113 protein-coding genes, 21 tRNA genes, 4 pseudogenes, 1 riboswitch and 1 other annotated feature (1 of these 140 running past the window's edge) are annotated in these 114734 nt (G+C 42.7%); of the genes and pseudogenes, 90 read left to right on the plus strand and 48 right to left on the minus strand.

Annotation, left to right across the window (positions count from 1 at the left end; all coding sequences use genetic code 11):
• Nucleotides 1–43: 43 nt before the first annotated feature.
• From OTG27_RS18815 to OTG27_RS18915, 21 genes are all read left to right on the plus strand, one after another.
• Nucleotides 44–119 (plus strand) — tRNA-Val (locus OTG27_RS18815).
• A gap of 10 nt (nt 120–129) precedes the next feature.
• Nucleotides 130–205 (plus strand) — tRNA-Thr (locus OTG27_RS18820).
• Between the two features lie 22 nt (nt 206–227).
• Nucleotides 228–303, plus strand: a tRNA-Lys gene (locus OTG27_RS18825).
• 7 nt (nt 304–310) lie between these two features.
• A tRNA-Leu gene (locus OTG27_RS18830) sits at nt 311–392 on the plus strand.
• 8 nt (nt 393–400) lie between these two features.
• Nucleotides 401–475: transfer RNA gene (locus OTG27_RS18835), tRNA-Gly, on the plus strand.
• A 12-nt stretch (nt 476–487) separates the two neighbouring features.
• Nucleotides 488–576, plus strand: a tRNA-Leu gene (locus OTG27_RS18840).
• 9 nt (nt 577–585) lie between these two features.
• Nucleotides 586–662 (plus strand) — tRNA-Arg (locus tag OTG27_RS18845).
• Between the two features lie 11 nt (nt 663–673).
• Nucleotides 674–750: transfer RNA gene (locus tag OTG27_RS18850), tRNA-Pro, on the plus strand.
• 17 nt (nt 751–767) lie between these two features.
• Nucleotides 768–843, plus strand: a tRNA-Ala gene (locus OTG27_RS18855).
• 28 nt (nt 844–871) lie between these two features.
• Nucleotides 872–948, plus strand: a tRNA-Met gene (locus tag OTG27_RS18860).
• A 10-nt stretch (nt 949–958) separates the two neighbouring features.
• Nucleotides 959–1035, plus strand: a tRNA-Ile gene (locus OTG27_RS18865).
• 20 nt (nt 1036–1055) lie between these two features.
• A tRNA-Ser gene (locus OTG27_RS18870) sits at nt 1056–1148 on the plus strand.
• A 103-nt stretch (nt 1149–1251) separates the two neighbouring features.
• A tRNA-Met gene (locus OTG27_RS18875) sits at nt 1252–1325 on the plus strand.
• Between the two features lie 6 nt (nt 1326–1331).
• Nucleotides 1332–1407, plus strand: a tRNA-Asp gene (locus tag OTG27_RS18880).
• Between the two features lie 23 nt (nt 1408–1430).
• Nucleotides 1431–1506: transfer RNA gene (locus OTG27_RS18885), tRNA-Phe, on the plus strand.
• Nucleotides 1507–1523: 17 nt separating this feature from the next.
• Nucleotides 1524–1599: transfer RNA gene (locus OTG27_RS18890), tRNA-His, on the plus strand.
• 4 nt (nt 1600–1603) lie between these two features.
• Nucleotides 1604–1677: transfer RNA gene (locus OTG27_RS18895), tRNA-Gly, on the plus strand.
• Nucleotides 1678–1682: 5 nt separating this feature from the next.
• Nucleotides 1683–1759 (plus strand) — tRNA-Ile (locus tag OTG27_RS18900).
• A 12-nt stretch (nt 1760–1771) separates the two neighbouring features.
• A tRNA-Asn gene (locus tag OTG27_RS18905) sits at nt 1772–1846 on the plus strand.
• 1 nt (nt 1847) lies between these two features.
• A tRNA-Ser gene (locus tag OTG27_RS18910) sits at nt 1848–1938 on the plus strand.
• A 3-nt stretch (nt 1939–1941) separates the two neighbouring features.
• Nucleotides 1942–2013, plus strand: a tRNA-Glu gene (locus tag OTG27_RS18915).
• A gap of 41 nt (nt 2014–2054) precedes the next feature.
• Here OTG27_RS18915 and OTG27_RS18920 read toward each other — a convergent pair.
• Both OTG27_RS18920 and OTG27_RS18925 read right to left on the minus strand, forming a co-directional pair.
• A complete protein-coding gene (locus tag OTG27_RS18920; RefSeq protein ID WP_268937747.1) occupies nt 2055–2804 on the minus strand; it encodes a TraR/DksA C4-type zinc finger protein in 750 nt (249 codons plus the stop codon).
• Nucleotides 2805–2955: 151 nt separating this feature from the next.
• A complete protein-coding gene (locus OTG27_RS18925; RefSeq protein WP_063574831.1) occupies nt 2956–3876 on the minus strand; it encodes a 1,4-dihydroxy-2-naphthoate polyprenyltransferase in 921 nt (306 codons plus the stop codon).
• Nucleotides 3877–4173: 297 nt separating this feature from the next.
• Between OTG27_RS18925 and OTG27_RS18930 the strand changes: the two genes are divergently transcribed.
• The 7 genes from OTG27_RS18930 (at nt 4174) to OTG27_RS18960 (ending at nt 12131) form a co-directional block, all read left to right on the plus strand.
• The gene (locus OTG27_RS18930; RefSeq protein ID WP_106027639.1) at nt 4174–5583 is read left to right on the plus strand and encodes an isochorismate synthase; all 1410 of its coding nucleotides are present in this window, start codon (nt 4174–4176) and stop codon (nt 5581–5583) included.
• Nucleotides 5576–7327 (plus strand): 2-succinyl-5-enolpyruvyl-6-hydroxy-3-cyclohexene-1-carboxylic-acid synthase, encoded by a 1752-nt coding sequence (menD, locus tag OTG27_RS18935; RefSeq protein ID WP_268937748.1) that lies wholly within the window; start codon nt 5576–5578, stop codon nt 7325–7327. Before OTG27_RS18930 ends, menD begins: the two co-directional genes overlap by 8 nt.
• A complete protein-coding gene (gene menH / locus OTG27_RS18940; RefSeq protein ID WP_268937749.1) occupies nt 7324–8145 on the plus strand; it encodes a 2-succinyl-6-hydroxy-2,4-cyclohexadiene-1-carboxylate synthase in 822 nt (273 codons plus the stop codon). The genes menD and menH overlap by 4 nt, the downstream gene beginning before the upstream one ends.
• A gap of 7 nt (nt 8146–8152) precedes the next feature.
• The gene (menB, locus tag OTG27_RS18945) at nt 8153–8965 is read left to right on the plus strand and encodes a 1,4-dihydroxy-2-naphthoyl-CoA synthase (RefSeq protein WP_370029151.1); all 813 of its coding nucleotides are present in this window, start codon (nt 8153–8155) and stop codon (nt 8963–8965) included.
• Between the two features lie 86 nt (nt 8966–9051).
• Nucleotides 9052–10533: an o-succinylbenzoate--CoA ligase gene (locus OTG27_RS18950; protein WP_268937750.1), complete on the plus strand. Its 1482-nt coding sequence runs from the start codon at nt 9052–9054 to the stop codon at nt 10531–10533.
• Nucleotides 10530–11633, plus strand: coding sequence for an o-succinylbenzoate synthase (gene menC / locus OTG27_RS18955; protein ID WP_268937839.1), 1104 nt, complete (start codon nt 10530–10532; stop codon nt 11631–11633). The genes OTG27_RS18950 and menC overlap by 4 nt, the downstream gene beginning before the upstream one ends.
• A gap of 351 nt (nt 11634–11984) precedes the next feature.
• Entirely contained in the window at nt 11985–12131 is a 147-nt protein-coding gene (locus OTG27_RS18960) for a hypothetical protein (RefSeq protein ID WP_153246142.1), read from the plus strand.
• A gap of 46 nt (nt 12132–12177) precedes the next feature.
• Here the strand turns inward: OTG27_RS18960 and OTG27_RS18965 are convergent, their stop codons facing one another.
• Both OTG27_RS18965 and OTG27_RS18970 read right to left on the minus strand, forming a co-directional pair.
• Nucleotides 12178–12873 carry a response regulator gene (locus tag OTG27_RS18965; protein ID WP_268937751.1) on the minus strand — a complete coding sequence of 232 codons (696 nt, stop codon included), beginning with the start codon at nt 12871–12873 and terminating at the stop codon, nt 12178–12180.
• Nucleotides 12866–14476, minus strand: a complete 1611-nt coding sequence (locus OTG27_RS18970) for an ATP-binding protein (protein WP_268937752.1) — start codon at nt 14474–14476, stop codon at nt 12866–12868. Before OTG27_RS18970 ends, OTG27_RS18965 begins: the two co-directional genes overlap by 8 nt.
• 140 nt (nt 14477–14616) lie before the next feature.
• Here OTG27_RS18970 and OTG27_RS18975 point away from each other — a divergent pair, with 140 nt between their 5' ends.
• Complete coding sequence (locus OTG27_RS18975; protein ID WP_063574838.1) at nt 14617–15681, plus strand: DctP family TRAP transporter solute-binding subunit; 1065 nt, start codon at nt 14617–14619, stop codon at nt 15679–15681.
• Nucleotides 15682–15814: 133 nt separating this feature from the next.
• Here the strand turns inward: OTG27_RS18975 and OTG27_RS18980 are convergent, their stop codons facing one another.
• Together OTG27_RS18980 and yidD are read right to left on the minus strand one after the other, a co-directional pair.
• On the minus strand, nt 15815–16765 hold the full coding sequence (locus tag OTG27_RS18980) for a metal ABC transporter solute-binding protein, Zn/Mn family (protein ID WP_268937753.1): 951 nt from the start codon (nt 16763–16765) through the stop codon (nt 15815–15817).
• A gap of 121 nt (nt 16766–16886) precedes the next feature.
• Nucleotides 16887–17123, minus strand: coding sequence for a membrane protein insertion efficiency factor YidD (gene yidD, locus OTG27_RS18985; protein WP_268937840.1), 237 nt, complete (start codon nt 17121–17123; stop codon nt 16887–16889).
• A 194-nt stretch (nt 17124–17317) separates the two neighbouring features.
• Here yidD and OTG27_RS18990 point away from each other — a divergent pair, with 194 nt between their 5' ends.
• On the plus strand, nt 17318–17791 hold the full coding sequence (locus OTG27_RS18990) for an S-ribosylhomocysteine lyase (protein WP_034310515.1): 474 nt from the start codon (nt 17318–17320) through the stop codon (nt 17789–17791).
• Nucleotides 17792–17828: 37 nt separating this feature from the next.
• Here the strand turns inward: OTG27_RS18990 and ytzI are convergent, their stop codons facing one another.
• Nucleotides 17829–17984: a YtzI protein gene (ytzI, locus tag OTG27_RS18995; RefSeq protein ID WP_034310518.1), complete on the minus strand. Its 156-nt coding sequence runs from the start codon at nt 17982–17984 to the stop codon at nt 17829–17831.
• A gap of 124 nt (nt 17985–18108) precedes the next feature.
• Here ytzI and OTG27_RS19000 point away from each other — a divergent pair, with 124 nt between their 5' ends.
• Entirely contained in the window at nt 18109–18549 is a 441-nt protein-coding gene (locus OTG27_RS19000; RefSeq protein WP_048686502.1) for a Dps family protein, read from the plus strand.
• Between the two features lie 96 nt (nt 18550–18645).
• Here OTG27_RS19000 and OTG27_RS19005 read toward each other — a convergent pair whose 3' ends face one another.
• Complete coding sequence (locus OTG27_RS19005; protein WP_372464619.1) at nt 18646–18912, minus strand: DUF6154 family protein; 267 nt, start codon at nt 18910–18912, stop codon at nt 18646–18648.
• 226 nt (nt 18913–19138) lie between these two features.
• On the opposite strand from OTG27_RS19005, the gene OTG27_RS19010 reads away from it, so the two are divergent.
• Both OTG27_RS19010 and ytkD read left to right on the plus strand, forming a co-directional pair.
• Nucleotides 19139–19489, plus strand: coding sequence for a hypothetical protein (locus tag OTG27_RS19010; RefSeq protein WP_048686500.1), 351 nt, complete (start codon nt 19139–19141; stop codon nt 19487–19489).
• A 113-nt stretch (nt 19490–19602) separates the two neighbouring features.
• A complete protein-coding gene (gene ytkD / locus OTG27_RS19015) occupies nt 19603–20073 on the plus strand; it encodes an RNA deprotection pyrophosphohydrolase (RefSeq protein ID WP_268937754.1) in 471 nt (156 codons plus the stop codon).
• Nucleotides 20074–20307: 234 nt separating this feature from the next.
• Here ytkD and OTG27_RS19020 read toward each other — a convergent pair whose 3' ends face one another.
• The 3 genes from OTG27_RS19020 to OTG27_RS19030 are packed head-to-tail and all read right to left on the minus strand — an operon-like array spanning nt 20308 to nt 22888.
• Nucleotides 20308–21099 carry an ABC transporter permease gene (locus OTG27_RS19020; protein WP_223255909.1) on the minus strand — a complete coding sequence of 264 codons (792 nt, stop codon included), beginning with the start codon at nt 21097–21099 and terminating at the stop codon, nt 20308–20310.
• A complete protein-coding gene (locus OTG27_RS19025) occupies nt 21089–21859 on the minus strand; it encodes an ABC transporter ATP-binding protein (RefSeq protein WP_063574842.1) in 771 nt (256 codons plus the stop codon). The genes OTG27_RS19020 and OTG27_RS19025 overlap by 11 nt, the downstream gene beginning before the upstream one ends.
• A 27-nt stretch (nt 21860–21886) precedes the next feature.
• Nucleotides 21887–22888, minus strand: a complete 1002-nt coding sequence (locus OTG27_RS19030) for an ABC transporter substrate-binding protein (RefSeq protein WP_268937755.1) — start codon at nt 22886–22888, stop codon at nt 21887–21889.
• Nucleotides 22889–23023: 135 nt separating this feature from the next.
• Here OTG27_RS19030 and OTG27_RS19035 point away from each other — a divergent pair, with 135 nt between their 5' ends.
• From OTG27_RS19035 to OTG27_RS19050, 4 genes are all read left to right on the plus strand, one after another.
• Entirely contained in the window at nt 23024–23812 is a 789-nt protein-coding gene (locus tag OTG27_RS19035) for an alpha/beta hydrolase family protein (RefSeq protein WP_268937756.1), read from the plus strand.
• A gap of 50 nt (nt 23813–23862) precedes the next feature.
• On the plus strand, nt 23863–24105 hold the full coding sequence (locus OTG27_RS19040) for a DUF2584 domain-containing protein (RefSeq protein WP_034310541.1): 243 nt from the start codon (nt 23863–23865) through the stop codon (nt 24103–24105).
• A 202-nt stretch (nt 24106–24307) separates the two neighbouring features.
• Nucleotides 24308–24772 carry a 2-thiouracil desulfurase family protein gene (locus OTG27_RS19045; protein ID WP_063577584.1) on the plus strand — a complete coding sequence of 155 codons (465 nt, stop codon included), beginning with the start codon at nt 24308–24310 and terminating at the stop codon, nt 24770–24772.
• 42 nt (nt 24773–24814) lie between these two features.
• A complete protein-coding gene (locus tag OTG27_RS19050) occupies nt 24815–25585 on the plus strand; it encodes a sulfite exporter TauE/SafE family protein (protein ID WP_095679327.1) in 771 nt (256 codons plus the stop codon).
• Between the two features lie 104 nt (nt 25586–25689).
• Here OTG27_RS19050 and OTG27_RS26540 read toward each other — a convergent pair whose 3' ends face one another.
• Both OTG27_RS26540 and wecB read right to left on the minus strand, forming a co-directional pair.
• Entirely contained in the window at nt 25690–25923 is a 234-nt protein-coding gene (locus OTG27_RS26540; RefSeq protein ID WP_307730123.1) for a hypothetical protein, read from the minus strand.
• Between the two features lie 202 nt (nt 25924–26125).
• Nucleotides 26126–27262: a non-hydrolyzing UDP-N-acetylglucosamine 2-epimerase gene (gene wecB, locus OTG27_RS19060; RefSeq protein ID WP_268937757.1), complete on the minus strand. Its 1137-nt coding sequence runs from the start codon at nt 27260–27262 to the stop codon at nt 26126–26128.
• A gap of 195 nt (nt 27263–27457) precedes the next feature.
• Between wecB and OTG27_RS19065 the strand changes: the two genes are divergently transcribed.
• Genes OTG27_RS19065 through OTG27_RS19075 form a run of 3 tightly spaced genes read left to right on the plus strand, consistent with a single transcriptional unit; the run spans nt 27458 to nt 31346 of the window.
• The gene (locus OTG27_RS19065) at nt 27458–28663 is read left to right on the plus strand and encodes a glycosyltransferase family 4 protein (RefSeq protein ID WP_374941275.1); all 1206 of its coding nucleotides are present in this window, start codon (nt 27458–27460) and stop codon (nt 28661–28663) included.
• A 23-nt stretch (nt 28664–28686) separates the two neighbouring features.
• Nucleotides 28687–30003 carry a glycosyltransferase gene (locus OTG27_RS19070; protein WP_268937758.1) on the plus strand — a complete coding sequence of 439 codons (1317 nt, stop codon included), beginning with the start codon at nt 28687–28689 and terminating at the stop codon, nt 30001–30003.
• Nucleotides 30004–30044: 41 nt separating this feature from the next.
• Complete coding sequence (locus OTG27_RS19075) at nt 30045–31346, plus strand: nucleotide sugar dehydrogenase (RefSeq protein ID WP_268937759.1); 1302 nt, start codon at nt 30045–30047, stop codon at nt 31344–31346.
• Nucleotides 31347–32037: 691 nt separating this feature from the next.
• Here OTG27_RS19075 and pckA read toward each other — a convergent pair.
• The gene (pckA, locus tag OTG27_RS19080) at nt 32038–33624 is read right to left on the minus strand and encodes a phosphoenolpyruvate carboxykinase (ATP) (RefSeq protein WP_063574849.1); all 1587 of its coding nucleotides are present in this window, start codon (nt 33622–33624) and stop codon (nt 32038–32040) included.
• A gap of 429 nt (nt 33625–34053) precedes the next feature.
• Nucleotides 34054–34216: riboswitch (SAM riboswitch) on the plus strand.
• Between the two features lie 163 nt (nt 34217–34379).
• Here pckA and metK point away from each other — a divergent pair.
• Nucleotides 34380–35573, plus strand: coding sequence for a methionine adenosyltransferase (gene metK / locus OTG27_RS19085; RefSeq protein ID WP_063574850.1), 1194 nt, complete (start codon nt 34380–34382; stop codon nt 35571–35573).
• A gap of 309 nt (nt 35574–35882) precedes the next feature.
• Here metK and OTG27_RS19090 read toward each other — a convergent pair whose 3' ends face one another.
• Nucleotides 35883–36401 (minus strand): gamma carbonic anhydrase, encoded by a 519-nt coding sequence (locus OTG27_RS19090; RefSeq protein ID WP_063234974.1) that lies wholly within the window; start codon nt 36399–36401, stop codon nt 35883–35885.
• 210 nt (nt 36402–36611) lie between these two features.
• Here OTG27_RS19090 and OTG27_RS19095 point away from each other — a divergent pair, with 210 nt between their 5' ends.
• Complete coding sequence (locus OTG27_RS19095) at nt 36612–37415, plus strand: alpha/beta hydrolase (RefSeq protein WP_268937760.1); 804 nt, start codon at nt 36612–36614, stop codon at nt 37413–37415.
• 63 nt (nt 37416–37478) lie between these two features.
• Here the strand turns inward: OTG27_RS19095 and OTG27_RS19100 are convergent, their stop codons facing one another.
• The 3 genes from OTG27_RS19100 to mnmL form a co-directional block, all read right to left on the minus strand.
• Nucleotides 37479–37874 (minus strand): hypothetical protein, encoded by a 396-nt coding sequence (locus tag OTG27_RS19100; RefSeq protein ID WP_268937761.1) that lies wholly within the window; start codon nt 37872–37874, stop codon nt 37479–37481.
• A gap of 136 nt (nt 37875–38010) precedes the next feature.
• Nucleotides 38011–38583 (minus strand): tRNA 5-(aminomethyl)-2-thiouridylate-methyltransferase MnmM, encoded by a 573-nt coding sequence (gene mnmM, locus OTG27_RS19105; RefSeq protein WP_268937762.1) that lies wholly within the window; start codon nt 38581–38583, stop codon nt 38011–38013.
• On the minus strand, nt 38580–39539 hold the full coding sequence (gene mnmL / locus OTG27_RS19110) for a tRNA modification radical SAM protein MnmL/YtqA (RefSeq protein ID WP_268937763.1): 960 nt from the start codon (nt 39537–39539) through the stop codon (nt 38580–38582). Before mnmL ends, mnmM begins: the two co-directional genes overlap by 4 nt.
• Before the next feature lie 168 nt (nt 39540–39707).
• Here mnmL and OTG27_RS19115 point away from each other — a divergent pair, with 168 nt between their 5' ends.
• From OTG27_RS19115 to OTG27_RS19130, 4 genes are all read left to right on the plus strand, one after another.
• On the plus strand, nt 39708–40214 hold the full coding sequence (locus tag OTG27_RS19115) for an SMI1/KNR4 family protein (protein ID WP_268937764.1): 507 nt from the start codon (nt 39708–39710) through the stop codon (nt 40212–40214).
• Nucleotides 40215–40310: 96 nt separating this feature from the next.
• Nucleotides 40311–40574 (plus strand): DUF2524 family protein, encoded by a 264-nt coding sequence (locus OTG27_RS19120; RefSeq protein ID WP_034310579.1) that lies wholly within the window; start codon nt 40311–40313, stop codon nt 40572–40574.
• Between the two features lie 153 nt (nt 40575–40727).
• Nucleotides 40728–40958: a binding site (T-box leader), on the plus strand.
• A 53-nt stretch (nt 40959–41011) separates the two neighbouring features.
• The gene (gene leuS, locus OTG27_RS19125; protein ID WP_268937765.1) at nt 41012–43426 is read left to right on the plus strand and encodes a leucine--tRNA ligase; all 2415 of its coding nucleotides are present in this window, start codon (nt 41012–41014) and stop codon (nt 43424–43426) included.
• A 338-nt stretch (nt 43427–43764) separates the two neighbouring features.
• Nucleotides 43765–46932: an Ig-like domain-containing protein gene (locus tag OTG27_RS19130; protein WP_268937766.1), complete on the plus strand. Its 3168-nt coding sequence runs from the start codon at nt 43765–43767 to the stop codon at nt 46930–46932.
• Nucleotides 46933–47947: 1015 nt separating this feature from the next.
• Here OTG27_RS19130 and OTG27_RS19135 read toward each other — a convergent pair.
• The 3 genes from OTG27_RS19135 to gltC form a co-directional block, all read right to left on the minus strand.
• Nucleotides 47948–48547, minus strand: coding sequence for a hypothetical protein (locus OTG27_RS19135; protein WP_268937767.1), 600 nt, complete (start codon nt 48545–48547; stop codon nt 47948–47950).
• A gap of 129 nt (nt 48548–48676) precedes the next feature.
• Nucleotides 48677–49171 (minus strand): spore coat protein, encoded by a 495-nt coding sequence (locus OTG27_RS19140; RefSeq protein WP_187050193.1) that lies wholly within the window; start codon nt 49169–49171, stop codon nt 48677–48679.
• Between the two features lie 132 nt (nt 49172–49303).
• On the minus strand, nt 49304–50206 hold the full coding sequence (gltC, locus tag OTG27_RS19145) for a glutamate biosynthesis transcriptional regulator GltC (protein ID WP_048686286.1): 903 nt from the start codon (nt 50204–50206) through the stop codon (nt 49304–49306).
• A gap of 133 nt (nt 50207–50339) precedes the next feature.
• Between gltC and gltB the strand changes: the two genes are divergently transcribed.
• On the plus strand, nt 50340–54890 hold the full coding sequence (gltB, locus tag OTG27_RS19150; RefSeq protein WP_268937768.1) for a glutamate synthase large subunit: 4551 nt from the start codon (nt 50340–50342) through the stop codon (nt 54888–54890).
• A 16-nt stretch (nt 54891–54906) separates the two neighbouring features.
• On the plus strand, nt 54907–56388 hold the full coding sequence (gene gltD, locus OTG27_RS19155) for a glutamate synthase small subunit (RefSeq protein ID WP_268937769.1): 1482 nt from the start codon (nt 54907–54909) through the stop codon (nt 56386–56388).
• Here the strand turns inward: gltD and OTG27_RS19160 are convergent.
• From OTG27_RS19160 to OTG27_RS19190, 7 genes are all read right to left on the minus strand, one after another.
• Nucleotides 56362–56595 carry a hypothetical protein gene (locus OTG27_RS19160; RefSeq protein WP_268937770.1) on the minus strand — a complete coding sequence of 78 codons (234 nt, stop codon included), beginning with the start codon at nt 56593–56595 and terminating at the stop codon, nt 56362–56364. The two genes, gltD and OTG27_RS19160, sit on opposite strands and share 27 nt — an antisense overlap.
• 165 nt (nt 56596–56760) lie before the next feature.
• Nucleotides 56761–58101, minus strand: coding sequence for an MmgE/PrpD family protein (locus tag OTG27_RS19165; protein WP_268937771.1), 1341 nt, complete (start codon nt 58099–58101; stop codon nt 56761–56763).
• Between the two features lie 5 nt (nt 58102–58106).
• Nucleotides 58107–58874 carry an amino acid ABC transporter ATP-binding protein gene (locus tag OTG27_RS19170; RefSeq protein WP_268937772.1) on the minus strand — a complete coding sequence of 256 codons (768 nt, stop codon included), beginning with the start codon at nt 58872–58874 and terminating at the stop codon, nt 58107–58109.
• A gap of 4 nt (nt 58875–58878) precedes the next feature.
• On the minus strand, nt 58879–59550 hold the full coding sequence (locus tag OTG27_RS19175; RefSeq protein ID WP_057279163.1) for an amino acid ABC transporter permease: 672 nt from the start codon (nt 59548–59550) through the stop codon (nt 58879–58881).
• Between the two features lie 24 nt (nt 59551–59574).
• Entirely contained in the window at nt 59575–60375 is an 801-nt protein-coding gene (locus OTG27_RS19180; protein ID WP_095679321.1) for an amino acid ABC transporter substrate-binding protein, read from the minus strand.
• 19 nt (nt 60376–60394) lie between these two features.
• The gene (locus OTG27_RS19185; RefSeq protein WP_264639690.1) at nt 60395–60928 is read right to left on the minus strand and encodes a GNAT family N-acetyltransferase; all 534 of its coding nucleotides are present in this window, start codon (nt 60926–60928) and stop codon (nt 60395–60397) included.
• A gap of 84 nt (nt 60929–61012) precedes the next feature.
• Nucleotides 61013–62338 (minus strand): LLM class flavin-dependent oxidoreductase, encoded by a 1326-nt coding sequence (locus OTG27_RS19190; RefSeq protein WP_268937773.1) that lies wholly within the window; start codon nt 62336–62338, stop codon nt 61013–61015.
• Between the two features lie 438 nt (nt 62339–62776).
• Here OTG27_RS19190 and OTG27_RS19195 point away from each other — a divergent pair, with 438 nt between their 5' ends.
• Both OTG27_RS19195 and OTG27_RS19200 read left to right on the plus strand, forming a co-directional pair.
• The gene (locus OTG27_RS19195) at nt 62777–63919 is read left to right on the plus strand and encodes an amidohydrolase (RefSeq protein WP_268937842.1); all 1143 of its coding nucleotides are present in this window, start codon (nt 62777–62779) and stop codon (nt 63917–63919) included.
• Nucleotides 63920–63960: 41 nt separating this feature from the next.
• Nucleotides 63961–64366 (plus strand): annotated as a pseudogene (locus OTG27_RS19200) (cytidine deaminase).
• 51 nt (nt 64367–64417) lie between these two features.
• On the opposite strand, the gene OTG27_RS19205 reads toward OTG27_RS19200, so the two are convergent.
• The 3 genes from OTG27_RS19205 to OTG27_RS19215 form a co-directional block, all read right to left on the minus strand.
• The gene (locus OTG27_RS19205) at nt 64418–64987 is read right to left on the minus strand and encodes an MEDS domain-containing protein (RefSeq protein WP_268937774.1); all 570 of its coding nucleotides are present in this window, start codon (nt 64985–64987) and stop codon (nt 64418–64420) included.
• A 121-nt stretch (nt 64988–65108) separates the two neighbouring features.
• Nucleotides 65109–65744: a FusB/FusC family EF-G-binding protein gene (locus OTG27_RS19210; RefSeq protein ID WP_268937775.1), complete on the minus strand. Its 636-nt coding sequence runs from the start codon at nt 65742–65744 to the stop codon at nt 65109–65111.
• 145 nt (nt 65745–65889) lie between these two features.
• Complete coding sequence (locus OTG27_RS19215; RefSeq protein ID WP_034310602.1) at nt 65890–66153, minus strand: CD3324 family protein; 264 nt, start codon at nt 66151–66153, stop codon at nt 65890–65892.
• A gap of 359 nt (nt 66154–66512) precedes the next feature.
• On the opposite strand from OTG27_RS19215, the gene OTG27_RS19220 reads away from it, so the two are divergent.
• Nucleotides 66513–67157, plus strand: a complete 645-nt coding sequence (locus OTG27_RS19220) for an SDR family oxidoreductase (protein WP_268937776.1) — start codon at nt 66513–66515, stop codon at nt 67155–67157.
• Between the two features lie 37 nt (nt 67158–67194).
• Here the strand turns inward: OTG27_RS19220 and OTG27_RS19225 are convergent, their stop codons facing one another.
• Complete coding sequence (locus tag OTG27_RS19225; protein WP_268937777.1) at nt 67195–67761, minus strand: sugar O-acetyltransferase; 567 nt, start codon at nt 67759–67761, stop codon at nt 67195–67197.
• A gap of 360 nt (nt 67762–68121) precedes the next feature.
• Here OTG27_RS19225 and brnQ point away from each other — a divergent pair, with 360 nt between their 5' ends.
• From brnQ to OTG27_RS19250, 5 genes are all read left to right on the plus strand, one after another.
• Nucleotides 68122–69453 carry a branched-chain amino acid transport system II carrier protein gene (brnQ, locus tag OTG27_RS19230; RefSeq protein WP_268937778.1) on the plus strand — a complete coding sequence of 444 codons (1332 nt, stop codon included), beginning with the start codon at nt 68122–68124 and terminating at the stop codon, nt 69451–69453.
• Between the two features lie 432 nt (nt 69454–69885).
• Nucleotides 69886–70038 (plus strand): hypothetical protein, encoded by a 153-nt coding sequence (locus OTG27_RS19235; RefSeq protein WP_268937779.1) that lies wholly within the window; start codon nt 69886–69888, stop codon nt 70036–70038.
• A 450-nt stretch (nt 70039–70488) separates the two neighbouring features.
• Nucleotides 70489–71355: an ATP-binding protein gene (locus tag OTG27_RS19240; RefSeq protein ID WP_082609479.1), complete on the plus strand. Its 867-nt coding sequence runs from the start codon at nt 70489–70491 to the stop codon at nt 71353–71355.
• 15 nt (nt 71356–71370) lie between these two features.
• Nucleotides 71371–73287 (plus strand): vWA domain-containing protein, encoded by a 1917-nt coding sequence (locus tag OTG27_RS19245; protein ID WP_268937780.1) that lies wholly within the window; start codon nt 71371–71373, stop codon nt 73285–73287.
• Between the two features lie 155 nt (nt 73288–73442).
• Complete coding sequence (locus tag OTG27_RS19250; RefSeq protein WP_268937843.1) at nt 73443–74135, plus strand: hypothetical protein; 693 nt, start codon at nt 73443–73445, stop codon at nt 74133–74135.
• A gap of 41 nt (nt 74136–74176) precedes the next feature.
• Here the strand turns inward: OTG27_RS19250 and OTG27_RS19255 are convergent, their stop codons facing one another.
• Complete coding sequence (locus tag OTG27_RS19255) at nt 74177–74296, minus strand: DUF4023 family protein (protein WP_061465287.1); 120 nt, start codon at nt 74294–74296, stop codon at nt 74177–74179.
• A gap of 275 nt (nt 74297–74571) precedes the next feature.
• On the opposite strand from OTG27_RS19255, the gene OTG27_RS19260 reads away from it, so the two are divergent.
• From OTG27_RS19260 to OTG27_RS19295, 8 genes and pseudogenes are all read left to right on the plus strand, one after another.
• On the plus strand, nt 74572–75945 hold the full coding sequence (locus OTG27_RS19260; RefSeq protein ID WP_268937781.1) for a sensor histidine kinase: 1374 nt from the start codon (nt 74572–74574) through the stop codon (nt 75943–75945).
• Nucleotides 75946–75954: 9 nt separating this feature from the next.
• Nucleotides 75955–76539 (plus strand): ANTAR domain-containing response regulator, encoded by a 585-nt coding sequence (locus OTG27_RS19265; protein WP_053537393.1) that lies wholly within the window; start codon nt 75955–75957, stop codon nt 76537–76539.
• Between the two features lie 144 nt (nt 76540–76683).
• Nucleotides 76684–77955 (plus strand): ethanolamine utilization protein EutH, encoded by a 1272-nt coding sequence (eutH, locus tag OTG27_RS19270; protein WP_034310619.1) that lies wholly within the window; start codon nt 76684–76686, stop codon nt 77953–77955.
• A gap of 18 nt (nt 77956–77973) precedes the next feature.
• On the plus strand, nt 77974–79380 hold the full coding sequence (locus tag OTG27_RS19275) for an ethanolamine ammonia-lyase reactivating factor EutA (RefSeq protein WP_268937782.1): 1407 nt from the start codon (nt 77974–77976) through the stop codon (nt 79378–79380).
• An 18-nt stretch (nt 79381–79398) separates the two neighbouring features.
• Nucleotides 79399–80763, plus strand: coding sequence for an ethanolamine ammonia-lyase subunit EutB (locus tag OTG27_RS19280; protein ID WP_063574873.1), 1365 nt, complete (start codon nt 79399–79401; stop codon nt 80761–80763).
• Between the two features lie 23 nt (nt 80764–80786).
• Nucleotides 80787–81521 (plus strand): annotated as a pseudogene (gene eutC / locus OTG27_RS19285) (ethanolamine ammonia-lyase subunit EutC); the annotation flags it as partial.
• Nucleotides 81522–81721: 200 nt separating this feature from the next.
• Nucleotides 81722–81976: a hypothetical protein gene (locus OTG27_RS19290; protein ID WP_268937783.1), complete on the plus strand. Its 255-nt coding sequence runs from the start codon at nt 81722–81724 to the stop codon at nt 81974–81976.
• Nucleotide 81977: 1 nt separating this feature from the next.
• Nucleotides 81978–82172: a hypothetical protein gene (locus OTG27_RS19295; protein WP_268937784.1), complete on the plus strand. Its 195-nt coding sequence runs from the start codon at nt 81978–81980 to the stop codon at nt 82170–82172.
• Between the two features lie 61 nt (nt 82173–82233).
• Here the strand turns inward: OTG27_RS19295 and OTG27_RS19300 are convergent, their stop codons facing one another.
• Nucleotides 82234–82959 carry a DUF4261 domain-containing protein gene (locus OTG27_RS19300; RefSeq protein ID WP_268937785.1) on the minus strand — a complete coding sequence of 242 codons (726 nt, stop codon included), beginning with the start codon at nt 82957–82959 and terminating at the stop codon, nt 82234–82236.
• 259 nt (nt 82960–83218) lie between these two features.
• Between OTG27_RS19300 and OTG27_RS19305 the strand changes: the two genes are divergently transcribed.
• Complete coding sequence (locus tag OTG27_RS19305) at nt 83219–83938, plus strand: YebC/PmpR family DNA-binding transcriptional regulator (protein WP_053536610.1); 720 nt, start codon at nt 83219–83221, stop codon at nt 83936–83938.
• 98 nt (nt 83939–84036) lie between these two features.
• Here OTG27_RS19305 and OTG27_RS19310 read toward each other — a convergent pair whose 3' ends face one another.
• Nucleotides 84037–85443: a polysaccharide deacetylase family protein gene (locus tag OTG27_RS19310; protein ID WP_057279149.1), complete on the minus strand. Its 1407-nt coding sequence runs from the start codon at nt 85441–85443 to the stop codon at nt 84037–84039.
• 185 nt (nt 85444–85628) lie between these two features.
• Here OTG27_RS19310 and OTG27_RS19315 point away from each other — a divergent pair, with 185 nt between their 5' ends.
• Together OTG27_RS19315 and rsiV are read left to right on the plus strand one after the other, a co-directional pair.
• On the plus strand, nt 85629–86144 hold the full coding sequence (locus OTG27_RS19315) for an RNA polymerase sigma factor SigV (RefSeq protein ID WP_034310632.1): 516 nt from the start codon (nt 85629–85631) through the stop codon (nt 86142–86144).
• On the plus strand, nt 86129–86998 hold the full coding sequence (rsiV, locus tag OTG27_RS19320; RefSeq protein WP_268937786.1) for an anti-sigma-V factor RsiV: 870 nt from the start codon (nt 86129–86131) through the stop codon (nt 86996–86998). The genes OTG27_RS19315 and rsiV overlap by 16 nt, the downstream gene beginning before the upstream one ends.
• Nucleotides 86999–87083: 85 nt before the next feature.
• On the opposite strand, the gene OTG27_RS19325 is transcribed toward rsiV, so the two are convergent.
• Nucleotides 87084–87308, minus strand: coding sequence for a hypothetical protein (locus OTG27_RS19325; RefSeq protein ID WP_095679305.1), 225 nt, complete (start codon nt 87306–87308; stop codon nt 87084–87086).
• 339 nt (nt 87309–87647) lie between these two features.
• On the opposite strand from OTG27_RS19325, the gene OTG27_RS19330 reads away from it, so the two are divergent.
• Complete coding sequence (locus tag OTG27_RS19330) at nt 87648–89141, plus strand: peptide MFS transporter (RefSeq protein WP_063574877.1); 1494 nt, start codon at nt 87648–87650, stop codon at nt 89139–89141.
• A 265-nt stretch (nt 89142–89406) separates the two neighbouring features.
• Here OTG27_RS19330 and OTG27_RS19335 read toward each other — a convergent pair whose 3' ends face one another.
• From OTG27_RS19335 to OTG27_RS19345, 3 genes are read right to left on the minus strand one after another with little or no spacing between them, the layout of a single operon-like run.
• The gene (locus OTG27_RS19335) at nt 89407–89823 is read right to left on the minus strand and encodes a hypothetical protein (RefSeq protein ID WP_268937787.1); all 417 of its coding nucleotides are present in this window, start codon (nt 89821–89823) and stop codon (nt 89407–89409) included.
• 44 nt (nt 89824–89867) lie between these two features.
• Nucleotides 89868–90113 (minus strand): alternative ribosome rescue factor ArfA, encoded by a 246-nt coding sequence (gene arfA / locus OTG27_RS19340; protein ID WP_268937788.1) that lies wholly within the window; start codon nt 90111–90113, stop codon nt 89868–89870.
• A gap of 38 nt (nt 90114–90151) precedes the next feature.
• Complete coding sequence (locus OTG27_RS19345; RefSeq protein WP_053536602.1) at nt 90152–90424, minus strand: YesK family protein; 273 nt, start codon at nt 90422–90424, stop codon at nt 90152–90154.
• Between the two features lie 777 nt (nt 90425–91201).
• Between OTG27_RS19345 and OTG27_RS19350 the strand changes: the two genes are divergently transcribed.
• Nucleotides 91202–91393: a hypothetical protein gene (locus OTG27_RS19350; RefSeq protein WP_268937789.1), complete on the plus strand. Its 192-nt coding sequence runs from the start codon at nt 91202–91204 to the stop codon at nt 91391–91393.
• A 210-nt stretch (nt 91394–91603) separates the two neighbouring features.
• Here the strand turns inward: OTG27_RS19350 and OTG27_RS19355 are convergent, their stop codons facing one another.
• The 4 genes from OTG27_RS19355 to OTG27_RS19370 form a co-directional block, all read right to left on the minus strand.
• On the minus strand, nt 91604–92551 hold the full coding sequence (locus tag OTG27_RS19355; RefSeq protein ID WP_098865844.1) for a hypothetical protein: 948 nt from the start codon (nt 92549–92551) through the stop codon (nt 91604–91606).
• A gap of 225 nt (nt 92552–92776) precedes the next feature.
• A complete protein-coding gene (bioA, locus tag OTG27_RS19360; protein WP_268937790.1) occupies nt 92777–94159 on the minus strand; it encodes an adenosylmethionine--8-amino-7-oxononanoate transaminase in 1383 nt (460 codons plus the stop codon).
• Nucleotides 94156–94863, minus strand: a complete 708-nt coding sequence (bioD, locus tag OTG27_RS19365) for a dethiobiotin synthase (RefSeq protein ID WP_268937791.1) — start codon at nt 94861–94863, stop codon at nt 94156–94158. The genes bioA and bioD overlap by 4 nt, the downstream gene beginning before the upstream one ends.
• Entirely contained in the window at nt 94842–95426 is a 585-nt protein-coding gene (locus OTG27_RS19370) for a biotin transporter BioY (RefSeq protein WP_034310656.1), read from the minus strand. The genes bioD and OTG27_RS19370 overlap by 22 nt, the downstream gene beginning before the upstream one ends.
• A gap of 495 nt (nt 95427–95921) precedes the next feature.
• Here OTG27_RS19370 and bioB point away from each other — a divergent pair, with 495 nt between their 5' ends.
• The 5 genes from bioB to modA all read left to right on the plus strand — a co-directional run bounded on the left by bioB (nt 95922) and on the right by modA (nt 101746).
• Nucleotides 95922–96887 (plus strand): biotin synthase BioB, encoded by a 966-nt coding sequence (gene bioB, locus OTG27_RS19375; RefSeq protein WP_063577586.1) that lies wholly within the window; start codon nt 95922–95924, stop codon nt 96885–96887.
• Between the two features lie 1370 nt (nt 96888–98257).
• Entirely contained in the window at nt 98258–98956 is a 699-nt protein-coding gene (locus tag OTG27_RS19380; RefSeq protein ID WP_268937844.1) for a polysaccharide deacetylase family protein, read from the plus strand.
• 17 nt (nt 98957–98973) lie between these two features.
• Nucleotides 98974–99573 (plus strand): DedA family protein, encoded by a 600-nt coding sequence (locus tag OTG27_RS19385; protein WP_034310668.1) that lies wholly within the window; start codon nt 98974–98976, stop codon nt 99571–99573.
• A gap of 132 nt (nt 99574–99705) precedes the next feature.
• On the plus strand, nt 99706–100872 hold the full coding sequence (locus OTG27_RS19390) for an MGDG synthase family glycosyltransferase (RefSeq protein ID WP_268937792.1): 1167 nt from the start codon (nt 99706–99708) through the stop codon (nt 100870–100872).
• Between the two features lie 82 nt (nt 100873–100954).
• A complete protein-coding gene (gene modA, locus OTG27_RS19395) occupies nt 100955–101746 on the plus strand; it encodes a molybdate ABC transporter substrate-binding protein (protein WP_268937793.1) in 792 nt (263 codons plus the stop codon).
• Between the two features lie 457 nt (nt 101747–102203).
• On the opposite strand, the gene OTG27_RS19400 is transcribed toward modA, so the two are convergent.
• Nucleotides 102204–102698: a VanZ family protein gene (locus OTG27_RS19400; RefSeq protein ID WP_268937794.1), complete on the minus strand. Its 495-nt coding sequence runs from the start codon at nt 102696–102698 to the stop codon at nt 102204–102206.
• A gap of 120 nt (nt 102699–102818) precedes the next feature.
• Here OTG27_RS19400 and OTG27_RS19405 point away from each other — a divergent pair, with 120 nt between their 5' ends.
• The 11 genes and pseudogenes from OTG27_RS19405 to OTG27_RS19455 all read left to right on the plus strand — a co-directional run bounded on the left by OTG27_RS19405 (nt 102819) and on the right by OTG27_RS19455 (nt 109322).
• Complete coding sequence (locus OTG27_RS19405) at nt 102819–103190, plus strand: hypothetical protein (RefSeq protein WP_268937795.1); 372 nt, start codon at nt 102819–102821, stop codon at nt 103188–103190.
• Nucleotides 103187–103687, plus strand: coding sequence for a hypothetical protein (locus tag OTG27_RS19410; protein WP_268937796.1), 501 nt, complete (start codon nt 103187–103189; stop codon nt 103685–103687). The genes OTG27_RS19405 and OTG27_RS19410 overlap by 4 nt, the downstream gene beginning before the upstream one ends.
• Before the next feature lie 38 nt (nt 103688–103725).
• Complete coding sequence (locus OTG27_RS19415) at nt 103726–103926, plus strand: GrpB family protein (RefSeq protein WP_268937797.1); 201 nt, start codon at nt 103726–103728, stop codon at nt 103924–103926.
• 127 nt (nt 103927–104053) lie between these two features.
• A complete protein-coding gene (locus OTG27_RS19420) occupies nt 104054–104608 on the plus strand; it encodes a GrpB family protein (RefSeq protein ID WP_268937798.1) in 555 nt (184 codons plus the stop codon).
• Nucleotides 104580–104877 (plus strand): annotated as a pseudogene (locus OTG27_RS26750) (DUF4937 domain-containing protein). Before OTG27_RS19420 ends, OTG27_RS26750 begins: the two are co-directional and overlap by 29 nt.
• The gene (locus OTG27_RS26755; RefSeq protein WP_374941276.1) at nt 104846–105094 is read left to right on the plus strand and encodes a hypothetical protein; all 249 of its coding nucleotides are present in this window, start codon (nt 104846–104848) and stop codon (nt 105092–105094) included. Before OTG27_RS26750 ends, OTG27_RS26755 begins: the two are co-directional and overlap by 32 nt.
• Before the next feature lie 172 nt (nt 105095–105266).
• Nucleotides 105267–106022, plus strand: coding sequence for an AAA family ATPase (locus OTG27_RS19435; protein WP_034310704.1), 756 nt, complete (start codon nt 105267–105269; stop codon nt 106020–106022).
• Nucleotides 106023–106201: 179 nt separating this feature from the next.
• Entirely contained in the window at nt 106202–106582 is a 381-nt protein-coding gene (locus OTG27_RS19440) for a GntR family transcriptional regulator (RefSeq protein WP_268937801.1), read from the plus strand.
• Complete coding sequence (locus OTG27_RS19445; RefSeq protein ID WP_268937802.1) at nt 106579–107265, plus strand: ABC transporter ATP-binding protein; 687 nt, start codon at nt 106579–106581, stop codon at nt 107263–107265. Before OTG27_RS19440 ends, OTG27_RS19445 begins: the two co-directional genes overlap by 4 nt.
• Nucleotides 107262–108089 (plus strand): hypothetical protein, encoded by an 828-nt coding sequence (locus OTG27_RS19450; protein WP_268937803.1) that lies wholly within the window; start codon nt 107262–107264, stop codon nt 108087–108089. The genes OTG27_RS19445 and OTG27_RS19450 overlap by 4 nt, the downstream gene beginning before the upstream one ends.
• A 24-nt stretch (nt 108090–108113) precedes the next feature.
• Nucleotides 108114–109322 (plus strand): hypothetical protein, encoded by a 1209-nt coding sequence (locus OTG27_RS19455; protein ID WP_268937804.1) that lies wholly within the window; start codon nt 108114–108116, stop codon nt 109320–109322.
• 67 nt (nt 109323–109389) lie between these two features.
• Here the strand turns inward: OTG27_RS19455 and OTG27_RS19460 are convergent, their stop codons facing one another.
• From OTG27_RS19460 to OTG27_RS19470, 3 genes are all read right to left on the minus strand, one after another.
• Nucleotides 109390–110589: an MFS transporter gene (locus OTG27_RS19460; RefSeq protein ID WP_268937805.1), complete on the minus strand. Its 1200-nt coding sequence runs from the start codon at nt 110587–110589 to the stop codon at nt 109390–109392.
• A 12-nt stretch (nt 110590–110601) separates the two neighbouring features.
• Nucleotides 110602–111021 (minus strand): MarR family winged helix-turn-helix transcriptional regulator, encoded by a 420-nt coding sequence (locus tag OTG27_RS19465; protein WP_268937845.1) that lies wholly within the window; start codon nt 111019–111021, stop codon nt 110602–110604.
• 177 nt (nt 111022–111198) lie between these two features.
• Nucleotides 111199–111324, minus strand: coding sequence for a hypothetical protein (locus tag OTG27_RS19470; RefSeq protein WP_268937806.1), 126 nt, complete (start codon nt 111322–111324; stop codon nt 111199–111201).
• On the opposite strand from OTG27_RS19470, the gene OTG27_RS26760 reads away from it, so the two are divergent.
• Complete coding sequence (locus OTG27_RS26760; protein ID WP_374941277.1) at nt 111319–111537, plus strand: DUF874 family protein; 219 nt, start codon at nt 111319–111321, stop codon at nt 111535–111537. The two genes, OTG27_RS19470 and OTG27_RS26760, sit on opposite strands and share 6 nt — an antisense overlap.
• Before the next feature lie 221 nt (nt 111538–111758).
• Nucleotides 111759–112127 (plus strand): annotated as a pseudogene (locus tag OTG27_RS19480) (VOC family protein).
• On the opposite strand, the gene OTG27_RS19485 reads toward OTG27_RS19480, so the two are convergent.
• Complete coding sequence (locus OTG27_RS19485) at nt 112124–112768, minus strand: DUF6944 family repetitive protein (protein ID WP_098864699.1); 645 nt, start codon at nt 112766–112768, stop codon at nt 112124–112126. The pseudogene OTG27_RS19480 and the gene OTG27_RS19485 overlap by 4 nt on opposite strands.
• Nucleotides 112769–112903: 135 nt before the next feature.
• Between OTG27_RS19485 and OTG27_RS19490 the strand changes: the two genes are divergently transcribed.
• The 3 genes from OTG27_RS19490 to OTG27_RS19500 all read left to right on the plus strand — a co-directional run.
• Nucleotides 112904–113386 carry a DUF4306 domain-containing protein gene (locus OTG27_RS19490; protein ID WP_268937808.1) on the plus strand — a complete coding sequence of 161 codons (483 nt, stop codon included), beginning with the start codon at nt 112904–112906 and terminating at the stop codon, nt 113384–113386.
• Nucleotides 113387–113602: 216 nt separating this feature from the next.
• Nucleotides 113603–114250, plus strand: a complete 648-nt coding sequence (locus tag OTG27_RS19495) for a pentapeptide repeat-containing protein (protein ID WP_268937809.1) — start codon at nt 113603–113605, stop codon at nt 114248–114250.
• A 168-nt stretch (nt 114251–114418) separates the two neighbouring features.
• Nucleotides 114419–114734 carry the 5' end (the start) of a VOC family protein gene (locus tag OTG27_RS19500; protein WP_268937810.1) on the plus strand. The gene runs 374 nt beyond the window's last position, so only the first 316 of its 690 coding nucleotides appear in the window; its start codon is at nt 114419–114421; its stop codon lies beyond the right edge, outside the window.

Genomic DNA, 114734 nt, shown 5'->3' on the forward strand with positions numbered 1-114734 from the left:
TTTCCCCCTGTGAGAGTAGGACGTCGCCAAGCAGGTTTCATATGGAGGATTAGCTCAGCTGGGAGAGCATCTGCCTTACAAGCAGAGGGTCGGCGGTTCGATCCCGTCATCCTCCACCATTTTACACCTGCCGGTGTAGCTCAACTGGTAGAGCAACTGACTTGTAATCAGTAGGTTGGGGGTTCAAGTCCTCTTGCCGGCACCACTTTTTAAGATAGTACAAGCACGAGCCATTAGCTCAGTTGGTAGAGCATCTGACTTTTAATCAGAGGGTCGAAGGTTCGAATCCTTCATGGCTCACCATTTATATGCGGGTGTGGCGGAATTGGCAGACGCACCAGACTTAGGATCTGGCGCCGCAAGGCGTGGGGGTTCAAGTCCCTTCACCCGCATCTTTCATGCGGAAGTAGTTCAGTGGTAGAATACAACCTTGCCAAGGTTGGGGTCGCGGGTTCGAATCCCGTCTTCCGCTCCACTTTTCGTATGTGCCGGGGTGGCGGAACTGGCAGACGCACAGGACTTAAAATCCTGCGGTAGGTGACTACCGTACCGGTTCGATTCCGGTCCTCGGCACCATCATAATATGCGCCCGTAGCTCAATTGGATAGAGCATCTGACTACGAATCAGAAGGTTGTAGGTTCGACTCCCGCCGGGCGCACCATGTTTTTATTGCGGGAAGTAGCTCAGCTTGGTAGAGCACTTGGTTTGGGACCAAGGGGTCGCAGGTTCGAATCCTGTCTTCCCGACCACGTGATTTTTAATGAATGGGGCCTTAGCTCAGCTGGGAGAGCGCCTGCCTTGCACGCAGGAGGTCAGCGGTTCGATCCCGCTAGGCTCCACCATTTTTCAATCAGAAACTTATATTATATTGGCGGTGTAGCTCAGCTGGCTAGAGCGTACGGTTCATACCCGTGAGGTCGGGGGTTCGATCCCCTCCGCCGCTACCAATAAATATAAGGACCTTTAGCTCAGCTGGTTAGAGCAGACGGCTCATAACCGTCCGGTCGTAGGTTCGAGTCCTACAAGGTCCACCATATTCATTTTTTTAAGCCGTGGAGGTATACCCAAGTTCGGCTGAAGGGATCGGTCTTGAAAACCGACAGGGGAGTCAAATCCCGCGGGGGTTCGAATCCCTCTACCTCCTCCATTTTTTCTAAAAGCAGCAAGTTGTTTTAAAACAACCTTACATAAAGGATGCGGACGAAACAATATTCACGAAAGCTTGATGCTAATCGTTTCATTATTACCGTCGCGGGGTGGAGCAGTCCGGTAGCTCGTCGGGCTCATAACCCGAAGGTCGCAGGTTCAAATCCTGTCCCCGCAATTATTAGGTCCCGTGGTGTAGCGGTTAACATGCCTGCCTGTCACGCAGGAGATCGCGGGTTCGATTCCCGTCGGGACCGCCATTATTTAAATTGAATACATATGTGGCTCAGTAGCTCAGTCGGTAGAGCAAAGGACTGAAAATCCTTGTGTCGGCGGTTCGATTCCGTCCTGAGCCACCATATCTTACAAAATTACGGCGATTGTGGCGAAGTGGTTAACGCACCTGATTGTGGTTCAGGCATTCGTGGGTTCGATTCCCATCAGTCGCCCCATTTCGCGGGTGTAGTTTAGTGGTAAAACCTCAGCCTTCCAAGCTGATGATGAGGGTTCGATTCCCTTCACCCGCTCCAAATATGGGCCTATAGCTCAGCTGGTTAGAGCGCACGCCTGATAAGCGTGAGGTCGATGGTTCGAGTCCATTTAGGCCCACCATATTCATATTGTTCCGCAGTAGCTCAGTGGTAGAGCATTCGGCTGTTAACCGAACGGTCGTAGGTTCGAGTCCTACCTGCGGAGCCATGGGGAAGTACTCAAGAGGCTGAAGAGGCGCCCCTGCTAAGGGTGTAGGTCGCGCGAGCGGCGCGAGGGTTCAAATCCCTCCTTCTCCGCCAGTTGGCCCGTTGGTCAAGCGGTTAAGACACCGCCCTTTCACGGCGGTAACACGGGTTCGAATCCCGTACGGGTCATAACAAAAAAGGAAGCATACAATCATGTATGCTTCTTTTTTTCATTTATTTTCCCTGATATAACCATCTTTTTGTTTATAGGGAATGTCTCCAAGTTGAGATTCTATATTTTCTTCTTTCAGGGTATCTTCATATTCCTTTTGCTTTTTGTTCGGTATATCCACTCTCGTTTTTCCTTCGATATCATTTGCGGCAAATCCTTCATAGTCTTCAGGAAATCCATCGGTTTCATCCTCGTTTTTATAAAGATCATTGTAATTGTCATGATCACCGGTATAATCAGATGGCGTTTCTGATGTACCGAATTTGGCCACTTCACCAAAGCTATCTTCTTTAGCCGCCATTTCGATTCCATGACGATTTTCAAAATGATCACCCTTGGATGGAATCAGTATATCCTCTTCCACTGGCCTGTCTTGTGAAAGCGTTCGTTCTGGGGCATGCTCGACACAGTAGAGGGTGCTTGGGATCGCTTCAAGCCTCTCGATGGGGATTTCCTTATTGCAGGTTTTACAATGGCCATACGATCCTTCTTCCATGGCTTTCAAAGCTTCTTCTATTTTCTCCATTTCGGATTGTGCATGCTCATCGAGTGCTTGATTCCGTTCCATCTCGAATAATTCGGTCCCTAGGTCTGCAGGATGATTATCATAGGATGATAATTCACCTACGGATTCCGTCTGGCTGTTATCCAGAACGGATTGTTCATCATCTTGAATTCTATTACATAGCTCATTTTTTTCCTGAAGCAGTTCTTTTTTTAATTTTTGCGTTTGTTGTTTCGTTGCCATATCCAATTCACTCCTTCTAAACTAAAGTCCAAATCTCTTTTTATATTGGTAAGGTGGTTGTATTATCTATTACCCGAATCGGAGTATAGGAAAACAATATGGAACGGAAGATAGAAAAAAGGACTGAGCGGATGGGCTCAGTCCCCGGAGACTATATAAGATAGCTGATGAATAATCCAATGGCCATGAGTAAGCCAAAGAAGGTGTTCGTTTGGGCAGTGGCTTTCATTGCCGGCACCATCGTGATCGGCTGTGTTTTACCTACGAAGCCTTTTATTGCGGCCATTGCCTTCGGTATGCTAAGGAAGGCAAGGAGAATCCAAGCCGTAACGCTTCCGGTAAGAACGAGCCCAACAAGCCATAGATAAGAGAAAGCGAACATGATTGCCATGAATGTCAGGGCGTTTTTCCTGCCCATCACGACTGGCATCGTTTTGCGGCCATGTGCCTTATCCCCATCATGATCCCGGAGGTTATTGGATAAGTTGATCAGCCCTACCAGTATCCCACTTGGAATGGCAATTAAGATGGCTGTTGAAGAAACATCACCGGTTTGAATGAAAAAGGCGATCAGGATTATCAAAAAGCCCATGAACAATCCAGAAAAAAGTTCCCCGAACGGTGTATATGAAATGGGCAGGGGACCGCCTGTATAAAGATAGCCGACAAGCATGCAAACGAGGCCTACTGCAGCTAGCCACCAAGACGATGCGGCACAGATATAGATTCCAATGATCAAGGCGATGGCATACATGCCAAGGGCCAAGTTCATGATTAGTCTGGGGGTCATCCCATGTCGGACGATCCCGCCTCCGATGCCTACGGATTCCTCCGTATCCAGGCCTCTCTTGAAATCATAGTATTCATTGAATAAATTGGTTGCAGCTTGAATCAGGATACTTGCAACCATCATGGCAGCGAATAGTAACCAATTCACTCCATCTTCCAAAAGTGCAATCACAGTTCCAAGTAAGACTGGGACAAAAGCAGCGGTTAGTGTATGTGGACGAATTAACTCCCACCAAATCTTCCAGGTCCGTTTAAGGGGAAGTCCGTCGTATTCTGTTTGCATTATTTCTCTCCTCAAAATCATTATTGGTTCTCTCGAAATTATAACAAATATTGAAATGTTGCACAAAAGGTTATCCTAATAAATGCAGGAAAAGTGGTATGGGTGTAATTGAAATTCATGGGTGATTCATTTCCAAAATCAAGGGTATTTCTCTACATTCGCTAAGATTCATATAATAAGGAAAAAAGCAGGGAAGAATCGTTCGGTAAAGGGGCGTTTTATTGACATGAGGTTCAAGGGAGGTGTATCTTTAAATAGGTTAAATAGCTTTTAAAATGTACATTTGGGGGGATTTTTTTGGCTATCTCAGAGGAAACTGAACAGTTTCAGGGACTGGCTTCAGCTATACAAAAGGCGAAGGACTTGAATGATCAAGTTCTATTCAGTCATATTAAGAAGATTAAATGCAACAGCCCCCTTTCATTTTATCAAGCTGGAAGAGAACGGTATGCAGGTGAACGTTTTTTCTGGGAGGACCCTGCAAAGGAAATAACCATCACCGGTTTAGGCAATGTTAAGAAACTCAAAGCGGCATCGAATGCCGAACGTTATAGAGAAGTCGAAAAGAGCTGGATCAAACTGCAGAATGATGCTGTCAAAACAGGAGTGACCGATGTAGAAGCGACAGGTCCTTTACTGTTTGGGGGCTTTTCTTTTGATTATGAAACTGACAGTACGCTCCTTTGGAATCAGTTCGGGGACAACCTGTTTTATATACCTGCCTTCATGCTGTCAATAGTGGGGAAACAAGCTTACTTAACGACAAACTTACTTTGTTCGCCTGATGATTCAGAAAAACTCTTCATAGATATGATAAATGAACGGGAAGCTTTCCTCTTCGAAAGCTTGGATGGCAATGGATTGGGTGCAAATTCCCTTGTTATGCAGAGGGAAGTCGAACCTGAGGAATGGAAGCGGACGGTCGCAGAGGCTGTTCAGGAAATCAAGACGACAGATCTCGACAAGATTGTTTTGGCAAGGGAGCTTCGACTTGGTTTTGAACGTTCCATCGATTCGGGGAAAGTGCTTGAACAATTGATTGCTGAGCAGCCATTGAGTTATATTTTCAGTTTGGAGGCTGGTGGTGACTGTTTTGTCGGTGCCACTCCCGAACGTTTGATTAAGAAACAGGGAAATGAAGTTTTTTCTACCTGCCTTGCCGGATCGATGCGGCGAGGGAAAGATGAGCAAGAAGATGTTTGTCTTGGTGAAGAATTGCTTCATGACCAAAAGAATTTACAAGAGCATCAATATGTCGTGTCGATGATATCCAATGCTTTTGATTCTTTATGCGAAAAGGTGATGGTCCCAGCCGGACCGACACTTATGAAAAACCGTCATATCCAGCATTTGTACACACCGGTTCGCGGTATATCCAAGGAAGGTGTCACGATTTTTGAATTTGTCGAGAACCTCCATCCCACCCCTGCCATGGGAGGACTTCCAAAAGAAAAGGCTGTTGTCCGAATTCGGGAATTGGAAGGTCTGGAACGCGGATTTTATGCGGGTCCTTTAGGCTGGGTGGATACGTATGGGAACGGGGAATTCGCTGTAGGGATACGTTCTGCCTTGATACAGAACAATGAGGCATCGCTCTTTGCCGGATGCGGAGTAGTGGAAGATTCGACACCCGAAAGTGAATTCAGGGAAACGGGGATTAAATTCAATCCGATGTTAAGTGCTTTAGGAGGAAATCTTAATGAATGACCGAGATGCATTGACAGCGTATGCTGCTTCATTCGTCGATGAGCTTGCACAAAATGAGGTGAAGCATGTGGTGGTGAGCCCAGGTTCACGATCCACGCCACTGGCTTTGCTGCTAGTGGAACATCCTGATATCGAAATTCATATTAATGTGGATGAGCGTTCGGCTGCTTTTTTTGCCCTTGGTTTGGCTAAGGCCTTAAAAGAACCTGTCGGACTTCTTTGTACGTCCGGTACAGCCGCTGCAAACTATTACCCAGCCGTCATCGAGGCTTTCTATTCAAGAGTGCCGCTTATTGTACTTACCGCTGACCGTCCGCATGAATTGCGAGATGTCGGAGCCCCGCAGGCGATCGATCAAATACACCTTTACGGGAGACATGTAAAATGGTTTGTCGAAATGGCTCTTCCTGAAAGCACTGAAGGGATGATGCGGTATGCCAGAACGGTCGGTGCAAGGGCAGTGGCTACTGCGGCCGCTGAACCGGCAGGGCCTGTACATTTGAATTTCCCGCTTCGAGAACCATTGATTCCGGACCTGGAGCAAGCAAAGGAGTACCGGCAAACTAAAAGGTCGCCTGCAGTGTTGATTGACAGTGGAGAACGGTCATTGTCCGCATCACAATTAGAAGCGGTTGCAACTACATTGTCAAAAGCTAAGCAAGGTATCATTGTATGTGGCGAATTACCGCATCCAGAGATGAAGGAAGCCATAGTCGCATTAGCGAAAAAACTTGCTTTTCCGGTACTGGCTGATCCCCTTTCACAGTTAAGGAGCGGAAGTCATGATAAAGCCGTCATCATTGATGCGTACGATACGTTTCTGCGCGATGAAACGGCAAAAGCGGCGTTCAGGCCGGAAGTGATCTTGCGATTCGGGGCAATGCCTGTATCTAAACCGTTATTGTTATTCATGAAAAAACAAAAACAGGCGATTACTTTGGTCGTCGATGGCGGAGCAGGCTGGCGAGAACCAGCCGGTTTGGCAACGAATATGATTTACAGCGAAGAGAAAGATTTTTGTCTGCGAATAGCTCAAAGCATTACTTCTTCCCCTGATGATGAATGGCTTCGCTTATGGCAAACCGTCAACGGTGCGACGAAGGATGCCTTAGCCTCCGTCAGGGATGAAGCGGAGTTAAGCGAAGGCAAGCTGTTCGCTTTGCTTGCTGATATGATGCCATTGGAGTCGACGTTATTTGTCGGGAATAGTATGCCTATACGTGATTTGGATACTTTCTTTTTGAATAATGGAAAGGGAATCCAAACCATTGCCAATCGCGGGGCGAATGGCATCGATGGTGTCGTTTCCACTGCACTTGGCGTGAGCACGGTATCGAAAAATACAGTGCTGGCAATCGGGGATTTAAGCTTTTTCCATGATATGAATGGCTTGCTTGCAGCAAAACTTCAAAAACAAAATTTCACGATTTTGCTGGTTAATAATGATGGCGGCGGCATTTTTTCCTTCTTGCCGCAGGCGAATGAGAGGGAACATTTCGAAACGCTATTCGGCACGCCTCATGGGCTTGATTTTTCACATACTGCCCAACTTTATGGCGGTAAATACAACAAGGTGCAAAATTGGGATGAGTTCGAGAAAGTATTTACCGAGTCGTTCGAAATTCAAGGTCTGAAAATCATCGAAGTACCGACAGAAAGAGAGTCCAATCTGCAAAAGCATCGAAATTTGTGGAGCTTTGTTTCCCAGGAAATAAAAATGGTGTTAGACAGGGAAATATCATGAATATTGTCAGCAAGGATGTCAATTATGCTGTTGAAATAACGGGAAATGGGGATCCTCTTGTACTTTTGCATGGATTTACGGGAAATCGGGATACATGGAAATTTCTCATCCCGCTACTGAGTGACAGGTATACGCTGATCATGGTCGACATCATCGGACATGGCATGTCTGCATCACCAGACGACTATCGAAGGTATGAGCTGGAAAATGTGGCTGAGGATATCAAGTATATTTTGGATGTGTTACATTTCCCGAAAGCCCATATTCTTGGATACTCGATGGGCGGAAGGCTCGGATTGGGATTTGCCTGTTTGTATCCTGAATATGTTGATACATTGATACTGGAGAGTGCTTCACCGGGTCTTTTAACAGAAGAGGAACGGGAAATCCGTAGGGGAAATGATCGGAGGCTTGCCGAACGGATTCTTGCAAATGGCATGGAAGCGTTTGTGGATCAATGGGAAAACATCCCGCTGTTTGAAAGCCAAAAACGGCTGTCGGCCAAAACCAGGTCGGCCATTCGGGAGCAGCGGCTGGCAAATGACCCTGCCGGCCTTTCCAATAGCCTTCTTGGCATGGGGACCGGCAGTCAGGCTTCTTACTGGGAACAACTGCAAACCCTTGATTTCCCGGTGCTCCTTGTAACCGGTGAACTTGACCATAAGTTTTGTCGAATAGCGGACTCGATGAAAAAAGAGCTGAAGCGAGCCGAATGGAAAATAATAAATGATGCGGGACATGCGATTCATGTGGAAGTTGGAGAAAAGTTTGGTAAAATAATAAGTGAGTTTTTAAAGCGAAATATAAGGAGGAATTAATGTGACGATTCAATGGGAAACAATACGTGAATATGATGAGATTTTATATGAAAAATATAACGGGATTGCGAAAGTGTCCATCAATAGACCGCATGTACATAATGCATTCACGCCAAAAACGACTGCTGAAATGATTGATGCATTTGCAAGGGCGCGTGATGATTCCAGCATTGGTGTCATTATTTTAACAGGTGTAGGCGGCAAAGCATTCTGTTCAGGCGGAGACCAAAAAGTCCGCGGAAATGGCGGATATGTGGGTGAAGATAACATTCCGCGTCTAAATGTTCTTGATTTGCAACGTTTGATCCGCGTCATTCCAAAACCAGTCGTAGCCATGGTGGCAGGATATGCAATTGGCGGAGGTAATGTCCTGAACGTGGTATGTGACTTGACGATTGCTGCTGACAATGCAATTTTCGGACAAACTGGACCGAATGTAGGAAGCTTTGATGCTGGTTATGGTTCTGGCTACCTTGCACGTATCGTGGGTCATAAAAAGGCACGTGAAATCTGGTACCTATGCCGTCAATACAATGCACAGGAAGCATTGGATATGGGATTGGTCAACACGGTCGTGCCTTTAGACCAATTAGAAGCGGAAACGGTTAAATGGTGTGAAGAAATGCTTGAGAAGAGCCCGACTGCACTTCGTTTCCTGAAAGCGGCAATGAACGCTGATACGGATGGCCTTGCAGGTCTTCAGCAATTGGCTGGTGACGCTACACTTTTATACTATACAACAGAAGAAGCAAAAGAAGGCCGCGATGCATTCAAAGAAAAACGTACTCCGGACTTTGGGCAATTCCCTCGTTTCCCTTAATGAAACGCGTGAATCGATGAGACTGACAGCTTGGCGGAAAATCGCCGGGCTGTTTTCTATATCAAAAAGGAAGAGGGGAAGCAGTAATGGCAGAAGAAAAGTTGCCGAACTGGCTTAAAAATCGGGCGCATCTTTCACCGGATCGCCCGGCAATTGAGTTTGAAGGTCATACGTATAGCTTTCTTGAACTGTATACTTTATCGGAGAAGATGGCTGGAAGGCTTTCAAGCATTGGTCTGGGCGCTGGCGATTCATGCGCGGTTTTGCTCCGTAACCATATTGATGGTGTTGTCGTTATCCATGCACTATTTCATCTGGGTGTGAAGATTGTGATGCTGAATAATAAGCTAACGGCAAAAGAGCTGTCCTGGCAGATCGAGGACAGCAAAACTGCCTATCTGGTTTCGGAAGGGTCCTTCTCCGGCAAACTCGCTGATATTGGTGAGATTCTCCCGGATTTGAAGCTTCACTTAATGGAAGAATTGCCGGATGAAGGCACAGCAGTGATACTTCAAGAGTTTTACCTTGAGGATACCGCTACGATCATGTATACATCTGGCACGACAGGAAATCCAAAAGGGGTGATCCAAACATTCGGCAACCATTGGTGGAGTGCCGTAGGGTCTGTTTTGAACCTTGGATTGCATGAAGAAGATTCTTGGTATTGTGCGGTTCCGATCTTTCATATTAGCGGTTTATCCATCTTGATGAAAAATGTGATTTATGGCATGAAAGTCGTTTTGGCGGAACGTTTTGATGAACGGGAAGCAAACCGGAGCATCCAGGAAAATGGCGTGACGATCATTTCGGTCGTGACGGCGATGCTAAATAGGATGGTGCAGGATATGAAGGGAACAAGCTATCCAAAAACCTTCCGCTGTTTCCTGTTGGGCGGCGGCCCTGCACCCGTCCATTTGCTTGAGGTATGTAAGGAGAAAGGGATTCCTGTCTATCAAACATATGGGATGACCGAAACGTCTTCACAGATTGTGACGCTGGCACCAGAATATAGCATGACAAAAATCGGCTCTGCGGGAAAGCCTTTGTTTCCTTCGCAGTTACGGATTGAGAAAGACGGCACGATGTGTGAACCGGGTGCAGTGGGGGAAATCGTGGTATCGGGTCCGAATGTGACGAAAGGCTATTTTAATCGGATGGATGCTACACAGCAGGCCATTATCGATGGATGGCTTTATACTGGGGACCTTGGTTATCTCGATGAGGAAGGTTTTTTATATGTGCTTGACCGACGCTCGGATTTAATCATTTCCGGCGGTGAAAATGTCTACCCGGCCGAGATTGAAAATGTCCTTAGTACGCACCCCGATGTGTTCGAAGCGGGAGTGACGGGGACAGAAGATGAAAAATGGGGACAGGTCCCGCTTGCCTTTGTTGTCCTGCATCAAGGTGCAGAGCTAGGTGAGAGCGAACTGCTCGAATATTGCAAGGAGTATTTGGCACCCTATAAGATTCCCAGGAACGTGATATTTTGTAAGGAGCTTCCCCGGAATGGAGCAAGCAAGCTTCTGAGACGGGAACTGAAGAAGGAGATGGGGGAATGGCAATGAAGTTATCCTCCATTTCCCTAAAGCTCATTAAGGCCCCTTTAAAGCGGCCATTCAAGACGCATCTTGAAACGGTAAGCGACCGGGAAGTGATAATAGTCGAAGCCATGGATGAAGACGGATTGATTGGATACGGGGAAGCTGTGCCTTTTACAAGTCCTTGGTATACCGAGGAAACGATCAAAACATGCTTTCATATGTTGGAAGACTTCTTAATCCCGCTGACATTGGCCAGTCAGATCAGGCATCCTGATGAGCTGCCGAACTTATGGAGCGGAATCAGGCGGAATGCAATGGCGAAGTCGGCTTTAGAGCAGGCAATCCTCGATTTGTATGCGAAGCAGAAAGGAGTCTACCTCGGACGGCTGTTTGGCGGCGAACGAAGGGAAGTGGCCGCTGGCGTAGTCATTGCATCGAATGATATAGAAGATGCGATGCGCCAGATCGAGGATTTTTCCGATTCCGGTTATCAGCGATATAAAATAAAAATAAATCCTCAAAATGATCTGGAGTTTTTAGCGGAAATCCGTCGGGCCTATCCCGATATCCCGCTAATGGCAGATGCCAATTCAGCGTACACTCTTGATGACATCCCACATCTGCAGAAGCTTGAGGACTTTAAGCTGATGATGATTGAGCAGCCGCTGGGGCATGACGACATTGTGGAACATTCATTTTTGCAGAAACAGCTGCAGACACCCATTTGCCTTGATGAAAGCATAAATTCATTTCATGATGCAAAAAGTGCACTGTCGCTCCAGAGCTGTGGGGTCATCAACATTAAGATGGCTAAAGTCGGCGGCTGGATGGAAGCTGTAAGAATCCATGATCTATGCCTGGGAAATGATGTGCCCGTTTGGTGCGGCGGTATGATTGAATTTGGCATTTCACGTGCACATAATATTGCACTTGCCTCATTAAAAGGGTTCACGATTCCCGGGGATATATCATCTTCATCCCGTTATTGGGATGGAGATATAATCGATCCTGAAGTCATCGTCGAAAATGGCATGATCCAAGTTCCCGATAAAGCTGGAATCGGTTTTGCCATCAATGAAAAGCGGCTAAAGGAATTGACTACATATAGTAAACTGTTCAAATGAAACATCAAAGGAGGTGCACGGCCCACCTCTTTTGATCAAATATTGACCATATCTCCTTGTACTCCCACGATCTATGCAACTTACCCAATTCGTACTTTATTGGACGGAAACCCCACCCTTTTGGAACATGATTTTAATAGGATACTAACAGTCGGAGGAAAGGGTACGGCTGACTGAAATCAACCTGAACATTTTTAATTTGTCTGCAGATTTTTCAGAAAAACCATTTAAATGGCCCGATAAAACATAATTTTTTCGGAAAATGGGGCTTTGTCTATTTTTCCTTTATTGGATTATTTTGTATAATGAATGAAAAGAAGGGCAACCAAAGGGAAAAGGAGGGGAGAGTGTATGAAAAAACCGTACCTTATTGCGGAAATTCTACTAAGAAGGGGCATGCCTGACTATGTCATAAAAGAAGTGACGGCTTTGAAGGAGTGCGAGCTGTTTCTTTTGAAGCGAAAGTGGGGCCTATATGACCGGAAGACAGGTGCGTAAAGAATGAAAGTAAAAAGGGAACCGTTTCAAGCCGGTCCCCATGCGTTTAAGGTTTTTTTAGCCGGTACCTATTGACTGGACGGCCTATGCTGCCATATTGAACGTCAAGCTGAAGGACTTCTTCGCCATGCAAGTATTCAAGATAGCGCCTAGCTGTAACTCTGGCTATTCCAATTCCATCAGCCACTTCTTCTGCCGATAGTGACCCAGGCTGGGTCTTTATGAACTTCGTCACTTGCTCAAGAGTCGCGCCATTCAATCCTTTCGGAACATCATATTTCGGACGCGCTTCAGAATGTGTCTTATTTTGAAAGAGGATTCGGTCGAGCTGATTTTGGGAAATTTGATGATCAGGTTCAACCTCCATCCGAAAAGCATAATATTGTTCCAGCGTATGTTTTAGCCTATCGAATTTAAATGGCTTGATTAAATAGTCAAAAGCCCCGTTCTGTATCATTTTTCGAATCGTTTTCTGATCATTTGCCGCTGAAATGATGATAACATCCACATCAATTTGCTCTTTTCTAATTTGATAAAGTGTATCAACCCCGTTTAAAGATGGCATGAAGATGTCCAAAATGACAAGGTCGGGTCTAGACTGCCTGATTTTTTCCAGACCTTCAAGCCCATTTGAAGCTGTATCAACGATTTTAAAGGCAGGCAGGCGCTCGATGAACTGTTTGTTGACCTCTTGGACCATTGGGTCATCTTCAATTAATAGTACACGAATTTCGTTAGTCATTTTGGTTCTCCTCTATATCATGCATCGGAAAAGAAAGAAAAAAGCTTGTTCCCTCATTAGGGCGTGTCGTGAATTTCATTTCGCCGTTCGCTTTTTTTACAATTTGGTCTATTAGATAAAGACCAATTCCTGATCCTTCCGCACCTTTTGTTGTAAAACCATATTCAAAAATATCTTTATGAATGTCCTCGGGAATGCCGGGTCCATTATCCTCAAGCACGATTTGACAATGACGTTCGTCCTGGTAGATGGATAGATAAACCTGTTTTGTTTCCTCTGAACAATACTTTAGCGCTGCGAATGAGTTTTCGATCAGGTTTCCGATTATCAAAACAAAATCGTGATGATCCAAACCAGCGGGGAAGCGGTCCAATTTTGTGTGTTTGTCCATGATGAGCTCGATCCCGAGTTCCCGTCCCAAGGAGATCTTACTTAATATCAGCCCCACTAAATTATCATCGTGAATGTGCTTCGTTAAAAACCTGGTCAATTCCTCTTGTTCTTCCGTGATCTGAAAAATGTAATGCAGCGCTTCGTCAAGATTACCTAGCTGGATCAATCCTGCTATCGTATGAAGTTTGTTCATATGTTCATGGTTTTGAACGCGCAGGGCTTCAACGAATGCTTTGACACTAGTCAACTCTTCAGCTAGCTTCGTCACATCGGTGCGATCCTGGAAAATGGCCACGGCACCGATCGTTTTATCCGCAATCTTTATCGGTACCCGGTTGCTTACAATATTCCTGTTTTGAACGGAGATTTCCTGATTGAAGATGGGAGATGTCCGATTGAGCACTTCCGGGAGACGGGTATCGTGTATGATATCATTGATATTCTTGCCTATGACCGCACCTTCGATCTTGAATATCTGCTTAGCCTTTTCATTGAAAATCGTGATGGCCTGATTATTATCTATGGCGATGACCCCTTCATGCATGGCATTGAAAGCGGCTGTCCTTTCAACCAACATTCGTGAAATTTCATGGGGTTCCAGTTGGAAGGTTTCTTTTTTTATCCTTTTTGCCATGAGCCAAGAGCCGCAAACACCGAATAGAAGGGTAAGGACCAGGATAATCGCGATTTCGCCTTTCAGGTCCTTGATTAATTCCGGTATCGTAGGCAGGATATTCCCGACCAGCACGACGCCGATTTGCTCTCTATCTCCATCAAGGATCGGGACAAAGGCGCGGACGGAAATGCCAAGTTCGCCAGCAGCCTTTGAAAGGTATTCGTGTTCTGCGAACGCAGCGCTTTCATCACTGCTGCTGGATGGGGTCCCCAATTGACTGAACACCGGGTGGGAATAGCGTATATGCTGATTGTTAAGTACAACTATATAATCCGCTTGATGGATTTTTCTTAAGTTTTCAATAATCGGGTTAAGCTGCGTCCATCCTTCAGGCTCACGGACCAATTTCTGTACTTCAGGGAGTTCGGCAATGGTATGGGCTGTAATCATGGATCGTTTGCCGATTTCATCTTCCCTGACCGAAACGATATTTCCGAATATAAAAATCCCGCCTATAAGTATCGAAAAAGCGACGATTACGAATGATAGCAGGGTGATTTTAATTTGAATGGGCATATGAAAGGGTTTATCCATTGGTTTTCCTCCATTACTTCTATACTTAATAGTAACAGAATTTCTATCACTTTTCGCTATTTTTCGCGCAGTGTAATACGACAGCAATAAGCTGTGATAGAATAGTGATAATGTGAAGTGAGCGGTGAGGAGTTGTCGGTATGCGTGCATTATGGGGGTATTTCTTGTTAATTGGCTTGGGGCTGTTGATAGCCGTGTATATATCGTTTCAATCGTTCTTTACAAGCTTCGGTTTCAATTTGCCGAAGGATAAGGAGCAGGTCGGGATGAAGGATCAAATCGTGATTAAGTTCAGTCATGTCGTTGCCGAAAATACACCTAAAGGGCTAGCTGCAAACCGATTTGCCCAACTTGTCGATGAATATACAGACCATCGTGTCAAAATAGAAGTTTATCCTAATCAGTCATTATATAGTGATCAGGAAGAGATTGAGGCATTACAAGAAAACAAGGTGCAGATGATTGCACCGACTGCATCTAAAATAACGAGCATATCAAAGAAATGGATGCTATTGGACCTCCCTTACGTCTTTCCAACGGATGAGGCCTTGCAGGAAGCGTTGAATGGGGAAGTGGGGGAAGAGCTGCTCAAGCAGCTGAATATCATCGATATCGAAGGACTCGCATTTTGGTCGAATAACTATAAACAGATTACAAGCAGTAAGCCGATACGGCATCCAAGTGATTTTGCAGGAAAGCATTTCAGAATCATGCCAAGTGCAGTCCTGGAAAGCCAATTCAAGCATTTTGGAGCGACAACTTCTGTCCTGGAGTTTAATGAAACGTTCAAAAGCCTTGAAATCAACGAAACGGACAGCCAGGAAAATACGATTTCGAATATCTATTCCAAGAAATTATATGAAGTGCAAAAGTATTTAACGATCAGTGATCATGGCTATTTAGGGTATGTAGTCATGATAAACGAGCAGTTTTGGAACAAACTCCCGTTGGATATTCAGCAGCAAATCCAACGGGCGATGGATGATACAACGAAATGGCTATGGATCAAATCAAATGAATTGAATCAGGAACAGCTAAGGGAAATCCAGCAAAAATCGAATATCGACATCTATAAACTGTCAGATGAAGAAAAGAAAGAATGGATGGATGAGATGACCGTCATCTATCCGGAATTCGAATCCACGATTGGAACCGAATTGATGACGAAAATGGAAAAGATCCGTGAGAAGTACTTAAAGGAATAACTAACGTAAGGGAATCCCAATGAAAGGGGTTCCCTTCTTCTTTATATTTGTCAGGAACCGAAACTCCAAGAACTCTTTAGAGTACCGAGGTACAAAAAAGAAGCGAATCCAAAGGGAGCCGCTTCTTTCTCGTCTATTGCAAGGCAGTTTGCAGTGTCTTGACGTTTTTTTCCATTAAACTGAAGTAATCTTCGCCAGCTTCGATATCTTTTTCCGTCAACACGGAAAGGTTATGGAGCTCAAGTGATTTCGCTCCCATTTCCTTTTGGATGATTTCGGTAAGTTTAGAACTGATATTCTGCTCAAAGATGACATAGTTCAAGTCTTCTTTTTCAGCCATGGTTACGATTTTCCCCAGTTCCTTTTGAGAAGGTTCGTTTGAAGACGTTAGTCCTGTGACGCCAATTTGTTCCAATCCATAGCGTTCCTCCCAATAACCATATGCAGAATGGGAAACGATGATCTTATTGGTACGGCCTGACTCGATCGTCGTCGCGAATTTTTCATCTAGTGCCTCAAGCTTTTCGGAGAGCTCATTGAAATGGCTGTTGAAATATTCTTCCTGTTCCGGCATTTTTTTCGTTAATTCATCCTTGATGGTTTTAGCCATGTCAATGGAATAGACGGGATCTAACCACAAATGCGGATTAACGCCCCCATGGTCATGACCGTCTTCTTCATTTGCATGTTCGTCTTCATGCTCATGCTCCTCTTCATCAAGATGAACCGTTTCACCCACCGCAATTGTGCTGACGCCTTCTTTGTTTAGAATTGGTTCAGCTTTGGTTACAAAGCCTTCAAGATTATAGCCAATATAGAAAAACAGGTCTGATTCAGCCATTTTCACAATATCTTTTTGTGAGGGTTCGAATGAGTGTTCATCCGTTCCTGGAGGATAAACCGTCTCGACATTCACGTACTCCCCGCCAATGGCCTCAGTGAAGTATTGTAAAGGGTAAACTGTCGTATATATATCCAAGGCATCCTTGGTTTCTTCTTTACTCGATTCTCCCTTTGAGTTGCCGCAGGCTGACAGAAATACCGCAGTAACAAGGAAAAGGGAGAGCCATGCTCGAATTTTCATATGATATGCTCCTTTATAATTCGTATTGATTACGATTTGAATTTTATATGGTAAAAACGAAATGATTACGATTTGACTTCTGTATGATACAAAAGATTGCAAAGGAAAGCAAGGGTTTTTTCTATTGGTCCTTACTTTTTTCTTTTTTTTCGGGAACAAGGTCAATGCCCCCTGGATGAAACGGATGACATTTAAGAATCCGGATGAGTGCTAACCAGCTTCCTTTTATAGGTCCGAAACGATTGACCGCTTCTAAACCATAATGGGAACAAGTTGGATAAAAACGGCAGGTGGGCGGTTTTGATGGAGAAATGGCAACTTGGTAAAAACGGATGACTCCCATTACTATTTTTTTCATCACGATGCTTTCAGCTCTTTTCGAGTAAATTGACTACCCTCAATTATAGCATATTTTCTAAATTTCCCAAAAGGGTAAAAAAGGAATGAGCCTATTGGCAATCCGATTGATATAATGAGAATTAATTTTAAAGGATGAAATATATTGTTATTCAAGGTAAAATAGAGATGACATACAATTAAGGAGTGAATTAAATGCCTTCAGTTGAAAGCTTTGAATTAGATCATAACGCTGTTAAAGCCCCATATGTTAGACATTGCGGTGTCCATAAGGTAGGAACAGACGGTGTTGTTAATAAATTTGATATCCGTTTTTGCCAGCCGAATAAACAAGCGATGAAGCCGGACACGATCCATACCCTGGAACATTTGCTTGCATTCAATATCCGTAAGCATTCCGAGCGCTTCGATCACTTTGATATTATCGACATTTCGCCAATGGGATGTCAAACAGGATATTACCTTGTGGTCAGCGGCGAGCCGACTGTGACGGAAATCATCGATGTTCTTGAAGATACATTCAAGGATGCTGTTACAATTACCGAAATTCCTGCTGCAAACGAAAAACAATGCGGCCAAGCAAAATTGCATGATCTTGAAGGAGCTAAGAAATTAATGAATTTCTGGCTTGCACAAGATAAAGAAGATCTTCATAAAGTTTTCGGTTAATAAAAAAGTTCCTGTCCATTTGTGACAGGAACTTTTTTCATTTCTCGGGTTCTTCTTTTTTTCCCTCATCCTCTGGCAAAGGTTTGACCGGATCGACTGTATGCTTGTAGCTGTAACCTTTTCCGATGGTTAAGACCGATAGTGCCAATACAATCAGAATCACAATAATGGAGATAACTAAAACCGTAATCATACTTTACAGCTCCTAACGTTCACAATTTAGATTCATTTTAGCATAAGAACCGAGTCAGATAATGTTTCAATTTTCGAATAGAGGGAATTATAAAGGTATAACCAACTTACGGAGGTAGATATTTATGGCCCAGAAAAAATTAGGAACTTTAGTGAATAAGGAAATAGCAAACTTCAGTGTTCTTTATACAAAAATTCATAATTACCATTGGTTCGTGAATGGACCGCACTTCTTTGAACTTCACCAAAAATTGGAAGAGTTATATAAAGAAGTGACATCCAACTATGACGAATTGGCTGAAAGACTATTGGCCATTGGTGAAAAGCCGGTTGCTACCCTTAAAGAGTACATGGAATTAACGACGATCGAAGAAGCGACAGGTAATGAAAATACAGAAGATATGGTCCAAAGCGTCATAAGTGATTTTGAAAAGCTTTCCGAAGAGTTCCTGGAAATCATCGAAGTTGCCGAACAAGAAGATCCGGTTACGGCCGATATGCTGACAGGCATGAAGAAAAGCTTAAACAAACATGCTTGGATGCTGCGTGCGTATTTAGGACATTAAGATTTAGGAAAAGCCCTGCTTCGGTAGGGCTTTTTTTTCGGTTAAACCTATAAAAAAGGCATCCATCAAAAGAGGGACACCTGACATGGTATGTATTTAATGAATATTCCTAGGCGGAAAATGTGTAGGTTTCGTGTCGCTCAAACTATTTTGAGCAAACTTCCCTTTTAACGTTTCAATAATGTAAAGGCCCATTAAATTGGTTAGTTCCTGATCATCCATCTCTTGAAGCAATTCGAAAATTTCCTTGCGGTCAAGCTGTTCCAGAACCGCAAACGTAAGCATATCAATATCTTCTTCATCACCAGTCATCTTATCACGGTACATATTGTATAATTCTTCAATTAACTTCAAAACTTTCACCTCACATTTATTAGAAATCCGTTATCTCTTTATATGTAGGTTATCAAAAAAACCTCTGGGTGCATATAAAAATCTTAAGGGATGCTTGGGCTTATTATATGTTTTACCCTTTGAAAGATACTTTAATCTATTATTTAACATCTTTGTTCTTCTGTAAACAAAATTTTCCATCGTATGAAGTGGGGAAATACGTGAAAAATAAGCGTAGGATATATGGAAAGGGTGGATGAATGTGTCTGAAGACAGGAAAAAATATTACATTTGGCTTCCGAATGGACAGATAACACAAGATAGGGAAAGTTCTCCATGGAACTTCGAAATCGAGGCGACAGATAATGAAATCATCAAATTACGTGAATTATTTGATTACAATTATTCAATAGGGGAAGAAAATTTTTACCGGGCACATGTCCCATACCTTCAATATCATTTTGACCGTGAAAATGATAAGCAGGATATCACCCTTCAAAAAATTTACGAAATGATTTACGCCCTGGGAACTGAAGAAGGAAGACGGCATATAGAAAGCATGGGAATACTACAGGCAAAACCAACAGACGATGGCCTCGAATATTGAGGGTCCATCGTTTTTTTGATGTAATGCAGATTCCCGCTGGATAGTGATTTTTTTTACCCATATAATGAAACAAGGAGCATAGCACCATTTCTTATACGGAGAGAAGGGGAAAAATGAAACGATTTCTTGATAAGAACGGATATAAGGTCGAATTCTCCGAGAATCCTGTCTTTGGAGAGCCTTGGCATATTTTTGTGCTAAGCCGATATAAGGGCAGGTGGGTATTGACCAAACACAGAGAAAGGGGATTCGAGTTCCCTGGCGGTAAACGGGAAGCAGGGGAATCCATTGAAGAAACGGCCATACGGGAAGTTTATGAAGAAACAGGAGGCTTGGTGGGCCATCTGCAATTTTTGGGACAATATAAAGTGCATGATCCAGTGAAGCCATTCGTTAAATCAATATACTATGCCGAATTGCGTGAAATAGAGAAAAAACGGAATTACCTGGAAACAGATGGCCCGATCTTTATGGAATCATTGCCGGATGTACTCGGTGAGGAGTTTAGCTTCATCATGAAAGATGAGATTGTACCTTTGAGCTTATCGAGACTGGATGATGGCACTTTGCAAAGAAACGAGTGAATGTCAGGAACTCACGAGTAAAAGGAAGTATTCACGAGTAAATCGCGAAAACTCACGAGTAAAATACTGAAATTTACGAGTAAGCTGGCGGAATTCACGAGTAAATCGCGAAAACTCACGAGTAAAAGTCCGAAACTCACGAGTAAATCATCAAAAACTTACGAGTAAATCCAACTACATTCATGTTTTAACTCAGCATGAGTGAAAAACTGCCGAGGCTTATCGGCAGTTTGGTCAGTCTTTGATTAATTTTCGCTCGAGCAGTTCGACTAGTTGATACATGATTGTGGCAAAGACGGCAATGATCATCAAGGCAAGCATTACAAGGGTGAAGTTGAAGACTTGAAAGCCATAAATGATTAGGTAGCCGAGTCCTTTGGCCGAAACAAGGAATTCACCTACGATGACGCCGACCCAGGAGAGGCCGACATTCACTTTCAATGTCGAGATGATCGTTGGGAAGGATGCGGGTAATATGGCTTCCCGAAAAGCTTGTGTTCTTGTGGCGCCAAAAGTTTGGAGTACTTTCAGGTAGTTCGGGTCCACTTCGCGAAATGCAGTGTAGACGACGATGGTGGTGATGATGATGGAGATGATCGCCCCCATCGAGATGATGGATGGAAATCCAGGGCCAAATGCTACGATGATGATGGGGCCGAGTGCCACTTTCGGCATCGCATTTAAAATGACGAGATAAGGATCAAGTGTTTTGGATAATCTTGGCGACCACCAAAGCAGGGATGCCAGGATCGTTCCAAGCAGTGTTCCTATGATAAAGCCTAGAACGGTCTCGAATAGCGTCACTCCGGAATGGGATAGCAGGGTTCCGTCACCCAATTTCTGTATGAAAAGATGCCACACTTTAGTCGGGGAGCTGAAGATGAGCGGATCGATCAGTTCCTTCCTGGATAAAAGTTCCCAACTGCTGAAAAAAACGATGAAAATCAGGATCTGATAAAAGCGAATGAGCCTGTTTTCTTTTTTTAATGAGGTTTTATATTGGTTATGAAGCTGTTCAATATTCAAGGCTCTCAAGCTCCTTCCAGATCGTTTGGAATAGCATTGGATACTGCGGATGGTTGCGTGCATGGAAAGGCGTGAGTTCACGCAATTCTTCGGGCACCTTGAAGGTTTTGTGCACGCTTCCCGGATTCGCGGAAAACAGAAAGATGCGGTCACTCATCGCAATGGCTTCACCGATATCATGGGTGACGAGGACGGCTGTCTTTCCGAAGGATTTCAGGGTTTCAAAAACAAGGTCTTCCAGCTTCAACTTGGTTTGATAATCAAGAGCTGAAAACGGTTCATCAAGCAAAAGGATTTTTGGATCGACTGCCAGTGTCCGTGCCAGTGCAGCCCTTTGCCTCATTCCTCCCGATAGTTCGCGCGGATATAATTTTCCGGTGTCTCCCAATCCAACGTCACTTAAAAGTTTAAGCGTTTTTATTCTCTCAAGTCCTTCATCTTTTTTTATCAGTTTCAATCCTAATAAGATATTTTCTTCTATCGTCTTCCATGGAAATAGATAATCCTGCTGCAGCATATAGCCGATTGAAAGGTCGCTGTTGGCTTTCAGCGGTTTGTTTTCGAGCAGGATCTTTCCTGAAGTGGGCGGAAAGAGCCCGGCGATGATGGAAAGCAGGGTGGTTTTTCCGCAGCCGCTCGGACCTAGAAAAGAGACGAATTCACCTTTTTCAATGTCGAGGGAAATGTCCGCAAGTGCGGTCGCTGCCGTCTGATTTGAAAAATAAGTATGGTGAATGTCTTGGATTTTTAAAAAGCTCATCGGACATCCTCCTTACCTTTTGCTATGTTATTTTGTGACTTCTTCAGCAAAGTCGGTATTGACCAGCTCTTCATGGCTAATACGTGATGGAAGCTCGCCTGCTTCATCCATGATGTTTTGCAGATTGTTCCATTCTTCTTCATCAAGAATGGGATCGGTGGCAAAGGATCCTTGTTCTTTGTAGCGATTGATGACTGTTTCCATCGTCTCGAGATTGGTATCCTCAAAATACGGCTGAATGACTCCGGCAATTTCGGCAGCATCGTTTTCCTGAACCCAATCTTGTGCTTTCTTCAAGGCCCTCGTGAATTTTTCGACAGTCTCTTTGTCTTCTTTCAAATAGCTTTCTTTAGCCATATAAACTGTATATGGAAGATGACCGGACTCGGTGCCGAAAGAAGCGACGATATAGCCTTTTCCTTCTTTTTCAAACACACTGGCCGTTGGTTCGAACAGTTGAACGAAATCGCCGGTTCCGGAAGCGAAGGCAGTTGCGACATTCGCGAAATCAATGTTCTGGATGAGGTTCAAATCTTTTTTCGGGTCTATGTTATGTTTTTTCAATACGAACTCGCCGGCCATTTGCGGCATCCCGCCTTTGCGCTGGCCTAGGAATGTAGAGTTTTTCAGCATATCCCAATTGAAGTTGTCAATTTTTTCACGTGAAACAAGGAACGTTCCATCCGTCTGTGTTAATTGGGCGAAGTTGATGACGGGGTCATTCGAGCCTTGTGCCTGAACGTAAATCGATGTTTCGGAGCCAACGAGAGCAATATCCGCGCCATTGGAAAGAAGCGTGGTCATCGTCTTGTCGCCGCCTGCCGTCGTTTTCAAATCAATGCTGAGGCCCTCATCTTTAAAAAAGCCTTTTTCGATAGCGACATATTGCGGTGTATAGAAAAGGGAGCGGGTTACTTCGGCAACCCTTACCTTCGTTGTTTCCTGTTCTTTGTTGCCGCATGCGCCAAGCGGGATCACCAGCACGAACAGAAGTAAAAATACGACACCTGCTTTACACCATTTTTTCAAAATGCCTTCCTCCTTGATATATGGGTATTTTGCCTACATTATCGTATGAACGGAAGAAAAAAATGTGAATGCCTCTCAGGGGATAAAAACAAGCGGATGTTTTACAATAAGAATAAAGAGAAAGGAGAGTGGAAATTGGAGAACGGAACGATTATTTCAAAACAGCGGTTTCCATCACCGCATCCACGAATCCATCTTTATTCAGTTACGTACATATCACAAGGCCTGAAGGTAAAAGGTTTGCTGGCTGAACCGGTTGATGGCGAAATACATGATGCCTTCTTATATTTACGCGGCGGGATTAAAAATGTCGGCAAGGTGAGGCCTGCAAGGATCGTGCAGTATGCTGTAGAAGGTTTCATCGTTTTTGCTCCTTTTTACCGTGGAAATCAAGGCGGGGAGGGGGATGAGGATTTTGGAGGCGAAGATCGATTCGATGCGATATCAGGATTCAATCTTCTTGAACAGCATCCCAGGGTGAACAAGGATCACATTCATATCCTCGGATTCTCCCGTGGCGGCATCATGGCCCTTTGGACTGGGATATACTGCAGGAATGCAGCGTCGATTGTTACGTGGGGAGGTGTGTCGGATATGTTTTTAACATATGTCGAACGGGTCGATATGCGTCGGATGATGAAGCGTGTCATCGGCGGAACACCTAAAAAATGCCCGGATCAATATGAATACCGTACACCATTGTTTGCGATTGATGATTTGAATGTACCCGTCCTGATCATACATGGTGAAAAAGATTACAATGTCGCCATAGAACACGCATACCGGCTGGAAAAAAGGTTGAAAATGCATGACAAAGAGGTCGAAAGCTGGTATTTCCCTCAATTCACGCATTTCTTCCCTCCTGCCGTAAACAGAAAAGTAGTCGAAGATTTAACATCTTGGATGAAAAGTAAAACCGAATAATGATAGAATGAAGGATATACTAAGTATATTGGCAAGAGGAGGAGATACACATGGGCATGCCTATGGAGCTAAATACCATGATCGTTACAAAAGGGAACGAAACCCGTGAAGAAGAAAACATTTTTCGGCTGGCGAAAGCTGGTTACAGGTTATACCCTATCGATATTCCAATCGATGTCCGCAAAACGATCCAATCTGATTCAAGCGGAACAGCCGTTATCCAAAAAATTGAATGGACCAGTGAAAAGACCATCATTACGTACCAACTGCTATCACTGAATTCAACTAACTAAATAGACAAGCGCTTGCCGGGAATCGCCTCCGCTGCAAGCGCTTTTTTTGTTTTGGCGGAATTCGACAGATGCACGGAAAATTCGTGAAAAAAATCCAACTCAAGTAAAACGGTGTTTTATCAGCGTGGATATTCAATCTTCGAAATGATTGTCATGAAAAGAGTGGTAAAATGGTGTAAAGTGCATGAGGCGGGGTGGTTTGATGATTTTGGTGAGTTCTTGTTTAGCGGGCCTTGAGGTAAGATACAATGGTACTCACAGCTTGGATGATGGAATTATGGCATTGATGAGGGAGAAAAAGGCTATAGCGGTTTGTCCTGAATTGCTTGGCGGTTTTTCGACACCGAGGGAACCTGCTGAGATAGTTGGCGGTGAAGGTGGGGATGTCCTTGATGGAAAAGCGAAGATCATCGAAAAGTCGGGCAGGGATGTAACGGAATTGTACATAAAGGGAGCGAATCTCACGTTATTGAAAGCCCAGGAGGTAGGGGCAACGTTAGTCGTTTTAAAAGAAAATAGTCCATCCTGCGGGAGTGCCACGATTTATAATGGGGAATTCAAGGGGAAGAAGAAGGTCGGGAATGGAGTGACCGCGGCTTTGCTTAGGAGGCATGGGTTCACGGTCATTTCAGAAGAAAGGTTATTCGATTATTTGGATGAAAAATGAGTAATGGCATTTTAGATAGTGCTTTTGAAAGAAGGGGAATACATGGAGGATATCAATCTCTATACTTTGCTATTTTTAGTACTTGCGGGTTTTATTGCCGCATTCATCGATTCCGTAGTGGGAGGGGGCGGGTTAATTTCCATTCCTGCTTTATTGTTCACGGGGATATCGCCTTCAGCGGCACTTGCCACTAACAAGCTGGCGGGTACCATGGGGTCTTTAACGAGTACGATTTCATTCATTCGGGCTGGAAAAGTGGATTTCAAATTCGTCATCAAGCTGTTTCCGATCACCGTGATTGGAGCGGCGTTAGGAGCATACGTTGTACATTTCGTTTCCGCAGAGATATTGAAGCCCCTCATTTTGATCTTGCTGGTCATTGTCGCGATTTATACGTTGGTAAAAAAGGATTGGGGTAAAGATGCAAAATATAAAGGGCTGACAAGGAAGAAAATGATACTTTTGATAGTCATAATATTTGCGATTGGTTTTTATGATGGTTTTCTTGGACCAGGCACAGGTTCCTTTTTATTATTTTCATTTCTGATCATTGGGTTTGATTTTGTCCAGGCAGCCGGGAATGCAAGAATATTGAATTTTGGAAGCAATATTGCCGCACTTATCATTTTTTTATCTATGGGGACCGTCAATTTTGCCTATGGAATCCCGATGGGTCTTGCAATGGTCGCGGGAGCATTGGTAGGAACGAACTTCGCCATAAAGAAAGGTGCTTCCTATGTCCGTATCTTATTCATTTGCGTCACGGTTTTATTGATTGGAAAAAATGTCCTTAATTATTTTCATATTTTTTGATGGCGTGTTCAGCGAATGAATTCCTATTAAAAATGGCCGGGGATACAAGGCGTATTTTCGGCCATTTTTAAACAAGGTCATTCGCATCTTCAGGTGTTGGGAAATCAGCTTCCCCGAAGGTTTGCAGTTCGCCATGAAATACTTCTGCACCAAAAGGCCAATGCGTCTTTTGCTAATCCTCCTGTTTCGTGTTGACTATCCATTCGGCAGACATTTTTTAAATATGCTTTTATTTCCGTCACCCCTTTACGCCTTGGATAAAGCATTTTCAGAAGAACGACTTCGTCGCCCTTCATTTCTTTACCACATTTAACACAATTGGGATCCTTCCCGAACATTACAGCACCTCCAAGGTAATAGATTGTCTTCAATGAAACGTTAAATCTCCCCAAACTATCACATATGTATTTACCATTTACAAATCTAAATTGACTTTGCTTTAATCCTTCGCTAAATGAAATGAAAGCAGCCTTTTCATAATCTGGCTGAATAGAAAAAGCCTGCCGCTTACGTGACAGGCTTTTCTCTCTATTTTATTTTTTATAATGGAAGGGGTGATTTCACTTCGCAATGCGTTAATAGGATATCGACAATCCGTTTTGAAGCGAATCCATCTCCATATGGGTTGGAAGCTGTCGCCATTTTTTTATAGGTTTCTTCATTTGTAAGTAATTCTGAGGCTAGTTGATAAATTCGTTCTTCCTCAATTCCTGCCAATAAAAGGGTACCGGCATCGATTCCTTCCGGACGTTCTGTTGTATCGCGTAACACAAGGACAGGAACGCCAAGTGAGGGAGCTTCTTCTTGCACCCCTCCGGAATCTGTCAATATGAGATGGGCGTGCGCCGCAAAATTATGGAAATCGAGCACCTCAAGCGGCTCTATTAAGTGAAGCCTTTCCGTTTCACCGAAAATCCGGTAAGCAATTTCACGGACAACCGGGTTTTTATGAAGCGGGAAAACAACTTGGATATCCGTGTAATCTTCAAGCAGCCGTTTGACGGAACGGAATATCTCTTCCATTGGTTTTCCGATATTTTCCCTTCTGTGCGCTGTCATCAATAACATGCGATCTCCATTCAAACCAGATAGAATCGGATGATCATAGTCTTTACGTACTGTTGTTTTCAAAGCATCGATAGCCGTATTGCCAGTAATATGGATATAATCACTCTTTTTATTTTCCGAAATTAGATTCTCTGCCGCCTGATTTGTAGGGGCAAAGTGCAAATCGGCCATGACGCCAGTCAGCTGCCTATTCATCTCTTCAGGATATGGAGAATACTTATTACCAGTCCGCAGACCAGCTTCAACGTGTCCAATCTGTATCTTATTATAGAAAGCTGCCAGGCTGGCGATGAAAGTTGTCGTAGTATCCCCATGTACGAGGACGATATCCGGTTTTATGTCTTTCATGAGCGAACTCAATTTTTCAAGCCCTCGAGTTGTAATCTCTTCTAATGTTTGTCTATCCTTCATCATATCCAAATCGTGATCTGGATTTATCTGGAAACATTGCAAGACTTGGTCGAGCATTTCCCTATGCTGGGCGGTGACCACCACGATGGTTTCTATTTCTTCTGGATGCTTTTTCAGTTCCAAAACGACTGGTGCCATTTTGATAGCCTCTGGTCTTGTACCAAATACGGTCATGACCTTAATACGTTGTTTAGGCATGCTCATTTCCTCCCCTTCTGAATGTCTCCCCCATTATAACGGGAAGTTCAGGGGAAATATAAAAACGAAACAATTATTAACAGAATTTTTACAATATTAATAATGACTTTATACTTCTTTAACCTTAAGTTAATATCTGGCATTTACAATATAAAGCAGGAAGTAAGCTAAGCAGAATAGAGGTGATAGGCGAATATGAAAAGCGTCCTGATGATCGTGCAAAACTTTTATCCGGAAATCGGAAGTGCGGGAAATAGAATGAAAAATATATATCTCCATTTGAAAAGAAACGGATTCGAGGTAACGGTCATCACATTGAAGCCGAGTTATCCTAATCAAAGTTTATATCAAGATACAAAGTTTTGGGATGAAGATAGCATTGAAGAAGATGTCATCAGGATTAAGCCGGACAAAGTGAAGAGGTATACAAGCAATATGGGGAAGCGGTTGCTTCATTATCTTGAAGCGATGTGGCTTTTCATTTATACAATCATCCGTCTCGAAAAAAAATATGATTATGTGTTTGCCACGACCCCGCCGATCTTCCCTACATTGGCAGCGTTGATCGCCAAGAAAAAGATGAAGGCGAAACTCATTACCGATGTCAGGGATTTATGGCCGGAATCGTTGATAGGTGTAGGCGTATTCAATAATAAGTGTGTTTTGAAAATCGCTTTCTTCCTGGAAAGGAAGCTATATAGGCATTCAGATTTTATCATCATCAATAGTCCTGGTTTCAGGGATTATATCGTTGCAAAGGGAGTCAAGGAAGAGGCCATCCAATTCATCCCCAATTCGCTTACAGCTGATGAGCTGACGCTAAAGAACTTGCTTACACCCATATCGGAAAAGGTAATCAAGGTCGTTTATGCGGGGAATATCGGACTGGCACAGGACTTGAAAAAACTGATAGCCGTCGCTGAAAAGCTAAGGGAACATAAACAAATCGAGTTCTCGATGATTGGATATGGATATCGGATATCCGAAGTGGAGAAGGAGATAAGCTCTAGAGGGCTGACTAATATTAAGATGATTAATGCGATGAATCGAAGAGTGACTCTTCATGAAGTTTCAACGTCTCATATTGCCTATGTGAGCTTGGTTGAAAAAGAAGTCTTCAATAAGGTCCTGCCCGGTAAAATCATCGATTATATGTGTGTCGGAAAACCCATTGTCGGTGATGTGGACGGCAGGGCCAAGAAGATGCTCATGGAGGCGAAATGCGGGTTGGTGGCAGAGAGCAGAAATGTTGATGAAATCTGTCAGCATATATTGACAATGGCCTCAGATCCGGCCCTTCGTGAAGAACTGGGAGAAAACGGTCATCGGTATGCTAAACAACATTTTCAATGGTCTAAAAATATTAAAGGTCTCATCAACGTGATGGAAGCGTCAGGCTGAAAAATCCGGAAGTGGAGGACAACATGGCGAAGAAAGTATGTATGTTCGTGTGGAATTACTTTACGAACGATGCGAGGGTTCTAAGAGAATGCACAGCACTCACAGAAGCGGGTTATGAAGTCGATTTAATTGCCATTCATAACTGGAAAATCGAGGGTTTGGCCAAAAAGGAGAAACACCAAAATGGTTTCTCGGTCACTAGGGTGAATAACCGCTGGGAGGCGCTTAATAAGATTCTCAGGATCGTAGGCAAATTGAAGAAAAAGAAGTTTGAAATCGCCCTATTTGCCTTAGTGATCTGGAATACGTTGTGGAATTTGAACTTGATCAACGGCTGGGTGGGGTCGGGAATACTGTTCGGTGCATTTGCACTCCTTGCGCTGGGCACCCTGTTCATCACGAAAACGAAGCTGCCGACACTATTAACGAGGAGTTACATTTTTGGTCAAATGATCTATCATGGCCGGAAAAGGAAATATGATTTCTATCATTCAAATGACTTGAATACGCTCATGCAGGGAGCGATCAGCAGTAAATGGATGAGAAGGAAAAAGCTGATTTATGACTCGCATGAAGTACAAACGAGCAGAACGGGATATAATAGCCGAATTTACGGGATGATGGAGAAATTCCTATTAATGTTCGTCGATGAAATGATCGCTGAAAACCATACGAGAGCTAAGTATAACGAAGACTTATATGGTCTGTATCCCAAGGTGGTCCATAACTACCCGATTCCAACCAATCCGGAGGAAAGTACGGCCGTGAATTTGCATGAGCTGCTCGATTTGCCAGAGAATGAACCGATATTGTTATACCAAGGCGGCGTTCAAATGGGAAGAGGGTTAGAGCAATTGGTTGATGCTGTACCGATGATCGAGGGCGGAACGGTAGTTTTTATCGGGGATGGAAGGATCAAGGATGAATTAATGAAGAAAGTGAGCGACATGAACCTGGAGCATCGTGTGAAGTTCCTGCCGAAGGTTCCGGTCGACGAGCTGCTCCATTATACAAAAAATGCGTATTTAGGTTTTCAGATATTGAATAATGTCTGCTTTAATCACTACTCCGCTTCTTCAAATAAATTGTTTGAATACATGATGAGCGGTGTGCCAGTGGTTGCCTGCAGCTTTCCTGAAATTCAAAAGGTTGTCGATGCGGAAAAAATCGGTGTATGTGTCGATTCGCATGATCCAAAATCAATTGCCGAAGGTGTCAATTACTTATTGAAGCATCCTGAAAAAAGGGCGGAAATGAGCCAGAACTGCCTGAAGGCGCGACAAAAATACAACTGGAAACAAGAGAAGGAAATCTTTATCGAAATCTATCAAACAGCCTAACAAATTTGAGTGCAGCAGAAAAATAGATAGGAGTGGTTTAAATGAAACTTTGTACAATCGGACTAGGTTATATCGGACTTCCAACTTCTTTAATGTTTGCGAAATACGGTGTCGATGTTGTCGGCGTGGATATCCACCCTGAAATTATTTCCAATTTGAATAGCGGCAGGCTCCATATCGAAGAACCTGGATTGGATGAGGTATTAGAAGAAGTGATTGCTTCCAATAAGTTCCGAGCTGCGTTAAGCCCGGAACATGCGGATGTTTTCATCATCGCGGTGCCTACTCCAAATAAAAAGGACATGCACCAATCCTGTGATTTAACACATGTCATGGATGCAACCTCAAACATTCTTCCTTTTATCAAAAAAGGAAATGTCATCATTATCGAATCAACGATAGCGCCAAGAAGCATGGATGATCATATTAAACCGATGATCGAGAGGACGGGCCTTACCATCGGAAAAGACATTTTCCTCGTACATTGTCCGGAACGCGTTTTACCTGGAAGGATTCTTGAAGAGTTGGTTCATAATAACCGTATCGTCGGGGGCATCACCGAAACATGCTCATATAAAGGAAGTCTTGTTTATAAAACATTCGTTCAAGGGGAGATCATTCAGACCGATGCGAAAACGGCTGAAATGTCTAAACTGATGGAAAACACCTTCAGGGATGTCAATATCGCCCTTGCGAATGAGCTGACGAAAATCTGTTTCGAGCTGGACATCAATGTTTTGGATGTCATATCGATGGCAAACAAACACCCTCGTGTCAATATACACCAGCCAGGACCGGGAGTTGGCGGCCATTGTTTAGCGGTCGATCCGTATTTCGTCGTTGCAAAGGCGCCAGAGTATGCGAGAATCATTAAATTGGCCCGTGATACCAACGTATCGATGCCTTATTACATCGTAAATTCCGTAAGGATGATGCTAGAGGGGATCCGGAAGCCAAAAGTAGCCGTTTTCGGTCTAGCTTACAAAGGAAATGTAGATGATATTCGTGAAAGTCCCTCCATTGATGTAGTCAATATCTTGATGGGGATGGAAAACATGGATGTAGCCTTGCATGACCCGCATGTCAAATCTGGAAAGATGCCAGTCGTATCAGTGGAAGACGCTGTAAATGATGCCGACTTGATACTTATCCTGACTGACCATGATGAATTTAAACAGATGGATTATGATAAGCTATCGAATCGCATGAGCAATAAATTGATTCTGGATACACGCAATTGCATTGATGCAACGAAAACAGATATCCCGGTGGCCAACCTGGGCAATATATATCAATACAAAACGGTGTCCATGAAAAAAGACAGGAATAAAGCGATCATCTAAAAACTTGGACAACATCGATAATGGAATAACGATTAAGAGGGCACTGACTATCACAGTGCCCTTTTTCCACTGAAAAAAAGGACCATGCAAGAACGAGGCCCTTTCAGAACGTGGAAACGATCCAGTTGTTTTCAGATCCGCTTCCTGTACGTCAAGCCTCCTCACCGCAAGCATCCTAGCAGAGTCTCGGCTAGCCAATTATTCGAGCACAGCCGCCATATTTCGGGTTATAAGGCAGTAAATTCGAGCGCAGATGGCGTATTTCGGGGGACAAGGTGGTAAATTCGACTGAAAGAGCCGTATTTCGGGCTGTAAGCTAGTAGATTCGAGCGCAGCCGCTGTGTTTCGAGCTTCAAGGCAGTTATAATTCGACTACAAATGCCGTATTTCGGGGTACAAGGTAGTAAATTCGACTGAAAGAGCCGTATTTCGTGCTATAAGGCAGTAAATTCGACCACAGATGGCGTATTTCGAGCTGAAAGGCAGTGAATTCGACGGTAGTCGCGTATTCGTAAGGCAGTGAATTCGAGCGAAGATGCCGTATTTCGGGTACTTGGTACTATATTCGACATTAGACGAGGTATTTCCCCTTCCATGGCACTTAATAAAGTAATCCAGTTCGGGAAGTGACGTTTCTTACCGACAAACTGAAAGGACCAAGCAAGAGCTTGGTCCTTTTGTGTACAATTTATTAAGCTGTCGGGCCGCCAAGTTCTTCGATTTCACTTGGAACGCTTTTGAATTTCTTGAAGTTTGCACGGAATTGTGCGGCAAGGTCTGTTGCTGCTTCTTTATAAGCGGCAGGATCTGCCCAAGTCTTGATTGGTTGAAGCACTTCATCAGGAACACCAGGAACATGAAGCGGGATATCCAAACCGAAGATATCATCTTTGATCGTTTCAATGTTCGCTAATTCACCTTCAAGCGCCGCTTGTACCATTGCACGGGTGTAAGCAAGTTTCATACGGCTTCCAGTTCCGTATGCACCGCCAGTCCATCCTGTGTTGACAAGGTATACCTTTGCATTGTGCTCGTCAATTTTATCACCAAGCATCTCAGCATAGCGTGTAGCTGGAAGCGGTAAGAATGGTGAACCGAAGCAAGTGGAGAATGTAGCTTCCGGTGAAGTTACGCCTCTTTCAGTACCAGCCAATTTACTAGTGTATCCGCTTAGGAAGTGGAACATTGCCTGTTCTTTGGAAAGCTTGCTGATTGGAGGCAGAACTCCTGAAGCATCAGCCGTTAAGAAAATGATTGTATTTGGATGTCCTGCAATACTTGGGTTCACGATGTTATCGATTGCTTGCATTTGGTAAGCAGCACGAGTGTTTTCAGTCAATGAACTGTCATCATAGTTTGCTTCACGCGTATCCGGATCAACAACAACATTTTCCAATACAGCACCAAAACGGATTGCATCGAAAATTTGCGGTTCTTTTTCACGTGAAAGGTTGATCGTTTTTGCATAGCAGCCGCCTTCGATGTTGAATACGCCGTTAGAAGACCAGCCGTGCTCATCATCGCCAATCAATTTACGGCTAGTGTCTGCTGATAAAGTTGTTTTGCCCGTACCGGACAGTCCGAAGAATAAAGCGACGTCCCCTTCACGTCCTACGTTGGCAGAGCAATGCATTGGAAGGATTCCAGCCTCTGGAAGTAAGTAGTTCATGATCGAGAAGATCGATTTTTTCATTTCTCCTGCATATTCCGTTCCGCCGATCAGGATCGTACGGCGTTCAAAAGAAACGATGATGAACGTTTCGGATGTAGTTCCGTCCACTTCTGGGTCCGCTTTGAAGTTAGGTGCAGAAACGATCGTGAATTCAGCTTCGTGACCTCTCAGTTCCTCTTCGTTTGGACGGATGAACAAAGTATGGGCGAAAAGGTTATGCCAAGCATATTCATTAACAACACGGATGGGAAGACGTGATGATTCGTCTGCACCAGCGAAACCTTTAAAAACAAAAATCTCTTCTTTTGCTTTTAGGTAGTCAACTACTTTATTATATAGTTTATTGAACACATCTTCGGAAATCGGCCGGTTCACTGGGCCCCAATCGATTTTATCTTTAACTGATGCTTCTTCCACGATATATTTATCTTTAGGTGAACGACCGGTATATTTGCCAGTTTCAGCTTTTACCGCGCCGGTTGATGTTAAAACGCCTTCATTTCTGCTTAGTACTTTTTCGACCAATTGAGGAACTGATAGTTGAGTTTGCACATTGTTTCCTGTTAATAATTGGTGTAACTCATTAGAAACATCTACAGAATTCATATATGAGGTACCTTCCTTTGTTTGAGTTTTTAGATTATAATTAGTATAACACATTCATTTAATTAGTCTATACTATTTCTTTTAATTTGTGATTATTTTCAGCTGGCCGCATTAATCATTTTAATCCGGCAGGAACCGAGTCAGGATGATCGCATATACTTTCATGAGGAAAAATTTATTTAAATAGGAAGTAAGTAAACAATATATGTCTAAAGGGAAAGTCAGGATGTCGTTCCTTTTCGATATTCAATACTTTATTATTAATGGCAATTTACAACATTTCTATTCGTATATTGCGTTGTAAACCCCTCTAGGACGTTGTATCAACATGTTTTTTCAAATGAACGCCGTTCTGGGTGGAAATGTTCTTTTTAGAAAAGCATTGACAAATTCCAGCCAGATACGATAATATCTTAAATTGTACGGATTCTCTTATCCCGAGTTGGTGGAGGGACAGGCCCTTTGAAACCCAGCAACCTGCCATATTGAACTTGACTCCAAGATCGATCGCCGAAAATAAAGCGAAGGTCTTCAAGGAATAGTGGTGATGGTGCTAACCTGAGCAAGGTAAAAAACCCTTGAACGATAAGAGTGAAAGGATAGAAGACAGAATTTTAAACCTTTCCTCATTTGCCAGGGAAGGTTTTTGTGTTTTTTATAAGTAATTCTGTGTCTATAGTTGAAACTAATGAGGGAAACGAGTTCCGTAAAAATCAGGCTTATGCCTACAACATACTAACTTCCAAGGAGGAAATATGATGTCAAAGAAACGTCTATTTACTTCTGAATCTGTTACAGAGGGCCATCCGGACAAAATTTGTGATCAGATTTCAGATTCCATTTTAGATGCTATCCTAGCTAAGGATGCAAATGCACGTGTTGCGTGTGAAACTAGTGTAACTACAGGTCTTGTACTTGTTGCTGGTGAAATTACAACGTCTGCTTACGTGGATATCCCGCGTATCGTTCGTGATACGGTTAAAGGAATTGGCTACACACGTGCGAAATACGGTTTCGATGCTGAAACTTGTGCCGTTTTGAGTTCCATTGATGAGCAGTCTGCCGATATCGCAGCTGGTGTCGATAAAGCATTGGAAGCTCGTGAAGGAAACATGTCAGATGAAGAAATTGATGCAATCGGTGCAGGGGACCAAGGTCTTATGTTCGGATTCGCTTGTAATGAAACAGAAGAGCTTATGCCGCTTCCGATTTCATTGGCGCATAAACTTTCATTCCGCTTGACCCAAGTTCGTAAAGATGAAACTCTTGCTTACCTACGCCCTGATGGTAAAACACAGGTAACCGTGGAATATGATGAGAATAACCGTCCTGTACGTGTAGATACAATCGTCATCTCCACACAGCATGATGCAGAAGTTACGCTTGAACAAATTCAAGCCGATCTAAAAGAACATGTGATCAAAGCTGTCGTTCCAGCCGAGTTGATCGATGCAGATACTAAGTACTTCATCAACCCGACTGGCCGTTTCGTAATCGGCGGACCTCAAGGGGATGCTGGTCTTACTGGACGTAAAATCATCGTTGATACTTACGGCGGATACGCTCGTCACGGCGGCGGTGCATTCTCTGGTAAGGATGCTACTAAAGTTGACCGTTCTGCTGCATACGCTGCACGTTACGTTGCGAAAAACATCGTGGCAGCCGGCCTTGCCGATAAAGCGGAAGTTCAATTGGCATACGCAATTGGTGTGGCAGAGCCTGTATCGATCTCCATTGATACGTTCGGAACTGGTACAGTTAGCGAAGAAGTTCTTGTTGACCTAGTTCGCGCAAACTTCGACCTTCGTCCAGCTGGTATCATCAAAATGCTTGACCTTCGTCGCCCAATCTACAAACAAACAGCTGCATACGGACACTTCGGCCGTACAGATGTCGATCTTCCATGGGAACGCACGGACAAAGCAGAAACATTAAAAGCACAAGCGTAATTCATATAAAAAAGGTGTCCCGTTATTTGCGGGGCACCTTTTTTATGGATTAACTTAGCCGTCTGCGGGAATAATTCAAGAAATCCCAAAGAAATTAAACTTTAAGGGCCAGACTCGTGAGCTAGAGCGATTTACTCGTGAGTTTGGAGCAATACTCATGAGCTAGAGCGATTTACTCGTGAATTTGGAGCAAATACTCGTAAGTTTGAGCGATTTACTCGTGAATTTGGAGCAAATACTCGTAAGTTTAAGCGATTTACTCGTGAATTGGGAGCAAATACTCGTAATTTTCAGTCAAGTGCTCGTGCATTACTTTATCCGTTCCGCCGTTTTATAGTATTGGCCTTTTTCGGCGTATTCGCGTACGATGCGTTCCATATCCTGACGATCTTCTTCGTTGATTTCACGGATGACTTTAGCTGGACGTCCGAATGCCAACATATTCGGTGGAATGACTTTGCCTTGGGGAACGAGACTGCCGGCACCTATGAAAGCCCCTTCGCCGATTTCGGCTTCATCAAGTACGATCGATCCCATGCCGATTAAAGCTCCTTTGCGGATTTTACAGCTATGTAATATGACCTGATGGCCAATGGTTACTTCATCCTCGATGATCAATGGATTATTTGGGCTTTGGTGCAGGACGCTGTTATCCTGTATACTGACTTTTTTTCCGATGATGGTTGGGGAGACATCACCGCGAATGACGGAATTGAACCAGATTGATGTTTCGTCGCCAATTTTGACATCACCTGTGACGACAGCATTTTCAGCAATATAAGCGCTTTCAGCAATTTCAGGTTCTTTGCCTTTATACGGATAAATAATCATTTTCAATCATTTCCTTTCCGAAGTGAATGTTTTTATGTATTATTTTAATATACCGTATGCAAATACACTTGGCTATTTATAATAGCAATGTACAACTTGTTAGATTTCTTTTTTGTCGAAAATCACGAATATGGTTATAATTTATATATATTATTTCAACTATCATGGATCGTACACAACAAGTGAAAAGTGAAAGGGGGATTTCGAATGTGGAAATGGGAGACAGAAGGAGACGCAAAGGGCGTCATTGTCATCATTCATGGGGCAATGGAACATCACGGGCGTTATAAGTGGGTAACACAAATGTGGCTTTCGGCTGGATACCATGTCGTCATGGGCGACCTTCCTGGGCAGGGTATGACTACTCGCGCCTACCGGGGACATATCGATTCCTTTGATGAGTATTTGGACGAAGTGAAAAGCTGGATAGAAGAGGCTTATGAATATTCGTTGCCGGTCTTTTTACTTGGACACAGCATGGGCGGTTTGATTTCGATACGCCTTCTTCAGGAAGAGGAATGGGACATTGCAGGGGTGATTCTTTCTTCTCCTTGCTTGGGCATCGTGACGAAGCCGCGGAAGTTCCTTACAATGCTCTCGCATGGTTTGAACATCGTTATGCCTCAGTTCAGGGTGGATTCCGGATTGACACCTGAAATGGCGACGAGAAGTGCGGAAATTCGTGAATCCGATAGAAACGATACCTTATATATCACAAAGGTTTCGGTTCGCTGGTATCGCGAGCTTGCACAGGCTATGAAGGATGCTTTTGAAGAGATTCCTGAATTTCAGGATGTTCCGCTTTTGGTGATGCAGGGCGGAGATGACCGAATCGTGAACAAGAAGGCGGTTCGTGAGTGGTTCAATTATAATTTGGCCAGTGAAAAGCAATATAAGGAATGGCCGAAGCTTTATCATGAAATCTTCAATGAACCGGAGCGTGATGATGTATTTCAATATGCGCTGAGTTTTGTTGAAAACCGTTTAAAGATATTAGGGTATGTCGTTTGATTCCGTACATACTTCAGGATAAATGAAAAACTGCCGAAGTTAGCCTTCGGCAGTTTTTTTGGATCAGCCTGCGTTTTTAAGCAATTCGTTCGACTTGATGACCGGTGCCCAGAAAGTAACCGGGTACATAAATTGGTTCAAATGAGGAAGTTCCTTTTTGTTGGATAATGCAGTGGATAGGAGATAAATGGATTTGAAGGTCAAGTCATTGGCGAATAGGTCCAAAAGCGTCGCTTTCATATTCATGATTGCTTCATGGTTTTGGGTGGAAATCATTAAATCGAGCTGTGGCAGGAACTTATCAAAATGATGGTCAAATTGTTTGAGGCCCTCCATGGTTTTTTGTTCTTCTGTCAACGAGTTGAGCGAGCTGACAAAATCCCCGTATTGCTCGCTTGAATTCCTTTTGATTTTTTCAGTCAATATATCCGTCAGTAATGAAGTAGGCAAATGTTCCATTTTCTGCACCCTCTTATCTATTTTCTATCATTATAATCATTAAAGACGAAAAATTCAAAAAGTTAAGATTGGTAATTCTGCTGCCTGCGAGTTCGGATTGAAAAAACACCGTTCTTATAGAACGGTGCCAGATTTATCATCTCTTTTCAATCGCGACAATGAATGGCGGATTGTTTGCTTGGTTGATGAAACCGTATCTCAGGATATGGGCTTTCTGTTGAGGGAAGTTCTCTACATAATCCATCAATGCATCCCGTTCTGCCGATCCCCCTGGATGACCATGGTATATGACGAGGATGATGATTCCTTCAGGCGCCAGCAATTCGAACAGCTGTTCAATGGCTGATATCGTCGTCTCGGCTTTGGTGATGATTGATTTGTCTCCGCCAGGTAGGTAGCCCAGGTTGAAGATGGCGCCTGTGACCTTTCCGGAATGTTCTTTCCTGATATATTTGCTTAAATGTTCATGCCCATCGTGAATGAGGGTGCAGTGCTCTTGTAAATTCTCGGCGTTCAGTTTTGCCGTTGTGGTTTCGATCGCTTCTTTTTGAATATCAAAACTATAGACATGTCCGTCTTTACCTGTAAGTCCTGCAAGAAAGACGGTATCAAAGCCGTTGCCCATCGTGCCATCTATCGTTATATCCCCGGGGCGGACCGCTTTTTCCAGCAGAATCCTGGCGAAAGGCAAAATTCGATCTAGCTTCATGATTGTACCTCCATGTGATGATTTTTCCCCTGCCAGCTGTTGCGGCGTTTCAGTTCGGCGTCAATGGCATTCAGGACATCCCATTTATTGACACTCCACATTGGACCGATCATCAAATCGATCGGACCGTCACCAGTAATGCGGTGAACGATCATTTCTGGAGGGATTATTTCCAGCTGGTCACATACAAGGCTGACATAATCGTCACGGTCAAGAAACTCGAGCAGGCCTTTTTCATATTGTTTGACCATCGGTGTCCCTTTTAATAGATGAAGTAAATGGATCTTTATCCCCTGTACATCGAGTTTGGCGACTTCATGGGCTGTTTCCATCATCATGCCGTAATCTTCCTGAGGCAGGCCATTGATGATATGGGAGCAGACACGGATGCCATGTTTGCGCAGTTTATCGACGCCTTCTTTGTAGCAATCGAAGTCATGGGCGCGGTTGATCATCGTTGCGGTCTTTTCATGGACCGTCTGGAGACCAAGCTCGACCCAAAGGTAAGTGCGTTCGTTCAATTCCGCTAAATACTCGACTACATCATCTGGAAGGCAATCCGGGCGTGTCGCGATGGAGAGTCCGACGACACCTTCCTGGGTCAATACACTTTCATATTTCTCGCGAAGCTCTGCCACGGGTGCATGCGTATTCGTGAATGCTTGGAAATAGGCCATATATTTTCCATCTTTCCATTTATGGTGCATCCGTTCGCTGATTTTCTTAAACTGGACGTCCAAGGGTTCAACCCTGCTGCCAGCGAAGTCACCAGAGCCTGAGGCACTGCAGAAGGTACAGCCGCCATGTGCGACGGTGCCATCACGGTTCGGACAGTCAAAACCGCCATCCAGGGCAACTTTAAAGACCTTATGTCCAAAATGTTCTCTCAGGTGGTAATTCCATGTATGATATCGTTTGTTGTCCGTTGCATATATAAACGGGTTTGCTTGATTCAAATCAGCAACCTCCTAAATAAAATAAAGCGCAACATATATTATACAACATTCTCGCAGCTAGGTCTTTTTTTGAAAAATAAGCGTATACTGTATACTTGAAGGCTAAATATTTTGCCGCTATTTCCAGTTTATCTTTGAATGACTATATCCAATCGGGAGCTGATGGACATGACCGGTCAAGTTGAAGAAGCGATCAAACAAATGAAAAAGAAATTAGCCGAAAATAATCAGGTGATCGAAGTAAATGAAGATGGGTTCACATACAAAGCCACTTGCACCTTCAATTCACCTGCTTCGGATGAGCAAATTCATTCCTTTGAAAAGAAAACCGGACTGCTTCTGCCTGAGGATTATAAGGAGTTTTTAAAAATAACCAATGGATGCCGTCTGTTCGATAATGTGGAATCAGGCGGGGAAAACGATTTATACAGCTTGGATGATATTATTAATTACACATATGAAAATTCATACGAGGGATGCTATAAAGTGGCCTGCATTTATCAAGATAATATTGTGATCGATGGGGAAGCCGTCGCCAAAGGCGATAAGGAGTATTTAATGGTAAAAGGCCATATCGATGATTTTGAAGAAGGCGAGAAGCTCCATATGGGCTTTGCCGAATGGATCGAGCAGTTCATTTCCCGTCAAGGTGAGAAGTTTTGGGATAAAGGTTGATTGCTCAAAAAAAAATGATAATCCTCCCGTTATTTGCTCAAACTAGAAAAGATGATTCCGAATCATCCAAATGAGACGCGAAGGAGAGGGTTTGAAATGGCAACCAGACAATCCGTCGATCATTTTTTAGAGCAATGTGAAGGGGCTCTCCATTTTGCAGAGTTTGAATTTAACGAGGCCTCACGGCAGGAGCATTATGATGATGAACAATTTCAAAATTCGCAAAGGTATATCGAAGAGGCTTTGACGGATATGGAACGATTGTATGCCAGTTCGAATGACCAGCAACGGGAAATGCTTTCGCGGATGAAGCAGCAGTTGAACGAATTGAGGAATGAAATGATTTTACTGCGACATTAAATGGAAGCAGGGGAGCTATGAATGAATAGCTCCCTTTTTTGCACGAATTTTCCTGAATTCGCATATATAATGAAAAACCTGTCGATAATGTTTATGTACGGCTATTGCAATTATCGGTGAAATTGACTAGAATGAAATAAAATCAATATTCTCATAAAGACTATGATGAGGAATAGTAGCGGTTTAAACCAGTAAAGAGAGTTGACGGGTGGTGCAAGTCAACCTGGGACGGTCGCGAACTCGCCTTGGAGTCCCGGGTGTGAATGAATAAGTAATGCCTGGCGTTTTAATCCATGTTACGGATGTTTTAAGCTGGGCGGATTTTAGCTATCGCCAATGTGGGTGGTACCGCGGGAAGATATACATAATCCTCTCGTCCCTATTTTGGGATGAGGGGTTTTTTATTGTTTTTTAAACGGAAATTAGGAGGAAATCATATGAGTTTTGACCATAGAAGCATAGAAACGAAATGGCAAAAGTATTGGGAAGGCAATAAGACATTCAAAACGGGTGAAGATAGCGGCAAACGCAAATTCTACGCGCTGGATATGTTCCCATATCCTTCAGGGGCCGGTCTTCATGTGGGGCACCCGGAAGGTTATACGGCAAGCGACATCCTGGCACGGATGAAACGGGCACAGGGGTATAATGTATTGCATCCGATCGGGTGGGACGCCTTTGGACTTCCGGCAGAGCAATATGCGATCGATACGGGAAATGATCCAGCTGAATTCACGGAGCACAACATCAACACGTTCCGCCGCCAAATCAAAGCCCTTGGTTTTTCTTATGACTGGGATCGTGAAATAAACACGACAGATCCCGACTATTACAAATGGACGCAATGGATTTTCTTGAAATTATATGAAAAGGGCCTTGCCTATATTGATGAAGTGGCCGTTAACTGGTGTCCGGCACTTGGCACGGTATTGGCGAATGAAGAAGTCATCGATGGGAAAAGTGAGCGTGGAGGCCATCCTGTTGAGCGCCGCCCAATGAAACAGTGGATGCTTCGTATCACGGCGTATGCTGACCGTTTAATCGACGATCTGAATGATGTGGATTGGCCGGAAAACATCAAGGATATGCAGCGTAACTGGATTGGCCGTTCCGAGGGAGCGGAGGTTACATTCAATATCGATGGTTTTGATGAAACATTCACGGTGTTCACGACTCGTCCGGATACGTTATTCGGTGCAACATATGCCGTATTGGCACCTGAACATCCGTTTGTCGATAAAATTACGACAGCTGATCAAAGTGCGGCAGTTGAAGCCTATTTGGATGAAGTGAAACATAAAAGCGACTTGGAAAGAACAGACTTGGCAAAGGATAAATCAGGCGTGTTCACGGGGGCTTATGCGATTAACCCGGTAAATGGCGAAAAAATGCCGATCTGGATTGCCGATTATGTGTTGATCAGCTACGGAACAGGAGCAATCATGGCCGTTCCTGCCCATGATGAGCGAGATTATGAATTCGCAGTAAAGTTCGACTTGCCGATCAAGGAAGTCGTAGCTGGCGGAGACGTGACAAGTGAAGCATATACAGGCGATGGACTTCATGTGAATTCGGAATTCCTTGATGGGTTGAATAAGGAAGATGCCATTTCGACTATGATCAAATGGCTGGAAGAAAAAGAAATCGGCACGAAGAAAATAACATACCGCCTTCGCGACTGGTTATTCAGCCGTCAGCGTTACTGGGGTGAACCGATTCCAATCATCCATTGGGAAGACGGCACGATGTCTCCAGTGAAGGAAGAAGAACTTCCATTGATTTTACCGAAAACTACGGACATCAAGCCTTCGGGTACAGGCGAATCACCACTTGCGAACATATCGGAATGGGTGAATGTAACGGATGAAAACGGACGAAAAGGACGCCGTGAGACGAATACGATGCCACAGTGGGCAGGAAGCAGCTGGTACTTCCTTCGTTATATCGATCCGGATAACAAAGAAGCACTTGCCGATCCTGAAAAATTAAAAGAATGGATGCCGGTCGACATTTATATTGGCGGCGCTGAGCATGCGGTGCTTCACTTGCTTTACGCTCGTTTCTGGCATAAATTCCTGTATGATATCGGTGTCGTGCCAACGAAGGAACCGTTCCAGAACCTATTTAACCAAGGAATGATCCTTGGTGAGAATAATGAAAAAATGAGTAAATCCAAAGGGAACGTCGTGAACCCGGATGATATCGTGGAAAGCCATGGTGCCGATACACTTCGCATGTACGAAATGTTCATGGGGCCATTGGATGCTTCGATTGCCTGGTCCACAAACGGATTGGACGGTTCCCGCAGATTCCTTGACCGTATCTGGCGTTTATTAGTCAACGATGACGGGACGATCACAGATAAGATGACAGAGATGGATGACACGGGCAAGCTCGAAAAAGTCTATCATCAAACAGTTAAAAAAGTGACCGAGAACTATGAGGAATTGAAATTCAATACGGCGATTTCACAATTGATGGTATTCATTAATGATGCTTATAAAGCAGATTCGCTTCCTAAGGTGTATATCGAAGGCTTCGTAAAGCTGCTTGCACCGGTTGCACCGCATATCGCCGAGGAGCTTTGGTCTAAACTGGGCCATTCCGAGAGCATCACGTACGGAACATGGCCGGCTTTCGACGAAGCGAAGTTAGTGGATAACGAAGTCGAAATCGTCATCCAAATCAACGGAAAAGTCAAAGCGAAATTAATGGTGCCGACTGACACTACGAGAGAAAAACTGGAAGAAATCGCGATGGGTGATGATTCCATCAAAGAACAAATCGATGGGAAAACCATTCGTAAAGTGATTGCCGTACCAGGCAAATTAGTCAATATCGTCGCAAACTAAATAAAAATGATTGGAAGCTGTCCCGCATATGTTTACTGCGGGGACAGCTTTTTTTTCGTGGCATTGGCTGATTTTAGGAAAAAGGTCATGTTAGGATACTCACCGATTTAACTCTATTAGCGATCAATCTGCCAAATGGACATCTACTATCGTCATGAGAGGAACATCGGAACGTAAATAACTTGCTTAATTGGTTCATGCGAATCATTTTTCAGCTCTTTGGCCAAATAAATCAAGCATTTGACATAAAAAAGGGAAAAAATTGGTTGATAAAATTTTACAGTGTGATAGTTTGGTATAGTACTATATTTTTTTAACCAATTATTGGAGGGAAAACCGTGAAATTTAAGAATGTGAGTCGAATTACGGCGTGTGCACTTATTTTTGCACTGATTTTCAGCTTGATGGTTCCACTGAATTCTCTAGCAGCAGTTGCAGCACCCATTGAAAATGTAAAAACGATTAAAAATGGGGAAACTCTGGACGGAAAGTTTGAAAAACCGGATGTTCAATGGTACCAAATCAGTCCCACAACAGAAGAAGTACAAAAGTTCTCCCATATTGAGTTCGAAGTCAATTCGGACAAAATCTTGAATATCTCCGTATATCAAGATAAAGAAAAAGCAGAAAAAGATGAGAGCAATTATATGGTCTCGGCTTATCCTGATGAAAAAGCTGTAGTCGATTTCCCATATGCATGGGAAGGCACATATTATGTTAAAGTTGAATATTTCGGCGATACGGATGATGAGGGAAATCCCATTCCGGATGCGGAAAATGTAGCTGAATACTCCATCAATGCGCATTCAGTAACATTGCCGCCATCTGCCGGGGACGAAGGGGAGGAGCTTGAATCTTGCCCGGTTGAAGTGAGTGTAAACGATAAGAAAACGGGAGAATCCATGTTAAAAACACTCCGCGTGTTTAGAGATGAAGTTCTTACGAAGTCGTCTGAGGGACGTACCCTTTCCTCTTTATACTATAAAGCTTCGCCATTCCTGGCCCTTCACCTGGCTGGTAATAAAACGGCAAGGGAAGCCGTTTATAAACACTTAGTCGAGATTAAGCCGCTTATTGAGGATCTTAATGAAAATGGAGCAAGCAGTACGGCAGTCATTAGCAACAAGCAGCAAGAAGCGATCAAGGCCTTATTCAAAAAGTCGGCAGACGTTGCTCCGGCCGGATTGAAAAAGGATATGGACGCCATTGCAAAGAAAATCAATCTTGATAAGCTTGCAGGTGAGAGGATCGTCGATATCGCAAGCAAAGCGGGAGTCGAACTTCCTGCTTCGAAAAATGTAAAGAACAAATATATCGTCAAACTTAAACCTGGGAAGTCATTAAGCGCTGTCCAATCCAAGATAAGCGGAAAAGGATATGGAACATTATCGGCACCTAAGCAACAAGAGGTTCTGTATGATGATATGTATGTCGTCGAGTTAAAGAACCAAGCTAAAATGAGCACAGCAGCTCTATCCGGTATCGAAAAACTTCCAGAAGTGGAATATATCGAAGCGGTAAAAACGTACAAGGCACTTTCTGCCGACATTCAATCACCGTATCAATGGTCTTTGAATAATGCCGGCGGGGAAGAAGGCGTAAAGGGAGCGGACATCGATAACGAAAAACTGCAGAACCTTATCAAGAAACGCAATTTAAAAGATACGTTGGTAGCGGTTATCGACACAGGTGTCGATGATTCACTTGCGGATCTACAGAGTGTCGTTGAAATGGAGTCAGGTAAGAATTTCATCGATAAGAAAGAAAAAGCAATCGATGACAATGGACATGGTACACATGTATCCGGAATCATCGCTGCCAAAGCAGATAACGGTTATTCCATGCAAGGAATCAATCCGGCAGCTAAAATCATGCCTGTGAAGGTCTTGGACTCTTCAGGATTTGGAGACAATGAGAAAATTGCACTAGGCATTAAATATGCCGTGGATCATGGTGCAAAGGTCATAAACCTTAGCTTGGGCGGAGAATATAGCAGGACGATTGAATATGCCTTGAAACATGCGGCTGCCAAGAATGTAATGGTTGTCGTGGCAAGCGGTAATGATGGGATGGAAGGTCTTTCTTATCCTGCATCATCAAAATACGCCATATCCGTCGGTGCAACCAATGCCCTTGATTTAGTATCCGATTATTCCAATTATGGATCGAAGTTGGACATGGTCGCACCAGGGACAGCCATCCCAAGCCTTGTGCCTAACGGGAATGTTACTTACATGGATGGTACATCAATGGCAGCTCCCCATGTTGCGGCAGCCACAGCCTTATTATTATCCGGAAACCCTGGGTTGAAAGTGAATGAAGTAAGGGAAATCCTTCATGAGACATCGGAATATGTCGCTTTTGAAGAAGAAGATAATGTAGACCCTTATGAGGACTATGTACCGGAAGATGGCGAAATCATCATACCGGAAGAAGAACTTCCTGTCGGAAAAGATTTAGTCTCTGGATACGGAAGATTGAATGCGTACAGTGCACTTAGTACAGTGGACTTGAATGCTAAAGTCAATCTTGTGATGGATACGCAAACAAAACTGACTGGTTCAGCTAAAAAAGGGTCAGTGATCGAAGTGAAAAGCGGAAGCAAAACGCTCGGTAAAGGAACGGCGTCAGCCAACGGAACGTTCAGCGTTACGATTCCGGTCCAAAAAGCTGCGCAGCTGCTTACTGTGAATATCTCTGATTCTTCCAAACTAGCAGTATCTTCAATCAAAGTATTCGTGAATAAGGGTGTAACCCCTAACAAGCCAACTGTCAAAGCTTTAAGTGACAAAGATACGTATGTAACGGGTCAATCGCAAGCGGACATGAAAATCTCGATCAAAAATAGTGCCAAAAAAGTGATTGGTTCAGGTAACACGGACAGCAAAGGGAATTTCAAAGTGAAAATCAGCAAGCAAAAGGCCGGAACTAAACTTTCAGTCACGGCTACAGACTTAGCGAAACGTGAAAGCAAGGCGGCAACCGTGACGGTTCTCGATAAAACAGCCCCGGATGCACCGAAAGTGAATGAAGTAAGCGATAAAGCAACGAAAGTAACTGGTAAAGCGGAAATCGGTTCAACCGTTACTGTGAAGCACAGCAATAAAAACATCGGAACGGCAAAAGCTGATAGTAAGGGGAACTTCTCCATCAAAATCAGCAAGAAAAAAGCAGGGTCCGCATTATACGTCTCAGCAAAAGACAAAGCGGGCAATACAGGAAAAGCTGCAAAAGTAATCGTTAAAGATAAAACGGCTCCAGGAGCACCAAAGGTGAATGAAGTAAACGACAAAGCAACAAAAGTAACAGGTAAAGCGGAAATCGGTTCAACCGTTACCGTGAAGCACAGCAATAAAAACATCGGAACGGCAAAAGCTGATAGTAAGGGGAACTTCTCCGTCAAAATCAGCAAGAAAAAAGCAGGGTCCGCATTATATGTCTCAGCAAAAGACAAAGCGGGCAATACAGGAAAAGCAACAAAAGTAACAGTGAAAAAATCTAAATAGCAGTGAAGGCCGTTTAACTTACATGTTAAACGGCTTTTTTTTGTGAGAAAACGAATGAAAACACCGCTCGATGATATGCGGTGTTTTTGTCATGAGCGTGTCTTGTGCCTGTGCGTTGTCATAGCATGATATCAGATCTGGAGCTTCGTGTTTTAATTCTGAAACCTCATGTACTCGCCGTTCTTTCATCATTAACCTGTTCAATAATAAATATCAGGAGGAAATATAATGAAAAAAGGAAGAGTAATAGCATAAGGTAATTATTTTAGCTTGCTCAATTGGGTTAGGAACGCTTTCGGTTGAGGCTGGGAATGAGCGTTTGGGGTAACTTCCTGCTTAAATCCAAATCTCTTACTATGTGCTAGAAATGTTAACATTAACAGTTTAATGCATGATAAGAATCAATCTTTTATAAATGATTCCTTATTTTAAATGTATATACCTAGGGCGGGATTTTCGAGGGTCCATATATCCGCCGTTTATTTGATGTCCGAGAGAGCTTGCAATGACTACTGCTGCAAAGAGGAGGAGGATTTTCTTCAATTAAATATCTTCTTTCCGTTTTTTATTTTTAAAGATTACACCCAAATGCCTGTTTCTTCAACCCCCTTTTTATGGATGTCGAATTAATTGTGACAAACATTAAATGACCGTTTTTAACTAATGTATCAAAGATAAAGTAGCTGGTATTAAATTAGAAGTGAAAGACTTTAAATAATTCACTAATATAGATGAGAAATAATAAGAGGATGTGAATGTATGGGAGTCAGCTCTTGGGGGACTCTCATATGCTTTTGGATCGCTAATTCCACCACTTCGATATTGAATTGCACTTAAAGCATGAGTTTTTATCTAGCTTGATGCAGAATATATGTAATTCGTCGGGCGGCTAATTGGGATTACTGTAAGGCTAGGGAGATGACTGAAAGGGGGGGTCTTGATGCGGTAAATAGGGCAGAATGAAAAAACAATGCAGGGGCATGTTCGATTTAACTTGCCCCTTTAATTTGTCAGCTCATTTAGTGAATTCACTTCTCAGGAGGTAGACCACATCGTATTCCTTCAACTCGTCCATATGTCCTTCCGTATCACCATAAAAACCAGTGGAAAGTGAACGTATGCCTTCATTTCCGCTGGAGTAACATATACTCGCCAATGCAAGCTTGTTTGTGCTGTTTATTTTGAGTTTGCCAGCACCGCCCCATACGCTGGAGTCCATTTCATCAATGGTTTCAGGATAAGTAAACGTATCCGTACCATCATGGTTTTGAATGCTGACATTGAACATCGATCGTTTTTGATCATCATCCGTTTTCGATGTCGTAAAGATGATTGTCCCATTCTTTTCAATCCCCGTTGTCATGCGTCCCATTTCAGGTTTGACAAGTTTGCCAAATTCATATTTTTCGACCCAGACGGACATTTCCTTGTATGTATCATCCACACTGAAATCGATAAGAAAGGAATGTTCACTTGAATTCTCCAGGATGGCTTTCTCCCTTGCTGTCAGCTCTGGAACTGAAAGGATATTCTCGGACTTTTGATCATCGGCCTTACAGGCAACTAAGGAAAATGAGAGCAGGGAAAGGATAATGGATAAAATGATTTTTTTCATGATTTTCACCCCTTGAATACTAATGACCTAATTAAATCCAATTCTCGTATATTATAACATTATAATGAAAAACGGAATCGGAATGCGGCAAAAAAGGCAAGCAATCGGAATGCTTGCCTTTTTTCGTATTTAGAAAGGTTGGGAAAGAGCCTTATTGGCAACATCGACGTCATTTTGAAGCAATTGGTTCAGGTCGTAAGCAGGATAGAGATTTCTTTCATAAAGGTAGTTGAAAATCTTGGCATGGGTATCGATGGCTCCATTTAAATGTTTCTTAAATACCTTTCGAAGGGAAGGGGTGGCTGTTTCCGTAATCGCCATTGCGTAATTTTTGATAGATGATTTGGCAAAGCCCAGCAATTCCCCGGCAGCGGCGGCCGATGTTTCATCTCTTGATGCATCGTCATCCCTGCCCGTTTTAGGAGTCAACGGGTAAAATTGGAGCAGCTCCATGATATTTTGGGTAAGGGTGTCGATCGTTTGCTTATATATCGTTTTTAGAATGGGGTCTTTTATTTTTGGATAAGCAATTTTAAATTTCATAAGGGCATTGGACTGGGCGGCGACCAACTCATGAAGCTCGAGTGTCTCATGCCAAGCAAGATGTGAATGGGTGGGTTGCATGTAAATTCCTCCTGAACGAATAATCTTCATACATTATTCGTTCAGTGGGCTATAGGTAAGTTGTCTAGTGAAATATTTATGGGAAAATCTGTCCCATCTTCAATTTCCATTAACAGTTTTGAAGGCCATGTTTTATTGATATTGTTCGAGAACAGAGAAGAACTTTTTGGCAAATTGGTAAAAAAGTTTTTCTGATGGAGCCAAGTCCCTGTTTTTAGGTGTGATGATGCCGACCGTCCGTTTGACTTCGGGCGTATCGATCGGGATCTTGACAGTGAGTCTTGGAATGACTTCATAAAAGGTACTGTCAGGGAGTAGACTGACTCCGATTCCGGCAGAAACGAGCCCTTTTATGGAATCCATGTCTTCACCTTCCGAGGCAATGTTCGGTGTGAAACCGGCTGCTTTGCACGCTTCGAGAGCGATAGTGTGAAAGATATATCCTTTTGGAAATAAGACGAAGGGATCATTTCTTAAATCACTTAGGCGCACACTCTTCCTATCAGCCAATGGGTGAGTGATTGGCAGTAAAGCGGATATGTTTTCCGTGAACAGGATATGACCCTCGATATCTGGATCGTTTGTCGGGATCGGTCCAAGGAAGGCTAATCCGATTTCGCGATTTTTGACAGCTTCCTTTAAAGAGGAATAAGATCCCTGTCTTAAGTGGAAGCCGATATTCGGCTGTTCATCTTTAAAAGCGGAAATGACGGTAGGCAGTAAATGGGTGGAGAGGCTGGTCGGGAACCCGATTTTAATGCTTCCGTGTTCAGGGTCCAAAAACTCCTCAATTTGATATTTGGCATATTCAATCGCCTGTATCGCCGTTTTGGCATGGATCAAGAAAATTTTACCAATAGGGGTTAACTGGATATTCCGGCCGACTTTCTCGAATAAAAGTACGCCAAGCTCATCTTCCAGTCTGGAGATTTGCCGGCTGATTGCTGATTGTGCGATATGCAGGTGCTCTGCGGCTTCTGAGACGTGTTCCCTCTCGGCGACTTCAACAAAATAACGTAATTGTCGTAGTTCCATTTATTCATCCTCCTGCCATTCATCTCAAATTGAGATGGATTCTACTAGAATTATATATTGTTTATATCGATTTGAAAACCTAGAATAAATGTAAGTGACATAACGGTGTAAGAATACGATGGGGGCGATTAATATGACATACAATCAAATACCAAAAGCACAAGGGCTCTACCATCCTGAGTTTGAACATGATGCATGTGGGATCGGTTTATACGCTCATTTAAAAGGGCTTGCTACACATGACATCGTCAAACAAGGACTGAATATGCTGTGCCAATTAGATCATCGCGGCGGACAAGGCAGCGATCCCCTTACAGGAGATGGCGCAGGATTAATGGTACAGATTCCTGATGAATATTTCAGGCTGGCATGTCCGGAAATGAATTTGCCGGCAAAAGGACGCTATGGTGTAGGCATGCTCTTTTTCTCTAACAATGATGATGAACGGAATGAAATCGAAGCTCGTTTGAATGCATTTATCGAACAAGAGGGCCAAACGTTATTAGGCTGGAGAACGGTTCCTGTTGATGCAACGAAAATCGGGGAGGTCGGCAAGGAGACATGTCCGACGATTCGCCAAGTATTCATCGGGGCAAGCGTAGAGATTACCGATGATTTAGCTTTTGAGCGCAAATTGTTCGTTATCAGAAAACAAGCTGAAAACTGGGCCCGGGAACGCGGCAATCGTTTTTATTTTGCCAGCCTTTCAAGTGCTACGATCGTATACAAAGGATTGTTGACGCCAGAGCAGGTGGATGCTTTTTATCTTGATCTCCAACAGGAGTCTTTCGTTTCCGCTTTCGCTTTAGTGCATTCCCGCTTCAGTACGAATACTTTTCCTAGCTGGGAACGGGCACATCCAAACCGTTACCTGATCCATAATGGTGAAATCAATACGCTTAGAGGCAATGTGAATTGGATGAAAGCGCGTGAGCAGCAGTTTGTTTCGGAAGCATTCGGGGATGACCTGCAAAAGGTCCTGCCTATTCTGGATATAGACGGCAGTGATTCCTCGATTCTTGATAATGCACTTGAATTCTTCGTGCTTGCCGGGCGTAAACCGGCACATGCGGCGATGATGCTCATTCCTGAACCGTGGACGGAAAATCCGCATATGACGAAGGAAAAGAAAGCATTTTACGAATATCATAGCATGCTCATGGAGCCATGGGATGGACCGACGGCCATATCCTTTACGAATGGCAAGCAAATCGGTGCCATCCTTGATCGAAATGGTTTAAGGCCGGCAAGGTATTATGTAACAAAAGATGATTACATCATTTTCTCCTCTGAAGTCGGCGTGATCGATGTGGAGCCGGAGAATGTATTATATAAAGATCGTTTAAGTCCAGGCAGAATGCTTTTAATAGATTTAGAGGAAGGCCGTATTGTTTCCGATGAAGAGATCAAGTCGGAAATGGCCCAGGAAAATCCATACCAGCAATGGCTGGACGACCAGCTTGTTCAATTAAGTGACGAAGAACCTGTGCTCGAAGGGGAGCCTTTGAGTGATTTATTATTCAGGCAAAAAGCGTTCGGATACACGTATGAAGATGTCCAAAAGTATTTACTGCCGGTCATTAACGAAGGCAAAGATCCACTGGGCAGCATGGGCAATGACATTCCGTTAGCGGTCTTATCAGATCGCCCGCAATCGCTTTTCAACTATTTCAAGCAATCTTTTGCACAGGTAACCAATCCGCCGATCGATTCGCTGCGTGAACAGATCGTCACGTCAACGATGACATTTCTCGGTGCGGAAGGAGATTTGCTGAAGCCGGATGAAACGAACAGCCGCCGCATTCAATTGGATTCGCCTGTTTTGACGCCGGGTCAAATGCAGCAGTTGAAAGAAAATGCTTATCCTGAATTCAGGAGCAAAGTCATTCACACTTTATTTTCAGAAGATTTAGAGAGTGAACTCGATCGCATCTGCCGTGAAGCGGAACAAGCGATCGCTGATGGTGTCAGTCTTTTGATATTATCTGACAAGGATATGAGCAAGGAAAAAGCTGCAATTCCTTCCCTGCTGGCTGCGAGCGCCCTTCATCAAGAGCTGATCCGCCATGGTAACCGTACGAAGGTGAGCATTATCGTTGAATCGGGGGAAGCAAGGGAAGTCCATCATTATGCATCCCTAATCGGGTATGGAGTGGATGCGATTTACCCGTATCTTGCCTATGAAACATATAAGCAGGCGGTATTGGAAGGCAGTTTGGCCACCAGCTACGAAGAAACGGTAAGGAAATATGTAAGCTCTGTGACAGAAGGCATCGTAAAAGTGATGTCGAAAATGGGGATTTCAACGATTCAAAGTTATCGCGGCGCACAAATTTTCGAAGCGGTCGGAATCGGTGCTGATGTGATCGAACGCTATTTCAGCGGTACGGCATCGCAGCTTAGTGGAATCGATTTGGTAACGATCGCAGATGAAGCGTTGATTCGCCATAGGAAAGCTGCAGCCGATTCCCTTGATGAAACGCTTGAAAGCGGAAGTGATTTTCAATGGAGAAAAACAGGGGAACATCATGCTTTCAATCCTAAAACGATCCATACATTGCAATGGGCGTGCCGGAAAGGTGATTATAATTTATTTAAGCAATATTCAAACTTGGCGAATGAAGAGAGACTTGGGTTTTTACGGAATTTATTCTCGTTCGATCAAAAACGCCAAAGCATTTCAATAGATGAAGTGGAATCCGTGGAAACCATCGTCAGCCGATTCAAAACGGGCGCGATGTCATTCGGTTCATTGAGTCAGGAAGCACATGAAACATTAGCGATCGCGATGAACCGTTTAGGCGGAAAAAGCAATAGCGGTGAAGGCGGGGAGCATCCTAGCCGTTACCAACTGGATGAAAACGGCGATAATCGCTGCAGCGGTATTAAACAAATTGCGTCCGGCCGTTTTGGAGTGAAAAGCCATTACCTTGTTAATGCCGATGAACTTCAAATCAAAATGGCGCAAGGTGCTAAGCCGGGTGAAGGCGGCCAGCTGCCCGGAAACAAAGTATATCCTTGGGTTGCAGAGGTCCGCGGTTCCACACCGGGTGTCGGCCTGATTTCACCGCCTCCGCATCACGATATCTATTCGATTGAAGATTTGGCACAGCTGATCCATGATTTGAAAAATGCGAACCGTGAGGCCAGGATCAGCGTCAAGCTTGTGTCAAAAGCAGGCGTAGGCACGATCGCAGCCGGCGTGGCCAAAGGAGCCGCAGATGTCATCGTTATCAGCGGGTATGATGGCGGTACGGGTGCATCACCAAAAACGAGTATCAAACATACTGGTCTTCCTTGGGAGCTGGGTCTTGCAGAAGCACACCAAACATTGATGCTGAATGGCCTGCGCAGCCGTGTCGTCCTTGAAACGGATGGGAAGTTAATGACGGGACGCGATGTGGTCATGGCAGCTATCCTTGGAGCGGAAGAATTCGGCTTTGCTACAGCACCGCTTGTGGTCCTAGGCTGTGTCATGATGCGTGCTTGCCATTTGGATACATGTCCTGTCGGGGTAGCTACCCAAAACCCTGAACTTCGCAGCAAATTCACTGGAGATGCGGATCATGTCGTGAATTTCATGCGCTTCATCGCTGAGGAAGTCCGGGAAACGATGGCTGAGCTTGGCTTTAGAACACTGGAAGAAATGGTCGGCCGCACTGATGTTTTACAAGTGAGCGAGCGGGCGCAAAACCATTGGAAAGCGAAGCATCTGGACTTGACGACACTTCTTTTCCAACCGGAGGGGATTCGTACGTATCAACTTCCGCAAAACCATAAAATAGAAGAATCTTTGGATATCCGTGAGATTTTACCTGTTGTGGAGCCTGCTTTAAATGACCAAACCCAGGTGGATGTCAGCTTCCCGATTACCAATGTGAACCGTGTGGTCGGAACGATCGTCGGCAGTGAAGTATCCAAACACTACGGTGAGGAAGGGTTGCCTGAAGATACGATCACACTTCGTTTTACAGGATCGGCGGGCCAGAGCTTCGGTGCGTTCATTCCAAAGGGGATGTCGATGTATTTGACTGGAGATGTGAATGACTATGTTGGGAAAGGCTTATCTGGCGGGAAGATCATTGTCACGGCACCTTCTGGCAATCAGATCGAGGCAGGGGACAATGTAATTGCCGGAAATATCGCCTTATATGGTGCAACAAGCGGCGAGGCCTACATTAATGGGCGTGCGGGAGAAAGATTTGCCGTACGGAACAGTGGAGTCAATGTCGTCGTTGAAGGAATTGGAGATCATGGCTGTGAGTATATGACTGGCGGACGCGTGGTCATTCTGGGCGACGTCGGCAAAAACTTTGCGGCAGGCATGTCAGGCGGCATCGCTTATGTACTTGCTGATGATGCAGAAGAATTCAAGGCATTATGCAATGGCGAAATGATAGAATTCGAGACGCTTGATGATATGGATGATGCCAACGAGGTAAAAGAAATGCTTTACAGCCACCTTCATTATACAGAAAGTGCCAAAGCATCGTATGTTCTGGAGAACTGGGAGGATTTCGCAAAGAAATTCGTAAAAGTCATTCCGAAAGATTACAAACGGATGATCAAAAGCATCAATGAGCAGAAGCGTGCAGGGCTATCGGATGAAGAAGCGATCATGAGTGCTTTCCAAGCAAATGCCGTTCAAGATAAAAAAATCACTAAACAAGCTGTGATGCAGTAAGGAAGGGGAGAGAAAGATGGGAAAAGCAACAGGATTTATGGATTATCCGCGAGAAAAACCAAAAGACCGGAATCCTCTCACTCGTTTAAATGACTGGAGAGAGTATACAGCTCCTTTCTCTGACGAAAAGTTAAGTACACAGGGAGCGCGGTGTATGGATTGCGCCACCCCTTTCTGCCATATGGGCATGGAATTGAACCGAGTCACTACGGGCTGTCCGATTCATAACCTTATTCCGGAGTGGAATGATTTGGTGTACCGCGGCAGATGGAAAGAAGCATTGGACCGTTTATCGAAAACGAATAATTTCCCTGAATTCACCGGGCGCGTCTGCCCGGCCCCTTGTGAAGGGTCTTGTACGGTAGCGATAAGCGATCCTGCCGTTACCATCAAGAACATAGAACGGACCATCATCGATAAAGGATTTGAAAATGGCTGGATAACGCCTCGCATCCCTGAAAGCAGGACCGGCAAGAAAATTGCCATCATCGGTTCGGGCCCGGCAGGAATGGCGAGTGCCGACCAGTTGAATCAAGCAGGTCATTCGGTCACGGTTTATGAGCGCTCAGACCGTGCAGGCGGGCTGTTGACATACGGAATCCCGAACATGAAACTTGAAAAGGATATCGTTGCACGCCGAATCAAATTATTGACCCAGGAAGGCATCGATTTCATTACTAATACAGAAGTGGGCAAAGATATAACAGCTGAAGAACTGCAAGATCAGTATGATGCAGTCATCCTTTGCACAGGTGCCCAAAAGCAGCGTGACCTGGTAATTGAAGGACGCGGGGCATCAGGCATTCACCTTGCAATGGATTACTTGACTACATCGACTAAAAGCCTGTTGGACTCCAATTTTGAAGACGGCAAGTTCATAGACACAAAGGGGAAGGATGTCATCGTCATCGGCGGCGGGGATACAGGAGCTGACTGTGTCGCAACTGCCCTTCGCCAGGGATGTAAGAGCGTCGTACAATTCGGGAAGCATCCAATCCTACCGAAGGCCCGTACATCTGATAATATGTGGCCGGCCTACCCGAATGTCTTTTCCCTTGATTATGCGTATGAAGAAGCGGAAGCGAAATTCGGTGCAGATCCGCGTCAATATTCAATCCAAACAAAAAAAATCGTCGCCGATGAAAATGGCAACGTTAAAGAACTGCACACAATCTCCATGGAAAAAATCAAAGGCGATGACGGAATGTACATTTTCAGGGAAGTTCCAGGAACTGAAAAAGTATGGCCTGCACAATTCGTTTTCATCGCCATCGGATTTGAAGGAACGGAAATGCCGCTATTAACTCAATTTGGCGTAGAAACAGTCAATCAAAAAATTGATGGCGTCTATGGCGAATACAGAACGAATGTCGAAGGGGTTTTCGCTGCCGGAGATGCAAGAAGAGGGCAAAGCCTCATCGTTTGGGCAATCAATGAAGGCCGAGAAGTGGCAAGAGAAGTGGACCGCTACTTAATGGGTGCAACCGTATTGCCTTAAATTCAAAAAAAGAAGTGCCATTATGGCGCTTCTTTTTTCTGTGATGGGAAATATGTACTCACGAGTAAATGCCCCGAATTCACGAGTAAAAGCGCGGAATTCACGAGTAAATGCCCCGAATTCACGAGTAAAAGCGCGGAATTCACGAGTAAATGCCCCAAATTCACGAGTAAAAGCGCGGAATTCAAGAGTAAAGCGCCGAAACACACGAGTAAATGCCCGGAATTCACGAGTAAAACGCCAAAACTCACGAGTAAATGCCCGGAATTCAAGAGTGAAACGCCGAAACTCACCTCACGTATAAAGATACCGTATTGATGGTAAACAAAATAGGCGAGCAGCATAAATACTGTTCGCCTAATTTACTTTCAGTCAGCTTCTATAGTCAGCTTCTTGAAGAACGCCAAGTGATGTGTGATTCAGTGCGTGGACAGCCGCTATTATTTTCTCTGTCTCTACTTCATCTCCTATGGCTTTATGCAATTTTTCTATAAGCTGGGGTTTTGTTAATGGGTTCCCAGGACTTCCTTTAGGTGTATCGATTCGTTTCGATAGTACGTCCCCACTCGTTGTGGTCACGGTCACAATTGTAAATCTTCCCACTGGGAGTGCTGCTTTGGAAGGCTTGATCGTTGCATCCGTCTCCCTATTTACTTTTTGCAAGGATTTTCTCCATGAATGGGGAAGAGGTTTCGATTCAAAAGAAGCAAAGGTCAGGGGCTTGCCTGTAAGCGCGAGCCATACAATATACTCAATCGAAAATCTTCCTTCTTCACCGGTTGAAGGGCTATGGTGAATCAAAGCGGAATCACCATTTGGAGGAAAGCAAACACTCACCGATTCAATATCTTCTTCCGACAAATCGTACGTCTTATGTAAAAAGACAGCTGCATCAGCGCCATGTGCCGCAGCAGAACAAAAAGGGTACTGTTTAAACCATAATCCCGGTGTTACGATCCGCCATGTCTTTCCCCAATTTTCCGTCAAATCGGTAACTCCATTTTCTGCATATACCTCAAAGAATCCATTCTTATCATTCAAAAAGTCGGGGTTGCTATGTAATCCCATCCGAATCCAATCAGCGGAATCCACAGCGTTTTTAGCAGCAATCCCTACATGGAGCGGCTTTATTACAGTGCCAAATTGGAGTCGTAAACCCGCCGATTGGGTAGCTGCAAGACTCATGGTTTCAGCTATTAAGCGTGGTGAGTATTCCCGTAAATACGCAACCGCACCAGCTGCAGCTATTACGCCAAGTGTAGCTGTATTATGCCAGCCTTTTGTATAATGATATGGGTTCATAGCTTCCCCGAACCGAGCCATGATTTCCACACCAACCACATAGGCAGCTAAAAAACGTTTTCCTGTCATTTCAGGTTCTCCAACTGCTAACAAAGCAGACAAAATGACTGCGCTTGGATGACCTCGTACGTCTGAATGTACATCATCATAATCTAGTAAATGAGCTTGAAAGCCATTGAAGAGTGCGGCCTGGGATCTTGTTGCATGTATGTGGCTTCCAATCAAGTAACTCGTCCCATTTCCGCCTTCTTCCAAAATGATTTGCTTTAAAATCGTAATTTCCTTTTCGGATTTCGTTTGATAGGAAACAGCAAGATAATCAAGAAGTCCATCAATTGCAGCTTGTAATACTCCTTCATTTACCAACGGATTGGAATGATAAATCATTTCAGATAACCTTTCCGTGTTCATGCACTTCACTTCCTTTTTTGCCTGGCAGATCCTTCCGTTTCATCTCCCATCTGCCGTAAAAAACGCTGAGTTCGCGGATTAAGAGAATGCTCAATTACTTGTTCTGGGGTGCCTTGTTCGATAATATGTCCGTCTGCCATGAATATGACATGGTCAGCAACTTCCTTGGCAAATTGCATTTCATGCGTCACGATCACCATTGTGGTATCCTCTTTCGCTAACTCCCGTATGACTTGTAAAACCTCATTAACCAATTCGGGATCTAGAGCGGAGGTAGGTTCATCAAATAAAATGGCATGTGGTTTCACAGCTAATGCTCTAGCGATGCTGACACGCTGCTGTTGCCCGCCGGATAAGGTAGCGGGGTATTGTTGGGCTTGTTTTTCCAAGCCAACCCGTTTCAATAAATCAACGCCGATTTGAATGGCTTCCTCTTTTTTCATTTTTTTGCTGACAAGCAATGCTTCAATCACGTTTTTTAAGGCCGTTTTATTTTTAAAAAGGTTATAGTGTTGGAATACCATCGCTGTTTGCTGTCTTAATTGATAGGCGTCTTTCTCTTTATATTTTTGGGTATCCAATTTTACATCCTTGATTTCGATGGTGCCGCTGTTGGGCTTTTCCAACAAGTTCAGACAGCGTAATAACGTTGATTTTCCAGAACCTGAAGGGCCAATAATGGCGACAACTTCCCCGGTTTTTATTTCCAAGTTAATATCGTTCAATACTTGTTTATCATCGAAATATTTAGATAAGTTTCTTACTTTTATCATATGATCACCTTCTAAGTGGTTTGCTGAGCCAAATTTCCAGGTATTTTTGTATCCAAGAATAAAGAATAACCAATAGCCAGTAAATCAAGCCAACCACCAAATACGTCTCGAAAAAGCGCATGTTAGCGGATGCAATAATTTTTCCCTCTGCAAATAGTTCCGTAATTCCTAATGTAAAGGCAAGGGACGTTTCTTTAATCAAAGATATAAATGTATTCCCTGTTGCGGGCAATGCATTTAAAGCAGCCTGTGGTAATATGATTCGCGAGTAAATCTGCACTCTTTTCATGCCTGTTGCAAGGCCCGCTTCCATCTGCCCTTTGTCCACGGAGTTCAAACCAGCTCGGAAAATTTCTGCTAAATAAGAGGATTCCTTCAAACTGAATCCAATGATTGCCGCCGTCATTGCTTCCATCGTTGACAACGACGGGAATAACTGTGGTAAACCGTAATAAATGATGAATAATTGTACCAATGTTGGCATTCCACGGAATAAAGAGATATATAAGCCTGCCAACTGGGTGATTCCAAAAATATTGCTATTTCTTATTAAGGCTACTACAAGTCCGATAATAATGGCTAAAGCCATCGAAATGATGGCTAAAACTAGAGTGATTGGAATAAATTTTGCGATTTGCAGGGAAATTTCCAACATATATTGTAAATCAAAATTCATAATGCTTTAAAACCTCCGCTATGCTTATTCGCCGGAATTCGTGGTGATGTCTTCACCAAAATATTTATTGGACAGCTTCGCTAATGTACCATCTTCTTTAAGTTTTTTGATTTCTGCCGTGAATTCATCATTTAGTTTTTTGCCTTTTTCTGTTTTGGTAAATGGATAGCCTACATTTTCATAGGCCACTGGATCGCCAACCAGTTTTAGCGGAAGATCATTTTTCTTTATCTCGGCAACCAGGATTGGGCGGGAATTGATATAGCCATCTACACGGTTGTTAATGGCATCTTGCATCGCACCATCCCGGGTTTCATAGGTTCGTATTTTGATTTCGCCATTTTTATCATATTTTTCTAGGTTTGTGACGTTATTAGACCCCAGCACACCGGAAACGGTTTTGCCTTTAAGATCAGCCAAACCTTTAATATCATCGTTTTTTGTGCTTGATACAATTTGTGCACCATAATAACTATACGGCTCTGTAAAATTAAATTGCTCTTCGCGTTCCGGTGTTATAGCAACGGCATTCGCAACGGTGTCCAGTTTACCTGATCCCAATTGCCCCATTATCCCACTGAAATCAGAAGTGACCCACTCTACCTTGTATCCTAAATTCTTGGCGATGAGTTCTGTAAGTTCTACGTCAAAACCTATTAATTTACCATCCTCTTGATAACCATTTGGATAGCTTTGGCCAGTGGACCCCACTTTAATTGTTTTTTGTTCGGAATCATTGGCCGCATTCTCTTGTTTTGAATTGCCACATGCTGCAAGTACTAATATGAAAAGTAATGCGAGTCCAAGGGAAAGAATTTTTTTCATCGTTATTTACCTCCTGTTATTAAATGGTTTGATTATGTTTTTCAGTCCAAGCTTGATATTGTCCAGGCTGCAAGATTTTCCTCAAATAAATTGTGAGATGGCCTTTGCCTAAATCTTTTTGCCCGATCTCTTCAAATCCACTTTTTTCGTACATTTCCTTTAGCCATGGATGATTATCCGCGGTTCCGAGCGTAACCGCGGGGGCTCGGAGTTGCTTCTTCAAAATTTCTTCTTCGAGCCATGACAGCACTTTTTTCCCTATTCCTTGACGCTTATACGCAGGGTTTGTAGCGAACCAGCCTATGTGTGGCAATACGAGCGGGCCAGGATTAGGGCCCCAAGGCAACCGAATCGATACGGTCGAAATAAATATCCCGTTTTCCTCCAGGACATATACCTTATTTTCGGATATATGTTTTATTGCTTCCTCCCTCGTGGCCGTTGCTGCAGAGAAGTGAATATCCAACTCTCTTATACTCGCATAAGCATCCAATGTTAATTGGAGGAATTTATCCACATCTTCTACACGTACTTCACGAAATGTTTGACTCATCTTGCGCCTCCTATACTCTATCTAGTTAATTCCTCTTCGGGTGGGTGCTTCCGTCCTTGAGAACTATCCGCCAGGTGTAAGTGTTTAAAGCTGGGAATATTGGTTGGCCGGTTTATCCAGGCCAAGATTCCCTCGTAATGTGGTGCTTTCATATTCAGTACGGAAAATTCCTTTCGATTGCAGTTCAGGGACAACAAGTTCTACAAAATCCGTTAAAGAATCAGGCAAGAGGGCTGGCATAATATTAAAGCCATCAGCCGCATTTCCATTCACCCAATCTTCAATCTTATCCGCAATCTGCGTTGGTGTTCCAATTGCGATATGATGTCCACGTGATCCTGCAACCCACTGATATGTCTGACGTAACGTCAGATTTTCATTGATTGCCCGTTTAACGATCAAATCATATTTACTTTGGATGCCGTCTACATGTTCTGGTAGCGTAATATCAGCAAACGGTGTATCCAAAGGGATGTTCGAAAAATCCACATTTCCAAAATATCTTCCCATAACAGCCAATCCTATTTCGGGAATGATCAGCTCCTGCAATGCCTCGTACTTTTCTTTGGCTTCCTTCTCGGTCTGTCCTACAATCGGGAACAAACCTGGCATGATGCTCAAGCTGTTTTTCGCCCGATTGAAAGCGGCCAATTGACCTTTTAATTCATGGTAAAATGAAACCGCGTCCTCCTTGTTCTCCTGGGCAGTAAAGACGATCTCTGCGTGCTTTGCTGCAAGCAATTGCCCAGGGCCAGAAGAGCCTGCTTGTACAATGACCGGATGCCCCTGGGGGGAGCGGGAAATATTTAATGGTCCTTTTACATTGAAAAACTCACCTTGATGATTGATTTCATGAAACTTGCTTTCATCAATGAATTGGCCTGTTTCTTTATCGATGACCAATGTATCGTCTTCCCATGAGTCCCACAATTTCTTGGTAACTTCAACAAATTCAGTCGCCCTTTTATAACGGAGACCATGTTCTAAATGTTCTGACTTATTGAAGTTTACTGCAGTGGAGGCAAGGGACGTCGTGACTACGTTCCAGCCAGCGCGGCCGGAGGTAATATGGTCTAAAGAAGCAAATTTCCTAGCAACATTAAAGGGTTCTTCGTAAGTGGTGGAGGCCGTTGAAACCAAACCAATATTGGAAGTCGCCGAGGCTAGATAAGATAACAAGGTCAATGGCTCGAATCGAGTCAGAATATTAGGATGCGAGTCCTTTGCAACTGACAAACTATCTGCCAAAAATAATAAGTCAAATAAACCTTTTTCGGCAGTCTGGGCCAACCCTTTAAAATAATCGATGCTCATATTACCTTTCGGATTGGCGTTAGGATGTCTCCAGGAAGCAACGTGATGTCCTGTTCCGGCCAAAAATACACCAAGCTTTACTGTTTTCTTTTTCATGTGTCAATTGCTCCTTTATGTCTTCACTTTTAAACGCAGGGGATTTATAATGGGTATATCCTTACTGGTTTACTATGAATTACTGCTGAAATAAAACCCGCTTCAGTTTAGAAGAGGGTTTCTTCCGACTATGTATTTCCTTACTTGTTTTCTACTAAATTGAATCCTTTTTCGGATTGATACGTTAATATAATATAGAAATTAAATCAAATGGTAGCATCTTATATAATAAATTGTCAATGTTAAATATTCGGAATATACACACTTATCATCTCCGGAAAACATTGTTATGGTGCTTATGACTCGACCTAAATTAGAGCTTAGTCTTTATACGTTAATCAAATAGCTTATTTGAAAGCTGTTTCAATTGATATTCCTTGGCTATTAGCTTTCGTTCTTTACTATTCGGATTTTTAAGGAGATGGACAACCGTTGACCATGAGCAATGTAGAATTGGAAAATTATTTATTGGAATTCAGACGCGATCTTCATATGACACCTGAATTATCAAACCAAGAATTTGAAACGACAAAAAAAATTAAAGAAGCGCTTCAAACTCAAGATATCAAGATACTTGATTTCCCATTGAAAACTGGTGTCGTAGCTGAGATAAAAGGGAGTAAGCCGGGACCTACGATAGCTCTTCGCTCCGATATTGATGCTTTACCAATTTTAGAGCAATCTGAGGTGGATTTTCCTTCAAGGCACAGCGGCGTGATGCATGCATGTGGTCATGATTTTCACACTTCCGTCATTTTGGGGACTGCTTTTTTATTAAAAAAAGAAGAAAGAGATCTATCCGGAACGATTCGCTTGATTTTTCAGCCTGCGGAGGAAACGGGGCATGGTGCAAGTGCTTTAATGGAAACCGGTGTGCTGGATGATGTGGATGTGATTTTTGGCCTTCATAATGATCCGACATTGCAAGTTGGGGAGTTAGGGACAAAACATGGAGCTCTGACAGCGGGAGTCGATCGCTTTGAAGTGCATGTTAAAGCACCTGGTTCTCATGCGGCCAAACCGGAAGAGGGTAATGATCCGATTATCATAACAGGACATATTATCTCAACGTTGCAAACCATCATCAGCCGCAATGTGGCGCCAAAAGAGTCCGCGGTTTTGAGCATCACCCAAATTCATAGCGGCTCAACGTGGAACGTTATCCCGGATAGTGCATATATGGAAGGAACCGTCCGCACCTTCAGTAAAACTCAACGAGAGTTCATTCAGAAACGTATGAAACAGGTCCTGCACGGTATTAGTGAAACATTCAATGCAAATGTTGAATTATCATGGCATCCTGGCCCGCCATCAGTTGATAATACGCCTGAATGGGCAGATTTGGCGCTTCAGGTTGGAGACACAGCAGGTTACACGACAAAAACCTTGGAAGCTAGTTCAATAGGGGAAGACTTCGCTTTTTACCAAGAAAAAATTCCAGGTGCTTTTGTCATGATAGGGTCGGGCGGTCCTTATGACCTGCATCATCCTAAGTTTATAGTAGATGAAAAAGCACTTTTTCCAGCTGCTTCTTATTTCCGCTTATTGGCTTTAGAAGCGTTAAAAAAAATTCCTGAATGAAATATTAGAAGAGACGGAGGTCCAGTCTCAAAACTTATCCATTGAATGAGTCGGATCGTGATTTAATAGAAGCTGCAAGGGCAAAAATTAGAGATCTTTACGAGGAAAATAGGCATCATGTTGGCGCTGCATTAAAAACGAGTTCAGGAAAAAAGTTGCTGCGGTACATATTGAAGCATATATTGGCCGGGTTACTGTATGTTCAGAAGCCATTGCGATCGGCAAGGCGATATCGGACGGGGAAAAGGGATTCGATACCATCGTGGCTGTTAAGCATCCCTATTCCGATTATGAAGAAAGAGCTTTTAAAGTGATTAGCCCGTGTTGGATGTGTCGGGAATTAATCTCGGATTATGCAAAAGAGTGCTTTGTCATCCTGAATATTAATGAACGGTAAAGACGAAGGTCGGTGAATTAATGCCGTATAAATACACGAGGGAATCATGATAAATGCAATGGAAAAAACACGCTTCGGGGAGTCCTAAGCGTGTAAGTGTATTATTTCAAGCTAGATGACAAGTATTGTTCACAGATGGTGATATCATCGTCTTCTAGAACATAAGGATGTGTTTCCAGCAAAATGGTTTTCAGGTATTCTGGCATCCTATCACCTTTGTACGCACAAATTAATGGAAATGACAGCAGATTTACAGCTTTGTCTACTGTTCTCTCAAATTCCTCTATGATATGCAGAGGCTCTTCCAAGGTTGCCCATTCCACATGTGCCCATGATCGGAAAGAGATTTTATTTTCGACATAGGGCTGAACCGTTTTATTAAAGTATTCTTCGATTGCAGGAGGATGATAACTGCCGCTTGAGCAATAGAAATCGAAGTTGTTCACAAAGTGAAGGAGCTTCATTTGATCTTTTGTTAACCGAGTGCTTAGTTCTTTATGGATAATGGGGTAAATACGGTCATTTTCAACAAGAATGACGTAATCCCCCGCCATGATGCCATCTTGGATATAACTTAAAACTTGTTTAATGTAATTTTCCATTTCATTATAGGAATATAGCACATGAACATTTTTTTGGTCTTCGAACAACTGATTCATTTTGCTTTTCAATATATCAATCCTTCTTTCATGTATCGCTTCCATTATACTAGAATTCCATAGCAGGACAAAATGAGAGTTTTTAACAAGGGCAAAAAGCAATCCTTCTTCATTGAAGGATTGCTTTTCCGTTTTATTTCAGCCGTTCGATCAGGTCGGTCATTTTATCCAAAGTGGTTATGTTCTGGTTGCATTTCATGCTGTCCAGACAAATATAATTCCCTTTTTTAATGAATGTCCCTTGGACGGTTCCTTTTGTTTCAGACATGAACATCCCTACTTCTTCAAAGCGGCTGCATATGGCACAAATCCCTTTTTTGTTGGCAGGTTTAATGGTTCCATGCAATCCGGTGAGTTTATGATGATGGGGGGCAATGATGAATTTCTTTCCGGATCCGACATCATCCCATCCCAGGTATGAAATCTCTCTCAAATCGATGTTTTCCAACAAAGGGCTTTTTAATTTCTTTGCTTTAGGAAATAGTTTTTTTATCGTTTTTTCGGTTACTTCTTTAAATGGGATCACAAATGGCTTTACCTGTAGTAGAAAGGCTTCGGCTTGTGCGGGATCTTTGATGGTATCCACTGGATCCAGCAGTTGTTTTTGCTCTTCGCTCAAGTCACTGAATAAGCTTAGTACCCTTTCTTTGGCGACTGTTTTCAGGGTGTTGATCACATCCTTATCGTTGGCAGTCGCGTGTCCATTTATGAGAATTTGTGTTTGGGATTTTATGAAGTTATACTGCTCGCTCCTGATAAAAGGTTCCATTTTCTTCACTCCTGTTTCTTCAAGTGTTACCGTTTCTCTTTACTTTACATAAATTGCATCTGCTTTAAAAGGGGGGAAACGACTAAGAAACATACTCGGCATACAAATAGCACTGATATCATTATCAGTGCTACCCGTTTTATCTTTATTTAGAATATACGATTTTCTTGATGGTTTCCGCGGAGAGAAAATGTTCCTCGGCTAATTGATGGATGGAATGCCCGTCTTTGAAAGCATATTTTATAGAGGCATTTCGGTCATCGATCAATTCCCTTGATCCCGAACGGGTTCCCCATTTGTGATGGGCTTTTTCGGGTTTAGGGATATATATGGTTTCACCTTGCACATACTTTTGAATTTCAACGATCAGCTTTTCAGGTAAAACGGCCGTCGCTTTTACATACTTCATTTCTGCCAGCCCCTTATTCTTTATTAAGAATGAAATAAGGTGCAAAGCCGAATATTAGAAATGATAAGGCGGGCGATTAAATTTAGCTTAATTCAACCCCATGCAAAGTATCGCCTCCAATACTAGGCTTTGCATGAGACGCTGCAGAAGGTGGCATTAACATTCGTATTGCCATCTTTACACCTCCCCTTTGTGTTTCTGAAGAACACGTGTTGTTCTTATTATAAAATAGAATAGGGTGAGTTGCCAAACTTTTTCCAATGTTAAAGCTGAATCGGCGGGCTGATTGTTTGATAATGTTCTGAGTCCATGAAATAATTTGGAGGGAAACCAAACTAAACATTATGGGAGCTGACTTTATGAAAGTATTCGTAGTTGGGGCAAATGGGCAGATCGGTAAACATCTTGTAGATTTATTAAACGACAGCCCGAATCATAGTGTACGGGCAATGGTTCGCAAAGAAGAACAAAGTGAGCATTTAAAGAAAAATGGAATTGAATCTGCAGTCGTCAGTTTAACTGGATCAGTGGATGAGATTGCGAATGCGGCGAAAGGCTGCGATGCCATCGTGTTCACAGCAGGGTCCGGAGGTAGCACCGGTGCTGATCAAACGCTGTTGATTGATCTGGATGGTGCAGTTAAAACGATTGAAGCGGCAGAAAACCTGGGAATCGCCCGATTCATCATGGTGAGTGCTTTTCAGGCCAATAATCGCGAAAACTGGAATGAAGCCATCAAACCGTATTATGTGGCCAAGCACTATGCGGATAGGGCATTGTTACAAAGCGATTTAAATTATACGATCATTCGGCCCGGCGGTCTGGTTAATGAACCGGGAACGGGCAAAGTGACCGCCGCCGAGGAATTGGAAAGAGGCTCGATTGCCCGTGAAGATGTGGCTCGAACGATCCTTGCTTCATTGACCGATGAAAATACCTATAAGCGTTCATTTGATTTAATCTCTGGCGATACTGCAATCGCGGAAGCCTTGAGGAAAATTTAACGTAAAACAGGGGGCAGAGCCACTCAGTGGACTCTGCTTATTTAATTCCTTCGATATTCTTGATGACCTTCGCTGGATTTCCACCGACAACAACGCCTTCAGGAACATCCTTTGTTACGACGGCCCCTGAGGCGACAACAGAATGACTCCCTATTGTAACGCCAGGATTGATGATGGCCCTTCCTCCAATCCATACATGATCCCCTATCGTAACCGGTTTTCCGTATTCCACTCCAGAACTGCGTTCAAAGGGATCCAGCGGATGTGTAGCTGTATAGATATGCACTCCGGGAGCCAACATGCAGTCCCTGCCAATTTTCACTTCGCAAACATCCAAAATGACACAATCAAAATTAGCATAAAAGTTTTCCCCGACAGAAATATTGTATCCATAGTCACAACGGAAAGTGGGTTCAATATATACATTTAGCCCAGTGGAACCTAAAAGCCGTTTCAGCAGTGCAGTCCGTTCAGCCCCTTCGCTTTCCGTTGTCTGATTGTATAACCTGGTCAACTTTCTGGCATTTTCCCTATCTCTGATTAATTCCGGATCAGCGGCGATGTAAGGTTTCCCGCTCACCATCTTTTCTTTTTCAGTATTCATGTATGCGCCTCCTGTTTCTTTTTTTATATAGTTTGAAGAAATATCTCAATATTAAAACATTTTTCCTGCAAAATAAATTGCAGTACTTTTTACTCAACTTTTCTGTTAAATCTAAATGCCTCGCTCGTTTTTTTAAAAAGAAGTTAGAAAAGAAAGATTTTTCCGAATAATGAATGAAATAGCTTTGACAAACGTTCCGCCGGATTTTATAGTAAGAAGAGTTATGGATGATTCATAGTTTCATGAAGGTCCATTTTAACAGATCAGTAGAATGGTACGAAGTTCATGTCATTTTTTTTCGGAAATTGTGGACAACTCTTTTCTTGGTTAAGATAATCACATAACAATGGAGGGTTCTATATGTCACAGAAAGCACCGCTGTCTTTCGTCATTGTAACAGGATTAATGCTTTTTGCTTTATTTTTTGGTGCAGGAAACTTAATTTTCCCTGCGATGCTCGGTCAATCCGCGGGGACCAATTTATGGTCGGCCAGTTTAGGATTCATCATTACTGGTGTTGGACTGCCATTCATTACAATATTGGCCTTTGGTTTTTCAGGAAAAAATGATGTTCAATCGCTTGCAAGCAGGGCACACCCGTTATTCGGCATCATTTTCACCGTCGTTCTTTATTTATCTTTGGGACCGCTTTTCGCGCTTCCTAGAACGGGGAGTGTATCCTACGAAATAGGGATTAAGCCTTTCCTATCTAATGATGTCGGTTTTTTACCATTGCTGATATTCACGATCATATACTTTGGAATTGCCTGTTTATTATCCATCAATCCATCAAAAATGTTCGATATCGTCGGAAAAATATTAACACCTTTATTATTGATTTTCATCGGGATTCTCATTGTGGTCGCAATTATTAACCCAATGGGTGAAATCCAGTCACCAGTGGCAGATTATTCAGATAATTCTTTCTTTAAGGGGTTTAAAGAAGGATATTTGACCATGGATACGTTGGCCGCATTTGCATTTGGGATCATCGTCATCAATGCGATCAAAGATAGAGGGATAACATCAAGAAAAGAAGTGTTGGGCTTCTGTCTGAAAGCCGGCTTAATCGCTGCCACCTTGTTGGTGATCGTTTATACGTCCTTAGTATATGTAGGGGCAACAAGTGTGGAAAAGCTCGGTCAACTGGGTAATGGCGGAGACGTTTTGGCTCAAGCCTCGAACCATTTCTTCGGACCGGCTGGTGCCGTGTTGTTAGGATTGATTGTAATCGCGGCTTGCCTGACGACAAGCATCGGTTTGATAACGGCTTGTGCTACGTATTTCAATAAAATACTGCCTGCCGTATCATATAAATCATATGTCGTCATCTTCTCCGTTTTCAGTGCGGCCGTTGCCAATGTAGGTTTGACCAAGCTGATTTCCATTACAGTGCCTGTGTTAACGGCGCTTTATCCCGTGGCGATCGTTTTGATTGTTCTTACGTTCTTCCATTCCTTATTCAAAGGGAAATCGGAGGTATATTTAGGAAGTCTATTATTAACGGCCATCATCAGCATAATGGATGGAATAGTGGCATCAGGCATTAAACTGGATGCCGTTTCGGACCTTTTCACTCAATACCTTCCACTATATAGTGTAGGGGTGGGCTGGGTGATTCCTGCCATCATCGGCGGTGTATTGGGCTACATGGTATACCTATTGAAAGGTGACCCTAAGGAAGCCTATTAAGGGATATCAGAATGAACCTCGAATAACGTTGATTTCCACTCCAGGCACTCGCTTTCCGCGGGCGGTCCGGGAGCCTCCTCGGCGCTCTTTGCGCCTGTGGGGTCTCCCTTGGCCGCGCTTTTCCGCAGGAGTCTCGTACCTTCCGTTCCAATCAACTGGATTGTCTTTAAAGAAAAAACTGTAGTTGGTTTCATCTTTAAGCTTGATTAAGACAGGGTTACACTTTCGTTTTTTATTGTTTTATGAACCCTTATTGGATTGAAGAAATTTGCGACACTCCTGCCGAATATCTGGCTAGCCAAGACCCCACAGCCGCTTGTGGTGAGGAGGGGCAGACAGTCGGCGGAAAGGGAGCGGATTTCAGAAATCTGCTGGAACGTCTTTTTAAAAAAACTGCAGGTAAACTAGTTCTATATGGGTTTTTATTGTTTTATGAACCCTTGTTGGATTGAAGAAATTTGCGACACTCCTGCCGAATATCTGGCTAGCCAAGACCCCACAGCCGCTTGCGGTGAGGAGGCTTGGCAGACAGTCGGCGGAAAGGGAGCGGATTTCAGAAATCAAGCTGGAACGTCTTTTTCATAAAAAGCTGACGCGATTTAGTTCTATATGTTTTTTTATTGTTTTATGAACCCTTATTGGATTGAAGAAATTTGCGACACTCCTGCCGAATATCTGGCTAGCCAAGACCCCACAGCCGCTTGCGGTGAGGAGGCTTGGCAGACAGTCGGCGGAAAGGGAGCGGATTTCAGAAATCTGCTGGAACGTCTTTTAGATAAAAAAGCTGCAGCGAACTAGTTCAATATGGTTTTTTATTGTTTTATGAAACTCTTATTGTATGGAAGAAAGCTGCGACACTCAGTTTGTTTTGATGAGTTTTGGTTAGAGTAAGGAACGGACTTCTGAAATGAAAAACTCACTTTACTCCGGGTTTATCTGCAGTTGGGGAGCTGTCTTGATGACAGCTCCTTTTCTTAGTGTTTGTTTTTAATGGGAAAGAGCCTTAAAATGTTCAGAAAGGGGTGTAGGAACATAATGATCAATCGATTACCAACAGAAATAGCAAATATATTACAAGCAAGCAAAAAGAATCCTGCTCAATTTGAGGAATTGATCAGGAGTGGCGGATATCTCCCTCCCGAGATGGAGTTGATGGTGGATGCCATCACGGCCTTGAGCATGGGGAAGAATATCCTTTTGAAGGGTCCGACAGGGGCTGGAAAGACAAAGTTTGCCGAGACTTTATCGAACTTATTCAATCAGCCGATGTTCAGTGTCAACTGCTCAGTCGACTTGGATGCAGAAAGCTTATTGGGCTTCAAGACGCTGGCTTACAAAGAGGAAAAACAAGTGATAGAATTCGTACCTGGACCAGTGACCAATTCGATGAATCACGGTCATTTCTTATATATAGATGAAATCAACATGGCAAAACCGGAGACTCTGCCGCTTATCAATGGTGTGCTTGATTACAGAAGGACGATAACGAATCCGTTCACGAATGAAGTGATAACGGCAAAAGAGGGCTTTAATGTGATTGCTGCAATCAACGAAGGGTATGTCGGGACAGTGCCGCTGAACGAAGCGCTAAAAAATAGGTTTGTCATCATTGAAGTTCCTTATATCGAAGGGGAGCAGTTAAAGCAATTGATAGAAACCAATACAAAGCTGAAGGACCCAAGAAGTATTGATTTGTTCGTTAAACTGTCGAGTGATTTGATAAATGCCGTGAATCAAGGGAAGGTGGCTGAAGATGCGGCGTCGATCAGGGCTTTGCTTGACGCTTGCGATCTGAGTGTGTTGATCCCGCCGAAACGGGCGATCCTTCGTTCCATTGTGGATAAGTTGGACGAGGAACGGGAGCGTGAGTTCGTGAAGAACTTGGCTGACACATTATTCTAACTAGGAGAATGCCTCATGAAGTATATCCGGTTCAATGATTCAATAATAGATACGGCACTTTTTTTACAGCTTCAGGATCTCTCGACCGTTTTATCCGGCATTCCTGAGCTGGAATTCGAATACAATTATGGCTCCTTCATTGATCTGATCGAGAATAAGGTCACTGCCAGCCACTTTTGGGAAAATGGCAATAAGGAAGTGAAGGAAGCAGGGCTGAAAACGGACGTGCTTCTTAGAACGATAGGCACGCTGCATCATACAACAATCCGGAGCATGAAGGAGTACCAGGACAGCATCGGGGAAAGTTCACTTCCGAAGTTTGCAGCCCAATTATTCGCTTTGCTGGAAGATTTGCGATTGGAAGAATTGGTGAAGAAAGAAAGACCAGGCACGAAAAAATGGTTTTCGGTAAGGGGGGCTTACCTTAAACAATATTTCGAAAGCCAATTGGCGACGAATGTCACAAGAAGTTTTGCACTGGATGAATTATATTGCCTCATATATTTACTGCTTCAATCCGACAGGCCGGATCCGATTTTTCCGAGAGCCAACGAAAGGCAGCTGGAAGAACTGGAGAAACTCAAACCGTTCATCCATTCGGTCTTTGATGCCACTAAAACCAGTGATATCACGAGAATTTGCGAGCAAATCGTTTTCCGTGTGAACGATGGGTACGAAGATACGATGAATGAATATTTCATTTTCCCCATTGCAAGTGTGGAAAAGTATAAAGCAAATACCTTATTTGATGAACTGACTAGAAATGATGAACTTTTAAACGATGATACAGATGATGCAGACGAAGAAAAAAGTGAGTTCATTGATGAAAAGTTCTCGACTTGGCATCGAGAGAACAAGAACGGCGAAAGTAATTCGACGTTTCTCCAATTTGAATTGGAGCAGGGAACGAAAACAAGCCTGATGGGCGGAGGTGCCCGGGAAGCGGAAGATGCCGACCAAGCACTGGCTTCGATCCAGGGTTCATCAGGGGAAAGTCAACAAAAGGAATACAATCAGCAAGAAACGCTGGAGAAGAAACAAACCAATATGGGCAAAAGCGGTGAACATCCATTTGGTGAAGAAAATAAAGACGTCGTTCAGGTAATCAAAGAAGCCAAAGTACCAACACTTATGGAAGAGAAACGCTACCGAGAGTTTGTTGCGGATATCGAACCGTTCAAGAGGAAACTCTCCAGTACCATTGAAAAGACGCTGGAAAATAAAAAGAACGCACCAAGAAAAGATTTGGTTTTTGGCCGTTTATCAAAGAAATTACTGCCGCTTGTATTTGAAGAAAATCCAAGGGTCTTTTATAAAAAGAACCAGGATTCCAATGAAATGGATGCGGTATTCACATTGCTTATCGATTGCTCGGCTTCCATGCACAACAAAATGGATGAAACGAAACGAGGGGTCGTCCTGTTTCATGAAGTGCTGAAGAAATTAAGGATCCCCCACTCGATCGTGGGTTTCTGGGAAGATGCCAATGAAGTGAGGGAAGGATATCAGCCAAACTACTTCCATGTGATCCAGTCCCATTCCGATTCTCTTTATCTAAACTCAGGAGCTAAAATCATGCAGCTTGAGCCAGAGGAAGACAACCGCGACGGATACAGTATCAGGGTTGCCACAATGGAATTGGAAAAAAGGCGCGAAAAAAACCGTTTCTTGCTCGTATTTTCCGATGGTGAGCCGGCAGCAAGCGATTATGATCAAAATGGCATTGTCGATACACACCTTGCTGTTTCGGAAGCCAGAAAAAAAGGCATCGAAGTCATCGGCTTGTTTTTAGCGGATGGAGGCATCGATGAAAGTGAAGAGATAACGATGAAAAACATCTATGGCAAAGAACGCCTGATGATTCCGAGTGTAGCTGAATTGCCAGAGCAATTTACACCGCTGTTAAAAAAATTGCTGCTGAAGACCATTTAAAAAATATATAGATAAAAACGCAGTAGGATTCAAGTTTTGGATCTTACTGTTTTTTTTTGCTTTGTCAACTATTGGTGGAAACTTAAAATGAACGTCGAATGCGATTTCTTTTGTCGTGATTGGGGTAAACCATAGATGAGGAAGTGATCATTTTGATGAATGTACTTTTTATGCTGCTTTATTTTATAATCATTGTTCTTGTTATTGAAATATCGGTAACCTTGATGAAATTGACTGGATTAAAAGGCACAGTGGCAAGATTTCAGGTAATTTCCATGCTGACGGGCACTGGTTTTACAACTGACGAGTCAAAATCCATTATCGATCACCCCATTCGACGGAAAATAAGCATGTTCTTAATTTTATTTGGTGCATTCTCGCTTGCTGTCATCATTTCATCGATCAGTACATTGCTTACAGATGATCTCCGTTTGATGGAGTTAAGCATCATTATTGGAATCCTGCTGGTTTTAACCGTTTTAGTGAAGGTTCCATTCCTGAATAATAGATTATCGAATAAGATGAAAAGTGAAATGTACAATCATTATGAATTATGGGAACACCCGATAGAAGAAGTCCTATTTTTAGAAGATGAAGACGTGGTCATGGAAATCGATATTTATGAGGACTCGGAGTTCATCGATGTCAAAGCCTTTGATGTCATTTCAGATGGAGCCGACATCAACATTTTATTTATTGAAAGCGGAGAAGTGAAAATCAGAAAAGAGCTATATGAGTATAAAATCAAATTAGGGGATAATCTCTTTTTATATGGAAATAAAAAAGAGATAGAAGAAACATTCTCAAATGAAATCGAAGAGATGAAGAAGAAAAGTGCATCAGACTGAAAAGATCCCAGCCTATATTAAAGCTGGGATCTTTTGCTTCATTAGTGTTTTTTATTCGGTAATTTCTGAGCGGGATTCCCATTGCCTTGACGGCGGAAATTGCCTTCTTCCTTTTTTTGCTGCTCTTGAATGCTTTCAACAAACTCCTTTGAACTTTTCATGGAATGTACCTCCTCCGTTATTTTCTTTTTTACTATAACCAGAAGAGGTGGAATTCATGAGTATGCAAAAAGGAACGGTGGTCATATATGGACGTAAAGTGGTAATTTTGTTCCACAAGTGAGTCGAAAAGAATATGGGTCAATCGTTTTAAATATCGCTATCTAATGTTAGAATACATCACATTAGAATATTTTGAATATTGACAAAAATAGGGTCGGTATCTATAATAATCAATAATAATATCCATGAATAAACGATTATTGGGGTTTTGCCTATGGAACGGACAATGACCGTCCGGGATTTATGTGCGTTGCATACTCATTTATTGAACAATGATATTCAAATTCTTGAAAACCTATCAACGAATTTACCGTTGATAGCCGATTTGAATAAAGCGAATGTGTTTATTGATTGTCCGGTGCGTGAAGGGAAGCATGCCATTGTCGTTGCAGAGGCGTGCGGACACTCCGTGAAATCGGTTTACGATCATCCGGTTGTCGGTAAATTTGCTTACGAGGCATTCGAACCGGCCGTATTTTATGTATTGCGCACCGGAAAGGACATGTTCGTGAATCGGGCATTGACTCAAGAGGGAGCGATGGTCCAGCAAAGTGTCGTTCCAATCAAAGGGGAATGCAATCGGGTCATCGCCGTTTTGATCATGGAAAAGGTGATTCATGAAGAACCTGAATCTTTCAATCAGTTTGATAGGCAAGATCAACAAAATTCCTTAGTTCCTGAATTTATCGAGGAGTCCATTTTCCTGATTAATAACCAAAACCGACTTGTTTATACGAATCCTGCTGCCATTAATTTAGTATCGGAAATATGTTTGACGGACTGTGTTTTAGGTGAATCGATTTTCGATTATTTTCCTGGCTTTGCCGATGTTCTTGCTTCAAAAGAGGACATTTTGATGAAGGAAATGAACATTGGTAAAAAGATTATCCAACTAAAGAAGTTCCATTTGGGCAACAAGAATTCCAATGAAACGTTCATCATCATCCGGGACCTGACTGAACTGCGGGATAAAGAAAGGGAGCTGATCAGCAAGTCAGTAGCGATTCGTGAAATTCATCATCGGGTGAAGAATAATTTGCAGACAGTGGCCAGTTTACTTCGGCTGCAAATGAGGTTAGGAGCCCCTGAAGAAAGCAAGCCCCATTTATTGGTCAGTTTGAACCGGGTGTTAAGCATATCGTCGGTTTATGAAATCATTTTGTCAAGCAGTCAGGTCGATCATGTGGATCTGCTGGAGCTTATTAGAAAAATAGGCGATATGATCGTTCATACGGAGGGTCAAGCTCGCCAATGCGTAAGCATTGAATATAGGGGTGAGCTTCATTCGATTGATTCCGACATTGGCATTTCGGTCGCGCTGGTGGTGAATGAGCTCATTCATAATTGTGTGAAACATGCTTTCAAGGAAGGGACGGAAGGGAACATTACCGTATCCTTGCAAAAGGATGGTCCTGAATTGGAACTTCAAGTAAGAGATGATGGGATTGGATATTCACCTGCAGTGAAACCTTCTTTGGGGCTGGATATCATCCGCATGACGGTGGAAAATGATTTAGATGGGGAGTTTTCGATTCAGCGGATTAAAGAAGGTACCCTGGCTTCTGTAAGATTTCCATACAAGAGGTAGGTGGGAGAAGTGGACAAGAGGATTTTGGTCGTGGAGGATGAATCGATTGTTCTCCTTGATATAACGATCATGCTCAAGGATGCAGGCTTCGATGTGGTTGGACATGCCCGTAATGGCGAGAAGGCGATTGAATTGGCACATGCACTGCAGCCGGATCTCGTATTGATGGATATCAAAATGCCGAAAATGAATGGGCTTAAGGCTAGCGATGTGATATCCAATACCTTTCAGATTCCGGTCCTGCTTTTAACTGCATTCAGCCAGCGTGAATATATCGACGAGGCGAAGCGAGCGAACATCGTCGGATATCTTGTAAAGCCAATTACGGAGGCGAATCTGATTCCGGCAGTGGAGATAGCTTTGCTGCAAGCAGCCAATACAAAGAAGTATCAGGAACGAAATGCTCAATTGGATGAAACGCTCACAAATCGCAAAGTCATTGAAAAGGCAAAAGGAATCATCATGAAAAGGAAGAATGTCACCGAAGAAATCGCTTACAATAAACTGAGAAGGCTTAGTATGGATAAGCAGCTTTCCATGGAGACGGTAGCACGTCGAATCATTGCAAATGATCAAAAACAAGTAAATAGATGAAGCAATGGCGCTTTGATGGACCAAATTGGTTGTAGGCCGGCATTTCTGCCGAAAAACCTAAGTTTGGGCTATAAGAGGCGTCTTTTTTATACCCTTTTTTTAAGTCGATAGGCCAAATTAAATCGGAATTCAGGGGGAATATGTATGGAGATGGTAGGTAAATTCGTTATTTATATCATTATGGTGTGTGCCGTTGTCGGTGCTATTGCATCGATTAAAGACAGTGAGCAGGGCTTGGGGAAACAGTTCATGGAAGGTTTGCATACCGTTGGCCATATATTTATCCCGGCAGCTGGAATCATGGCCTCGATCCCTTATTTATCTTGGTTCATCAATACAGTATGCGGCCCGGTTTTCGCTGCGATCGGTGCAGATCCCGCCCTCGCCGCAACAACGATTTTGGCGACGGATATGGGGGGTTACCAATTAGCGGCCGAGCTGAAGGAATCCTATGAAGGCTGGATCATGGCGATGATTGTCGGCTTTATGTCCGGGGCAACGATTGTATTCTCGATTCCAATGGGGCTTGCGATGCTGGAAAAGCGTGATCATAAATACATGGCACTTGGTGTCATGTCAGGAATCCTGACGATTCCGATTGGCGCTTTTATCTCAAGCGTGCTGGTGGTGGCGACGAATTCAAAAATCCGCGAAGTGATTTCCACGAATGCGGATTCTACCTACGAATTCGCGTTGAGCTATTTGAAAATTGCCCTGAATCTTTCACCGCTTCTTATTTTTGTGGTCTTGCTCGCGTTAGGTCTTTATTTCCTGCCGGATTTGATGATCAAAGGTTTCATGTGGTTTGGAAAAATATTGGACGCCGCGATTAAACTAGTGCTCGTGTTTTCGATCGTGGAAATTTTCACCGGATTGTTTTCCAAAGTATTTGGTGCTTGGGGCTTCCATCCGATCATGGCCGATAAGGCAGACCAGTTCCGTGCCCTGGAAACGGCGGGGTATATCGGGATCATGCTGGCAGGTGCATTTCCAATGATTTACCTGATTCAAAAATATGCAGGCAAGCCATTGGAAGCGATGGGCGGGAAAATCGGGTTGAGCAAAGCCGGGAGTGCAGGGATATTAGCCACGGTAGCCAATATATTGGCAATGTTCAAGCTTGTTAAAGAAATGCCGCCGAAGGATAAGGTCATAAACATTTCCTTCGCTGTGTGTGCGGCCTTCCTATTGGGTGATCATTTATCATTCACAGCCAACTTTCAGCCTTCCTTAATATTACCGATCATTGTCGGGAAGCTATCTGCCGGAGCGATTGGAATCGGTCTTGCTTACTGGCTGTCCGTTCCGAAAGCTTTGGAATTAGAAGAAAAGGATCGAGCAGCAGGAGTTATCGGCATAAATGAATATAAAACGAAAAACGAGGAAGAAAACAGCAATGAAATCCAAGTGGTGTAAAACTGGGGTGTGATTTTAGTGAATGAACAGGTGGAACGAATCATCAGTGCAGGAATTGATATTGGCACCAGTACGACGAAACTTGTTATCAGCGAGCTTTCGCTTAGGAATGTGGCGGGTGGCGGACAGGTGCCAAAAATTGAAATTACCGATAAGGAAATTCTGTATCGAAGTCCCATTTTCAGGACCCCCCTTGTATCCGAGACGGTAATTGACATACCTGCTGTTCAAAGAATGGTGGAAATCGAATACCAAAAAGCAGGAATCACGATCGAAAACATACAAACAGGGGCGGTCATCATCACTGGGGAAACGGCAACCAAACAAAATGCAGAAGAAATGGTGTACCGGTTATCTAATGCGGCGGGTGAATTCCTTGTAGCGGCAGCCGGTCCGGATTTGGAAGGGATCATTGCCGCCAAGGGATCCGGCGCCTATCAACATTCCATCAAGACAAGAAAGACTGTAGCGAACATAGACATTGGCGGGGGGACAGCGAATATTGCCGTATACCGTTCAGGCATGCTTTGCGGAACCTGCACACTGCATATAGGAGGCCGTTTGGTGGAGTGGGAAGGAGCGAAGGTGAAGGTTTCTCCTTCAATAGGAAAATGGCTGAAATCAATAGGGCGCTCTCCTTTGAATGGTGAAGGGGCAATCATCGCAAATGAAATGGCGAAGGTGCTTTCGAGGTTTTTGGCTGGCTCCTTCACAAAAGAAGATGAACTTCTATTAGTTGGGAAGGAGCCATCTTGGACAGAACGAATAGACGTGTTGATGTTCTCGGGCGGTGTCAGTGATTGCATCTATCATGAAGAACGGGAGGACGAAAGCTTCCGGGATATCGGCATGATGCTTGCCGCCTCCATCAAGGAAAGTGAAGAATTGGCCGCATGGGAGTGGGAACAGCCAGTTGAAACGGTTCGGGCGACTGTACTTGGAGCAGGCGCACATACAACTGAAATCAGCGGAGCAACCATCGAAGTGAATGATTCTCATCTGCCAGTTCGTAATATTCCAGTCTATCGGGTCGATTTTCATGGCGGGCTTGATGATGTAACCGCGAAAATGACACAAGCTGTTCAGGATGCGATCACAATTTACGACGCTTTGCAGGAGGGGCTGAATTTTGCCTTTTATTTAACGAATTTACCTTATCAATCATTTCGGGACATTCACCGGCTTGCAGTCGCTTTTACCGAGGCATTGAAGCAAAAACCGAATCGGCAGCAGCCTCTGATCATTGTCATGGATAGTGATTACGGAAAGGCACTTGGTCAAACCATTCTAGCGAACCAAGCGGATCTGCCGGTCATCTGCATTGATCAGACAGAAGTGGAACATGGTGACTATTTAGATATAGGAAGGCTGCTGCGGACAGGGGTCGTTCCGGTTGTAGTAAAAACGCTAACCTTCCACAGTTAGGAAAAGGAGGATCATACGATGAAATTATCCACTCAATACTTTGGGGAAATCCATCAATTCAAATCGTTGAAAGAAGTCCTGGCCAAAGCGAATGAAGAGAAATCAGGAGATAGGCTTGCGGGAATTGCAGCAGATTCCGTTCAAGAACGGATTGCGGCGAAAGCGGTGCTTAGCGAATTGACTTTGGCGGACATCAGGAACTATCCCCTGCTTTCCCCGGAAGAGGATGAGGTGTCGCGGATCATAGATGGTCTCATCAATGGAACCATCTATCAATCCGTGAAGAATTGGAGCGTTGCCGAACTGCGTGAATATATTTTGAGTGACGAAACGACAGGCGAGGACTTAAAGCGATTAAGCAGGGGATTGAATAGTGAAATGATTGCAGCGGCAGCCAAGTTGATGTCGAACCTCGACCTTATCCATGCAGCAAATAAAATCGAAGTGCTCACCAAGAATAATGGCACGATCGGTTACAAAGGAACGCTTGCTTCGCGCCTTCAGCCTAACCACCCGACAGACAATGTAGATGGCATGCTGGCTTCTTTAAAAGAAGGCCTCTCCTATGGAATCGGGGATGCACTCATTGGAATCAACCCTGTCGATGATTCGGTCGAAAGCGTAAAGCGGCTGCTTCATGCGACACAGGATGTCATCCAGAAATGGAACATCCCGACCCAAAATTGTGTGCTTGCGCATGTGACCACGCAAATGAAGGCCGTTCAGCAGGGGGCGCCTGCTGATATGATCTTTCAAAGCATAGCCGGAACGGAAACGGCCAATCGCTCTTTTGGAATTAACGTACAATTGCTCGAAGAAGCTAATGAGATAGCGAAGGCCTATGGCACCGGCACAGGCCCGCAGCATCTTTATTTTGAAACGGGGCAAGGCTCCGAGTTATCGGCCGAAGCGCATTTCGGTATCGATCAGGTGACGCTTGAAGCCAGGAACTATGGATTTGCCCGTTATTTTGACCCGTACATTGTCAATACGGTCGTCGGTTTCATCGGACCTGAATATCTATATAACAGCAAGCAGGTCATCCGGGCTGGGTTAGAAGATCACTTCATGGGGAAAATGCATGGACTGCCGATGGGGGTGGATATTTGCTATACGAATCATATGAAGGCGGATCAAAATGATATCGAGGACTTGGGTGTACTTTTAACGGCGGCTGGTGTGAATTTCATCATCGCTACTCCGATGGGTGATGACTGCATGTTAAACTATCAGTCTTTGAGTTATCACGATATAGCGACTTTGAGGCAAACGATGGATAAGCGGCCTGCCCCATTATATGAAGCTTGGCTGGAGAAGATGGGGATTATGGAGAACGGAAAATTAACGAAGCTTGCCGGTGATCCAACTATATTTAACCATTAGGAGTGGATGATATGGGAATGAATAATAAGGAAGATTTGGATGCCATGATAGCGAAAACCCCTGCGCGGATAGGGGGAGGCAGGTCAGGGACCCGGCCGAAAACGGATTCTTGGCTGAAATTCCGTTTTGACCATGCAGCGGCCGTCGATGCTGTATATGGTGAAGTCAGTGATATTCTTTTGAAGCGCTTGGATTTATTCAAGGTGAAAACGAAGGCCGATGATAAGGAAGTCTATTTACGGCGTCCGGATTATGGCAGGAAGCTTTCGGATGAAGCAAAGAGGGTGATAGAAGCCAAATGCATAAAGGCCCCAACGGTTCAAATCATCATTTCCGATGGCTTAAGTGCCAAGGCAATCGAAGAAAATGTCGAGGACGTCTATTTATCTTTCAAACAATCTTTGGCAGTAGCAGGTCTGGATACGGGTACTCCTTTTTATATTGAAAAGGGCCGGGTTGCCGTGATGGATGATATCGGTGAAATCCTTGGACCTGAGGTCATTGTCCTGTTGATCGGTGAACGGCCCGGTCTTGTCAGTGCTGAATCATTGAGCGCTTACTTTTGCTATAAACCACGTTTGGGCACCATTGAAGCGGAGAGGATGGTCATTTCCAACATCCATAAAGGAGGGATCCCCCCTGTTGAAGCTGGAGCGCATCTAGGCACGGTCATTCAAAAGATCCTCAAATACCAAGCGAGCGGCATGTCTCTCGTGAAGAAGGAACATGAAGAAGAAAAGCGTGAAAAACTCGGTTGAACCCCTAGTGTCTAAAGAAGGAAGTTCGGATGGTCTCATTTGACGATCATTAAGACTAGGTCGTTGATTTCCTCTCCAGGCACTCGCTTTATATGTTTTTTTATTGTTTTATGAATCCGTAATTGGATGGAAGAAAAGTGCGACACTCCTGCCGAAAAGCTGGCTAGCCAAGACCCCACAGGCGCTTGAGTCGAGGAGGCTTGGCAAACAGTCGGCGGAAAGGGAGCGGATTTCTGAAATCGACTGGAAATACTTTTAAAATAAAAAAACTGCAAGCACTCGCTTTATATGTTTTTTTATTGTTTTATGAATCCGTAATTGGATGGAAGAAAAGTGCGACACTCCTGCCGAAAAGCTGGCTAGCCAAGACCCCACAGGCGCTTGAGCCGAGGAGGCTTGGCAGACAGTCGGCGGAAAGGGAGCGGATTTCTGGAATCGACTGGAAATACTTTTAAAATGAAAAAACTGCAGGCACTCGCTTTATATGTTTTTTTATTGTTTTATGAATCCGTAATTGGATGGAAGAAAATTGCGACACTCCTGCCGAAAAGCTGGCTAGCCAAGACCCCACAGGCGCTTGAGCCGAGGAGGCTTGGCAGACAGTCGGCGGAAAGGGAGCGGATTTCTGAAATCGACTGGAATACTTTTTAAATAAAAAAACTGCAGGCACTCGCTTTATTTGCCTGCAGTCTGGGGGGAGCGGATCGCTCCCCTATTTACTTGTCCCTAAATTCCATAAACCAAACGGGTTGTAGAAGGGATGTTCTTCTTCATATCTAAAGTCTTGAAGGCCCGTCAATATAAAGTCGGGTGCATCTTGCTGAATGCTAAAGGTTTCGCCATTCTTAAAGAGAGGCCGTTCACCTACATGGTAATAATTAAATGTGTTAAGCAGGGCAGCCGCCTCTTTCGGACTCATTGTGTTAAGTGTCACGGCATCCGGAAGACCAAAGGCTTTCATTCCGAAAGAACAATAATAGTCTTCCTCTCCGATGATCGTGACAAAATGGGCATATACCGAGAGAATATCCGAGCTATGATGAAGATGCAGCCAATCTTCCTTTGAATGGGCAATTCCCGCCGTTTCTATTTTCACTGCCATTCCGCCTGCCTTGAGGATCGCTGCCCCGGCATCGATCAAATCGATAACAGTTCCGGTATCGGATACATCGGCTATTATATAAACGGTAAAGGTATGGCCATTGATTTCCTCTAATGCATTCTCTGAAAAGGCGTCTTTACTGGCGTAAGAAAAGCTCTCTTTTAAAGTGGGTTCATAATCATGGATCTCCGCCTGAAACGTAATGTTCTTATCACTGTTATGAAAAACATTCCCGGCTAACAGATACCCCTCGCTTTGGGAAGCAACCGTTTGAATCAATTCTGTCCGGTCCTTCCATTTCCCGGGTATCCCGATGATGATTTGGTTGTCCTTCATGGATCATCTCTCCTTTCCAATCACTTCATACTATACCACTACTGATGTTTTCCATAGCATTTCATGAAAAATCGCGCAAAGTACCGATAAATGCCAGTGAGGGATGTGCAGGACTTTTTCAAAATTATACAATTGATGTATAATATAATCTAGTAAACGTATAGCCTATCTTCAAAGGAATTCCCCTTGTGGGTTTTCTCATAGGGCCGTATCTTAATTATCTATTCGTATATATCAATGATGAAAGAGAGTGTTTATAATGGGTCGTAAGTGGAATAACATTAAAGAAAAGAAAGCGTCAAAAGATGCTAATACTAGTCGGATTTATGCTAAGTTCGGACGGGAAATATATGTAGTGGCAAAACAAGGCGAACCAGATCCAGAATCCAATCAGGCATTAAGGGTCGTACTTGAGCGTGCGAAAACGTACAATGTTCCAAGAGCGATCATTGACCGTGCGATTGAAAAAGCCAAAGGCGGTTCGGAAGAAAACTATGACGAACTTCGTTATGAAGGATTCGGTCCAAATGGTTCAATGGTCATCGTGGATGCATTGACAAACAACGTGAACCGGACGGCATCCGATGTACGTGCCGCATTTGGGAAAAATGGCGGGAATATGGGTGTCAGCGGATCTGTTGCTTATATGTTCGATGCAACGGCTGTCATCGGGATTGAAGGTAAAACGGCTGATGATGTTCTTGAACTGTTAATGGAAGCGGATGTTGATGTACGTGACATCATTGAAGAAGAAGAAAGTGTCATCGTTTATGCCGAGCCTGAACAATTCCATGCTGTACAACAAGCATTCAAGGATGCAGGAATCAGCGATTTTACAGTGGCAGAGCTGACGATGCTTGCACAAAATGACCTAACCCTTCCGGAAGATGCACAAGCACAATTCGAAAAAATGATTGATGCATTGGAAGATCTGGAAGATGTTCAACAAGTTTATCATAATGTAGATCTTGGTGAATGATAAAATGAGCAGGCCTTTGCTATATGATCAAAGGTCTGCTTATTTCATTTGAAAGGAAAGAGCCTGTTCCGAATCACGAAACAGGCTCTTTCCTTTTATTATTCACTTATGGTGATTCCGGAAAGTTCACGGTCTTTCTTTACCTTTTCCAATTCTGAAATAGTGACAAGTTGATAATCCTGGTCATGCAGTTGTTTAATGATTTTTCCTGCAGCCTGGGCGCTAGTTTGATAGATATCATGCATTAATATGACTCTGCCATCTTTGGCTTTGCTCATCACTTTGTTTACGATTTTCTTTTCATTGCGTTCTTTCCAATCCTCTGGATCGACATCCCAAAGTGAGACTTTCATATCCTCCATGTATTCCCGCACATTATGGTTAATCGCTCCATATGGGGGACGGACGAGATTTGGCTCAGTACCTGTAGCTTTTTTTACAGCGTCTTGGGTCTTTTCGATTTGATCTTCGATTTTGTTCTTGCTTAAGCGCGTCAGCTGCGGATGATCCCATGAATGGTTGCCGATCTCATTTCCTTCCTGCAGCATTTTTTGCAGAACTTCCGGATAGTGCTGTACGCGGCTTCCAAGTACGAAAAACGTCGCGTGACCATCATATTTTTTCAGGACTTCCAGGATGGACATGGTATGACTTGGATGCGGCCCGTCATCGAACGTCAAGGCAATGACCTTTTTTGAAGGGTCGATCCATTCATTTTGCACGGGCAGTTTGGCGACGATATGTTTTGGCTGCCATTCCTTTACACGATCCTCATTCAAATCTTGACTTTGATATGAATCTAGCAAACTATCTTTAAAAAGATCCTTCTTGATGGCTATTGTATGGGTCTTAGTTGAATCATCAGTCTTAACGTAGAAAACGAGCGTATTTTTCAAGACTGAAAAAGAATTGAAGTTGGCTGCCTTCAGTTTGTTTTCCTTTTTAATGAGACTGTTTGAAATGCCTTCTTCTTCCTTCTGCGTTAACTCTTCAAAAACAATATCGGATAAAACGGATAAATAATCAGTATCCGTGGCAAAGATGTCTTCTATGGAGAGCTTTTGCTGAGATGGAATATCATAAGTGAAGATCTGGGTTCCAGACTGCTTCTTTCCTTCCACTTGCTCATATTTATCGAAGGAAATCGTAATGGTCTGTTTGCTGAAATGGAGGATCGTATAGGTGAGGTTAAGCTCGGAAGCTTTTCCGTCGGATGCTTTCCATTTCTTTTCATAATCCTTAATTTCTTTCTTTATGTAGGCTTCTAGCTGCTTGTCGATATTTTCTAAATGCAGAACGGGCCTGCTGGCTGAATACCCGCCTTTCGTATTATCTTTCACATACGTTTGAATATCGGCTTCTGGGTAATTTTTATCAGTTGTATAGGCCGAAACGGTTCTCTTCTTATCAAAAGCAAGGCTTTTAATGGCTAACCCCATCGTTCCTACAGCAGCTGTTAGACAAAATAGAAAAATAAAGACTTTTTTATAATTTAATTTCCTCATGATGCACTCCACCTCGATAATCATTCTACTATATAGACGCGCCAAAAGCCTTAAAAGTTTGTAAAAAATTTCATTTTTTTATATTTATATATTTTCTTGCTCATTTTCAAACTTTTATGGCTGCACCATCGTCTATTCTTTGTACCTAGGATACGTAATTTAAATGTAAGGAGCTCTAACATGTAATGAAAAACCCAGAAATGAATCAATTAATCGCGGCCCGGATAACCGAAAGGCAAGAGAATTTGTACAGACTTGCTTTTTACTATGTCAAAAACCAAGAGGATGCCCTGGATATCGTGCAGGAATCAATCAGGAAAGCGCTAGCCTCCAGCAGCAAAATCAAAGACGCCGCTTCTATAGATAGTTGGTTATATAAGATCATCGTCCGAACGGCACTGGATGTTTTGCGGAAGAAGAAGAAACTGACCGTCGCCGATGATGAAACAATAGAATACTTGCGCCGCGGTGAGGAGGATCACTATCCTGACCTGGATTTGCAAAAGGCCCTGGAAGGACTTTCAGTCAAGTACAAAACGGTAGTCGTCCTCCGTTTCTTTGAGGACCTGAAGCTGGACGAGATAGCGGAAGTGCTGGAAGAAAACGTAAGCACGATTAAAACGAGATTATATAAAGCGCTGCAACTATTGCGGATCAACATGACTGAACGGGAGGAAACGAAAAGATGGAAAAAAAATTAAAAGATCTGCGGGAAGAATATCTTAAAATACCGATACCAAAGGAATTGGATGATGTCGTTCAAGCAGCCTTGAATGAAAAGCCAAGGAAAAAGCCGAGGGTTGGCAGGAATATCCTCGTGACAGCGGCTGCAGCGCTCCTGATCGTGACAGCTTCCGTAAACATCAGTCCGGCAGCGGCGAAAGCCATGAGTGATATACCGATAGTCGAGAAGGTCATCAAAGTGATTACCTTCGTCGAATGGAAAGAAGAAGCGAATAATTCTTCGGCAGTAATCAAAACGCCTGCAATATCCGGTCTCGAGAATAAACAGCTCGAAGATAGCTTGAATGAAAAATACTTATCGGAAAGCAAGCAGCTTTATAAGGAATTCACGGATTCCATGTCAAAACTGAAGGAAGGGGAAAAGGGCAATATCTCGGTGGAAAGCGGATATGTGATATTGACGGATAATGAAACGATATTATCCGTACAGCGTTATACGGATACGATTTCTGCTTCCAGTTCTACAGAAAGTCAATTCGATACAGTCGACAAGAAAAACGAAGTGCTGTTAACGCTAAATAGCTTATTTAAAGATGATCGCTATCTTCAGGTGATCAGCGAAAACATCAAGGAACAGATGAAGCGGCAGATGGCTGAAGATCCGGAAAAGATATATTGGGTGGAAGATGATGATTTTACTGCTTTTAAAGGCATCGATGAAAACCAAAACTTTTATATAAACGAAGATGGCAAGCTAGTCATCGCCTTTAACAGCTATGAAGCTGCGCCGGGGTACATGGGGGCCGTCGAGTTCATCATCCCGACAAAGGTGCTGACAGACCTTCTTGTTGGCGATCAATATATCCATTAAAACGGCCCTATTGTAATTCTATGATGGGCGGAAGGTTTTTAAAACGGCACAATATCCATTAAAAAAGACGAACAACGTTACTTACTTACAGTAACCTTGGTTCGTCTCTTTTTTGTTCGAATTTCATCTGGTCCAGTTCCAGCCTCATTTTTTCCGTCTCCATAAGGAAGTTTTCATGTTTAAGTTTTTCAAGCTCCAGTTCAACTTCTAGCATCTTATGTTTGTTTTTTGACTGTTTTTCGAAATGGCTTGTCAGTATTCCGAGTATGGGGATGGAAAAAATCATTACCACGGTTATGATTCCGAACATTATGGTGCCTCCTCTTTTTTTATATCTATTATACGGTGAATATAACGGTTGTGGTGGGGTTATTTCAAAATTCATCATTTCCTTTTCTCGTTAATAAGTACATGGCAACCAAAGTGATATCAAGCGTAATACCATGGATGAAGTTAGGGTAATATATCATTGATGACCGCTTTCTATTAGATTATATGGACTGTTTTTTAGTGCGAAATCCGGACTTTTGCTTGTATGGTGGAAAGCCAACTTCTATTTATTTTGAAATTAATTATTTAAATATACTAAATATTTGTTTACAATAGTTAAATTTAAAGTTATTATACAATAATAAAAGGAGGGCTAGGTATGGCAACGATAAATAAACAGAAAATTGTGGATAGTGTACCTCAAAAAGGTTTTTTTGGAAACCCTAAAGGATTATTCACCCTTTTCTTTACTGAGTTCTGGGAGCGTTTTTCCTATTATGGCATGAAGGCCATTCTTGTTTACTATATGTATTACGAAGTTTCTAAAGGGGGATTAGGTCTTGATGAACCCACGGCCCTTGCCCTTGTATCCATCTATGGATCTTTAGTATATATGTCAGGTATAATTGGCGGCTGGCTCGCCGATAGGATTTTCGGGACTTCAAAAGCCGTATTTTACGGCGGTATCTTGATCATGCTCGGGCATATTGTCCTTGCTGTACCAGGCAGTCTTTCCATGTTCTTTGTTTCCATGGTACTCATTGTTCTGGGTACTGGTTTATTGAAACCGAATGTTTCCAGCATTGTCGGGGAAATTTACGCAGAAAATGATGAACGCCGGGATTCCGGTTTCAGTATATTCTATATGGGTATCAACATGGGTGCATTCCTTTCACCATTTGTTGTCGGTACAGTCGGTATGGACTACAGCTTCCATCTTGGTTTTGGACTTGCAGCAATTGGTATGTTGATTGGTCTCATTGTCTTTGTTACAACAAAGAAAAAGAACCTGGGCTTGGCTGGAACTCTTCCTGCTAACCCATTATCACAGGATGAAAAGAAAAAAGTATTCACTAAATTGGGGATAGCCGCACTTATCATAGCTGCCATCATTGGCATCACTGCTTCTGCAGGCATCTTAACGATTGAAACTTTTATTAATCTTGTAGGTATTCTAGGAATCGTAATTCCGACCCTTTATTTCATTTTCATGTATCGCAGCCCGAAAACGACTTCTGTTGAACGTTCACGCTTGATTGCCTATATTCCTTTGTTTATAGCAGCCGTCATGTTCTGGGCGATTCAAGAGCAAGGTGCAACAATATTGGCAAGCTATGCAGACAAACGGACACAGTTGAACTTTGCAGGATTGGAAATAAACCCGGCATGGTTCCAATCTTTGAACCCTTTGTTCATAATCACCCTTGCACCAGTATTCGCATGGTTATGGATTAAACTAGGAAAGCGTCAGCCGACCATTCCTCAAAAATTCTCAATAGGTTTATTGTTCGCCGGTTTATCATTCCTGGTGATCCTGCTTCCTGTTTATTTCAGTGGATCAGACGCATTAGTCAATCCACTATGGCTTGTACTAAGCTATTTCCTTGTAGTACTTGGAGAGCTTTGCTTATCCCCAGTTGGACTTTCTGCCACTACTAAATTGGCTCCAGCTGCATTCTCGGCACAAACAATGAGCCTGTGGTTCCTGGCAAGTGCAGCAGCACAAGCACTGAACGCACAAATCGTCAGATTCTACACACCTCAAACCGAAATGGCTTATTTTGGAGTGATCGGTGTTGCTTCAATCGTCCTTGGACTGGCCCTGATGGCCTTATCACCAAAGATTCAAGGTTACATGAAAGGCATTCGCTAACACATTAAAAAAGATGACTCCGAATTAACGGGGTCATCTTTTTTTTTCATTTTTTGTGCCCTCGAAAATTCCCGAATGGGTGCTATATCGATTTTTATTTGAGGTCGTGATTCAAACCTTTAACTTTTTTTTAATCGAATCCAAAGTGAACACTAAGACAAAAATAAAATAATCTTGGGTATGGGCTCGATATCGAAGATAAAAAAAATACAATATCCTAAAATGAAATATATCGAAAATAGAATACCTAAGTACAATCTATTTTTCATTTATATCTTGCTATGGAAAGAGCTGAGTATCCATCCCAATTCCGCTTAACGAAATGGTCTTGCTTAGCTTTTTTTCCAGCTGCAGCGGCATTATTCCATTTAGAAGTTGAAATACCTAGTCCTATTGCGAAAACACCCATACCTGTACCTATATACTTATTAAACCAACCAACAGCAAGAGTTAATCCATTAACTATGTTAGAAAAAGAAGACATTTGAGCAGCAGCTTTTTTTACATTAAAAGCAGACATTGTCTTAACAGTAGTGCAATCATAAGTAATTCCGCCAGATATATACACATATCCAGCTGCTTGAACATTTGGTACAATCATACTGAAAAATAAAGAAATACTCAAAAGAATAATTAATGCAGGGTTTACGAACATCTTATACCTTTTTGATTTTTTTGCCATTATCATTACCTCCTAACTATATATCTAGTGACTTCCATAATATACTAATTTTCAACTTGATAGATTCCAAAAGAGCGAAGTGGAATTTCAGAAATGATACGGTTACCATAAAGAACTAGGCTAATATGAAAAAAAGAGCATCCTTTATAGGATTGCTCTTTTTTTCGGTTGTAAGAACCTTTTCCTTTTTTGTTTTTAACAATACGGGTGGAAGGGTCAAACGCCCAACGCATTCTGCTATTTGCCACTTCACCAATGGTTTTCTTATTGGTTTTATTCGTCTTAGTCATTGAATATATTCCTGCTTTCATAGTAATTGAACTGAATTTTAGCTTTGTACACCTTTGTTTTTGCTCGCAATAATCGAAGCCACAATTGCAAAGGGAAGTAAAAAGAAAGCCAATATTCCATATCCAGCTCCTTCAAACCCTCTGATGTTCACAAAACCGATGTAAAACAAAATAATTGAAGTTATAACGGTTAATATGCCTGGTAAAAGCCTAACAAATAAAGATAAATGTAGTTTCCTAAACCACCATGCTAAAAGTATTACAAGCATACCAGGGACGCAAGCAACCAGGAGGGGAACTCCGAACATCATTTTGTAACCTCCTCTAATTCATCATGTGAATAATGCCATAATAAGTAAATTTTATATTGTATTTTAACATGAAAAAGACAGCCGGTGGTGGTCATTTTCTTGGATGCGTGCGTGAGGGAAACAAAAGTCGAACGTAAAGGTGAGGTTAACTAAATTCTTAATATTGTTGGATAGGGGTTCTATTAAATTTTAAAACAAAGTTTGGAACAGGTGTGTGAGACTACTACGAAAAAGCGTGTCTAGGTGAACCCCGCAGGCGCAAGCCGAGGGCCGACCGCCCGCGGAAAGCGAGTGCCTGAAGCGAAAATCAACATGCATTTCGTAAAAGCCCTCAAAAAAACTGGAGGCAAAATCAATTAGTTACCGGGTTTGTACAGACAAGTTCACTTACACGGGTGATCGGCCTTTTTTTATCAAAATCTCCAAATAGCCAGCTGAAAAGTACAATGCCTGCTACAAAATAGAATGCATATCCTAAATTCCCTGAACACCTTATCGTTTCGCCACTGAAGTCTTGCCGACCAGACTTAGCAAGAAACACGAATATGATACCCACTATACATCTTATGAAAAATCTTTTCTTTGTTATCGACATACTGCAAATCTTCTCCTTTGCTTATCCAGTTTACAATAAATATCCAATCACTTACATCTGTGGATATTTTAGTGAAACAGTCTTTTTACAATGAGGAGTGGATGACCAATGGCTCCGCATAAAAAAGTCATTTAAACATAATTATATATAACGATAGGTGTTTTATGGGTAGGAGGGAAGATATGGAGGGAAGGAAGTACAAGTATGAGCTACTATTGAGAAGCGCCAGGAAAGTCGGGTCCAAACCTAAAGGTACTGAAATGCCATCTTCACCTGTATGGAGTCCCGAGCATATAAAATCAGCTAAGGATTGGATCGGCAGGAGCCCTATTCTGGAACCGTATATTAATACATATCTTGGACTTAAGAAATAACCCCGTGAGTCATCAGGGGTTATTTTTAATTTACATGTGATAATACTTTTTTTACTGACGGACTATTCGGTGTCAACTTGTTCGAATGATAAGTTGGAATAACGACCTCGTGAGGCTGTGACTTACCAACCTTACTTGCGGATTTATATAGTTTGGATTTACTATATTTTCTTTTAGGTAAAGACATCGTTATCACCTCTTTCCTTTATTTTACTTAATTTCTTCCTCAGATTCAACATCTTCCTCTTCTTGAATAGCCAAAGATGTGTGATATCTTCGGTATAATTCATATGTTAATGAAGCTAAGCCTGATACTAAATGGCCGTCATATTCATCAAAAATGGTTCGATAGCTCTTTAGGACAATGACATAAGTAATTAAGCATTCTTCCTCAGTCAAAAGATTTTCCTCGACGTTAATTGTGTGGATCATAAAGTTTTTAAAGTGTATGTATCTATCATTCTCTTTATTGATAGGAAGCCCGATTCCTTTCACTTTTGCAGAGGGAAGAGATTTTTTAACAAGTTTAGGAGCTGAATAATTCTGTTTAAACTTGGTTTCCGTCACTATATCAAATTCAAAATGGGAGTCCCAATTATTTTTATAGTGATCTCTCATGTAAAAGAGCATTTCTTCAAGAAAGTCCTTATAGCTTGTATTATCCCTTTCAACTTCTAAAAACAATGATTTAAAATCCTCTTTTAACCAGTAAGAGAGAAGTCCGAATTTATCTTGTTGAATGGTCAAATTCTTAGCTACCTCGATGGCTTGGGATTCTCTTTCAACTTCGAGGGTCATGAATTTAAATCTTTTAACGCTCAATAGCGGGATTGGTATGAGTATAAAAAGGAATAGCAGGATTAAAAAGTAACCGACATGTTCAAATATGATTTTTGCTTTTGGTGATTCCGCTAATGGTTTTAAAACCAGTGATGTTACGGTGGGGTCCTTTTCAATGACTTTACTTTCCTTTACTTTTTCACTGTTACTTGATTGTTCCTGTTTCGACTCTTGAACATTACCAGCAGGTGCCTGAAAATAGCGAATAATTCCAGAGACGATAATTAGAATGAGCAGACTTATATAAGCAAAAGTATAAAAAGTCCTGATCCAGTCTTTTCTGGTAGGGGAATCATACGCTTTTTCTATGCCTGACAAAACGGCTCACCTCTTTCCTTTTACCCTGATTATAGCAGAAATACCCAAAAATATTAAAAATATCAAGGTTAAAATCTATAGGTTTGTAAAACTGAAAAAGAGGCTAATGAGACTTTAGCCGTGCAGACAATGGAAGGAAATCAGGATATGTACTCCGAATTTCCAAAGTGTTTTGTGAAGAAAGGAAAGAACCGGATGAGCTCTGCTCTTCCGGTTCTTTGTGCATCAGTTTGCTGCTGGAATCAATCCTTTATGAATGGAGACTTCCTGAATGGCGCGGTAGACGGTTTCGACCATGAAATCGAGTTCCTTTTCTGACATGGAAAGGATCGGCATCATCGTGATGACTGGACCGAGTTCCCGGATGATCAGGCCATTTTCCCGTGCTGTATGGATGATTTCGGAAACGACATTCTCTTGGAGGGTGAACGTTTCTTTTGTTTGGCGGTCTTTAACGATTTCCACTCCAATCATGAAGCCGCGCTGGCGGATATCGCCGACTATCGAAAGTTCGTATAGCGCTTGCAGTCTTTGTGATAGGTATTTTGATTTTTTCTGGATGTCTTTAATGAGATTGCGGCTTTCCATTAGCTCGATATTCTTCAGGGCCAGGGCACAGGCAAGCTGATTTCCTGTATAGGTGTGACCATGATAGAAGGTTTTATGTTCTTCCCGTTCTCCCAAGAAGGATTGAAAGATCTGCTCGTTCATGATGGTGGCGGCGAGTGGCATATATCCCCCAGTGATCCCTTTACCCATACACATGATATCGGGAACGACATCTTCCTGTTCGCAGGCAAACATCGTACCGGTGCGACCGAACCCTACAGCCACCTCGTCACAAATTAAGAGGATATTGAACTTTTTGCATAATTGTTCGACCTCTTTCAAAAAGCCCTGGGGATGGGTTATGATGCCTGCTGCTCCCTGCACGAGCGGCTCGATGATCAATCCTGCAATTTCCTCGGATTGTTTCTGCAGTAACTTCTCCAGTTCCTTCAAGCAATGGTTTTTCACGGCTTCTGGATCTCCATATTCAGTCATGTGATAGGCATATGGTGAAGGAGCTGAAATCCGTTGAAATAAGAGGGGCTTAAAGATTCTATGGAATAGATCCATTCCGCCCACACTCACGGCACCGACAGTATCTCCATGGTATGCTTCGTCAAGGGAGACGAATTTGTTTTTATTAAGATGCTTGACGGGATCGATATTCTGCCAATATTGATAAGCGACTTTAAGGGCGATTTCCACAGCGGCTGATCCCGTGTCGGAGTAAAAGACTTTCGATAAAGAACCAGGAGTGATCTCTGCCAGTTTTTTCGCCAGTAAGATCGATGGTACATTTGCAGATCCGAGCAGCGTCGAGTGCGCGACTTTATTCACTTGCTCAATTAGGGCGCCGTTTAATTCAGGCTCGTTATGCCCGTGAACATTCACCCATAATGAAGCATAGCCATCGAGGTAGCGTTTGCCATCCACATCAATCAGGTAGCTGCCTTCGCCGCGTTCGATGATAAGCGGTTTACTTTCCCGATACGTTTTCATTTGTGTGAACGGATGCCATACATATTCCTTATCCCATTGTTCTAAATCCTGACTGTTCATGCTTCGAACACCTCTTTCAGTTGTTGGGTATATTCTTGATCACCAAGCAAATCAAGGATGCAGATCCTCAAGTCTTTTCTAACATCGGCCAGCGTCGGGATGCAGGCGAGGCCATTCAGCCCAGTTAGCTTTTCAATGGTTTCGATATTGTCTTGGTGAATCCGATCTTCTGCCCGGAAATGATTATACAAAATGGTTTTCACGTTTATATCATGGACTTGGGCATAAGAATGGGTCGTCACGACATCATGAATCGCCCCTAAACCGCTTGTGGATACGAAGAGGACAGGCATCCCGCAATCCCTTATGAAATCGGCCGTCATATAGAAACCTTCCGTTCGTTCAATAAGCGGCACAGCCAATCCTCCAGCGCCTTCGACTAATACGATGTCATACATTTCCTCAAGTTCATGAACCCTTTCCACGACTTTCTTCTCATCGATGAGACTGCCGGTTAATTTAATCGCCAAATGTGGGGAGGTTTCAGGTTCCAGTGTGTAAAACCCCGATTCCTTTACACCGAGTTCCTGCTCAAACCAAGATATATCCGGGTATGTATGATTTTCCTCATTGATTCCAGTTTGAAATGGTTTGAATATCGTAACGCTTTTTCCCAATGTTTGAAGAGACAGATAGAGTGCACTAGTGACGATGGTCTTTCCAATATCCGTGCCAGTTCCGGTTATAAAGTAGGCTTGGCCCATGGGTGATTCAGCTCCTTTACGTTTATATATCTTGCAATGCGCGGCCGTACTTGCTGAATGATGACAGCACATAGAATGCATAGCATTAAATCACCGGGTACAGGTAACAAAAAGCCGTATAGAATCGTTTGGCTGATGGAAAGCGGCGTTTCCACAATCCACTTCATGGCACCATACAGCCAGATGCAGCCGAAAAGGTAAACGGTCAGCAAAGTGGCGGCATTAGCAAAGAATATGGAACGAATCGTGGAGAGGGAGAACCGGTTGATCAGCCATCCATTTACATAGGCTCCCAGTATATATCCGAGCAAATAGCCGAAAGTGGGTTTGAATATATAGCCGAATCCCCCGCCTTCAGCAAACACGGGCACCCCGATAAGTCCGATCAAGACGTAGCATAACTGACTGAGCATCCCAAGCCGGGGCCCCAGCAATGCGCCTGCCAAATAGACTGCCAGAATTTGCAGCGTGAATGGTATGTAAGGGATAGGTATCTTAATAAAGGCGCCGATGGCAGTTAGCGCGGTAAAAAGGGCCACATAAGAAATCGTCCTTGCTTTCAAGTTTTTACCCCCCTTTTTTTTGAAAGTGCTGGCAGAATGCCCACTATTAGTTTGCCTGATTCCTATTTTATATGTCAACTAATTTGTTATTTGGTTAACATATAAAATGCCAGTTTTCTTAGGATTTAAAGGACAACTAGGAAAATATTGAAAAAAGGCCATTGAATAATATTTTGTATGTATGTTATTATTCTAACGATATGTTAACTTTTTGTAATTTAGGTTAACAAATATTATCGCTCCATTGATACTGCTAAATGTTAATTGCCCATTGAGGCTGATGGTGCACATGGAACCGGTTGGTTGGAGGGGAAAGTGGTTTAGGTAAACTCGCGGCTGGAGCAGCAGGTTGCAGGAAGCGGGTCTATTACTGAATATCTTCCGTTTTATGTGCGGAGAACCGAAACAGGATATGTTCTTTTTCAAGGATGGCGATTCGGCACAAAATAAAAGAAAAGAGGGATAGGTTTGGAAACATTGGTAAGGGATTGGAAGATGTTAGCGGAGAACGTTATCAAAGGACATAAAGTGACGGAGGAAGAGGCATTATCCATCGTCCAAGCCCCAGACGAAGAGGTTTTGGAAATTCTGAATGCAGCCTATCTCATACGTAAGCATCATTATGGGAAAAAGGTAAAATTGAATATGATCATCAATACGAAATCAGGATTATGTCCCGAAGATTGCGGCTACTGCTCGCAGTCGATCGTGTCGGAGGCCCCGATCGATAAATATGCTTGGCTGACTAAAGAAAAGATTGTCGAGGGAGCGCAAGAATCAATTCGCCGGAAGGCGGGTACTTATTGCATTGTCGCTTCTGGCCGTCGTCCGACCAACAGGGAAATCGATCATGTCATTGAAGCGGTAAAAGAAATCCGCGAAACGACGGATCTTAAAATCTGCTGCTGTTTAGGTTTCCTGAATGAGGAACATGCCGGTAAACTAGCGGAAGCAGGCGTTCATCGCTATAACCACAACTTGAATACATCACAGGAAAACTACAGTAAAATTACATCGACACATACATATGAAGACCGGGTAGATACAGTGGAAGCTGTGAAAGAAGCCGGAATGTCCCCATGCTCTGGAGCCATTTTCGGAATGGGTGAATCTGAGGCGGAAGCGGTGGAAGTCGCTCTATCCTTACGCAGCCTTGATGCAGATTCCATTCCTTGTAATTTTCTCAATGCAATTGACGGAACGCCGCTAGAGGGAACTTCCGAGCTGACCCCCACTAAATGCCTGAAATTGATTTCGATGATGAGATTCGTTAATCCGAGTAAGGAAATCCGCCTGGCCGGCGGCCGGGAGGTCAATCTTCGTTCCATGCAGCCCATGGCACTTTATGCAGCCAATTCCATCTTCGTCGGCGACTATTTAACGACAGCTGGTCAAGAACCCACAGCGGACTGGGGAATCATTGAAGACCTGGGATTTGAAATTGAAGAATGTGCCCTTTAATTGATAAAGAAGATTATTGAGAGAAACTAAAAAAACACCCTTAGGGTGTTTTTTTTTAGTTAGTCGATAAAAGGAGGTTCGGAATAATCCCACTTTGAACCATTATCTTAAACAAGACTAGTTGTTTTTTACAGTATTCCTTATTGGATTGAATGAGCGACACTTCTGCCGAATAACTGGCTAGCCAAGACTTCACAGCCGCTTACGGTGAAGAGGCTTTGCAGACAGTCGGCGGAAAGGGAGCTGATTTCCGGAATCAACTGGAATGTAATTTCAAGAAAAAACTGAAGGCTCGGACACATCCCGAAGCAAGTTTAAAGATAGGGAATACCTCATGTTTTTACAGTAATCCTTAAAGGATGGAAGAAATTTGCGAGACTCCTGCCGAATAACTGGCTAGTCGAGACCCCACAGCCGTTTACCGGCGAGGAGGCTTGGCAGACAGTCGGCGGAAAGGGAGTGGGTTTCTGGAATAAACTAGAATGTAATCTCAAGAAAAAACTGTAGGCTCGGACGTATCCCGAAGTAGATTTAAGATAGGGGATCCTACATGTTTTTACAGTAATCCTTAAAGGATGGAAGAAATTTGCGAGACTCCTGCCGAATAACTGGCTAGTCAAGACCCCACAGCCGTTTACCGGCGAGGAGGCTTGGCAGACAGTCGGCGGAAAGGGAGCGGATTTCTGGAATCAACTGGAATGTAATCTCAAGAAAAAACTGTAGGCTCGGACGTATCCCGAAGTAGATTTAAGATAGGGGATCCTACATGTTTTTACAGTATTCCTAAAAGGATGGAAGAAATTTGCGAGACTCCTGCCGAATAACTGGCTAGTCGTGACCCCACAGCCGTTTACCGGCGAGGAGGCTTGGCAGACAGTCGGCGGAAAGGGAGCAGATTTCTGGAATCAACTGGAATGTAATCTCAAGAAAAAACTGTAGGCTCGGACACATCCCGAAGCGAGCTTAAGATAGGGGATCCTTCATGTTTTTACAGTAATCCTTAAAGGATGGAAGAAATTTGCGACACTCCTGCCGAATAACTGGCTAGCCGAGACCCCACAGCCGTTTACCGGCGAGGAGGCTTGGCAGACAGTCGGCGGAAAGGGAGCGGATTTCTGGAATCAACTGGAACGGTTTTTAAAGAAAAAAACTGCAGACATTGCAGTAATAGAACTAATGTCCTTCAACCTTTACAAAAATAAAAAAATAATGATAAGTGAAAATAATGACAAAAAAATGCTAAATTGTTAGTGAGGTTTTATAATGAATTACCTGAATACTATAACATTTGCTGCATTGTAGTAAAAGATAATGATATAGGGAAAGGATCAGTATTGGTAATATCAATAATGAGAGGATAGTTTTGTGTGATGCATATATGGCTGATTAGTTTTATTATTTTATTATTGCTATTAATATTTTATACTATTATCCCAACGGTGCTAATTCGTGTATGCAGCTTGGGAATAACCAAAAAAATCAATTCGATTAATGGGATTGCGCTAACTTTCGATGATGGCCCAAACCCTGAATATACCATGAAATTACTTGATCTTTTAAAAGAATATGAGATAAAGGCCACATTTTTTGTTGTGGGCAGTAAAGTGAAAAGTAATCCTGGGATTATTAAAAGAATGCATGAAGAGGGACATACGATAGGTATCCATCATTTTCATCATGTTTCAAGTTGGGTCCTATCACCAATTCATCTGCGAAAACAGTTGGAAATGACTGAAAAGGCGATAACGGAATGCACGAATGAAAAGGTGATTTTTTATAGACCGCCATGGGGCCATTTCAATATGTTCACCCCACTATTCAGTAGGAAATATAAAGTGATTATGTGGTCCGGCATCTATGGGGATTGGAAAGTCGAAAATTGCAAAAATACTCTGCTTGATCAGCTTCGAAGCACTTCAACAGAAGGTTCCATCCTATTGCTTCATGACTGTGGTGAAACATTGGGAGCGGATAAAGAGGCACCAGGCTATATGATTGAAATGTTAAAAATTTACCTGCAGGAGAGTAAGGAAAAAGGAACACACTTTATTTCTTTAAAAGACTTATAACTAATTCTGGGGGTATTATGGATATAGATACGCTTATACATTTTATTGATTCATATGGATACCTGATCATTTTTCTTTTTTTATTCTTCGGCATCGTGGGAGTGCCTGCTCCAGAAGAATCACTTCTATTTCTAATTGGGGTGCTGGTTGTCCAAGGTAAGCTCTCTATGGGTTTAGCGATGCTGTGTGCAATTCTCGGTGCCTTTATCGGAATGCTTGCAGCTTATGCATGCGGAAAATATGTGGGGTATCCATTTATAAATAAATATGGAAGATTCATTGGGATTACGGCTGAACGCTGGGAGAAAGCAAAGAGAAACTATACGGATAATGCACGAAAAACGTTAGTATTGGGATTTTATATTCCGGGGATGAGGCAAATAAGTCCATATTTTGCAGGAATCTCTTCTATACCCTTTCGGAAATACTTCCTCTTTTCCCTATTAGGCACTATACTATGGACCGTCCCTTTTATAGTGGCCGGTTATTATGTGGGGGATGCTTTTAATGTTAATCCCAAATATGTTCCATATTTAGGTGTTGTATTTTTAGTTATTTTTGTACTCTATGTTACTATCAAATACATTAAAAAGAGAAAACAAAGATCCAAAAGTTGAGTCGGCTCCTTATTAAAAAACGTCGGAAATAAAAAATCGATTTAAGGAATTTGTTCAACGATATTGTAAGAGGAAGATATCATGAACTATATATTTTGTATTTTCAGAATGATTTCTTAGGAGATGACACATATGAAGAAGATTTTGTTTTTACCTCTCTTTCGAATGCAGTCGGGACATCATCAAGTTGCAGAGGCATTGATGGATATGTTAAAAAAGCATTCGAATGGGATTGCTTATAAAAAAATAGATTTAATCAGCTATACCAATACCTCTCTAGAAAAATTCATTGCAAATAGTTATCTGACATGGATCCGTTATGCGCCGGAAACCTATAATCTTGCCTACAAGAACCTGTTTTATGTTCACTCGCAAAAGGAAAGTGTATGTAAATGGTATCAGCAATTATTCATGAATAAGATGGAACGATTGATAGCGGAAGAAAATCCTGATTTAATTGTGTGTACACACGGTTTCCCTTCATATCTTTTGAGTCAGTTAAAGATGAAAGGGAAGTGCAGCACACCGGTAATAAACGTGTACACGGACTTTTTTATTAATAATGTGTGGGGAACCGAAGGGATAGATGCCCACTTTCTTCCTAGTCAAGAAGTGAAAGAAAAGCTGATGAGTAAGCGCCAAATACCAAAACAAACGATGATGGTCACTGGCATTCCCGTGCACGAGGAAATCACAAAAAATGCCCGTGTCCAAAGAAACACAGAACGGTCAAAAATCTTGATATCCGGAGGAAATAGCGGTCTGGGAGGGATTTTGAACTTAGGTGATGAGTTAAAGAATTCAACCGACTTTGATTATTTAGTTCTTTGCGGAAATAACAACAAGCTTTATGAAGAAATCAATACATGGAACTTACCTCATATCAAACCATTGCCCTATATCTCATCAAGGTCTGAAATGAATAAACTTTATGAAGAAGTTGACGCAATCGTTACGAAACCGGGCGGTGTCACGATCAGTGAATCATTGCGAAAAAGGCTTCCGATCTTTGTTCATTCCAGGCTACCGGGGCAGGAGGAAATCAATCTGCAGTATCTAAAACAGCAAGGCCTTGTATTTAAACTTAATCAGAAAACGCCATTTGAAAAACAATTGCTGAGTATATTGAAGGATCAGAAAAAAATGAAGAAATGGAACACATCCATAGAGTCCTATCATAAGGAAATAGAGTTGGAGAAACCCGAGGGAATAGTGGAGGTCATGAAATTGATCCTTGATCTTAATCAAAATGGTACGCCTTCCTATCTAGCCCGACAGCCCAAACTTCTTTATAGCTAAATGCATGGTGTTCCAGAATGGATACGGAAGGCTGCTGAATTAGCAGCCATCCTATAATGAAAGGTCGGAAGGAAGAGTGACTTTGAAAAAAACATACCTTATGATTTTTTTGATGATGATGCTTGTGATGGCGGGGGCAGGGTGTTCAAGTGATGAAACGGAAATGAAGCCGCAAGCCGGAGGAAAAGTGGAATTGACGGTTTCCGCAGCTGTAAGTTTGCAAGATGCCTTGAATGATATAAAGAAGTCTTTTGAAAAAGAGAATGCAAATGTGGAAGTTCATTATAACTTTGGGGCCTCTGGAGCTCTTCAGCAACAGATATCCCAAGGCGCACCTGTTGACCTGTTTTTCTCAGCAGCAGAAGATGAATTTGATAAATTAATAGAGGAAGATCTTATTGAAGAGAAGAATGGAATCGATTTAGTCGGCAATGACCTGGTGCTGGTGGTGCCAAAGGATTCCAAAAAGGGAATCGGATCACTGGAAGACCTCACAAAGGCCGATAAAATTTCGATTGGCACTCCAGAGTCTGTACCGGCAGGGCAATATGCGAAACAAACTTTGGAAAACATGAACCTTTTCAAAGAGGTGGAAGATCGATTAGTATATGCCAAGGATGTCCGGCAAGTGCTTACATATGTGGAAACGGGAAATGTGGACGCAGGCCTCGTTTATAAAACGGATGCGCTCAACTCATCAAAAGTTGAGATCATTGCAACAGCCCAGGGAGATTTACATGATCCGATCATATATCCCGTGGGAATGATAAATAACCTGGATCATGCCAAGGAAGCCAAGCTATTCTATGACTATCTCCAAACGGAAGCCTCCATGAAAATCTTTGAAAAATACGGATTTAAGAATTTGAAATAACCGCCAATCCGGTGGCCTCAGTTTGTAGACAAAAGGGGTTCGGAAAATATCTCTTTCATCAAATGAAGTTCCCAAGCTAACACCCTCAACTCATCAGGTATGGTTTCTAACTAAATGTTAAAACAAAGTCGATTGGAGAGTAAGGTGCGAGACTCCTGCGGGAAAAGCGTGTCTAGGGAGACCCCGCAGGCGCAAGCCGAGGAGGCTCCCTGACCGCCCGCGGAAAGCGAGTGCCTGTAGCGGAAATCGACGTTCATTGTACAAGCCATAAAAAAATGTAGGCAAACTCTAACCACCAATCTGGTGGTCTTTTTTTTATTCATCCGCAGTAATATTAGGTATATTTTCCTTTATATTAAAACCTCTTCTTGCCTTACACGTAAGAATAAGGACATGCATGTAATCGTTTTTCAATCGCTGCGTAATATGGGCCTTGTGACAAAAGAAGGACAGCACATTACTGTCCTTTGGCTTGACTGCGACTGGTACCATTCTTTTTGAAAACGATGTAAAACAGTTTAATAGGCAGGTATCCTATAACCCCGCCGAGAGTATTCAGGATCAAATCATCGGTATCAAAACTTCCTAATTCAAATAAAAGCTGAAGAATCTCATAGGTGAAACTAAGACAGAATGTTGCAATCAAGATCGATTTGAGTTGGGAAAACCTTTTTGACAGTAAGGGAAGCATCAAGCCAAAAGGTACAAAACCGATGATATTCCCCGCTATATTTTCAATCCGGATCGATGGGTTAACATCCGCTAAGAACAGGTAATGGGCAATGGTTTTAAAAGGGATGAAGTTATGGGACCCCCAATAGTGGCCATGGGAAAAACTTATATGACCATTCATTTCGGTTATCGAGAAGGTTTTAAATAAAATGAGCTTTGTAAGGATTAATAGATATAGAACCATAGATAACGATAATACTATTTTCACAAAAATTTTCATGATACAACTCCAATATTAAAGTGGGAAATATTTATCATTTTATCATAAATGGTATATGATGAGTTTAATGTAATAATTTACTATATTTTTTTGTTCAAATTACCAGGGAGGGGTAAAACAGTGGAGGAAGCAATAATTGATTTTATCATTGCGGTCATATTAATTATTGGTTTCACATACGGTCTCATTAGGCAATTTAGACATTGTGTCAGTATCAGGAAGGGAAATAAGTCGGAGTATGTACATTACAAGAGGGCATTGGTTGGAAACTATCTGGTTTGCCTATCTTATTCAGGGTTTCTTTTTTCTTATATTTTGAATTCATTATTGGCATCCCGAATTATACAGGCTTCATTTGTTACAAGTGATAATACAAGTTTTTGCAGTTTCAGTTTTCTTGCCATTCTATTAATAGCCAAATTTGGGATTATTCCTAAGGGAAATGAACAAGTTGAATTACAAGAATACATAGTTGAGAAAGAGGAAATATGAAGAAAATTTCACTTATCATATTAATCGCATGTATATCGATCACCTTTCTATTGAATGTTGCCATGCCTGAATTTGCTGGCAAAATGAAGCATAATATAAGTTCCATGAATATCCTTTATTCATACAGTGTCACAAAAACATTCTCGGAACAAACCCATGATACGATCGAAATGGCATCCGTTCCTTCAGGGAAAACAGAGACCAGGGATGCCAATTTCCGAATTGATGTCAAGCTTGAGGGCACGCCGCTGAATATTAAAAGTGTAGTGAAAGAGCACTTGAATAAACCTCAAGCGTATAAAACTAAAGAAAAGTTAACCGGGCCCGAAAAGGGGTTTTCATACCGGACATATCATCTTACCAAAAATTATGATAAAGGAAGATATACAGTCATCCGAACGAATAAAATAACGGGAAAAGAAAAGGTGTATGCCGGAACTTACTATGAGCCGAGCACGCAAGATCCCATCGTAAAATGGTCGCGTGATGAAAAATGATGGCGGTCATACGATTTCATGTAAAGTTGAGTGATTAAATGGAAAAAACAGTGAAAATCGAGGAATATAACCCTGATTGGGTCAGTGAATTCCATCAGGAAAAAGCGAGGATAATGGAGGTTTTAAAGAACGATTCCCTTTGTGTCGAGCATATTGGAAGTACATCCGTCATGGGGTTGGGGGGAAAGATCAAAATGTGGCTTCCATATAAAAAGCGAAGTAAAACAAATGAAATGTAAGCGTTATCCAAAAAGCAACTGGGGTTATTATCCCGGCTGCTTTTTTGTGATGCATGCACATTGGTGTTAAAATTAGGAAATGGTAAAACGGAATGTGTACACGCAAATTCCTATCAAGGAGGCTTTCATGAGAAAGGTAGAGGTCGTACCATATAAGAAAGAATGGTCCAAGCTATTTCATGATGAATGCCAAAAATTAGAGGATATTTTCGGGCCTGAAATGATGAATGTATACCATATTGGCAGTACGGCCATCCCGGCCATACATGCCAAGCCTGTAATAGATATTTTGGCAGTGGTGAAAGATGTGGAATGTGTCGCTGACTTTAATAAAGAGATGGAAGAGCTGGGGTATGATGCCAAGGGGGAGAACGGAATCGCTGGACGACGGTTTTTTCGTAAAGGCGGGGATGAGAGGACGCACCATATTCACATGTTCCAAAAAGGACATGAAGAAATTGCCCGACACCTCGCTTTTCGGGATTATTTGCTATCACACCCTGATGAAGCACAAGAGTATAGTAGGCTGAAGAAACGCTTGGCAGCGGAATTTCCAGATGATATTAAAGGATATGTAAACGGGAAAAATGATTTTATCAAAAAGGTCGATGAAAAAGCGAAACATTGGGCGAAGCGTGGTGGTCATCATGTTAATGAAGTGGATCAAATGCCAAGTGAATGAGGAAAACAAGCGTTCATTTTCAGAAGCACAAGAGGGATGGGTAGAATTGCGTCATTGTGATGGCTTCATCGGTCAAATCGTGGAATAGAAATGAACCATGTGAAGCAGGCATTCTCTCCGTTTGGAATGATCTCCATTGTTATCAACGTTTCATGGAGCATCAGCATGGTGAAATATTCGCCAGTAGTGACCAGGGAAGTACGTATTTCTTTCGATATATTCGAGAGCATATCCAATATGGGAAGAACAGGCATTACGGATATTGTTGATAAGGGAAAATTACTTCGAGTGGCTGAATGTTCTGTTGAAAATGTTAAACAAGCCCGTTTTGAGCAGGTGCCAAAAGATGCAGGGAACAGGGGGATGATACCGGGCATGCTGTCAGGCGCATTCGGTAAAAGGCAAAACGGCAGATATTTGGCCGCATCATATGGGACAATGCATATTCACATCAACGGTATGCGTATAAGGAATTGCCTGCATTGATAAAAGAAGCGGGAGTGAAAGATTCAACCCAGCGAATTTCAGTAAGTTTAATTGAATTGCATCCAAAGTGGATGTTCATTTAGAATCAAACATTATCAATCTATGGCGTCTTGGATTGTTGCTTTCTTAATGGAATGGCACTAAATACATTTTCTACAGAAGGGGATAACAAATGAAATTAGATTATGATTCACAGTATATCAGGGGCATCTACCTCAATAGAGACCGAATATCTTCGTATGACCATTTCCCTCTTGATCTTCCGGTTATCAGGCACCTTCAGGAAGTGGCTTTTCATCCCAGTGTTACCTATGTCATCGGGGAAAATGGAATGGGAAAGTCCACCTTGCTTGAAGGTATTGCGATAGCGTATGGCTTCAATCCAGAAGGCGGAACGTTGAATTTCAATTTTTCCAATTATGATTCACATTCCAATTTGGACGAATACCTCCGTTTGAAAAAAGGCGTATACAAACCGAAGGATCATTTTTTCTTTAGGGCGGAAACCTTTTATAATTTGGCTACGAATATAGAGGAATTGGACAGGGAGTCATCGTTTGGGTCGAAAATCATCGATTCCTTCGGTGGAAAATCGTTACACCAGCAATCCCATGGGGAATCGTTTTTTTCTGCTTTTGTAGAACGATTTCAAGGCGATGGATTGTATATTCTCGATGAGCCTGAAGCTGCTTTATCCCCATTGAGGCAAATATCGATGCTGGCCAGGATAAATGAGCTTGTTCAACAAGGATCTCAATTCATCATTTCCACCCATTCCCCGATCATCATGGCCTATCCGGATGCTAAAATCCTCCAAATTTCAGATGAGGGAATGAGTGAGGTGGCATTAGAGGAGTCCAATCACTATTTGTTAATGAAACAGTTTTTCGAAGATAAAGATCGGCTGCTTCATCATCTGTTTCAATGAGATTTTAGCTTCTCCAATGAAAAACCCCGTCTGCACTGCGCATTCGGGGTTTTCATTTTTTTGGAATTGGTTGTTGACAGCTTAGGTGTATTACGGGTATAGTACATCTATAAGGTGTATGAACCACTTAGTACATACACACATATCAGACTTTTTTAAATAAATAGGGGGTGGTTTTAATGAACGTAAATACCCGGGAACCGGTATATCTGCAAGTCGTTAGGCACTTTAAAGAACAAATAGCCATTGGTAATTTCGTAGCGGGGCAGGAAATTCCCTCCCGAAGAGAACTGGCGGCTTCACTCAATATAAATCCCAATACCGCTCAAAAAGCGTATAAAGAAATGGAGGAACAGGGCTTGATTCATACAGAACGAAATTTCCCCAGTCAAATCACGACGAATGAAACGATTTTACAGGCTGTAAGGCAGGAATTGATTTTGGCGGCCGTCGATACATTTGTCGATGCGATTCGTCCGATTAATGTACCGGTTGATGAACTGCTTCGTGTGGTTAAAGAAAAATACTCGGTAGAAATAAGGGAGGAGGAAGAAAAATGATAGAAGTAAAAAAGATCTCCAAGAATTATGGACGGAAAAAGATTTTGGATGATGTTTCATTTACAGCCAATAAAGGAGAAGTCACTTGTCTGATCGGGATAAATGGTGTCGGTAAAACGACTACACTCAAAGCGATCATGGGATTGACGCCATATAAAGGTGAAATCCTGATCGATGATCAAAAGATGACAAAGGACAGTTATGAAAAAATCACCTTCATTCCGGACGCACCAACCATGCTTCCGCAAATGACCATTAAACAGGCCATGGTTTTCATGTCGGATTTCTATACGTCATGGAATCCGGAAAGAGCTAACCAGCTAATGGGGTTTTTCAAGCTTAAAGAGGAGAATCGCATTTCGGAATTGTCAAAAGGGAATACAGCTAAGCTCAACCTTATGCTTGGTTTGTCCCTTGACGTCGATTATGTACTGATGGACGAACCATTTTCGGGAATCGATATGTTTAGCCGCGAGCAAATCGCCGATGTCTTTGCGAGCCACCTGATTGAAGATAGAGGAGTCATCATCACGACCCATGAAATCGGTGATATTGAACATTTGATCGATAAGGTCATTTTATTGGATAACGGTTCGGTGCTTAAAGAGTTCAATACAGAAGAAATGCGGGAAGAGGAAGGGAAATCGGTAGTCGATGTAATGAGAGAGGTGTATCAAGCATGATGCGATATATAAAACTAGTGAACTTTGAAATCAACCGTTTCAGTAAAATTTATCTTAGCTTATTGTTGATCACCTTGGTTTCGCAATTTGCCGGAGTGATCATCGTAACGAAGAGCCTTCTTAATGATGCCAGGGATATCATGAAAGAAGAAAGACTATCTGAAGCCGCTTATATTACCAATTATGGATCCATTGATTTTAACCATATCGCCAATAGCCTCTTGTTTGTAGGACCGATAGCGCTGAGTGCGGTTGCCCTGATTTTTTACATTTTCCTTATTTGGTATCGTGATTGGTTTGGAAAGAATACGTTCATTTATCGTCTATTGATGTTACCGACATCCAGATTATCGATCTACCTTTCAAAAGCTACGTCCATCTTCCTGATGGTATTAGGGTTGATTGCTTTCCAAATCATCATTTTACCTATGGAAAATGCCCTATTTAATTCGAATGTGCCGGAAGCGCTCTTGAGTGAAATGTCAATTTCTACTATCACGATTGCCAATCCGATTTTGTCATTGATCATTCCAAGCACGTTCACGCAATTCCTGATTTCCTATGGCATCGGTCTTATGATCATGTCGATATTATTCACGGCGATCATGTTTGAAAGAAGTTTCCGCATAAAAGGATTCATAATGGGCTTGTTATATTGCGGAATCGCTGCTGTGTTGTTTTTAGCCCCAGTTTTAATGGAAATCGGGAATTTCTATTTCTATCCAAATGAATTATTTGGCCTGATGCTCGCAATAGGGATCATTTTGACAGGATTATCGGTTTGGCTTGGTGCTTGGTTATTGAAAAATCGCGTTACCGTATAACAATTTTAAAGGAGAGTGAACAAGGTGAAACGTTATTTATGCAGCATCATTATTGGAATGGTTGTCATCTTAAGCATCGGGACCTATTATGTCAAAGTAGCTTCCTCCGCTTCCAGCCTTCCAAAGTATACGTTCAAGACACTAGAAGGCAGCGATAAAGAGCTCGTTCCGGTTATCATAAATGCTACGCTTCAAAAGGGCAGTAATTTTTATGAACCATTAACAATTGAATCCAATACAACGACATATGCCAGCGAAAGGTCTTACTTGGAGAACTTAACTGGAAGACAAGGTCATGAAATTGAAAGATTGGTAAAAGAACATCGTTCATTTATGCGTGGCAAGGGTTCCATTAGTTCTTTATATGAAGACGATGATTTTCTTGCTTACGCTAGGGTGAATAGCGAATATACAAAGAGCGGGAATATGGATGCAGAGTTTGATATCGGTTTACTGGAGAAGAAGGACGAAGAGGAAACTTCATTCCAAATTGAACTTCCGAATCAAGGGAGAATCATGAATGCTGATGTCAGGGATGTGCAATTGGTCCATTCAAAACTTCAGGTTTTAACGATGAATGATGTGAATTCCAACAATGAGAAGCAGACAAAAGAAGTTCATCTGTATACGATCGATGTAGCCAATAAAAAAGTCTTGAGCGATAAAACCCTTGTATCTGAAACCTATACTGACCCTAATCAAGTTGATTTTGAGATGCCAATCGATGTTGCTCCCTCACAGCCGAACAACATGGTATTCATTTCGGTAAATAAAGGGGTAAATCATGAGGATGGCTTTGAGGAAAAACTAAAGGAAAGCAAGCTTTTATCTTATAATTATGAATCGGAAAAATTAGAAACGGTTAAAAAAGGATCACTTAGCCTAGACATGGCTAGGTCAGGATATGCAGACGGAAAAAACCTTTATGCAGTTGAAATGAAATCAGGCAAATATCGCATTAAAACGTTTGACCTCAGCAGTCAAACGTTAAGGAATGATACGGAGCTTGATATAGCTGCTAATGAGGAAGAACAATATACCGTTGCCTTTAAAAACGGGCGTGTGTACTTCCTATTAAATGGAATGAATCAAGAGGGCAAATCAAACAAGCCTGCAAAACTTCTGATTGCAGATATAAAGACTGGAAAGACTTTATATAAAGGTGAAACAGTCATTAATAAAAAGAACAGCAAAAGTTTTCAACTTTATTTCGATGACCTGGAAATAAAATAAGGACCAACTATTGCTAGAAGCTGTTAAATGAAAAAGGGATATCCTCCAATGGGATATCCCTTTTTATTTAAATGGAAGCCAAGTTCGTTCTGGCTGTACGTTCCTTCTTGCCGTGCAGGAAGTGGTAAAGGACGGAGGTCAAGATGACCAAAACGCCCAAGATGACATAAAGTGTGCTGTAACCTGTAATCGGAATGATGAATCCCAGAATATAAGGGCCGAAGCCAAGTCCTGCATCAAGCATGATAAAGAAGGTGGACGTTGCCATCCCCATTCGGTGAGGCGGTGTCAGTTTAACTGCAATCGCCTGCGAGCTTGATTGCATATTACCGAATCCGAGGCCAATGAGGAAACCAGCTGCCAGTAAAGTGAAACTATTGGTTGTCATACTTAGAAGCAGCAAGCCGACTCCGAAAATAATGAAAGCCGGATACATAATGAAGTTCGATCCTTTCCGGTCCATCAATGGTCCTGAGAAAGGACGGGATATCAATACGGCTACTGCGTACACTACAAAGAAGAAGCTTGCCGTATTGACCAGATCGATTTCGATGGCATAGAAACTGATGAAAGAAAGGACACTGGAATAACAGAAAGCCAATAACAGAGTGATGATTGAAATGGGCAGTGCCTTAGGTTCAATGAAATTGGAAAGCTTGAATCCTTTGCTTTCCGTAACTTTTGCCGTCACTTTCAATGCCGGGACATACAGGAAGAATGCTGTAATCAGGGAGATCACACCTAAAGCCAGGCAGAAACTGAAAATGATTTGGAAGCTTGTATGTTGGGCCATAAACAGACCGATGAAAGGACCGATAGCCGTCGCAAGTGTTGCGCTCATGCTGTAATAGCCGATGCCTTCACCCTTTCGTGTCGGCGGAATGATCTGCGCGACGATCGTGCCTGTCGCAGTACTTGCCATCCCCATTGCCATCCCATGGATCAGGCGGTTAACAAGCAGGAAGCCGATTCCAAGGTCCACGAAATAAAGAATTGTTGTCAAAGTGAAAAAGATCAAACCTATGAATAACGTTTTCTTACGGCCGATTGAATCAATGAAACGGCCAATGAACAGACGTCCGATCAACGTCCCGATAATAAAAATTCCCGAAATGAGTCCGGCTTCGCTTGTAGAAGCATCCAATTCATTAACAGCATAGATGGCAAGTGTCACCATCAGTAAATAAAAGATTAATGTTATGAAAAAATTGATGGACGAAACGATGACAAAGTCCTTCGTCCACAGTCTGGTACTGGATTGATTCATGTTATTATCTCCTTACTTTATAATGTTATTTCTAATTTCGCCCATGATGCGTATGGCAGCGAGTTGTTCCTCTTCCGTGATCCCTTTCAAGATTTCCTGTTCAAATTGATCGATTGTCACGCGGACTTCGCTGTAGACCTTTTTGCCAAGCTCCGTAAGCCGCATCCTTTTCTCGCGTTTATCTTTGCTTGGCACATGCTCGACATACCCTAGCTCTTCCAAGCGGGCAATGGTCCTCGTAATCGTGGGTTTCTCCACGCTTTGGTAATTGGCAAGCTCTACAAGCGTCGCCGAACCATAATTGTTCAAGTAATACAAAATGGACCATTGCGCCCTGTGTAAATCATGCTTGTTCAGCTGGATATTAAGATTATTTTCAAACGGCCGGTACAGCAGCAATAATTGCTGAAAGAATTTTTGGAAAGTCTTTATCAGAAACACCTCTTATCAATATATAGTTATCATGAGTAATCGTTACCCTGAGTAACTATAATACCAAAATAAATCCATTCTGTCCACTCGGATTTGTGTTGTTATTTTGATGAAATAAGGGAGAGAACGGCAGAAATCACGAGTAAAAGCACCAAATTCACGAGTAAAAGTCCAAACTCACGAGTAAGGCGCCAATTCACGAGTAAAAGTCAGAAATTCACGAGTAAAAGGCCCAAACTCACGAGTAAAAGGCCTAAACTCACGAGTAAAAGCACCAAATTCAGGAGTAAGGCGCCAATTCACGAGAAAGGCGCCAATTCACGAGTAAAAGTCGGAAACTCACGAGTAAAAGGCCCAAACTCACGAGTAAAAGTCGAAAACTCACGAGTAAAAGTCGAAAACTCACGAGTAAAAGTCGAAAACTCACGAGTAAAAGTCGAAAACTCACGAGTAAAAGTCGAAAACTCACGAGTAAAAGCACCAAATTCACGAGTAAATGCCCAAACTGACGAGTAAGGCGCCAATTCACGAGTAAAAGTCGGAAACTCACGAGTAAAACGACCAAACTCACGAGAAAGGCGCCAATTCACGAGTAAAAGTCGAAAATTCACGAGTAAAAGGCCCAAACTCACGAGTAAAAGGCACAAACTCACGAGAAAGCCGCCAATTCAAGAGTAAACGCTCCAAAAAGTGATCATAAGAGGAGGAGTACAGGTGTCAAGGGATTTCTTCATCATATTGAGCTGTATGTTTCAAATTTAAAGAGGAGCATTGATTTTGGGGCTGGTTTTTGGACGAGATGGGCTATGAGCCATTTCAGGAGTGGGAAAGCGGGAGGAGTTAGAGATTGGGTGAGATGTACATTGTTTTTGTACAAGCGGAAACAAGGTTTCTTGACATTCCCTATCATAGGGGACGAGTGGGTCTTAACCATTTAGCCTTTCACGCCGCTTCCCGGCAACAGGTTGATGAGGTTGCCAGGAATGTTAAGGGGAGGAGTTACCATCATTTACGCCGATAAGCATCCATTTGACGGCGGGTAGGATCATTATGCTGTATATTTCGAAGATCCAGATCCGATGAAGGTCGAACTCGCGGCCCCTTAACAATAGTTGGCATAGCTATAACCATTATTTCCATCTTTCCCATTCTCAGGTTCGGGCTCTGGGCCAAGTGAAAAGGCCTCGATCAATATGAATGCACCGAAAACCTGGGTCCAGCTGCCTAGTAAAAGAATTTGTTCTCCCATCCGTACTTTTTCATTTAAAATGAAAATATTTCCGACCGATTCCAAAAATGAACCGGCTGCAATGAGGCCATTTCCCTTGATCTCAAAAGGTGAAATGGCCTCATCAGTCAGTGTTGCACCGAATGTTTCAAAAGCGGCACCCAGGCCTTGGATTCCACTGCCGATTGCATCGGTTCTCGTGCCTTCCTTCTCTGAACCACTCAACTGCATATCTATTCCAACTACATTTGCGGTATTGCCAATGGCCTCAAGCCAATTGCCGAATATAAAGTAGGATTCCGAACGTTCGTTTTCCGGGTTCAGCATTTTTGAACGGCCGATCGCTTGCAGGGAATTTGCAACGGCTTCAATGCCATTCCCTTTGAGGATGAGATCTTTTCCGAGATTAGTGCTCGTTAAAGTTTGCCGGGTTTGCCCGATTGCACCAACAAGAGTGCCGATGCCAAGTAACCATGCTGCTGAAATAAGGAGGTCATCTCCATTTCCATGAGTGATCATATCTTAAACGCTCCTTATAAGTGGTTAGATTATATTATTCAGGAAACAGTGTTTGTTTACTTAATGCTTTATCACTTTGGGCTCAGGTTGTAAGTTACCCATTTATTGGTATAATGACAGCTGGAGGAGATGATATTGACTTTTAACAATTTTTTGCAAATGATTATCGCAGCACTTTTCTTTATGATTTTTACGTTTTGTACCTGGTATGAAGGAAGCGAAATTCTGGATAGACCTTGGGAATGGAAGCATTCCACGCATTTCACACACATAAATGATGAACAGGCGATAGAGGCAGATGATATTTCGAATTTTGATCATTTCGTGTATGCCGCAAAATTCAAACCGTTATTTCCATTTCTTATGGTCCTAGCCGCATCGTACTTAATCATTCTTACGGGATATATCCTGTTCCAAAGAAGGATTAAAAAGATGGCCCTATTCTTGTTGGGATTTGGAGTCCTTTTTCTGTTTTCAAGCGGTTATGTATCCAATTCCCCGACTGTTGGAGGAAATATCTTTCAAGCATTTTTTCTGATAGGCGGAATGATAGCGATAATGGCTGCAGCTCTCTATTATTATTGGATGCCAAGAGGATTCAATACGTTCATGAAGTAAACAAGCTGCCGATGAGGCAGCTTTTTTTTGTGCAAATTGTTGACACAAAATAACGAAAAATAATAGTCATTTTCGCGAAATTCTTAGATTGAACTTCACTGTAATGTAGTTTATAGTTAAATCGAAATTTAGTAGACCAGTTGTTATAATACCGGCGATGAACCCCTATCGATTGGATAAACCAGTGATTGAAGACTAAAGCGAAAAGGTGATAATATGTCAGGCAAAATCAAAATTGAACAGCCAAAGATCCCCCAAGACTTAACACAAGCGAACTTTCAGGAAATATATTATCAAGATGAGCCTTATCTTGAGTCCTGTATCATAACCAACTGCACGATCGATAGAGAAAAAATGGACAAAATCGTATTATCACAGGTTGTTTTTAAAAATGTGACATTCAGTGATGTATCATTCAGGAATATCGAGCTGACGGATGTCATCTTTGATCATTGCGATTTAACGAATGCCGATTTCATGGGCGGCTCGATTCATCGTGTGGAATTCAAAGAGTCCAAACTTTTAGGCATTAACCTTTCTGACGCAAGCTTAGGGAATGTCTTCTTTGAGAATTGCAACCTGAATTTAAGTGCCTTTGGTTATTCCAGTTTAAAGCAAGTGAGGTTCGATCATTGCTCATTGGAAAGTGCTGATTATTATGAGTGTAAATTCATTAAAGTGAAGTTCGAAACATGCAGATTAAATGAAGTGAACTTTTCCCGGACACCGCTCAATGGAATTGATATTAGCAGTTCCGCATTTCAAAGGATTACCGTATCCCCGGAAGATTTAAAAGGATGCGAAGTTTCCCCGGACCAAGCGATAGTCTTTGCAGCCATGCTCGGACTGAAAATTAAAGAGTGAACCTTTCAATAAGGCTGAAGCGAGGGACCGCTGAATTTGGCGGTCCTTTTTGAGTTATTTGTGGTGAATATAGGCAGAGTGAATAAAATGATATGTATAGAAAAGTACGGAATCTTTGCACAAATGCAGTATTACTTTACAATATTTGTTAAGTGGAAGGGGGATTGAATGTTGATTATCAATAAGGTCACTTTGTATGGTCATGCCTGGAATGAAATGCGGAATTTTTATGTTGATGTGTTAGGATTTAAGTTACTATCGCAAACGGATGATGCTTTTGAAATTAAGGCAGGGGATAGTGTGCTTGAAATCAAAAAATATCATCACAAAGATAAGCCCTTTTACCACTTTGCCATGAACATTCCGACCAATTTATTTACTTCGGCAAAAGCATGGGCGAAATCAAAAGTGGAATTGACCAGGGAAGAGGATGATGACGAAGTTTATTTCAGCTTTTTAGACGCACGGTCTTTTTATTTTTTAG

This window comes from Peribacillus sp. AS_2 (assembly GCF_026891895.1).
Classification (GTDB): domain Bacteria; phylum Bacillota; class Bacilli; order Bacillales; family DSM-1321; genus Peribacillus; species Peribacillus frigoritolerans.

Bases quoted from the DNA above. Each gene is read 5' to 3' on its own strand.
- OTG27_RS19410 (WP_268937796.1), top strand. From the start codon at position 103,187: ATGAAGAAAATTTCACTTATCATATTAATCGCATGTATATCGATCACC.
- OTG27_RS19310 (WP_057279149.1), bottom strand. From the start codon at position 85,443: ATGAGGAAATTAAATTATAAAAAAGTCTTTATTTTTCTATTTTGTCTA.
- OTG27_RS19220 (WP_268937776.1), top strand. From the start codon at position 66,513: ATGAAAGTATTCGTAGTTGGGGCAAATGGGCAGATCGGTAAACATCTT.
- wecB (WP_268937757.1), bottom strand. From the start codon at position 27,262: ATGCCTAAACAACGTATTAAGGTCATGACCGTATTTGGTACAAGACCA.
- OTG27_RS19325 (WP_095679305.1), bottom strand. From the start codon at position 87,308: ATGTTCGGAATCATAACCGTGGTAATGATTTTTTCCATCCCCATACTC.
- OTG27_RS18975 (WP_063574838.1), top strand. From the start codon at position 14,617: ATGCGTGCATTATGGGGGTATTTCTTGTTAATTGGCTTGGGGCTGTTG.
- OTG27_RS19185 (WP_264639690.1), bottom strand. From the start codon at position 60,928: ATGAGTCAAACATTTCGTGAAGTACGTGTAGAAGATGTGGATAAATTC.
- OTG27_RS19070 (WP_268937758.1), top strand. From the start codon at position 28,687: ATGGCGAAGAAAGTATGTATGTTCGTGTGGAATTACTTTACGAACGAT.
- OTG27_RS19255 (WP_061465287.1), bottom strand. From the start codon at position 74,296: ATGAAAAGTTCAAAGGAGTTTGTTGAAAGCATTCAAGAGCAGCAAAAA.
- bioB (WP_063577586.1), top strand. From the start codon at position 95,922: ATGTTAGCGGAGAACGTTATCAAAGGACATAAAGTGACGGAGGAAGAG.
- ytkD (WP_268937754.1), top strand. From the start codon at position 19,603: ATGAAACGATTTCTTGATAAGAACGGATATAAGGTCGAATTCTCCGAG.
- OTG27_RS19175 (WP_057279163.1), bottom strand. From the start codon at position 59,550: ATGAATTTTGATTTACAATATATGTTGGAAATTTCCCTGCAAATCGCA.
- OTG27_RS19170 (WP_268937772.1), bottom strand. From the start codon at position 58,874: ATGATAAAAGTAAGAAACTTATCTAAATATTTCGATGATAAACAAGTA.
- OTG27_RS19350 (WP_268937789.1), top strand. From the start codon at position 91,202: ATGGAGGGAAGGAAGTACAAGTATGAGCTACTATTGAGAAGCGCCAGG.
- OTG27_RS19440 (WP_268937801.1), top strand. From the start codon at position 106,202: ATGAACGTAAATACCCGGGAACCGGTATATCTGCAAGTCGTTAGGCAC.
- OTG27_RS19400 (WP_268937794.1), bottom strand. From the start codon at position 102,698: ATGAAAATTTTTGTGAAAATAGTATTATCGTTATCTATGGTTCTATAT.
- OTG27_RS18965 (WP_268937751.1), bottom strand. From the start codon at position 12,873: ATGACTAACGAAATTCGTGTACTATTAATTGAAGATGACCCAATGGTC.
- OTG27_RS19025 (WP_063574842.1), bottom strand. From the start codon at position 21,859: ATGAGCTTTTTAAAAATCCAAGACATTCACCATACTTATTTTTCAAAT.
- OTG27_RS19040 (WP_034310541.1), top strand. From the start codon at position 23,863: ATGGGCATGCCTATGGAGCTAAATACCATGATCGTTACAAAAGGGAAC.
- OTG27_RS18960 (WP_153246142.1), top strand. From the start codon at position 11,985: ATGAAAAAACCGTACCTTATTGCGGAAATTCTACTAAGAAGGGGCATG.
- OTG27_RS19000 (WP_048686502.1), top strand. From the start codon at position 18,109: ATGGCCCAGAAAAAATTAGGAACTTTAGTGAATAAGGAAATAGCAAAC.
- OTG27_RS19445 (WP_268937802.1), top strand. From the start codon at position 106,579: ATGATAGAAGTAAAAAAGATCTCCAAGAATTATGGACGGAAAAAGATT.
- gltC (WP_048686286.1), bottom strand. From the start codon at position 50,206: ATGGAACTACGACAATTACGTTATTTTGTTGAAGTCGCCGAGAGGGAA.
- OTG27_RS19335 (WP_268937787.1), bottom strand. From the start codon at position 89,823: ATGGCAAAAAAATCAAAAAGGTATAAGATGTTCGTAAACCCTGCATTA.
- OTG27_RS19135 (WP_268937767.1), bottom strand. From the start codon at position 48,547: ATGAAAAAAATCATTTTATCCATTATCCTTTCCCTGCTCTCATTTTCC.
- gltD (WP_268937769.1), top strand. From the start codon at position 54,907: ATGGGAAAAGCAACAGGATTTATGGATTATCCGCGAGAAAAACCAAAA.
- OTG27_RS19075 (WP_268937759.1), top strand. From the start codon at position 30,045: ATGAAACTTTGTACAATCGGACTAGGTTATATCGGACTTCCAACTTCT.
- OTG27_RS19415 (WP_268937797.1), top strand. From the start codon at position 103,726: ATGGAAAAAACAGTGAAAATCGAGGAATATAACCCTGATTGGGTCAGT.
- OTG27_RS19115 (WP_268937764.1), top strand. From the start codon at position 39,708: ATGACCGGTCAAGTTGAAGAAGCGATCAAACAAATGAAAAAGAAATTA.
- arfA (WP_268937788.1), bottom strand. From the start codon at position 90,113: ATGACTAAGACGAATAAAACCAATAAGAAAACCATTGGTGAAGTGGCA.
- OTG27_RS19120 (WP_034310579.1), top strand. From the start codon at position 40,311: ATGGCAACCAGACAATCCGTCGATCATTTTTTAGAGCAATGTGAAGGG.
- brnQ (WP_268937778.1), top strand. From the start codon at position 68,122: ATGTCACAGAAAGCACCGCTGTCTTTCGTCATTGTAACAGGATTAATG.
- OTG27_RS19385 (WP_034310668.1), top strand. From the start codon at position 98,974: ATGGATATAGATACGCTTATACATTTTATTGATTCATATGGATACCTG.
- OTG27_RS19435 (WP_034310704.1), top strand. From the start codon at position 105,267: ATGAAATTAGATTATGATTCACAGTATATCAGGGGCATCTACCTCAAT.
- OTG27_RS19225 (WP_268937777.1), bottom strand. From the start codon at position 67,761: ATGAATACTGAAAAAGAAAAGATGGTGAGCGGGAAACCTTACATCGCC.
- OTG27_RS18990 (WP_034310515.1), top strand. From the start codon at position 17,318: ATGCCTTCAGTTGAAAGCTTTGAATTAGATCATAACGCTGTTAAAGCC.
- OTG27_RS19450 (WP_268937803.1), top strand. From the start codon at position 107,262: ATGATGCGATATATAAAACTAGTGAACTTTGAAATCAACCGTTTCAGT.
- OTG27_RS19240 (WP_082609479.1), top strand. From the start codon at position 70,489: ATGATCAATCGATTACCAACAGAAATAGCAAATATATTACAAGCAAGC.
- OTG27_RS18980 (WP_268937753.1), bottom strand. From the start codon at position 16,765: ATGAAAATTCGAGCATGGCTCTCCCTTTTCCTTGTTACTGCGGTATTT.
- OTG27_RS19210 (WP_268937775.1), bottom strand. From the start codon at position 65,744: ATGGAACCTTTTATCAGGAGCGAGCAGTATAACTTCATAAAATCCCAA.
- gltB (WP_268937768.1), top strand. From the start codon at position 50,340: ATGACATACAATCAAATACCAAAAGCACAAGGGCTCTACCATCCTGAG.
- OTG27_RS19010 (WP_048686500.1), top strand. From the start codon at position 19,139: ATGAATGTGTCTGAAGACAGGAAAAAATATTACATTTGGCTTCCGAAT.
- bioD (WP_268937791.1), bottom strand. From the start codon at position 94,863: ATGGGCCAAGCCTACTTTATAACCGGAACTGGCACGGATATTGGAAAG.
- menD (WP_268937748.1), top strand. From the start codon at position 5,576: ATGAATGACCGAGATGCATTGACAGCGTATGCTGCTTCATTCGTCGAT.
- OTG27_RS19420 (WP_268937798.1), top strand. From the start codon at position 104,054: ATGAGAAAGGTAGAGGTCGTACCATATAAGAAAGAATGGTCCAAGCTA.
- OTG27_RS19050 (WP_095679327.1), top strand. From the start codon at position 24,815: ATGGAGGATATCAATCTCTATACTTTGCTATTTTTAGTACTTGCGGGT.
- mnmM (WP_268937762.1), bottom strand. From the start codon at position 38,583: ATGAAGCTAGATCGAATTTTGCCTTTCGCCAGGATTCTGCTGGAAAAA.
- OTG27_RS19300 (WP_268937785.1), bottom strand. From the start codon at position 82,959: ATGAAGGACAACCAAATCATCATCGGGATACCCGGGAAATGGAAGGAC.
- OTG27_RS26755 (WP_374941276.1), top strand. From the start codon at position 104,846: ATGGGAAGAACAGGCATTACGGATATTGTTGATAAGGGAAAATTACTT.
- OTG27_RS19315 (WP_034310632.1), top strand. From the start codon at position 85,629: ATGAAAAACCCAGAAATGAATCAATTAATCGCGGCCCGGATAACCGAA.
- OTG27_RS18925 (WP_063574831.1), bottom strand. From the start codon at position 3,876: ATGCAAACAGAATACGACGGACTTCCCCTTAAACGGACCTGGAAGATT.
- OTG27_RS18920 (WP_268937747.1), bottom strand. From the start codon at position 2,804: ATGGCAACGAAACAACAAACGCAAAAATTAAAAAAAGAACTGCTTCAG.
- OTG27_RS19095 (WP_268937760.1), top strand. From the start codon at position 36,612: ATGTGGAAATGGGAGACAGAAGGAGACGCAAAGGGCGTCATTGTCATC.
- OTG27_RS19180 (WP_095679321.1), bottom strand. From the start codon at position 60,375: ATGAAAAAAATTCTTTCCCTTGGACTCGCATTACTTTTCATATTAGTA.
- metK (WP_063574850.1), top strand. From the start codon at position 34,380: ATGATGTCAAAGAAACGTCTATTTACTTCTGAATCTGTTACAGAGGGC.
- OTG27_RS19250 (WP_268937843.1), top strand. From the start codon at position 73,443: ATGAATGTACTTTTTATGCTGCTTTATTTTATAATCATTGTTCTTGTT.
- rsiV (WP_268937786.1), top strand. From the start codon at position 86,129: ATGGAAAAAAAATTAAAAGATCTGCGGGAAGAATATCTTAAAATACCG.
- OTG27_RS19190 (WP_268937773.1), bottom strand. From the start codon at position 62,338: ATGAAAAAGAAAACAGTAAAGCTTGGTGTATTTTTGGCCGGAACAGGA.
- OTG27_RS19140 (WP_187050193.1), bottom strand. From the start codon at position 49,171: ATGCAACCCACCCATTCACATCTTGCTTGGCATGAGACACTCGAGCTT.
- OTG27_RS19330 (WP_063574877.1), top strand. From the start codon at position 87,648: ATGGCAACGATAAATAAACAGAAAATTGTGGATAGTGTACCTCAAAAA.
- OTG27_RS19215 (WP_034310602.1), bottom strand. From the start codon at position 66,153: ATGAAGTATGTAAAAGCGACGGCCGTTTTACCTGAAAAGCTGATCGTT.
- OTG27_RS19460 (WP_268937805.1), bottom strand. From the start codon at position 110,589: ATGAATCAATCCAGTACCAGACTGTGGACGAAGGACTTTGTCATCGTT.
- menC (WP_268937839.1), top strand. From the start codon at position 10,530: ATGAAGTTATCCTCCATTTCCCTAAAGCTCATTAAGGCCCCTTTAAAG.
- ytzI (WP_034310518.1), bottom strand. From the start codon at position 17,984: ATGATTACGGTTTTAGTTATCTCCATTATTGTGATTCTGATTGTATTG.
- bioA (WP_268937790.1), bottom strand. From the start codon at position 94,159: ATGAACAGTCAGGATTTAGAACAATGGGATAAGGAATATGTATGGCAT.
- OTG27_RS19260 (WP_268937781.1), top strand. From the start codon at position 74,572: ATGGAACGGACAATGACCGTCCGGGATTTATGTGCGTTGCATACTCAT.
- OTG27_RS19195 (WP_268937842.1), top strand. From the start codon at position 62,777: ATGAGCAATGTAGAATTGGAAAATTATTTATTGGAATTCAGACGCGAT.
- pckA (WP_063574849.1), bottom strand. From the start codon at position 33,624: ATGAATTCTGTAGATGTTTCTAATGAGTTACACCAATTATTAACAGGA.
- OTG27_RS18970 (WP_268937752.1), bottom strand. From the start codon at position 14,476: ATGGATAAACCCTTTCATATGCCCATTCAAATTAAAATCACCCTGCTA.
- yidD (WP_268937840.1), bottom strand. From the start codon at position 17,123: ATGAAAAAAATAGTAATGGGAGTCATCCGTTTTTACCAAGTTGCCATT.
- OTG27_RS19065 (WP_374941275.1), top strand. From the start codon at position 27,458: ATGAAAAGCGTCCTGATGATCGTGCAAAACTTTTATCCGGAAATCGGA.
- OTG27_RS19295 (WP_268937784.1), top strand. From the start codon at position 81,978: ATGAAAAAACTGCAGGCACTCGCTTTATATGTTTTTTTATTGTTTTAT.
- OTG27_RS19245 (WP_268937780.1), top strand. From the start codon at position 71,371: ATGAAGTATATCCGGTTCAATGATTCAATAATAGATACGGCACTTTTT.
- OTG27_RS19100 (WP_268937761.1), bottom strand. From the start codon at position 37,874: ATGGAACATTTGCCTACTTCATTACTGACGGATATATTGACTGAAAAA.
- OTG27_RS19495 (WP_268937809.1), top strand. From the start codon at position 113,603: ATGTCAGGCAAAATCAAAATTGAACAGCCAAAGATCCCCCAAGACTTA.
- OTG27_RS19305 (WP_053536610.1), top strand. From the start codon at position 83,219: ATGGGTCGTAAGTGGAATAACATTAAAGAAAAGAAAGCGTCAAAAGAT.
- leuS (WP_268937765.1), top strand. From the start codon at position 41,012: ATGAGTTTTGACCATAGAAGCATAGAAACGAAATGGCAAAAGTATTGG.
- OTG27_RS19390 (WP_268937792.1), top strand. From the start codon at position 99,706: ATGAAGAAGATTTTGTTTTTACCTCTCTTTCGAATGCAGTCGGGACAT.
- OTG27_RS19045 (WP_063577584.1), top strand. From the start codon at position 24,308: ATGATTTTGGTGAGTTCTTGTTTAGCGGGCCTTGAGGTAAGATACAAT.
- OTG27_RS19280 (WP_063574873.1), top strand. From the start codon at position 79,399: ATGAAATTATCCACTCAATACTTTGGGGAAATCCATCAATTCAAATCG.
- OTG27_RS19345 (WP_053536602.1), bottom strand. From the start codon at position 90,424: ATGATGTTCGGAGTTCCCCTCCTGGTTGCTTGCGTCCCTGGTATGCTT.
- OTG27_RS19235 (WP_268937779.1), top strand. From the start codon at position 69,886: ATGAACCCTTGTTGGATTGAAGAAATTTGCGACACTCCTGCCGAATAT.
- OTG27_RS19380 (WP_268937844.1), top strand. From the start codon at position 98,258: ATGCATATATGGCTGATTAGTTTTATTATTTTATTATTGCTATTAATA.
- OTG27_RS19485 (WP_098864699.1), bottom strand. From the start codon at position 112,768: ATGATCACTCATGGAAATGGAGATGACCTCCTTATTTCAGCAGCATGG.
- eutH (WP_034310619.1), top strand. From the start codon at position 76,684: ATGGAGATGGTAGGTAAATTCGTTATTTATATCATTATGGTGTGTGCC.
- OTG27_RS18950 (WP_268937750.1), top strand. From the start codon at position 9,052: ATGGCAGAAGAAAAGTTGCCGAACTGGCTTAAAAATCGGGCGCATCTT.
- OTG27_RS19165 (WP_268937771.1), bottom strand. From the start codon at position 58,101: ATGAACACGGAAAGGTTATCTGAAATGATTTATCATTCCAATCCGTTG.
- OTG27_RS26540 (WP_307730123.1), bottom strand. From the start codon at position 25,923: ATGTTCGGGAAGGATCCCAATTGTGTTAAATGTGGTAAAGAAATGAAG.
- menH (WP_268937749.1), top strand. From the start codon at position 7,324: ATGAATATTGTCAGCAAGGATGTCAATTATGCTGTTGAAATAACGGGA.